General features: G+C 71.5%; 99 protein-coding genes, 2 tRNA genes, 1 pseudogene and 2 riboswitches (1 of these 104 only partly in view). Of the genes and pseudogenes, 59 read left to right on the top strand and 43 right to left on the bottom strand.

Annotation, left to right across the window (positions count from 1 at the left end):
• The 3 genes in view from ftsY to dapF are tightly spaced (at most 26 nt apart) and all read right to left on the bottom strand, a layout consistent with a single transcriptional unit that may run on beyond the window.
• Nucleotides 1-1,133 carry the 5' portion of a signal recognition particle-docking protein FtsY gene (ftsY, locus tag ASG48_RS18895; RefSeq protein ID WP_055853035.1) on the bottom strand. Its footprint begins 529 nt before the window's first position, so only the first 1,133 of its 1,662 coding nucleotides appear in the window; it begins with the start codon at nucleotides 1,131-1,133; its stop codon lies beyond the left edge, outside the window.
• A gap of 26 nt (nucleotides 1,134-1,159) precedes the next feature.
• Nucleotides 1,160-2,464 carry a tRNA (N(6)-L-threonylcarbamoyladenosine(37)-C(2))-methylthiotransferase MtaB gene (gene mtaB / locus ASG48_RS17600; RefSeq protein ID WP_055853033.1) on the bottom strand — a complete coding sequence of 435 codons (1,305 nt, stop codon included), beginning with the start codon at nucleotides 2,462-2,464 and terminating at the stop codon, nucleotides 1,160-1,162.
• Nucleotides 2,464-3,396 (bottom strand): diaminopimelate epimerase, encoded by a 933-nt coding sequence (dapF, locus tag ASG48_RS17595; protein WP_055853030.1) that lies wholly within the window; start codon nucleotides 3,394-3,396, stop codon nucleotides 2,464-2,466. The genes mtaB and dapF overlap by 1 nt, the downstream gene beginning before the upstream one ends.
• 357 nt (nucleotides 3,397-3,753) lie before the next feature.
• Here dapF and ASG48_RS17590 point away from each other — a divergent pair, with 357 nt between their 5' ends.
• The 3 genes from ASG48_RS17590 to ASG48_RS17580 all read left to right on the top strand — a co-directional run bounded on the left by ASG48_RS17590 (nucleotide 3,754) and on the right by ASG48_RS17580 (nucleotide 6,812).
• Nucleotides 3,754-5,055 (top strand): MFS transporter, encoded by a 1,302-nt coding sequence (locus ASG48_RS17590; RefSeq protein ID WP_055853026.1) that lies wholly within the window; start codon nucleotides 3,754-3,756, stop codon nucleotides 5,053-5,055.
• A 167-nt stretch (nucleotides 5,056-5,222) separates the two neighbouring features.
• The gene (locus tag ASG48_RS17585; protein WP_055853024.1) at nucleotides 5,223-5,657 is read left to right on the top strand and encodes a hypothetical protein; all 435 of its coding nucleotides are present in this window, start codon (nucleotides 5,223-5,225) and stop codon (nucleotides 5,655-5,657) included.
• Nucleotides 5,658-5,795: 138 nt separating this feature from the next.
• Nucleotides 5,796-6,812 carry a DUF1775 domain-containing protein gene (locus tag ASG48_RS17580; RefSeq protein WP_082529576.1) on the top strand — a complete coding sequence of 339 codons (1,017 nt, stop codon included), beginning with the start codon at nucleotides 5,796-5,798 and terminating at the stop codon, nucleotides 6,810-6,812.
• A gap of 46 nt (nucleotides 6,813-6,858) precedes the next feature.
• Here ASG48_RS17580 and ASG48_RS17575 read toward each other — a convergent pair whose 3' ends face one another.
• The gene (locus ASG48_RS17575; RefSeq protein ID WP_055853021.1) at nucleotides 6,859-7,944 is read right to left on the bottom strand and encodes an endonuclease/exonuclease/phosphatase family protein; all 1,086 of its coding nucleotides are present in this window, start codon (nucleotides 7,942-7,944) and stop codon (nucleotides 6,859-6,861) included.
• Nucleotides 7,945-8,026: 82 nt separating this feature from the next.
• Complete coding sequence (locus tag ASG48_RS17570; protein WP_082529574.1) at nucleotides 8,027-9,106, bottom strand: MBL fold metallo-hydrolase; 1,080 nt, start codon at nucleotides 9,104-9,106, stop codon at nucleotides 8,027-8,029.
• Between the two features lie 464 nt (nucleotides 9,107-9,570).
• Here ASG48_RS17570 and ffh point away from each other — a divergent pair, with 464 nt between their 5' ends.
• The 7 genes from ffh to trmD all read left to right on the top strand — a co-directional run bounded on the left by ffh (nucleotide 9,571) and on the right by trmD (nucleotide 15,570).
• Nucleotides 9,571-11,136, top strand: a complete 1,566-nt coding sequence (gene ffh / locus ASG48_RS17565; protein WP_055853018.1) for a signal recognition particle protein — start codon at nucleotides 9,571-9,573, stop codon at nucleotides 11,134-11,136.
• Nucleotides 11,137-11,139: 3 nt separating this feature from the next.
• Nucleotides 11,140-11,502 carry a chorismate mutase gene (locus tag ASG48_RS17560; RefSeq protein WP_055853015.1) on the top strand — a complete coding sequence of 121 codons (363 nt, stop codon included), beginning with the start codon at nucleotides 11,140-11,142 and terminating at the stop codon, nucleotides 11,500-11,502.
• A 197-nt stretch (nucleotides 11,503-11,699) separates the two neighbouring features.
• Nucleotides 11,700-12,098, top strand: coding sequence for a 30S ribosomal protein S16 (gene rpsP / locus ASG48_RS17555; RefSeq protein ID WP_055853010.1), 399 nt, complete (start codon nucleotides 11,700-11,702; stop codon nucleotides 12,096-12,098).
• Nucleotides 12,099-12,329: 231 nt separating this feature from the next.
• The gene (locus ASG48_RS17550; RefSeq protein WP_348271154.1) at nucleotides 12,330-13,745 is read left to right on the top strand and encodes a sensor domain-containing diguanylate cyclase; all 1,416 of its coding nucleotides are present in this window, start codon (nucleotides 12,330-12,332) and stop codon (nucleotides 13,743-13,745) included.
• Nucleotides 13,746-13,871: 126 nt separating this feature from the next.
• Nucleotides 13,872-14,468: a ribosome maturation factor RimM gene (gene rimM, locus ASG48_RS17545; RefSeq protein WP_055853005.1), complete on the top strand. Its 597-nt coding sequence runs from the start codon at nucleotides 13,872-13,874 to the stop codon at nucleotides 14,466-14,468.
• Between the two features lie 114 nt (nucleotides 14,469-14,582).
• Nucleotides 14,583-14,885: a putative quinol monooxygenase gene (locus ASG48_RS17540; protein ID WP_055853003.1), complete on the top strand. Its 303-nt coding sequence runs from the start codon at nucleotides 14,583-14,585 to the stop codon at nucleotides 14,883-14,885.
• A gap of 1 nt (nucleotide 14,886) precedes the next feature.
• On the top strand, nucleotides 14,887-15,570 hold the full coding sequence (gene trmD, locus ASG48_RS17535; RefSeq protein WP_055853000.1) for a tRNA (guanosine(37)-N1)-methyltransferase TrmD: 684 nt from the start codon (nucleotides 14,887-14,889) through the stop codon (nucleotides 15,568-15,570).
• Nucleotides 15,571-15,651: 81 nt separating this feature from the next.
• On the opposite strand, the gene ASG48_RS17530 is transcribed toward trmD, so the two are convergent.
• Nucleotides 15,652-16,407 (bottom strand): sulfite exporter TauE/SafE family protein, encoded by a 756-nt coding sequence (locus tag ASG48_RS17530; protein WP_055852998.1) that lies wholly within the window; start codon nucleotides 16,405-16,407, stop codon nucleotides 15,652-15,654.
• A 246-nt stretch (nucleotides 16,408-16,653) separates the two neighbouring features.
• Between ASG48_RS17530 and rplS the strand changes: the two are divergent.
• Nucleotides 16,654-17,112 (top strand): annotated as a pseudogene (gene rplS, locus ASG48_RS17525) (50S ribosomal protein L19); the annotation flags it as partial.
• Between the two features lie 100 nt (nucleotides 17,113-17,212).
• Here the strand turns inward: rplS and ASG48_RS17520 are convergent.
• On the bottom strand, nucleotides 17,213-17,443 hold the full coding sequence (locus tag ASG48_RS17520; protein WP_055852991.1) for a DUF2061 domain-containing protein: 231 nt from the start codon (nucleotides 17,441-17,443) through the stop codon (nucleotides 17,213-17,215).
• A 219-nt stretch (nucleotides 17,444-17,662) separates the two neighbouring features.
• Between ASG48_RS17520 and ASG48_RS17515 the strand changes: the two genes are divergently transcribed.
• From ASG48_RS17515 to ASG48_RS17480, 9 genes are all read left to right on the top strand, one after another.
• Nucleotides 17,663-18,505 (top strand): helix-turn-helix transcriptional regulator, encoded by an 843-nt coding sequence (locus ASG48_RS17515; protein WP_244486944.1) that lies wholly within the window; start codon nucleotides 17,663-17,665, stop codon nucleotides 18,503-18,505.
• A 93-nt stretch (nucleotides 18,506-18,598) separates the two neighbouring features.
• On the top strand, nucleotides 18,599-18,724 hold the full coding sequence (locus tag ASG48_RS18975) for a hypothetical protein (RefSeq protein ID WP_280138023.1): 126 nt from the start codon (nucleotides 18,599-18,601) through the stop codon (nucleotides 18,722-18,724).
• A gap of 108 nt (nucleotides 18,725-18,832) precedes the next feature.
• Entirely contained in the window at nucleotides 18,833-20,242 is a 1,410-nt protein-coding gene (gene leuC / locus ASG48_RS17510) for a 3-isopropylmalate dehydratase large subunit (RefSeq protein ID WP_055852985.1), read from the top strand.
• 131 nt (nucleotides 20,243-20,373) lie between these two features.
• Nucleotides 20,374-20,853: a GNAT family N-acetyltransferase gene (locus ASG48_RS17505; RefSeq protein ID WP_055853140.1), complete on the top strand. Its 480-nt coding sequence runs from the start codon at nucleotides 20,374-20,376 to the stop codon at nucleotides 20,851-20,853.
• 223 nt (nucleotides 20,854-21,076) lie between these two features.
• A complete protein-coding gene (gene sdhC, locus ASG48_RS17500; protein WP_055852982.1) occupies nucleotides 21,077-21,469 on the top strand; it encodes a succinate dehydrogenase, cytochrome b556 subunit in 393 nt (130 codons plus the stop codon).
• A gap of 12 nt (nucleotides 21,470-21,481) precedes the next feature.
• Complete coding sequence (sdhD, locus tag ASG48_RS17495) at nucleotides 21,482-21,862, top strand: succinate dehydrogenase, hydrophobic membrane anchor protein (protein WP_055852980.1); 381 nt, start codon at nucleotides 21,482-21,484, stop codon at nucleotides 21,860-21,862.
• 2 nt (nucleotides 21,863-21,864) lie between these two features.
• Nucleotides 21,865-23,700, top strand: a complete 1,836-nt coding sequence (sdhA, locus tag ASG48_RS17490) for a succinate dehydrogenase flavoprotein subunit (RefSeq protein ID WP_055852977.1) — start codon at nucleotides 21,865-21,867, stop codon at nucleotides 23,698-23,700.
• 71 nt (nucleotides 23,701-23,771) lie between these two features.
• Nucleotides 23,772-24,089, top strand: coding sequence for a virulence factor (locus tag ASG48_RS17485; protein ID WP_055852974.1), 318 nt, complete (start codon nucleotides 23,772-23,774; stop codon nucleotides 24,087-24,089).
• Nucleotides 24,090-24,233: 144 nt separating this feature from the next.
• The gene (locus ASG48_RS17480) at nucleotides 24,234-24,926 is read left to right on the top strand and encodes a hypothetical protein (protein WP_055852970.1); all 693 of its coding nucleotides are present in this window, start codon (nucleotides 24,234-24,236) and stop codon (nucleotides 24,924-24,926) included.
• A gap of 87 nt (nucleotides 24,927-25,013) precedes the next feature.
• On the opposite strand, the gene ASG48_RS17475 is transcribed toward ASG48_RS17480, so the two are convergent.
• Complete coding sequence (locus ASG48_RS17475; RefSeq protein ID WP_055852967.1) at nucleotides 25,014-26,324, bottom strand: sorbosone dehydrogenase family protein; 1,311 nt, start codon at nucleotides 26,322-26,324, stop codon at nucleotides 25,014-25,016.
• A gap of 299 nt (nucleotides 26,325-26,623) precedes the next feature.
• Between ASG48_RS17475 and ASG48_RS17470 the strand changes: the two genes are divergently transcribed.
• The 4 genes from ASG48_RS17470 (at nucleotide 26,624) to ASG48_RS17455 (ending at nucleotide 30,899) form a co-directional block, all read left to right on the top strand.
• Nucleotides 26,624-27,403: a succinate dehydrogenase iron-sulfur subunit gene (locus ASG48_RS17470; protein WP_055852963.1), complete on the top strand. Its 780-nt coding sequence runs from the start codon at nucleotides 26,624-26,626 to the stop codon at nucleotides 27,401-27,403.
• A gap of 219 nt (nucleotides 27,404-27,622) precedes the next feature.
• Entirely contained in the window at nucleotides 27,623-28,603 is a 981-nt protein-coding gene (locus ASG48_RS17465) for a cell wall hydrolase (RefSeq protein WP_162243940.1), read from the top strand.
• Between the two features lie 125 nt (nucleotides 28,604-28,728).
• Nucleotides 28,729-30,222 carry an alkaline phosphatase D family protein gene (locus ASG48_RS17460; RefSeq protein WP_244486943.1) on the top strand — a complete coding sequence of 498 codons (1,494 nt, stop codon included), beginning with the start codon at nucleotides 28,729-28,731 and terminating at the stop codon, nucleotides 30,220-30,222.
• A 284-nt stretch (nucleotides 30,223-30,506) separates the two neighbouring features.
• A complete protein-coding gene (locus tag ASG48_RS17455) occupies nucleotides 30,507-30,899 on the top strand; it encodes a septal ring lytic transglycosylase RlpA family protein (protein ID WP_055852959.1) in 393 nt (130 codons plus the stop codon).
• A gap of 203 nt (nucleotides 30,900-31,102) precedes the next feature.
• Here the strand turns inward: ASG48_RS17455 and ASG48_RS17450 are convergent, their stop codons facing one another.
• Complete coding sequence (locus tag ASG48_RS17450; protein WP_055852957.1) at nucleotides 31,103-32,584, bottom strand: glycosyltransferase family 39 protein; 1,482 nt, start codon at nucleotides 32,582-32,584, stop codon at nucleotides 31,103-31,105.
• Between the two features lie 267 nt (nucleotides 32,585-32,851).
• On the opposite strand from ASG48_RS17450, the gene ASG48_RS17445 reads away from it, so the two are divergent.
• The 4 genes from ASG48_RS17445 to ASG48_RS17430 all read left to right on the top strand — a co-directional run bounded on the left by ASG48_RS17445 (nucleotide 32,852) and on the right by ASG48_RS17430 (nucleotide 35,728).
• Nucleotides 32,852-33,640: a phosphatase PAP2 family protein gene (locus ASG48_RS17445; protein WP_055852954.1), complete on the top strand. Its 789-nt coding sequence runs from the start codon at nucleotides 32,852-32,854 to the stop codon at nucleotides 33,638-33,640.
• A 163-nt stretch (nucleotides 33,641-33,803) separates the two neighbouring features.
• On the top strand, nucleotides 33,804-34,544 hold the full coding sequence (locus ASG48_RS17440) for a glycosyltransferase family 2 protein (RefSeq protein ID WP_055852949.1): 741 nt from the start codon (nucleotides 33,804-33,806) through the stop codon (nucleotides 34,542-34,544).
• Nucleotides 34,541-34,894 (top strand): lipid-A-disaccharide synthase N-terminal domain-containing protein, encoded by a 354-nt coding sequence (locus tag ASG48_RS17435; protein WP_055852946.1) that lies wholly within the window; start codon nucleotides 34,541-34,543, stop codon nucleotides 34,892-34,894. The genes ASG48_RS17440 and ASG48_RS17435 overlap by 4 nt, the downstream gene beginning before the upstream one ends.
• Nucleotides 34,895-35,530: 636 nt before the next feature.
• Nucleotides 35,531-35,728 carry a helix-turn-helix transcriptional regulator gene (locus ASG48_RS17430; protein WP_055852943.1) on the top strand — a complete coding sequence of 66 codons (198 nt, stop codon included), beginning with the start codon at nucleotides 35,531-35,533 and terminating at the stop codon, nucleotides 35,726-35,728.
• Between the two features lie 195 nt (nucleotides 35,729-35,923).
• Here the strand turns inward: ASG48_RS17430 and ASG48_RS17425 are convergent, their stop codons facing one another.
• The 4 genes from ASG48_RS17425 to ASG48_RS17410 form a co-directional block, all read right to left on the bottom strand.
• The gene (locus ASG48_RS17425; protein WP_055852940.1) at nucleotides 35,924-36,118 is read right to left on the bottom strand and encodes a hypothetical protein; all 195 of its coding nucleotides are present in this window, start codon (nucleotides 36,116-36,118) and stop codon (nucleotides 35,924-35,926) included.
• A gap of 128 nt (nucleotides 36,119-36,246) precedes the next feature.
• Nucleotides 36,247-38,070, bottom strand: a complete 1,824-nt coding sequence (gene thiC / locus ASG48_RS17420; RefSeq protein WP_055852936.1) for a phosphomethylpyrimidine synthase ThiC — start codon at nucleotides 38,068-38,070, stop codon at nucleotides 36,247-36,249.
• Between the two features lie 126 nt (nucleotides 38,071-38,196).
• Nucleotides 38,197-38,327: riboswitch (TPP riboswitch) on the bottom strand.
• Between the two features lie 51 nt (nucleotides 38,328-38,378).
• Complete coding sequence (locus tag ASG48_RS17415; protein ID WP_055852933.1) at nucleotides 38,379-39,023, bottom strand: 2-dehydro-3-deoxy-6-phosphogalactonate aldolase; 645 nt, start codon at nucleotides 39,021-39,023, stop codon at nucleotides 38,379-38,381.
• Entirely contained in the window at nucleotides 39,023-39,952 is a 930-nt protein-coding gene (locus tag ASG48_RS17410; protein WP_055853134.1) for a 2-dehydro-3-deoxygalactonokinase, read from the bottom strand. The genes ASG48_RS17415 and ASG48_RS17410 overlap by 1 nt, the downstream gene beginning before the upstream one ends.
• A 206-nt stretch (nucleotides 39,953-40,158) precedes the next feature.
• Nucleotides 40,159-40,249, top strand: a riboswitch (glycine riboswitch).
• Between the two features lie 147 nt (nucleotides 40,250-40,396).
• Between ASG48_RS17410 and ASG48_RS17405 the strand changes: the two genes are divergently transcribed.
• Nucleotides 40,397-41,695, top strand: a complete 1,299-nt coding sequence (locus ASG48_RS17405) for a D-amino acid dehydrogenase (RefSeq protein WP_055852929.1) — start codon at nucleotides 40,397-40,399, stop codon at nucleotides 41,693-41,695.
• 83 nt (nucleotides 41,696-41,778) lie between these two features.
• Here the strand turns inward: ASG48_RS17405 and ASG48_RS18890 are convergent, their stop codons facing one another.
• A complete protein-coding gene (locus ASG48_RS18890; protein WP_055853132.1) occupies nucleotides 41,779-42,486 on the bottom strand; it encodes a TIGR02594 family protein in 708 nt (235 codons plus the stop codon).
• A 206-nt stretch (nucleotides 42,487-42,692) separates the two neighbouring features.
• Here ASG48_RS18890 and otsB point away from each other — a divergent pair, with 206 nt between their 5' ends.
• Nucleotides 42,693-43,475 (top strand): trehalose-phosphatase, encoded by a 783-nt coding sequence (gene otsB, locus ASG48_RS17395; protein ID WP_244486942.1) that lies wholly within the window; start codon nucleotides 42,693-42,695, stop codon nucleotides 43,473-43,475.
• The gene (locus ASG48_RS17390) at nucleotides 43,472-44,872 is read left to right on the top strand and encodes a trehalose-6-phosphate synthase (protein ID WP_055852926.1); all 1,401 of its coding nucleotides are present in this window, start codon (nucleotides 43,472-43,474) and stop codon (nucleotides 44,870-44,872) included. The genes otsB and ASG48_RS17390 overlap by 4 nt, the downstream gene beginning before the upstream one ends.
• A 10-nt stretch (nucleotides 44,873-44,882) precedes the next feature.
• Here the strand turns inward: ASG48_RS17390 and ASG48_RS17385 are convergent, their stop codons facing one another.
• Nucleotides 44,883-46,043 (bottom strand): YbfB/YjiJ family MFS transporter, encoded by a 1,161-nt coding sequence (locus tag ASG48_RS17385; RefSeq protein ID WP_055852923.1) that lies wholly within the window; start codon nucleotides 46,041-46,043, stop codon nucleotides 44,883-44,885.
• Nucleotides 46,044-46,293: 250 nt separating this feature from the next.
• Here ASG48_RS17385 and ASG48_RS17380 point away from each other — a divergent pair, with 250 nt between their 5' ends.
• Nucleotides 46,294-47,511, top strand: a complete 1,218-nt coding sequence (locus tag ASG48_RS17380) for an MFS transporter (protein WP_055852920.1) — start codon at nucleotides 46,294-46,296, stop codon at nucleotides 47,509-47,511.
• On the opposite strand, the gene ASG48_RS17375 is transcribed toward ASG48_RS17380, so the two are convergent.
• Genes ASG48_RS17375 through ASG48_RS17345 form a run of 7 tightly spaced genes read right to left on the bottom strand, consistent with a single transcriptional unit; the run spans nucleotide 47,485 to nucleotide 53,609 of the window.
• Complete coding sequence (locus tag ASG48_RS17375) at nucleotides 47,485-48,717, bottom strand: BatD family protein (RefSeq protein ID WP_055852918.1); 1,233 nt, start codon at nucleotides 48,715-48,717, stop codon at nucleotides 47,485-47,487. The genes ASG48_RS17380 and ASG48_RS17375 overlap by 27 nt on opposite strands.
• Nucleotides 48,711-49,352: a tetratricopeptide repeat protein gene (locus tag ASG48_RS17370; protein WP_055852915.1), complete on the bottom strand. Its 642-nt coding sequence runs from the start codon at nucleotides 49,350-49,352 to the stop codon at nucleotides 48,711-48,713. Before ASG48_RS17370 ends, ASG48_RS17375 begins: the two co-directional genes overlap by 7 nt.
• A gap of 2 nt (nucleotides 49,353-49,354) precedes the next feature.
• The gene (locus ASG48_RS17365) at nucleotides 49,355-50,281 is read right to left on the bottom strand and encodes a vWA domain-containing protein (RefSeq protein WP_055852910.1); all 927 of its coding nucleotides are present in this window, start codon (nucleotides 50,279-50,281) and stop codon (nucleotides 49,355-49,357) included.
• Nucleotides 50,278-51,237 carry a VWA domain-containing protein gene (locus tag ASG48_RS17360; protein ID WP_055852907.1) on the bottom strand — a complete coding sequence of 320 codons (960 nt, stop codon included), beginning with the start codon at nucleotides 51,235-51,237 and terminating at the stop codon, nucleotides 50,278-50,280. The genes ASG48_RS17365 and ASG48_RS17360 overlap by 4 nt, the downstream gene beginning before the upstream one ends.
• Nucleotides 51,237-51,683, bottom strand: a complete 447-nt coding sequence (locus ASG48_RS18420) for a hypothetical protein (protein WP_055852904.1) — start codon at nucleotides 51,681-51,683, stop codon at nucleotides 51,237-51,239. Before ASG48_RS18420 ends, ASG48_RS17360 begins: the two co-directional genes overlap by 1 nt.
• Entirely contained in the window at nucleotides 51,667-52,581 is a 915-nt protein-coding gene (locus ASG48_RS17350) for a DUF58 domain-containing protein (protein ID WP_055852898.1), read from the bottom strand. Before ASG48_RS17350 ends, ASG48_RS18420 begins: the two co-directional genes overlap by 17 nt.
• An 11-nt stretch (nucleotides 52,582-52,592) precedes the next feature.
• Nucleotides 52,593-53,609, bottom strand: coding sequence for an AAA family ATPase (locus ASG48_RS17345; RefSeq protein WP_082529569.1), 1,017 nt, complete (start codon nucleotides 53,607-53,609; stop codon nucleotides 52,593-52,595).
• A 238-nt stretch (nucleotides 53,610-53,847) separates the two neighbouring features.
• Here ASG48_RS17345 and ASG48_RS17340 point away from each other — a divergent pair, with 238 nt between their 5' ends.
• Nucleotides 53,848-54,681: a polyphosphate kinase gene (locus ASG48_RS17340; RefSeq protein ID WP_055852895.1), complete on the top strand. Its 834-nt coding sequence runs from the start codon at nucleotides 53,848-53,850 to the stop codon at nucleotides 54,679-54,681.
• Between the two features lie 237 nt (nucleotides 54,682-54,918).
• Nucleotides 54,919-55,599, top strand: coding sequence for a hypothetical protein (locus tag ASG48_RS17335; protein ID WP_055852892.1), 681 nt, complete (start codon nucleotides 54,919-54,921; stop codon nucleotides 55,597-55,599).
• Nucleotides 55,600-55,620: 21 nt separating this feature from the next.
• Here the strand turns inward: ASG48_RS17335 and ASG48_RS17330 are convergent, their stop codons facing one another.
• On the bottom strand, nucleotides 55,621-56,880 hold the full coding sequence (locus ASG48_RS17330) for an ATP-binding protein (protein WP_055852890.1): 1,260 nt from the start codon (nucleotides 56,878-56,880) through the stop codon (nucleotides 55,621-55,623).
• On the bottom strand, nucleotides 56,877-57,602 hold the full coding sequence (locus tag ASG48_RS17325) for a response regulator transcription factor (protein ID WP_055852887.1): 726 nt from the start codon (nucleotides 57,600-57,602) through the stop codon (nucleotides 56,877-56,879). The genes ASG48_RS17330 and ASG48_RS17325 overlap by 4 nt, the downstream gene beginning before the upstream one ends.
• Before the next feature lie 355 nt (nucleotides 57,603-57,957).
• Here ASG48_RS17325 and ASG48_RS17320 point away from each other — a divergent pair, with 355 nt between their 5' ends.
• Complete coding sequence (locus ASG48_RS17320; protein WP_055852884.1) at nucleotides 57,958-58,707, top strand: hypothetical protein; 750 nt, start codon at nucleotides 57,958-57,960, stop codon at nucleotides 58,705-58,707.
• 98 nt (nucleotides 58,708-58,805) lie between these two features.
• Here ASG48_RS17320 and purU read toward each other — a convergent pair whose 3' ends face one another.
• From purU to ASG48_RS17295, 5 genes are all read right to left on the bottom strand, one after another.
• Entirely contained in the window at nucleotides 58,806-59,660 is an 855-nt protein-coding gene (purU, locus tag ASG48_RS17315) for a formyltetrahydrofolate deformylase (RefSeq protein WP_055852880.1), read from the bottom strand.
• 95 nt (nucleotides 59,661-59,755) lie between these two features.
• Nucleotides 59,756-60,634, bottom strand: a complete 879-nt coding sequence (locus ASG48_RS17310) for an SMP-30/gluconolactonase/LRE family protein (RefSeq protein ID WP_055852877.1) — start codon at nucleotides 60,632-60,634, stop codon at nucleotides 59,756-59,758.
• Nucleotides 60,635-60,759: 125 nt separating this feature from the next.
• On the bottom strand, nucleotides 60,760-61,335 hold the full coding sequence (phnN, locus tag ASG48_RS17305) for a phosphonate metabolism protein/1,5-bisphosphokinase (PRPP-forming) PhnN (protein WP_055852873.1): 576 nt from the start codon (nucleotides 61,333-61,335) through the stop codon (nucleotides 60,760-60,762).
• Nucleotides 61,325-62,470 carry an alpha-D-ribose 1-methylphosphonate 5-triphosphate diphosphatase gene (locus ASG48_RS17300; protein WP_055852870.1) on the bottom strand — a complete coding sequence of 382 codons (1,146 nt, stop codon included), beginning with the start codon at nucleotides 62,468-62,470 and terminating at the stop codon, nucleotides 61,325-61,327. The genes phnN and ASG48_RS17300 overlap by 11 nt, the downstream gene beginning before the upstream one ends.
• A 5-nt stretch (nucleotides 62,471-62,475) precedes the next feature.
• Nucleotides 62,476-63,156, bottom strand: a complete 681-nt coding sequence (locus ASG48_RS17295) for a DUF1045 domain-containing protein (RefSeq protein WP_055852867.1) — start codon at nucleotides 63,154-63,156, stop codon at nucleotides 62,476-62,478.
• A gap of 462 nt (nucleotides 63,157-63,618) precedes the next feature.
• On the opposite strand from ASG48_RS17295, the gene ASG48_RS17290 reads away from it, so the two are divergent.
• The 5 genes from ASG48_RS17290 to chrA all read left to right on the top strand — a co-directional run bounded on the left by ASG48_RS17290 (nucleotide 63,619) and on the right by chrA (nucleotide 68,992).
• Entirely contained in the window at nucleotides 63,619-64,641 is a 1,023-nt protein-coding gene (locus ASG48_RS17290; protein ID WP_244486947.1) for an ABC transporter substrate-binding protein, read from the top strand.
• 271 nt (nucleotides 64,642-64,912) lie between these two features.
• Entirely contained in the window at nucleotides 64,913-65,746 is an 834-nt protein-coding gene (locus ASG48_RS17285) for an ABC transporter permease subunit (RefSeq protein WP_244486946.1), read from the top strand.
• Nucleotides 65,743-66,570, top strand: coding sequence for an ABC transporter permease subunit (locus tag ASG48_RS17280; RefSeq protein WP_055852860.1), 828 nt, complete (start codon nucleotides 65,743-65,745; stop codon nucleotides 66,568-66,570). The genes ASG48_RS17285 and ASG48_RS17280 overlap by 4 nt, the downstream gene beginning before the upstream one ends.
• Nucleotides 66,567-67,637 carry an ABC transporter ATP-binding protein gene (locus tag ASG48_RS17275; RefSeq protein WP_055852857.1) on the top strand — a complete coding sequence of 357 codons (1,071 nt, stop codon included), beginning with the start codon at nucleotides 66,567-66,569 and terminating at the stop codon, nucleotides 67,635-67,637. Before ASG48_RS17280 ends, ASG48_RS17275 begins: the two co-directional genes overlap by 4 nt.
• A gap of 8 nt (nucleotides 67,638-67,645) precedes the next feature.
• Complete coding sequence (chrA, locus tag ASG48_RS17270) at nucleotides 67,646-68,992, top strand: chromate efflux transporter (protein ID WP_055852855.1); 1,347 nt, start codon at nucleotides 67,646-67,648, stop codon at nucleotides 68,990-68,992.
• A gap of 13 nt (nucleotides 68,993-69,005) precedes the next feature.
• Here chrA and ASG48_RS17265 read toward each other — a convergent pair whose 3' ends face one another.
• Genes ASG48_RS17265 through ASG48_RS17255 form a run of 3 tightly spaced genes read right to left on the bottom strand, consistent with a single transcriptional unit; the run spans nucleotide 69,006 to nucleotide 74,352 of the window.
• Complete coding sequence (locus ASG48_RS17265) at nucleotides 69,006-72,113, bottom strand: efflux RND transporter permease subunit (protein ID WP_156381666.1); 3,108 nt, start codon at nucleotides 72,111-72,113, stop codon at nucleotides 69,006-69,008.
• Complete coding sequence (locus tag ASG48_RS17260) at nucleotides 72,110-73,216, bottom strand: efflux RND transporter periplasmic adaptor subunit (protein WP_244486941.1); 1,107 nt, start codon at nucleotides 73,214-73,216, stop codon at nucleotides 72,110-72,112. Before ASG48_RS17260 ends, ASG48_RS17265 begins: the two co-directional genes overlap by 4 nt.
• On the bottom strand, nucleotides 73,213-74,352 hold the full coding sequence (locus ASG48_RS17255) for an efflux RND transporter periplasmic adaptor subunit (protein WP_244486940.1): 1,140 nt from the start codon (nucleotides 74,350-74,352) through the stop codon (nucleotides 73,213-73,215). Before ASG48_RS17255 ends, ASG48_RS17260 begins: the two co-directional genes overlap by 4 nt.
• A 180-nt stretch (nucleotides 74,353-74,532) precedes the next feature.
• Between ASG48_RS17255 and ASG48_RS17250 the strand changes: the two genes are divergently transcribed.
• Nucleotides 74,533-75,198, top strand: a complete 666-nt coding sequence (locus ASG48_RS17250; protein WP_055852853.1) for a TetR/AcrR family transcriptional regulator — start codon at nucleotides 74,533-74,535, stop codon at nucleotides 75,196-75,198.
• Nucleotides 75,199-75,433: 235 nt separating this feature from the next.
• The gene (locus ASG48_RS17245) at nucleotides 75,434-75,658 is read left to right on the top strand and encodes a hypothetical protein (RefSeq protein ID WP_055852851.1); all 225 of its coding nucleotides are present in this window, start codon (nucleotides 75,434-75,436) and stop codon (nucleotides 75,656-75,658) included.
• 45 nt (nucleotides 75,659-75,703) lie between these two features.
• Here ASG48_RS17245 and ASG48_RS17240 read toward each other — a convergent pair whose 3' ends face one another.
• Nucleotides 75,704-76,426 (bottom strand): GntR family transcriptional regulator, encoded by a 723-nt coding sequence (locus ASG48_RS17240; protein ID WP_055852848.1) that lies wholly within the window; start codon nucleotides 76,424-76,426, stop codon nucleotides 75,704-75,706.
• 254 nt (nucleotides 76,427-76,680) lie between these two features.
• On the opposite strand from ASG48_RS17240, the gene ASG48_RS17235 reads away from it, so the two are divergent.
• The 5 genes from ASG48_RS17235 to ASG48_RS17215 all read left to right on the top strand — a co-directional run bounded on the left by ASG48_RS17235 (nucleotide 76,681) and on the right by ASG48_RS17215 (nucleotide 81,772).
• The gene (locus tag ASG48_RS17235) at nucleotides 76,681-77,673 is read left to right on the top strand and encodes an ABC transporter ATP-binding protein (protein ID WP_055852845.1); all 993 of its coding nucleotides are present in this window, start codon (nucleotides 76,681-76,683) and stop codon (nucleotides 77,671-77,673) included.
• A gap of 82 nt (nucleotides 77,674-77,755) precedes the next feature.
• Complete coding sequence (locus ASG48_RS17230) at nucleotides 77,756-79,042, top strand: PotD/PotF family extracellular solute-binding protein (protein WP_055852843.1); 1,287 nt, start codon at nucleotides 77,756-77,758, stop codon at nucleotides 79,040-79,042.
• 182 nt (nucleotides 79,043-79,224) lie between these two features.
• On the top strand, nucleotides 79,225-80,109 hold the full coding sequence (locus tag ASG48_RS17225; protein ID WP_055852840.1) for an ABC transporter permease: 885 nt from the start codon (nucleotides 79,225-79,227) through the stop codon (nucleotides 80,107-80,109).
• Nucleotides 80,110-80,112: 3 nt separating this feature from the next.
• On the top strand, nucleotides 80,113-80,994 hold the full coding sequence (locus tag ASG48_RS17220) for an ABC transporter permease (protein WP_055852837.1): 882 nt from the start codon (nucleotides 80,113-80,115) through the stop codon (nucleotides 80,992-80,994).
• 127 nt (nucleotides 80,995-81,121) lie between these two features.
• A complete protein-coding gene (locus ASG48_RS17215) occupies nucleotides 81,122-81,772 on the top strand; it encodes an aspartate/glutamate racemase family protein (protein ID WP_055853114.1) in 651 nt (216 codons plus the stop codon).
• A gap of 9 nt (nucleotides 81,773-81,781) precedes the next feature.
• Here the strand turns inward: ASG48_RS17215 and ASG48_RS17210 are convergent, their stop codons facing one another.
• The 7 genes from ASG48_RS17210 to ASG48_RS18970 form a co-directional block, all read right to left on the bottom strand.
• Nucleotides 81,782-83,695: a potassium transporter Kup gene (locus ASG48_RS17210; protein ID WP_055852834.1), complete on the bottom strand. Its 1,914-nt coding sequence runs from the start codon at nucleotides 83,693-83,695 to the stop codon at nucleotides 81,782-81,784.
• Between the two features lie 375 nt (nucleotides 83,696-84,070).
• A complete protein-coding gene (locus tag ASG48_RS17205) occupies nucleotides 84,071-86,062 on the bottom strand; it encodes a PAS domain-containing hybrid sensor histidine kinase/response regulator (RefSeq protein ID WP_055852832.1) in 1,992 nt (663 codons plus the stop codon).
• Nucleotides 86,063-86,457: 395 nt separating this feature from the next.
• Nucleotides 86,458-86,534, bottom strand: a tRNA-Met gene (locus tag ASG48_RS17200).
• Between the two features lie 274 nt (nucleotides 86,535-86,808).
• A complete protein-coding gene (locus ASG48_RS17195) occupies nucleotides 86,809-88,476 on the bottom strand; it encodes an AMP-binding protein (RefSeq protein ID WP_055852828.1) in 1,668 nt (555 codons plus the stop codon).
• Nucleotides 88,477-88,611: 135 nt separating this feature from the next.
• Nucleotides 88,612-89,859 (bottom strand): glycosyltransferase family 39 protein, encoded by a 1,248-nt coding sequence (locus ASG48_RS17190; RefSeq protein ID WP_162243939.1) that lies wholly within the window; start codon nucleotides 89,857-89,859, stop codon nucleotides 88,612-88,614.
• A 106-nt stretch (nucleotides 89,860-89,965) separates the two neighbouring features.
• Nucleotides 89,966-91,585 carry a GMC family oxidoreductase N-terminal domain-containing protein gene (locus ASG48_RS17185; protein ID WP_055852822.1) on the bottom strand — a complete coding sequence of 540 codons (1,620 nt, stop codon included), beginning with the start codon at nucleotides 91,583-91,585 and terminating at the stop codon, nucleotides 89,966-89,968.
• An 81-nt stretch (nucleotides 91,586-91,666) separates the two neighbouring features.
• Nucleotides 91,667-92,104, bottom strand: a complete 438-nt coding sequence (locus ASG48_RS18970; protein ID WP_055852818.1) for an I78 family peptidase inhibitor — start codon at nucleotides 92,102-92,104, stop codon at nucleotides 91,667-91,669.
• 169 nt (nucleotides 92,105-92,273) lie between these two features.
• On the opposite strand from ASG48_RS18970, the gene ASG48_RS18410 reads away from it, so the two are divergent.
• The 6 genes from ASG48_RS18410 (at nucleotide 92,274) to ASG48_RS17150 (ending at nucleotide 98,244) form a co-directional block, all read left to right on the top strand.
• A complete protein-coding gene (locus ASG48_RS18410) occupies nucleotides 92,274-93,029 on the top strand; it encodes a tetratricopeptide repeat protein (RefSeq protein ID WP_055852816.1) in 756 nt (251 codons plus the stop codon).
• A gap of 34 nt (nucleotides 93,030-93,063) precedes the next feature.
• Nucleotides 93,064-94,509 carry a ribosome biogenesis GTPase Der gene (gene der / locus ASG48_RS17170; protein WP_055852813.1) on the top strand — a complete coding sequence of 482 codons (1,446 nt, stop codon included), beginning with the start codon at nucleotides 93,064-93,066 and terminating at the stop codon, nucleotides 94,507-94,509.
• A 223-nt stretch (nucleotides 94,510-94,732) separates the two neighbouring features.
• Nucleotides 94,733-95,806, top strand: a complete 1,074-nt coding sequence (locus ASG48_RS17165; RefSeq protein WP_055852810.1) for a cell wall hydrolase — start codon at nucleotides 94,733-94,735, stop codon at nucleotides 95,804-95,806.
• A gap of 176 nt (nucleotides 95,807-95,982) precedes the next feature.
• Nucleotides 95,983-96,621: a bifunctional 4-hydroxy-2-oxoglutarate aldolase/2-dehydro-3-deoxy-phosphogluconate aldolase gene (gene eda / locus ASG48_RS17160; protein WP_055852807.1), complete on the top strand. Its 639-nt coding sequence runs from the start codon at nucleotides 95,983-95,985 to the stop codon at nucleotides 96,619-96,621.
• 94 nt (nucleotides 96,622-96,715) lie between these two features.
• Nucleotides 96,716-96,790: transfer RNA gene (locus ASG48_RS17155), tRNA-Gly, on the top strand.
• Nucleotides 96,791-97,035: 245 nt separating this feature from the next.
• Nucleotides 97,036-98,244, top strand: a complete 1,209-nt coding sequence (locus ASG48_RS17150; protein ID WP_156381664.1) for a GGDEF domain-containing protein — start codon at nucleotides 97,036-97,038, stop codon at nucleotides 98,242-98,244.
• Nucleotides 98,245-98,350: 106 nt separating this feature from the next.
• On the opposite strand, the gene ASG48_RS17145 is transcribed toward ASG48_RS17150, so the two are convergent.
• Both ASG48_RS17145 and ASG48_RS17140 read right to left on the bottom strand, forming a co-directional pair.
• Nucleotides 98,351-98,620 carry a DUF3297 family protein gene (locus ASG48_RS17145; RefSeq protein WP_055852802.1) on the bottom strand — a complete coding sequence of 90 codons (270 nt, stop codon included), beginning with the start codon at nucleotides 98,618-98,620 and terminating at the stop codon, nucleotides 98,351-98,353.
• Between the two features lie 229 nt (nucleotides 98,621-98,849).
• Nucleotides 98,850-100,187 carry a dicarboxylate/amino acid:cation symporter gene (locus ASG48_RS17140; RefSeq protein WP_055852799.1) on the bottom strand — a complete coding sequence of 446 codons (1,338 nt, stop codon included), beginning with the start codon at nucleotides 100,185-100,187 and terminating at the stop codon, nucleotides 98,850-98,852.
• 287 nt (nucleotides 100,188-100,474) lie between these two features.
• Between ASG48_RS17140 and ASG48_RS17135 the strand changes: the two genes are divergently transcribed.
• The 6 genes from ASG48_RS17135 (at nucleotide 100,475) to ASG48_RS17110 (ending at nucleotide 108,229) form a co-directional block, all read left to right on the top strand.
• Nucleotides 100,475-102,355 carry an ATP-binding protein gene (locus ASG48_RS17135; protein WP_055852796.1) on the top strand — a complete coding sequence of 627 codons (1,881 nt, stop codon included), beginning with the start codon at nucleotides 100,475-100,477 and terminating at the stop codon, nucleotides 102,353-102,355.
• Nucleotides 102,352-103,722, top strand: coding sequence for a sigma-54 dependent transcriptional regulator (locus ASG48_RS17130; RefSeq protein ID WP_055852793.1), 1,371 nt, complete (start codon nucleotides 102,352-102,354; stop codon nucleotides 103,720-103,722). The genes ASG48_RS17135 and ASG48_RS17130 overlap by 4 nt, the downstream gene beginning before the upstream one ends.
• 186 nt (nucleotides 103,723-103,908) lie before the next feature.
• Nucleotides 103,909-105,375: a L,D-transpeptidase gene (locus ASG48_RS17125; protein ID WP_082529565.1), complete on the top strand. Its 1,467-nt coding sequence runs from the start codon at nucleotides 103,909-103,911 to the stop codon at nucleotides 105,373-105,375.
• Nucleotides 105,376-105,488: 113 nt separating this feature from the next.
• Entirely contained in the window at nucleotides 105,489-106,724 is a 1,236-nt protein-coding gene (locus ASG48_RS17120; RefSeq protein ID WP_244486938.1) for a L,D-transpeptidase, read from the top strand.
• A gap of 8 nt (nucleotides 106,725-106,732) precedes the next feature.
• Entirely contained in the window at nucleotides 106,733-107,950 is a 1,218-nt protein-coding gene (locus ASG48_RS17115; protein ID WP_055852790.1) for an extensin family protein, read from the top strand.
• Between the two features lie 33 nt (nucleotides 107,951-107,983).
• Nucleotides 107,984-108,229: a hypothetical protein gene (locus ASG48_RS17110; protein ID WP_055852788.1), complete on the top strand. Its 246-nt coding sequence runs from the start codon at nucleotides 107,984-107,986 to the stop codon at nucleotides 108,227-108,229.
• A 14-nt stretch (nucleotides 108,230-108,243) separates the two neighbouring features.
• Here ASG48_RS17110 and ASG48_RS17105 read toward each other — a convergent pair whose 3' ends face one another.
• Nucleotides 108,244-110,187, bottom strand: coding sequence for a M23 family metallopeptidase (locus tag ASG48_RS17105; RefSeq protein WP_055852785.1), 1,944 nt, complete (start codon nucleotides 110,185-110,187; stop codon nucleotides 108,244-108,246).
• Nucleotides 110,188-110,733: the final 546 nt, after the last annotated feature.

Raw genomic sequence — 110,733 nt, 5'->3', positions numbered from 1 at the left:
ACCTTGAGCCCGGCGCGCGTCAGCTTGGCCGTCAGCTTGCCGATCGTCGTCGTCTTGCCGGTGCCGTTCACGCCGACGACGAGGATGACATGCGGCTTCTTGGAGAGATCGAGCTCCAGCGGCAGGGCGACGGGCAGGAGCGCCTTCTCCACCTCCTCCGACAGGATGCGCCGCACCTCGGCGCCGGAGATCTCCCGGCCGAAGCGCCCGTCGGACAGGCGGTCGGTGATGCGCATCGCCGTCTCGACGCCGAGATCGGCCTTGATGAGCACGTCCTCGAAATCCTGCAGCACCTCCTCGTCGAGCTTGCGCTTGGCGAAGATCGAGGTGATCGAGCCCGAGAGCTGGCCGGAGGAGCGCGACAGGCCCTCCCGCAGGCGCTGGAAGAAGGGCACGCGCGCGGCAGGGGCGGCGGCGGGGGCGAGCTCGAAGCCGCGCGAGACGGCGATGCCGGTGCCCGGCTCGAAGGCCGGCGCGCCGACGGCGGGCGTCTCGTCCTCCTCCTCGGGCGGCAGCGGCGCCTCGAGCCAGGAGAAGTCCGCGCCCTCGTCGTCGCCCCCGTCGTGGCCGTCGAGCGGCACCTCGTTCGGCGCGCCGAGATGGTCGTCCGCCTGTGCCGGCCGCACGTCGGGCGTCTCGTCGAGCACGGCGTCGGGCGTGCGTACGGCCTGCGGCTGCGCCGGGTCGGCGAGCGTGCCGTCCTCGAGTTCGGGCAGCGGGCCGTCCGGCGCGGGCGCGGCCGGCTCGATCTCCTCGGGCGGCAGGGGCGCGTCGAGCCAGGAGAAGTCGTCCTCCTCGGCCTCGGCGGGCACGGCGCCGGGCTCCACGAGATGGTCGGCCGGCGTCACGGGCGGGACGTCGGAGGCGGGCGGGCGGTCCGGCTCGGGCGGGAACGGCTCGGGGGCGGACTGCTTCGGCGCGGCGGGTCGCTCGCCGAGCGGCTCGGCCTCGGGGAAGCGCGGCTCCGGCAGGGCGGCGGCCGGCGGCGTCTCCTCGGCCGCGACGGGGGTGGGCGCAGGCCTGTCCGCCGGCGGGGCGGTCTCGGGCGCGCGGTCCGCCTCGCGGGCGCGGAACTCCTCGGGCGGGGCTCCGAAGGAGAAGATGCGGCGGAAGAAGCCCTTGGGCTCAGCCATGTGATGTCCGATCGTTCAGGGGCGCGTCAGGCGGCGACGCCGCATCCCGTGGAAAACTCGTCGCGTTCGAGCCGCGCGGAAAGGCCGTCCGGGCCGAGGGCGGCGACGCGCACGGGCACGATCGTGCCCGGCTCGGCGGCCTCGAGGAGGCGCAGCGGCGTGAAGTCCTCGCAGCGGCCCAGCCCGTCGCGCTCCACGAGGACGCTCTGGCGCGTGCCGACGCGGCTTTTCAGATGGGCGGCGAGCGCGGCCTCGCCCTCGGCCCTGAGCGCTGCCGCGCGCGCCCGGATCGTCTCGCGCGGCAGCTGGGGCATGCGCGCGGCGGGCGTGCCCTCGCGGGGGGAGAAGGGGAAGACGTGGAGGAAGGTCAGGCCGCAGTCGCGCACCAGCGCGCGCGAGTTCCGCGCCATCGCCTCCGTCTCGGTCGGGAAGCCGGCGATGATGTCGGCGCCGAAGACGATGTCCGGCCGGCGCGCCCGTATCTCGGCGCAGAAGCGCACGGAATCGGCGCGCGAATGGCGCCGCTTCATGCGCTTCAGGATCATGTCGTCGCCGGCCTGCAGCGACAGGTGCAGATGCGGCATCACCCGTCGGTCGCACGCGATCGCCTCGATCAGCGCAGCGTCAGCCTCGATGGAATCGATGGAGGAGAGGCGCAGGCGCGAGAGGTCCGGCACGTGGCGCAGGAGCGCCTGCACGAGATCGCCGAGGCGCGGGGCGCCCGGCAGGTCGGCGCCCCAGGAGGTCATGTCGACGCCCGACAGGACCACCTCGTTGTAGCCCGCGCCGACGAGCCGCTTCACCTGATCCACCACCGCGCCCATCGGCACCGAGCGCGAATGGCCGCGGCCGAAGGGGATGATGCAGAAGGTGCAGCGGTGGTCGCAGCCGTTCTGCACCTGCACGATGGCGCGCGCCCGGCCCTCGATCGCGTCCACCATGTGGCCGGCGGTCTCGCGCACGGAGAAGATGTCGTTGACGCGCACCTTCTCCTGCGCCGAGACGCCGAAATCGGGCAGGGCGCGATAGGCCTGCCGCGTCAGCTTCTCGCCGTTGCCGATCACGGCATCGACCTCCTCCATCGCGGCGAAGCGCGCGGGCTCGGTCTGGGCGGCGCAGCCGGTGACGACGATGCGCGCCTGCGGGTTCTCGCGCCGCGCCCGGCGGATCTGCTGGCGCGCCTGGCGCACGGCCTCGGCGGTGACGGCGCAGGTGTTGAAGACGATGGCCTGGCCCGTCTCGGCGAGCCCCGCGGCCTCGGCCTCGCGCTTCATCACCTGCGCCTCGAACGTGTTGAGGCGGCAGCCGAAGGAGACGATCTCGACGCCCATCAGGCCGGCTCCGCCACGGCGTCCCGCCCGTCGCGCCAGAAGGCGCCGGTCTCGGGATCGAGCCGGCCGGACCATTCCCACTGCGCCGGCCCCGTCATCAGGACGTGATCGTCCTCGCGCCATTCGATCAGGAGTTCGCCCCCCGCCGGAACGCGGACGGCGACGCCGCGCCCGGTGCGCCGGGTCCTTGCCGCCGCGACCGCGGCCGCGCAGGCCGCCGAGCCGCAGGCGCCGGTGAGCCCGGCGCCGCGCTCCCAGGTGCGAAGGTCGAGCGAGGCCGGTCCCGTCACCCGCGCGAGGGAGATGTTGGCGCGGTCCGGGAAGATCGGGTGGTTCTCCAGGATCGGGCCGAAACGGTCCAGCGCATAGGACCAGACGTCGGCCTCGACCCAGAAGATCGCGTGCGGATTGCCCATGGAGACGACGGAAGGCGAGTGCAGGATCGGCGCGTCGATCGGCCCGATCTGGAGTTCGATGGCGCGCGTGTCGTGGAAGGGCTCGGCGAGCGGGATCTCGTTCCACAGGAAGCGCGGCGTCCCCATGTCGACGCAGATGAGTCCGTCGGGGCGCTCGTGCGCGTTGAGAAGCCCCGCCGCCGTCTCGAAGGTGAAGGCGGTGCGCCCGGTCTCGGAGACGAGCGCCGCCACCACACAGCGCGTGCCGTTGCCGCAGGCGCCCGCCTCGCTTCCGTCCGCGTTGAGGATGCGCACGAAGGCGTCGGTGCCGTCGCTGCGCGCGTCGTGCAGGGCCATGATCTGGTCGAAACGCGTCTCGGGCGCGGCGGCGAGCGCGCGCGCGGCCTCCGGCCGGATGCGCGCCGCCGTGCCGCGCAGGTCGGCCACCAGGATCTCGTTGCCGAGCCCGTTCATCCGCGCGAAGGGGATCGCGGTCTTTTGCCCCGTCCGCCGGTCGGTTGCGCTGAGGTCGCTCATCGCCGGTATATGGCCGATCCCCCCGCGAATTGGAAGGACGCGGCCGGGCCGCCGAGGCGCCCGCGACGGGCGATCCGCGGCCGCCCGCCGCCAAAACCGCGCCATGCGACGGAACCCTCCGCCGCCATGCCGCATTCCGAGGCGTCGCATCGCCGGATGCGCGCCTGCCGAAGCCACGAATGCACGGATGACGGGCAGACTTTCGCCCGCCCCGCCGGTTTCCCGGCGCTCTCCTTTCGGGGGCGGGGCCGGCGAGCGTTCAAGCGCAGGTGGCAGACCGGCCGCGCCAGGACAGGGCCCTTCCGCCGGAGGGGGCCGCGGCTTCATCGCGCCCGACGGCGCCGGGGACACAAGGACATGACCATCGCCGCGACCGGGCCCGACATCGCCGCCGCCACGCAGGAGCCGAGAGCGCGCTCCGTGCGCGCGCTCTCGGCGGTCAACTTCTTCCTGGCGGACGTGCGGGACGGGCTCGGGCCCTTTCTCGGCATCTTCCTGATCGGGCAGGGCTGGGCGCCCGACACGATCGGCTACGTCATGACGATCGGCGGCATCGCCGGCATGCTGGCGACGACCCCGCTCGGCGCGCTGGCGGACGCCACGACCGCCAAGCGCTTCATGGTCGGCTTCTGCGCCGTCCTCGTCATCGTCGCCTCGCTGGCCATGCTGTTCTTCACGAGCTTCCCGCTGGTGGCCGCCTCGCAGGTGGCGACGGGCGTGGCGGGCGCGGCGATCGGCCCGGCGATCGCGGGCCTCACGCTCGGCCTCGTCGGGCAGACGGGCCTTGCCCACCAGCTCGGCCGCAACGAGGCCTGGAACCACGGCGGCAACGTGGTGGCGGCCGTCCTGTCGGGCGTCCTCGGCTATATGTTCGGCCTGCCCGCCGTGTTCCTCCTGATGACCGCGCTCGCCGTCGGCTCGCTCGTCTCGCTCTCGATGATCGACCCCGCCGACATCGACCACCGCGCCGCGCGCGGCCTCGACGCGAAGGACAAGGAGACGGGCGCGGGCCAGGAGAAGCCGGAAGGCTTCCTGGCGCTGTTCAAGTCGAAGCGGCTCCTGATCCTGGCCGGTTCGATGATGCTCTTCCACTTCGGCAACGCGGCCATGCTGCCGCTTCTCGGCCAGCGCGTCGCCTCCTCCACCATCGACCGCGACGGCCTGATGGCGATCCTCTTCGACCCGGCGGCCTACACGGCGATCACCATCATCATCGCGCAGGCGACGATGATCCCCCTGGCGCTTCTCGCCGCCAGGGTCGCGCAGAAGCGCGGCTACTTCATCGTGCTTCTCGCCGCGCTCATCGCCCTGCCGATCCGCGGGCTGCTCGCCGGCCTCTGGGACAATCCCTATGCCGTGATCCCCGTGCAGATGCTGGACGGCGTCGGCGCCGGCCTCCTCGGCGTCGCCGTGCCCGGCCTCGTGGCGCAGATCATGCGCGGCACCGGCCGCGTCAATGCGGGCCTCGGGGCGGTGATGACGGTGCAGGGCGTCGGCGCCTCGCTCAGCCCCTCCCTCGCCGGCTATATCGCGGCGCAATACGGCTTCACCGCCGCCTTCGTCTCGCTCGGCGCCATCGCCGTGCCGGCGCTCCTCCTGTGGATCTGGTTCGGCGCCCGGTTCCGCGAGACCGCCCAGTCGGTGCCGGGAGCGGCCTGACGCGGGTGCTGCGCCGGCCGGCCGCGCCCGCGCGGCGGTGACAGCGGCCCGGCGCCGTGCTAGGGCCCCGGCGACCCGTTCACGCCCGCCCGAAGGCCGAAGCCGCCGCCGTGCCGTACCCGTCCCGCACCAGTGCAAGGGAGCCCGGATCGCAGGCGAGAGGCCGCGTGGCGGCGCGCCCGCGCCGGACGCGCGCGGCCCGGTTCCCGGCGGGGCTTCGGCGCGAGGCGGCGCCGCTCCTGGCGCTCGCCGCGCTCGTCCTCGTCCTCCAGCTTCTCCTCGCCGGCTTCTCGCAGGGCGCGATGGCCGCCGCCGCGCTTTCGCCGGGCACCGCGATCTGCCACGGCGATGGCATCTCCACGGCGCCCGGCAAGGCGCCCTCGGGGCCGGACTGCCCCTGCCTCGCCGCAAGCGGCTGTCTTTCCGCCTTCGCGGTCCTGTCCCCCGGCGCCGGCGCGGCGCCCCGCGCCAATCCCGCTCTCCAGGCGGGCCCGGCGCCGCGCATCGCGCGCCATCCCGCCCCCGAGCGGCGCCCATTGCGCCTCTTCGCGCGCGGACCGACGAGCCCACCCGACGCGGACCGAGCCCCGTCTCGCCTCTGACGTCGCCGCATGTCCGATGGCGAAGCCCGACGGCTTCGCCCGGCCATGCCCTGGAGCCGCCGGCATGGCGCCGGCACGGCCGCAGTCCCCGCGCAGCGCGGGCCGGCCCGCTCCGTTCGTTTCGAAAGTCCCGTTCCCATGTCCATCAAGACGCTCGCGCGCCTCTCGGCGCCGCTTCTCGCCTGCGCGCTGCCCGGCATCGCCCTCGCCCATGTCTCGGTGACGCCGCCGCAGGCCGCGCCCGACGCCACCGTCAAGCTCTCCTTCGGCATCGGCCACGGCTGCGACGGGGCGGCGACGCAGTCCGTCTCCGTGCGCGTTCCGGAGGGCGTCCTCGCCGCCAAGCCCATGCCCAAGCCCGGCTGGACGATCGAGATCGTCACCGGCGCCTATGCCAGGCCCTACCAGCTCTACGGCAAGGAGGTCTCGTCCGGCCCCGTGGAGATCCGCTGGACCGGCGGCACGCTCGACGACGCCTGGTACGACGAGTTCACGCTGCGGGCCCGGCCGACGGGCTTTGCGGACGGCGCCGCCGTGCCCTTCGTCGTGACGCAGACCTGCGAGGGCGGGACGAGCCTTGCCTGGGACGAGATCGCCAAGCCTGGCGAGGACGCGCATGCGCTCGACAGGCCGGCGCCGGTTCTCCTCATCGGCGCGCCCGCGCCCGTGGCGACCGCCGGCGTCCAGGCGGGCCACGCCCCTCTCGCCGGTTCGGCCAAGGCCGGCGCCCTCGCCATCGAGGGCGGCTTCGTCCGCGCCATGCTGCCGGGCGCCAAGGTCGGGGGCGGCTACCTCACCATCCGCAACGCGGGACCCGAGGCCGACCGGCTCGTGTCGGTCTCCACGCCCGCCGCGGGCGGGGCGGCGGTGCACGAGATGGCGATGGAGGGCGAGGTGATGCGCATGCGCGCGCTGGAGACGGGCCTTGCCGTGCCGGCCGGCGAAAGCGTCGCGCTCGCGCCCGGCGGTCTGCACCTGATGTTCACGGATGTCGCCGCGCCCTTCGCCGAGGGCGCCACGGTGCCGGTGACGCTGACCTTCGAGAAGGCGGGCGCGGTGGACCTGGAGCTTCCCGTCCTGTCGCCGCGCGCCAGCGCGCCGGACGGGGCGGCGCAGGCATCGGGGGCGGCCGCCTCCGGGCATGCCGGCCACTGAACCCCATGGCCCGGCGCGTCTCCCGCGCCGGGCCTCGAGCTTCGGCCTACTTCTCCCAGTCCACGCCGATCGCCTCGCGCTCCAGCTCCTTGGCCTCGGCGGTGATCTCTCGCGCCTCGGCGCGGTCCTCGGCATCCGCCTTCTCGGGCAGGACCGCGTCCTTGGTAGAGGCCACGAGCGCCAGCTTGAAATACATCGGGAAGTGGTCGGAGCCGGCATTGGGCAGGCGCGCCATCTCCACGAGCTGCAGATGCGCGTCGTGGAAGAGATGGTCGAGGGGCCAGCGCAGGAAGAAGAAGCGCGAGTCGAAACTGTTGTAGAAGCCGCGCCCGATGCGCGGGTCGAGGAGGCGCGACAGGCGCTGGAACATGCGCGTCGTGTTGGACCAGGCCACGTCGTTGAGGTCGCCGCAGACGATGCTGGCGAGCGGGTCCTGCGAGACGCGCTTGGCGACCGTGACGAGCTCGGCGTCGCGGCCGAGCGAATCGATATGGGGCACGGGCGGCTCGGGATGGACGCAGTAGAGACGCACCTCCTGCCCGTTGCGCAGCCGCACCGTGGCGAAGATCGAGGGCACGTCCTCCATCACGAGATCCTGCACGGTGACGTCCGAGAGCGGCAGCTTGGAGAAGAGGATCATGCCGTAGGCATTGTCCAGCGGACGGCTGACGACGGTCGGCCAGCGCTCGCGAAGGGCGCCGACGCCCGTCTCCCAGGCCGCGTCGGTCTCCATCAGGATGGCGATGTCGGGGTCGGCGCGCTCGACCATGGCGATGGCGCGGGCATAGTCGCGATTCGACATCTTCACGTTGAAGGAGACGACCGAGATCGTGTTCGGCCCGTCGGGATCGCCCTCGTAACGCGGCGACTGCGGCCGGCGCACCGGCGTGAACTGGGCGATGCAGACCGCCTGCACCACGATGACGATGAGCGCGCCGACCGCGAGCCAGGGCCGGAAGGCGGGGCTGGCGAAGGCGAAGATGGCGGCCAGAAGCACCACGGCGATCGCCAGGAACTGCAGGCGCGGGAAGGAGAAGATGCGCACGAAGCCGTGCGCGACGCGCAGGAAGGAGATGCCGGTGGCCGCGAGCATCAGCGCGACGAGGCCGGACAGGATCAGATCGGTGGTCATGGGCGTCCGGGCTCCGGCAGGCGAAAGGCGGATGAGGCGGGAGTAGCGTCGGGGGGCGCGATAGCCGTGCGAAAGGGCGGACTCATGGCGGCGGCGCGGCATGGATGGCGTGCGGCGTCGGCTCGACGGCCTCGCCCGCCGGCTCGAGCGGCGGCGTCGCCGGTGCGTCTATCCGCACGGGCAGGGTCTGGACCTCGCCCGGGCGCACGGCGCGGAAGCGCTCGGGCGAAAGGTCCCAGCGCCGCAGGGCCGCCGCGAGGCGCCGGGGCGGCTCGTCATGGGCCTCGTCGGTGAGCTGGAAGAAGCCCCAGTGGCAGCCGAGCGAGAGTTCGGCCTCGAGAAAGCGCGCCGCGCGCACCGCCTCGTCGGGATCCTGATGCTGGGGCGCCATGAAGGAGCGCGGCGCATAGGCGCCGATCGGCAGGATGGCGAGCTTCGGCGCCCCGTGGCGCTCGCGCACGTGGCGGTAGTTGCGCCCGCCGTGGAAGCCGCTGTCGCCGCCGAAGAAGACGAGGCCGGCGGGCGTGTGGAAGGCGAAGGCGCCCCAGAGCGTGCAGCGCCGGTCGAAGAGGCCGCGCGCGCTCCAGTGATGGGCGGGCTCGAAATGGACCTCGATCCCTGCGCCGAGCGCTGCGCGGTCTCCCCAGTCGAGCGCCCGCACCCGCGCCTGCGGCCGCCAGCGCTTCAGGATGGCGTCGACGCCGAGCGGCACGAGGAAGAGCGGGGCGAAGGCGTCGTGAAGCCGCTCCAGCGTGGCGCGGTCCATATGGTCGTAGTGGGAATGGGAGAGGCAGACCGCGTCGATCGCCGGCAGGTCGGAAAAGTCGATGCCGGGCTCGATGGAGCGCCGCGGGCCGAAGCGCTGCGAGGGCGAGCAGCGCTCGGAGAGATGGGGATCCATCAGGACATTCGCCGCGCCCGCCTGCAGGAGGAAGCCGGAATGGCCGATATGCAGGAGCCGCAGCGCGTCGCCGGTCACGCGGGCCGGCGGCCTGTCGCGCGGAAACGGGCTTTCGAGCCGCGCCGGCCAGCGCGCCTTCCGCCCGTTCAGCTTCCAGCGCAGGAGATCGGCGAAGCCCTTGGGCGCCTCGCCTCCCGGATTGAAGAAGAGCTGGCCGTCGAAATGCTCCGACGACGGAGATGGCGTCTTGGACAGGGGCATAGGGACTTTGCGGTGGACGGCGGAGACGGAGCGTCGGCCGGCGGGTGAACGCCTTTTAGATAGGCAGCAAGACTTTCACGCAAAGGCGCCCCGACGCGATCGGCGCCGTCGCCACCGGGACGGGGCCGGCGGCGGTCCGCGATCGCCGCCGGCATCGGCGGCGCGCGACGATGCGACACCGCTCGAACCTTGACTTTTCCGACCCGGGCGTGCTTAAGCCCCATGAAATCCGCGACAGTCCGTCCGCGAGCCACCGACCGGGTCCCGTCCCATCAGCCTTCGACAGGGTTGAGGAGCGCCGCCCGGAGGTCAACATCCGCCAGCGAGTCTCGCCCGCGGATGACGCCTTGCTTTGGCGTTTCGGTCCCTTCGGGAACCGTCTCGCCGCAGGCAGGGAGGTTTGCGAGGCGCGGCCGGTCGCACCACCTTGGCGGGATAGCCCGCCAGGGACGGAAGGAAGCGCCATGTTCGACAGTCTCCAGGACCGCCTCGGGTCCATCCTGAACGGCCTCACCGGCCGCGGCGCCCTGTCCGACGCCGATGTCGCGGCCGCGCTGCGCGAGGTGCGCCGTGCGCTCCTGGAGGCGGACGTCTCGCTGGAGGTCGTGCGCTCCTTCACCGACCGGGTGCGCGAGAAGGCGGTCGGGGCGCAGATCGTCAAGTCGATCAAGCCCGGCCAGATGGTCGTCAAGATCGTCCATGACGAGCTGGTGGCCACGCTCGGCTCCGACCAGGTCTCGATCGACCTCAACGCGCCCGCGCCCGTTACGATCATGATGGTCGGCCTGCAGGGCTCGGGCAAGACGACGACCTCGGCCAAGATCGCCAAGCGCATCACCGAGAAGCAGCGCCGCAAGGTGCTGATGGCCTCGCTCGACACGCGCCGCCCGGCCGCGCAGGAACAGCTGCGCATCCTCGGCGAGCAGACCGGCGTCGCCACCCTGCCGATCGTCGCCGGCCAGAGCCCGGTCGAGATCGCGAGCCGCGCCGCCCAGGCCGCCAGGCTCGGCGGCTACGACGTGCTCATCCTCGACACGGCCGGCCGCACGCATATCGACGAGCCGCTGATGGCCGAGATGGCCGAGATTAAGGCCGCCACGCGCCCGCACGAGATCCTGCTCGTGGCCGACAGCCTGACCGGCCAGGACGCGGTGAATCTCGCGCGCTCCTTCGACGAGCGCGTCGGCATTTCGGGCATCGTCCTCACCCGCGTCGACGGCGACGGGCGCGGCGGCGCCGCGCTCTCGATGCGGGCCGTCACCGGCAAGCCGATCAAGCTGCTCGGCACCGGCGAGAAGATGGACGCGCTGGAGGATTTCCATCCCTCGCGCATCGCCGACCGCATCCTGGGCATGGGCGACATCGTCTCCCTCGTGGAGCGCGCCGCCGAGACCATCGACGCGGAAAAGGCCGCGGCGATGGCCAAGAAGATGCAGGCCGGCAAGTTCGACCTGAACGACCTCGCCGACCAGATCCGCCAGATGCAGAAGATGGGCGGCATGGGCGGGCTGATGGGCATGATGCCCGGCATGGGCAAGGTCAAGGACCAGATGGCCGCCGCCGGCCTCGACGACAAGCTCCTCAAGCGCCAGCTCGCCATCGTCTCCTCGATGACCGCCGACGAGCGCGCCAATCCCGACCTCCTCAAGCATTCGCGAAAGAAGCGCATCGCGGCCGGCTCCGGCACTTCCTCGGCCGACATCAACAAGCTCCTGAAGATGCACCGCCAGATGGCGGACGTCATGAAGTCCATGGGCAAGGGCGGCAAGGGCGGCATGATGCAGAAGCTGATGGGCGGGCTCGGCGCCAAGATGGGCCTTCCCGGCGGCATGCCCGGCGGGGGCATGCCCGATCTCTCCTCCATGGACCCCAAGCAGCTGGAGGCGCTGGCCAAGGCCGCGCAGCAGGGCGGCATGGGCGGAATGGGCGGCCTGCCCGGCGGGATGGGCGGCCTGCCCAAGGGCCTGCCCGGCCTGTCCGGCGGCGGCGGTTTTCCCGGGCTTCCGGGCCTGCCCGGCAAGAAGAGGTAGGCCATGGACGAGACGGTCTTCGGCTCCGCCCTCGGCGGACGGCTGGCGGAGACGGCGCGCGCCGAGCTCCTCTCCTGCCGCCGCTCGATCGACAATATCGACGCCGCGCTCATCCACATGCTGGCCGAGCGCTTCCGCTGCACGCAGCGCGTGGGGGAACTGAAGGCGGCGCACCACCTGCCGCCGGCCGACCCCGAGCGCGAGCGCCAGCAGATCGAGCGCCTGCGGCGCCTGGCCAAGGACGCCGAGCTCGATCCCGAATTCGCCGAGACCTTCCTCGCCTTCATCGTGAAGGAGGTCATCCGCCACCACGAGGCGATCGCCGCGCGGCAGGCGGCAAGGGCCGCGGAGGCCTCCGGCGCCTGAGGCGCCGGCGCCGGCGCCGAGACGAAATCCCGCCGGGCCGCGCCCGGCCGAGACGTTCCGCAACGGGCTTCCGTGCGGTCCGACATGCCGCCGGCCAGAGGTCGGCATCACCCGCCGCATCCGCGGCGACCCCCATGCCTCGCGGCGGTCCGCCGGACGGACGCCGCGACAGGAACTGCAAGACAGGAGAGACCAGAATGCCCCTCAAGATGCGCCTTGCCCGTGCCGGCTCCAAGAAGCGCCCCTACTACCACATCGTCGTCGCCGACGCCCGCTCGCCGCGCGACGGGCGCTTCATCGAGCAGGTCGGCTCGTGGAACCCGATGCTGCCCAAGGATGCCGAGCGCGTCGCCCTCAAGGAGGAGCGCATCAAGCACTGGCTCGGCGAAGGCGCCCAGCCGACCGACCGCGTGCTGCGCTTCCTCGACAAGGCCGGCATCGCCAACCGCCCGCAGCGCTCGAACCCCGTGAAGGCCGAGCCCGGCAAGAAGGCCAAGGAGCGCGAGGCCGAGCGCCTGCAGCGCGAGGAGGACGCCCGCGAGGCGGCCGCCAAGGCCGCGGCCGAGGGCTCGTCCGAGACCGCTTCGGCCGAGTAACGGCGATCGTCCGTACAAGAAGAAAAGAGAAGCCGGGGAAGAAATTCCCCGGCTTCTCTGTAGGATTCAGTCATCGTTGAGTTTCTGCCGCTAGGGTGATGCGGCGCCGGACAGGATCGCGTCTGCGCCTTTCTTCGCCGAGTCCGATCCGTTCTGCGCGAGGCCCCGATGCCGCAGCCCCCTCAGTCCGCCGCGCCGCCAGGATCGGGCTGGGGGAGCGATGTCTTCGCCTTGTCCCCGGTTCCGCTCTGGCTGAACGACTTCAGCGCCATCAAGGCCCTGATGGACGGCTGGCGCGCGGCGGGCGTCACGGACCTGCGCGCCTTCCTCGCCGAGGACCGCGAGCGCGTGCGCGCCTCGGCCGCCGCCATCCGCGTCCTCGACGCCAATCCCGCCACGCTCGCCTTATTCGGCGCCGACAGCCTCGACACGCTCGTCGCCAGGATCGGCACGGTCCTGCGCGGCGAGATGCTGGACAGCCATGTCGAGGAACTCGTGCAGCTCTACGAGGGCCGGCCCGGGTTCACGACGCTCGCGGTGAACTACACGCTGGACGGGCGCCGTCTCGACGTGCAGCTGAAGGGCCGCGTCGTCGACGGCGACTGGGGCCGCGTGCTGGTGAGCACCGAGGACGTGACCGAGCGCGAGAGCGCGCGCCGCGCCGCGCAGGAGGCGCAGGCCTATATCCGCGGCCTGTTCGACCATTCGCCCGTCTCGCTCTGGGTGGAGGACTTCTCGGCCGTCCACGAGCTGATGCAGGGCGTGCGCGCCTCGGGCGTCGTCGATTTCCGCACCTTCCTCGACGTCCATCCCGAATTCGTGCGCCGCTGCATGAGCGAGGTGCGCGTCGTGGAGGTGAACCGCCATACGCTCGAGGTCTTCGGCGCGCCCGACATGGCCGCGCTCCTGCACCTGTCTGACACGCTCTCGGGCGAGCGCGGGCGCGAGAGCTTCTCCGAGCAGCTGGTGGATCTGTGGACCGGCAAGCTCTTCCAGCAGCGCGAGGTGACCAACGTCACGCTCGGCGGCGAGGAACTGCATTTCCACATGCAGTTCTCCGTCTTTCCCGGCCACGAGCACGACTGGTCGCTGGTGCAGATCGCGCTCACCGACATCACCGCGCGCAAGCGCGCCGAGGCCTATCTGGAGTTCCTCGGCAAGCACGACGTCCTGACCAAGCTCTACAACCGCTCCTATCTGAACGACGAGATGAACCGGCTGGAGCGCAAGCGGCAGGGGCCGGTCGCCGTCATCGTCGCCGATCTCAACGGCCTCAAGGAGGTCAACGACACGCTCGGCCACGCGGCCGGGGACGATCTCCTGCGGCGCGCCGGCGAGGTGCTGGCGGGGGCGGTGAAACGGCCGGGCTGCGCGGCCCGGATCGGCGGCGACGAGTTCGCCCTGCTCCTGCCGGGCGCGACGGAAGCCTCGGTGCAGGAACTGCTGGAGCAGGTGCGCTCGCTGGTGGAGATCAACAACCAGTTCTACACCGGCAGCCTCCTCGACTTCGCCCTGGGCCACGCGCTCGCGCTGCCGGGCGAGCGGCTGGAGAACGCCATGCGCGTCGCCGACCACCGCATGTACGAGGCCAAGCGCACCCATTATCTGGCGATGGGGCGCGACCGGCGGGCCCGCGAGACGGGCTGAGGCGCCGGCCCGCGCCGCGCGCGCCCGCGACCTCCCGCCCGGCGGCGCCATGGCGGCCGGCTTGACCCTTCGCCCGGCGGCGGTCACAGACGGGCGACCCCTTCCACGAACGATGCGGCCGGCGCGATGAAGACCCTGCAGAACCCTCTCCTCCTCGGCACGGTCGGCGGTGCGCACGGCATCCGCGGCGAGGTGCGCGTGAAGTCCTTCACCGCCGATCCGCGCGATCTGGGCGCCTACGGCCCGCTGACGGGGGCCGACGGCAAGCGCTACACCGTGACCTCGGCGCGCCTGCAGAAGACCGTCGTCGTCGTGCGCTTTTCCGAGATCGCCGACCGCAACGCCGCCGAGCGCCTCAACGGGCTCGACCTCTATGTCGAGCGCGCGATGCTGCCCGAGGGCACCGGGGAGGACGAATATTACGAGGCCGACCTCATCGGCCTGAAGGCCGTCTCGACGACGGGCGAGACGATCGGCACCGTGCTCGCCCACCACGATTTCGGCGCGGGCGAACTCCTGGAGATCGAGCCGTCGAAGGGGGCGAGCGTGATGATCCCGTTCAGCCGCATCGCCGTGCCCGAGATCGACGTCGCGGGCGGGCGGATCGTCGTGGAAATGGTCGCCGCGGGCCTGAAGGACGCGATCCTCGTGCGCGAGGGCGACGAGCAGGGCGAGGGCGAGGAGGACGCCGCTTCGACCGGGGACGGGACCGGCGGGCGCTGAGCGCCGTCGGGGCACCACCCCTTGCGCGCGCCGGGGCTTGCCCGGGCGGCGTTTCGGTGTAAGCCGGGCGCGACCAACCCTCGTGCCGTCCGTCCCTCGAAAGGCCCCCTCGCGATGATCGTCGTCTCCGGAACCATCCGCTTCTCGCCCGCCGCCCTCGAGACGCTGCGCGAGAAGGCGCGGGTGGTTCTCACGGAGACGGCCAAGGAGGCGGGCTGCATCGTCTACTCCTTCGGCGAGGACTTCCTGGAGCCGGGCCTCGTGCGCGTCTACGAGGAATGGGAGAGCCGCGCCCATCTCGACGCCCATGTGAAGAGCCCGCACACGGTGGACTGGAACCGCTCGGCCGATGCGGTCGGCTATCTGGCGCGCGACATCAACGTGCTGGAGATCGGCTCGGTGACGCCGCTCGACTGACATGGCCTTCCGCGCGAGCGTCCTCACCCTCTATCCCGAGATGTTTCCCGGGCCGCTCGGCACCGCGCTCGCCGGCAAGGCGCTGGCGCGCGGCGACGCGGTGGTGGAGACGGTCGCCATCCGCGAGTTCGGCATCGGCCGCCACCGGCTCGTCGACGACACGCCGTCGGGCGGCGGGGCGGGCATGGTGATGCGGCCGGACGTCGTGGCCGCCGCGCTCGACCAGGCGGCGCCGCCCGGCGACGCGCGGCCGAAGCTCTTCCTGTCGCCGCGCGGGCGCCCGCTCTCCCAGGCCTTCGTGCGCGAGCTGGCGGCGGGCGAGGGCGTCGTCCTCCTGTGCGGGCGCTTCGAGGGCGTCGACGAGCGCGTCATCGAGGGGCGGGGGCTCGTGGAGGTCTCGATCGGCGACTACGTGCTCTCGGGCGGGGAGCTTGCCGCGCTCGTCCTTCTGGACGCCGTCATCCGCCTCCTGCCGGGCGTGATGGGCAACGCGCTGTCGGGCGAGACGGAGAGTTTCGAGGGCGGGCTCCTCGAACACCCGCACTATACCCGGCCCGCCGAATGGGAGGGGCGCAGGATCCCGCCCGTCCTCACCTCCGGCGACCACGGCGCGGTGGAGCGCTGGCGCGCGGCCGAGGCGCGGCGCATCACCGCCGAGCGGCGCCCCGACCTCCTGAAGCGCTGAGGCCCCGGACCGGCCCGCCCCGGAACCTGTTCGTCGGGTCACGCCGTGCGGCGCCGGAGGGGACGTTTTCGCGCGGCGGTCTCAGCCCTTGGCGAAATAGTAGGCCGCGAGGAAGAGGCCGACCGAGATGACGAAGACGCGCACGGCGACCTGCGGCACGCGCTTGGCGATCCAAACGCCGGCATAGCCGCCGAGCGCGACGCCCGGGATCATCGCGATGGCGCCCGGCCAGGAGACGACGCCGCCGGACACGAAGACGACGATGGCGACGACGGCGATGACATTGGCGAGCACGTTCTTCGTGGCGTTGAGCCGGTGATAGTCGCCGCTCTGCGTGAGGCCGAGGGTCGCCAGCATCATGATGCCCATGCCCGCCCCGAAGAACCCGCCATAGATCGAGGTGACGAACTGCATCAGCGGCCCGGCGAGGCCGCGGCCCTGCCGCGCCTCGTCCTGGTGGCGGGGCTTGGGCTTCAGCCAGGGGCCGGCGGCGAAGAGGCCGGTGGCGCCCAGCAGCAGCCAGGGCACGGCGGCGGAGAACTGCTCGTTGTCGAGCCACAGGAGAAGGAGCGCGCCGAGGAGCGAGCCGACGACCGAGATCGCCGCCAGCACCAGGAGCCCCCGCCACATGGTGCGGATGTCCTTCAGATAGGGCAGGGTGGAGGTGAAGTAGCCGGGCAGCTGCGCGACCGAGGACGTGGCGTTGGCCGAGATCGGCGGCACGCCGAGAAGGACGAGCGCCCCGAAGGAGACGAAGGTGCCGCCGCCCGCCACCGCGTTGATGGCGCCGGACGCGAAGCCCGCGAGGAACAGAAGCGCGATTTCGATGAGGGGCATGGCGGAGCTTTCGGCGCTGGCGGGCGGGCGCGGGGGCGCCGCCGTCCGATTGCCATGCCCGCCGGCGGGCATCAAGCGCCGGGCGGGGTGGCTTTGGTCGGGGGCCAAGACGCGCGCCGCGTCTCGACAGGGGCGCGAAAGCGGTGTATGGCCCACCCCGATTTCCTCAGAACAACCTGACCGTTTCGGCGGCCATGCCGGCTGGGGCTCACGCCATCCCGGCATGTAAACAATTGAGGCTATGCCATGAACATCATCGCTGAACTCGAGGCCGCCGAGGCCGCCCGCATCAACGCCGTCCGCACGCTGCCCGACTTCTCGGCCGGCGACACGCTGCGCGTCAACGTGAAGGTCACCGAAGGCACGCGCACGCGCGTCCAGGCCTACGAGGGCGTCTGCATCGCCCGTTCGGGCGGCGGCATCCAGGAGAACTTCACGGTTCGCAAGATTTCCTACGGCGAGGGCGTCGAGCGCGTCTTCCCCGTCTACTCGCCGATGATCGATTCGGTCGAGGTCGTGCGCCGCGGCAAGGTGCGCCGCGCCAAGCTCTACTACCTGCGCGACCGTCGCGGTAAGTCGGCCCGTATCGTCGAGGCCACCAATGCGCGCGCCCGCAAGCTCAACGACGATGCCCGCGGCGTCGCGGCCGAGGCCCGCGCCAAGGTGCAGGCCGACAAGGCGGCCGCCAAGGCCGGCGCTGCCGAGTAAGCCTCTTCGTTTCACGACGATGCCTTTTGGGGCGGTCCTTCGGGGCCGCCCTTTTTTCGTGGCCCGCCGGCCCCGCGCGTCTGCGAGCCGGCGCCCGTCAGGCGTCGGAGATGCGGCCCCGCGAGTCCTTCGGCGCGCCCCAGCCGATGCCGGCCCAGATGCGCTCGTGCACGAGATAGGTGAGGAAGCCGATGGCGCAGGAGGTTAATGCCAGCGCCCCGCCCGAGGCGAAGGAGCCGGTGAAGAGATAGCCGAGCGCCGACATCGAGACGAGCCCGAGCGCCTGCCAGGACAGGGCCTTGGCGAAGCTGCGACGACGCGATTCCATCGGATGTCTCCATGGGGACGAGCACCGGCGGCGCGCAGGCGCGGACGCATGCGGCAGCTGGCAGGGCGGGTTTTCGAGAAGGCCGGCCGCTGGAGGACCGGCGATGACGGGTCACATCTACGTTATCGTGCTCGCCGCGGGAATTCCGTGTATTCTCATGGTTTAAGTCACCGCTGCCGATCTTTTCCGGCAATGTCGACAATTGTCACGGAGCGAGCCTTGGACAAGCGGGACCGCTCGCGCCTCTTCCGCGACCGTCTGGAAGCCGCCATGGCCGCCGCCGGCCTTTCCAAGAGCGCTCTCGCGCGCGCCACGGGCGCCGACCGCTCGACCGTGTCGCTCCTTCTCTCGGCCGACGACGGGCGCATGCCCAACGCCCAGTTCATCGCCGAATGCGCCGACGCGCTCGGCGTCTCCTGCGACTGGCTCCTCGGCCTCACCGACCGGCGCGAGCGCGGCGCGGACATGCTGCAGGTGGCCATGCGCATCGAGGAGGCCGCCCGCAGCCCCTCCGACGACGTTCTCTTCCGCTGGCACGAGACGGCGCGCGGCTACAAGATCCGCCACGTGCCCGCGACCCTGCCGGACATGCTGAAGTCCGAGGCGGTGCTGCGCTTCGAATACGGCGCCTCGCTCGGGCGCACCTTCGAACAGGCGATCGCCGAGATGCATGCGCGCCTCGCCTATCTGCGCGCGCCCGACACCGACTACGAGATCGCCATGCCGATCGACGAGCTGCGGGCCTTCGCGGCCGGCGAGGGCTACTGGCAGGGGCTGGGAGCGCCCGAGCGCGCCGCGCAGCTGCAGCGCATCGCGCAACTGACGGAGGAGCTCTATCCCTCGCTGCGCTTCTATCTCTTCGACCGCAAGAAGGTGTTCTCCGTGCCCGTCACGATCTTCGGGCCGCTGCAGGCGGCGGTCTATGTCGGGCGCTTCTACCTCGCCTTCCACGAACGCCGGCAGGTGGTGGAACTGACGCGCCATTTTGACTGGCTGGTGCGCGAGGCCGAGTTCGAGGCGCGCCAGACCTCGCGCTTCGCGGCAGGCCTCGCCGTGCCGTGAGAGGCCGTGCCGTGAGCCGACCGGCCCGGAACCCGTCCCCCCGCCTGGAACGCTTCCATTGTCGGCGCGCCCCCCGCCTGCTATTTCAGGCCCATGAGCGGGATCGGACATTTGCGGGCGCGCGTGGCGCTGCCGACGACGGAGGGCTTCGCGGCCCTGTCCGACCACGTGCGGCTGCCCAGCCGCTTCGCCTCGCGCTTTTCCGCCGCCGGGCGCTAGGCGCGGCGAGCGCTCCGGGCGCATGGCGACCGGGGTCCGCAGGTTCCGCTTCCTCTTCCCGTGTTTTCATGGCGGCCCGCCCGCCTCTGCCCCGAAAGGGATGATCGCATGACATCCGGCAAACCCCGCACGCTCTACGACAAGATCTGGGACGACCATCTCGTCTCCGAGGAGGGCGGCAGCGGCCTTCTCTACATCGACCGCCATCTCGTGCACGAGGTGACGAGCCCGCAGGCCTTCGAGGGCCTGCGCATGGCCGGGCGCCGCGTGCGCCACCCGGAGAAGACGCTGGCCGTCGTCGACCACAACGTGCCGACCTCCGACCGCTCCTTCGGCATTTCCAATCCCGAGAGCCGCCTGCAGGTGGACACGCTCGCCCGCAACGCGGCGGCCTTCGGCATCGAGTATTTCGACGCCGTCGACCGGCGCCAGGGCATCGTGCACATCATCGGACCGGAGCAGGGCTTCACGCTGCCGGGCACGACCATCGTGTGCGGCGACAGCCACACGTCCACGCACGGCGCCTTCGGCGCGCTCGCCCACGGCATCGGCACGTCCGAGGTCGAGCACGTGCTCGCCACGCAGACGCTGATCCAGGCCAAGGCCAAGAACATGCTGGTGCGCGTCGACGGGGAGATCCCGGCGGGCGTGACGGCCAAGGACATCATCCTCGCCATCATCGGCAAGATCGGCACGGCCGGGGGCACGGGCTACGTCATCGAATATGGCGGCTCGGCGATCCGCGCGCTCTCGATGGAAGGGCGCATGACGGTCTGCAACATGTCGATCGAGGGCGGCGCGCGCGCCGGGCTGATCGCGCCGGACGAGACGACCTTCGCCTATATGCGCGACAAGCCGCGCGCCCCCAAGGGCGCCGAGTTCGAGCGCGCCGTGGCATACTGGAGGACGCTCCATTCCGACGAGGGCGCCCATTTCGACGCGGTCGTCACGCTGGACGCGGCCAATCTGCCGCCCATCGTCTCCTGGGGGTCGAGCCCGGAGGACGTCGTCTCCATCGACGGCGTGGTGCCGGACCCGGCGGCGATCGCCGACGAGAACAAGCGCAAGTCCAAGGAACGCGCGCTCGACTATATGGGCCTGACGCCCGGCACGAAGATGACCGACGTCACGCTCGACCGCGTCTTCATCGGCTCCTGCACCAACGGGCGCATCGAGGACCTGCGCGCGGTCGCCAAGGTCGTGGAGGGACGGCGCGTGGCCGAGAGCGTCTCGGCGATGATCGTGCCAGGCTCGGGGCTGGTGAAGGCGCAGGCCGAGGCCGAGGGGCTCGACGCCGTGTTCAAGGCCGCCGGCTTCGACTGGCGCGAGCCGGGCTGCTCCATGTGCCTCGGCATGAACGAGGACCGGCTCTCGCCCTACGAGCGCTGCGCCTCGACCTCGAACCGCAATTTCGAGGGCCGCCAGGGCCACAAGGGCCGCACCCATCTCGTCTCGCCCGCCATGGCCGCCGCCGCCGCCATCGCCGGTCGCTTCGTCGACATCCGGACCTGGCGCTGACCACCGGTCCCGCTCCCGGGCGCTCCTCGCAGACGCGAGGACGCCCGCGGGCGGCGGTGCCGGTGCCTGCCGCCCGATTGCCGAAACGGACCGGCTTGACGGGCTCCTCCTTTCCGCGAGACATGGGGTCCATGGAAGCGCCGGTCCCCGACATCGACATCCGAAAGCTGCGCCTTGCCGACGCGCGCGATCTCGCGCCGCTGATCTCGGCCTACAACCAGGCGCTCTTTCGCGGGGCGCCCGACGCGCCGGACAATTTCTACGCCGAGCAGCTGCTTCAGGACCGCACGGCCGAGCTCCTCGGCGCCCGGCTCGACGGGGCGCTCGTCGGGTTCCTGATCTTCTACGACGTGCCGGACGTGTGGACGGGCATGCGCTCGGGCCTCGCCGACCATATCTTCGTCGACCAGCGCCATCGCCGGAAGGGCATCGCCAAGGCGATGATCGACCTCCTCGCCGACGAGGCGGACGGGCGCGGCTGGTCGAAGCTCGTGCTGCACGCCCCGCGCAATCCCGGCACGGCGCGCCGCCTCTACGAGAAGGTGGCCGATCCCGCCGACTGGGCGAGCTACGTGGTGCGCTTCACCGAGCGGCGCGATTCGGCGCTCTAGGCGCGGGGGCTGCCGGGTGCCCTGCGCCGGCCGCGTCTCGGGCCGGTCGCGCCCTCTTGCCGCGCCTAATCGATTAAGCCGATGAAACGATGGATCGGCGGTTGGGCGAGACTTGATTTCGCACTCGCAATACGCCTTCTAGAACCATTCTCGGCGCAACGCCCGGCGGATCGGTTCCGCTGCCCGCGCCGATTCCAGGCAAAGTGCAAAACGAAGGGCCAGAATGTCCGAGGCGAAGTCCGCGCGGCCGCTGTCGCCGCATCTGTCGATCTACCGGTTCCGGCCGACCATGGCGATGTCGATCGCCCACCGCATCACCGGCGCGGGCCTCTACGGCGGGACGATCCTTCTCGTCTGGTGGCTGGTCGCCGCCGCCAGCGGACCGGAGGCCTTTTCCTGGGCGTCCGCCTTCTTCGGCTCCTGGCTCGGCCGGCTGATCCTCTTCCTCTACACGTTCACGCTGATGCACCACATGGCCGGCGGCATCCGCCATCTCCTGTGGGACACCGGCCACGGCCTGTCGCGCGAGGATTCGACCAGGCTGGCGCTCGCCACGCCCGCCGCCGCGCTCGCCGCCACCGTTCTGATCTGGCTCGCCGTCGCGATCATCGGCTGAGGACCTGACACCATGACCGACATGAGAACCCCCCTCAGCCGCGTGCGCGGCCTCGGCTCGGCCCGCGCGGGCACCGAGCATTTCTGGCTGCAGCGCCTGACGGCGGTCGCCAACGCCGTCCTCATCACCTTCTTCGTGATCCTGCTCGTCTCCCTGCACGACGAGCCCTACGAGGGCGTGCGCGCCGCCTTCTCGAGCCCGCTCGTGGGCCTTGCCATGGCGCTCGTCGTCATCTCCGCGACGGTGCACATGCGCCTCGGCATGCAGGTGATCATCGAGGACTATGTCCACGGTGCCGCCAAGCTGCCGCTCGTCCTCCTCAACACGTTCTTCGCCATCGCGGTCGCCGGCGCCTGCCTCTTCGCGATCGTCAAGATGAGCTTCGGAGCCTGACCATGGCCACTGCCCAGCCCCACCGCTCGGCCCCCGCCCAGAACGGCAAGGCCTACACGTTCACCGACCACACGTTCGACGTCGTCGTCGTCGGCGCCGGGGGCGCCGGCCTTCGCGCCACGCTCGGCGCGGCGCAGGCCGGCCTGAAGACCGCCTGCATCACCAAGGTCTTCCCGACGCGCTCGCACACGGTCGCCGCGCAGGGGGGCGTCGCCGCCTCGCTCGGCAACATGGGCGCCGACAGCTGGCAGTGGCATATGTACGACACCGTGAAGGGGTCGGACTGGCTGGGCGACCAGGACGCGATCGAATATCTCGTGCGCGAGGCGCCCAAGGCCGTCTACGAGCTCGAGCATTTCGGCGTGCCGTTCAGCCGCACCGAGGACGGGCGCATCTACCAGCGGCCCTTCGGCGGCATGACGACCGAGTTCGGCAACGGCCCGCCGGCCCAGCGCACCTGCGCCGCCGCCGACCGCACCGGCCACGCGATCCTGCACACGCTCTACGGCCAGAGCCTGCGCTACGCCTCCGAGTTCTTCATCGAGTATTTCGCCATCGACCTCATCATGGACGAGGAGGGCGTGTGCCGGGGCGTCGTGGCGCTCTGCCTCGACGACGGCACGATCCACCGCTTCCGCGCCAAGAAGACGATCCTGGCCACCGGCGGCTACGGCCGCGCCTATTTCTCGGCCACCTCCGCCCATACCTGCACCGGCGACGGCGGCGGCATGGTGCTGCGCGCCGGCCTGCCGCTGCAGGACATGGAGTTCGTGCAGTTCCATCCGACCGGCATCTACGGCGCGGGCTGCCTCATCACGGAAGGGGCGCGCGGCGAGGGCGGCTATCTCACCAATTCGGAAGGCGAGCGCTTCATGGAGCGCTACGCCCCCTCCGCCAAGGATCTGGCCTCGCGCGACGTCGTCTCGCGCTCCATGACGATGGAGATCCGCGAGGGCCGGGGCGTGGGCAAGGGCAAGGACCACATCTTCCTGCATCTCGATCATCTCGACCCGGCCGTCTTGCACGAGCGCCTGCCCGGCATCTCGGAATCGGCACGCATCTTCGCCGGCGTCGACGTGACGCGCGAGCCGATCCCGGTCCTGCCGACGGTCCACTACAACATGGGCGGCATCCCCACGAACTATCACGGCGAGGTGCTGACCAAGAAGAACGGCGACGCCGACTCCGTCGTGCCGGGCCTGATGGCCGTCGGCGAGGCGGGCTGCGTCTCCGTCCACGGCGCCAACCGTCTCGGCTCGAACTCGCTGATCGACCTCGTCGTCTTCGGCCGCGCCGCCGCGCTCCGCTGCGCCGAGACCGTGACGCCCGGCGAGAGCCAGCCGACGCTGCCGGCCGGCGCCGGCGACCTCGCGCTGTCGCGCCTCGACCGCTTCCGCTACGCCTCGGGCTCCACTCCGACCGCCGAGCTCCGCGACACCATGCAGCGCACGATGCAGTCCAACTGCGCCGTGTTCCGCACCGGCGAGATCCTGGAGGAAGGCCACCAGAAGATCCATCAGGTCTGGGGCGCCTCCGACGACGTGAAGATCACCGACCGCTCGCTGATCTGGAACACCGACCTCGTCGAGACGCTGGAATACGACAACCTCATCGCGCAGGCGGTGGTGACGATGGACTCGGCCCGCAACCGGCAGGAATCGCGCGGCGCCCATGCCCGCGAGGACTTCCCCGACCGCGACGACCAGAACTGGATGAAGCACACCCTGTCCTTCGCCGACACGGTCGCCAAGACCGTGACGCTGGAGGACCGGCCGGTCCACACCTACACGATGTCGAACGAGATCGACTACATCCAGCCGAAGAAGCGGGTGTACTAGAGAAGGCGGCCCTCATGGCTTTCGCGCCATCCCAGACGATCGGACATAACAGGCCGCCGAGGGGAGGGCGCGTGTACGCCATCGCATTCGATTTCGACACCGAGATCCTCGAGAGGCTCTATCCCAATCCGTCCTGGCGAAACGCCTATTCGGACGTGCGGACGTTTCTCGAGGAGAACGGGTTCGAGCATCGGCAGGGTTCGGTCTATTTCGGCGATCCCGAACTAAGCGCCCCCGAATGCATCGCCATCGTGGAAGACATGGCCGACGAGTTCGCCTGGTTCACGGCATCGCTGAAGGACATTCGGATGCTGCGGATCGAGGAGAACAACGACCTGATGGTCGTGCTCGACCGCAAGCGTCGTCGCGCCGCACGCCGCAAGAACTGAGCGGCCGGGCACCGGCCCTGCCGCCCGTTCGATCACCTTTCCGAAAATCAATGCGGACTTTCGCCGGCTCTGTCGTAGATGCGGGCTGGGCATCCGTGATGCGGCCGGCAAAGGCCGCACAGCGTCTTTCTCGGGAGGACTGACATGGCGAAGGTGAATCGGACGGCGGGGCTGGCGCTTCTGGCGATCCTGATGGCGGGCACGAGCGCGATGGCGCAGGGCACGGGCGCGGCGCCGGCGACCCCGCCGGCCGCCGCCGGGGCGCCGACGCCGACCGAGCCGGCCGCGACGGAGACGCCGCAGGCGCCGGCCGCGAGCGGCGGGCAGGCGAGCGACGCGACGCCGAGCGGCGCGCCTGCAGGCTCCGCGCCCTCCGCACCGGGCACGCCGGCGACGACGACGCAGACGCCGCAGCGCGAAGGGACGGCCGGAAGCCCGGCGAGCCCGCGCAACGCCGTCGGCGACAAGTTCGAACTGCCGCGCATCTCCGACAAGCAGTCGCAGCTCAGCCTCATCTCCGGCCTGTGCGCCGTGCAGATGAAGGGCATGTCGAAGGCGGCCTGCGACTGCCTCGCCGAGAAGAGCTTCACGGGCCTTGCCGATCCGCAGCGCGACTATCTCATCGCCTCCGTCGTCGCGCCCCCCGTGGCCGACCGCATGCTGAACGACGGGCGGGTGGGCAAGCCCGACCAGGAGTTCATCTTCGCCTTCCTCGAGAAGGAATCGACGACCTGCAAGGCCGACCATCCGGGCACGCCGACGGTCGGGCCCGACGTCGCCCCGCTCGCCCCGATGTCGCCGGGCGCGCCCAAGGTGCCGGGCGGCCCGACGAACTGACGCAGGCGCAGGGTCGCCGATAGAGAAAGGGCGCGCCGGCGGACCGCCGGCGCGCCCTTATCATGACGGCGACGGAGGCCGAAGCGCCTATTGCGCGGCCACGCGCCAGACGATGCCGCCGGCATCGTCCGCCACGAGCAGCGCGCCGTCCTTGGCGACCGCGACGCCGACCGGCCGGCCATGCGTCTCGCCCGTCTCGGCATCCTTCAGGAAGCCGGTGAGGAAGTCCTCGATCGCGCCCGTCGGCTTGCCGTTCTCGAAGGGCACGAAGGCGACGCGATAGCCGGAAAAGTCCGAGCGGTTCCAGGAGCCGCGCTGGCCGACGAAGGCGCCGTCGCGATACTTCCGCGGGAAGGCGTCGCCCTCGTAGAAGGCAAGGCCGAGCGAGGCCGTGTGGGCCCCGAGCGCGAAGTCCGGCACGAGGGCCTTGGCCACGAGATCGGGCGCCTCGCCGGCGCGTCGCGGGTCCTCGTTCTGGCCGAAATAGCTGTAGGGCCAGCCGTAGAAGGCGTTCTCCTTCACCGAGGTCATGTAGTCCGGCACGAGCGCGTCGCCGATCTCGTCGCGTTCGTTGACGGCGGTCCACAACTCGCCCGTCGCCGGGTTCCAGCCCATGCCGACGGGGTTGCGCAGCCCGGCCGCGAAGATGCGCTCGCCCGAGCCGTCGGCGGCGATCTCCAGGATGCCGGCGCGCCGCTCCTCCTCCTTCATGCCGAACTCGGCGACGTTGGAGGCCGAGCCGACGGAGACGTAGATCTTCGAGCCGTCCTCGCTGGCGAGGAGGTTGCGCGTCCAGTGGTTGTTGTAACCGCCGGCCGGCAGGTCGAGGATCGTCTCGCCCTTCGCCTCGATGCGCGTCTGGCCCTCCTGATAGGGGAAGCGCAGCACCGCGTCGGTATTGGCGACGAACAGAGTGTCGCCGACCCGCGCCATGCCGAAGGGCTGGTTGAGATTCTCGAGGAGCGCGCTTTTCTCGTCCACCGTGCCGTCGGAATCGGAATCGCGCAGGAGCGAAATCCGGTCGGCGCTGTCCTTCAGGGTGCCGGAGGCCTTCTGGAGCTCCTGCTTCCTGCGCTCCTCCTCGTCCTTGGGCTCCTTCGGCCTGGTCGCGGCCTCGGCGACGAGGACGTCGCCATTGTCGAGGACATGGATCCAGCGCGGATTGTCGAGCCCTTCGGCGAAGCGGGTGACGGTGAAGCCCTCCGGGGCCTTCGGGGCGGCGCCCTCGGGCCAACCGACCTGGCGCGTGTAGTTGGCGACGTCGTGGGACAGATCGGGGTCGGGCAGGTCGAGCGTGGACGGCGCGCCGGCGCCGGAGGTGACGGCGACCTGGGCGCCGCCGGGACCCGTGGCGAGGAGGAGGGCGCTGCCCGCCAGGAGGCAGGTTCGAAGGGACATGGTGGGGCTCCGCTGAAAGATGTCGCAGGCCCAATGCGGGGGCCTCCGGGGCGTTCCGATGGACGGGCGACGGCCGGGCAAAGGTTTCGTGAGGGGCGGTTTATCCGGACGGGACGCGCGCTTGCGAGGCGGCGTGGCGGATGCCGGGCATCGCGCGGGACGCCCTGCCGTCGAAGTCCCTGCGGCGCCTCGCAACTTCAAACGATTTGAAGGAGTTCCGCGCGCTTTCGCCGCTGGCCTTTTGCGGCGCAGCGATTATGGTGCGAACGATTCCAAACTGGCACCGGAAACCCCCATCCATGGTCGAGCTCGCGCTTCCGAAGAATTCGAGGATCGAGAAGGGCAAGGTCTGGCCGAAACCGGCCAACACGTCCAAGCTGCGGGAATTCCAGATCTATCGCTGGTCCCCGGACGACGGGAAGAACCCGTCGGTCGACACGTTCTACGTCGATACCGAGGATTGCGGTCCGATGGTGCTCGACGCGCTCCTGTGGATCAAGAACAACGTCGATTCGACGCTGACGCTGCGCCGCTCGTGCCGCGAGGGCATCTGCGGCTCCTGCGCCATGAACATCGACGGGGCCAACACGCTCGCCTGCACCAAGGGCATGGACGAGGTGAAAGGCGCGGTGAAGGTCTACCCGCTGCCGCACATGCCGGTGATCAAGGACCTCATTCCCGATCTCACCGTGCCCTACGCGCAGCTGCGCTCCATCGAGCCCTGGCTGAAGACCGAGACGCCCGCGCCGGAGAAGGAGTGGCGCCAGAGCCATGCCGACCGCGAGAAGCTGGACGGGCTCTACGAGTGCATCCTCTGCTTCTGCTGCCAGACCTCCTGCCCCTCCTACTGGTGGAACGGCGAGCGCTATCTCGGCCCCGCCGTGCTCCTGCAGGCCTATCGCTGGCTGATCGACAGCCGCGACGAGGCGACCGGCCCGCGGCTCGACGATCTCGAGGACCCGTTCAAGCTCTATCGCTGCCATACGATCATGAACTGCACGCAGACCTGCCCGAAGGGACTGAACCCCGCCAAGGCGATCGCCGAAATCAAGAAGATGATGGTCGAGCGTCACGTCTGACGCGGCTTGTGCCGGCGACGCGCCCGCCGCGGGCCGGTGGCACGAAACGATGTGGAAAGACTGAAGACGGGGCGGGCCATCGCGGTTCCGCCCCGTCCGCTTGCGCGAACCCTGCGGACTGCGGCCCCGCTGCAACAGTGGCGGAAGAAAGGCAGCGGGACGGGCCTTCGAGCTCACGGACATCTTTTTTGGGACACGTTTCGTCATCAATCGTGAGGAATGACGATCCGAACCCTTCTCCCGCTGACCCTCGTGGTCCTGTCCGGCCTCTCGCTATCGGCCTGCGTCGGCGCGCCCGATGCCGAGATGTCCGACCTCGTCAAACCCGTCGCCTACGGACCGGAGCAGGAATGCCTCGCCCGGGCGATGTATTTCGAGTCCAACCGCTCCTCCCGCGAGGGGATGCTGGCCGTCGGCACCGTGGTGATGAACCGGGTCAAGTCGGGGCGCTACGCCTCCGACGTCTGTTCCGTCGTTGCCCAGCCGCGCCAGTTCGCGCCGGGCGTGATGACCCGCGAGATGGGCGCCGGCAAGGAACTCGCCATGCAGACGGCGGCCGAGGTCCTTTCCGGCAAGCGGCATGACGGGGTGAAGGAGGCGATGTTCTTCCACACCGCCGGCATGAGCTTCGGCTACAACAACATGCACTATGTCGCCATCGCCGGCGGCAACGCCTTCTACGAGAAGGTCTCGCGGCGTCTTTACAACGGCCCGCTGCGCAGCCAGAGCCAGGTGGCCGCGCTGCAGAAGCAGGGCAAGGCGTCCGAGGCCAGCGACATCGACCGGCGCATCGCCGCGGCCAAGGCCTCGCAGGGCGGCACGCAGGTCGCGCTCGTGGAGGAGATGCCGGGCGTGCGCAACTCGGCCAAGCCCTTCCTGTCGCTCTTCGACGGCCGGACCGGCCGCCCGCTCGTGACGAACGCCGCCGTCTCCAATCCCGACGCCCTCAGGGGCGCCGACATGGATCGGGCGCAGGCGCGGCGGGGCCGGGCGAGCGAAGGCGCCACGCCGACCGCGTCCGCGTCCGCGCCGGCGCGCGGCGGGCGCGTCGTCCTCGCCGCCCAGCCGCAGGTCGCACCGGCACGCTCCGGCGGCGCGCCGGACGACATGTCCGATCTCATCGCCCGCATGGCCGGCCTGCCCGACGAGGCGCCGCAGGCCGTCGCCGTCCCCTCCGCCCGGCCTGCGACCGCCCGCTGAGGCGACAGCCGGCGGCGGGATCGCCGGCCCCACCCTTCAGTCCGAGCGACGGCCGCCTATATTCGAGGGCCTCAACGCGCTCGAGCCTTCCGCCGGCGCCTTCTGTCCGGCGGAGGACGATCGTCATGGATGCCATGAACAGCGCTGGCGATCTCCTGTCGGTCGCCGAGGACGCCACGATCGGGCCCGTGCTGCTGTCGCGCGGCGTCGAGGACGGTCGCCACCGCCTCCTCGCCCTGATCGCGCAGCCCGGCGACGAGGCGCCGCGCCTCACCGCGACGGCCGAAGGCGAGGACGAGGCGGGCGGGCGCGCGCGCTTGCTGACCACGATCGCCGGACGCCGGCTCTTCGCCATCGCCTTCTCCCTGCCGGCCGACCGGCCGGGCGCCTATGCCGTGGAGACGCAAGCGTCGGGGACGCGCCGCTTCGAGGTGGCCCCGCCCGCGCGCGGGGCGCTGTCCATCGCCTACGTCTCCTGCAACGGGCGGGAGAAGGGCGACGGGGACCGCGCGGGCGAGGAGCGCAACGCCTTGTGGACGCGGCTCTGGGGCGAGCATCGCGAGAGCCCCTTCGCCCTCCTCCTGCAGGGCGGCGACCAGATCTATGCCGACGAGGTGCTTCAGGCCCATCCCGCCTTCGTCGCCTGGAGCGAGGCGGCGCACGGCGAGTGGGGCGCCATCGCCTTCGACGAGACGTGCCGGCAGGCCGCGCTCCGCTTCTACGCCGAGCGCTATCTCAGCGTCCTCTCGCAGGAGGGCACCGCAGAGCTTTCGGCCCGCGTGCCCTCGGTGATGATGTGGGACGACCACGACATCATGGACGGCTGGGGCAGCCTGCCCGAGGCGATGCTCGACAGCCCCGTCGGGCGGGGCCTCTTCGCGGCGGCGCGCGAGACCTTCCTCCTCTTCCAGCTCGGCGCGGAGGGCCCGCCGCCGGGAATCGGGCTCGATCCGACCGGCGCCAGCCTGTCGCTCGCGCTGCGCTATCCGGGCCTGTCGATCCTCGCGCCGGACCTTCGCAGCGAGCGGCGGCCGCACCGGGTGATGGGCGAGGCCGGCTGGACGGCGTTCGAGCGCTCGCTGGAGGAAACGCCGCCCGGCGACCGGGTGCTCGTCATGTCCTCGGTGCCGGGCCTCGGGCCGCGCCTCAGCTGGGTGGAGCGGCTCGGCGATCTCGCGCTCGGCGGTCACCGCTACGAGGACGACCTGCGCGACCAGTGGCAGAGCCGAAGCCACCGCGCCGAATGGACGCGCTTCCTCAAGGCCCTCGCGACCTTCCAGGAGGCCGGGCGCGGCCGGGTGACGCTCGTCTCCGGCGAGATCCATCTGGCGACGCGCGCCCGCATGCGCCTGAAGGACGGCTCGGATCTCGAACAGTTCATCGCCTCCGGCATCTCGCATCCGGCGCCGAACGGGGCCTATCCCATGCTTCTGGGGCTGCTGGCCCGGCTCGGCGAGTCGCCGCTGCCCGGGCGGCCGATCCGCATGGCCCCCATTCCCGGCCGGCGGACGATCTACACGGCCGAGCGCAACTATCTCGTCCTGACGCGGACGGGACGGGACTGGTCGGCGCGCTGGGAGACGGAGAAGGGCGGTCCGACGCCGCCGGTGACGTTCTGAAGCGGCCGGCTTCGAGCCTTCGCGGGGCATGACGCCCGAACCCTCATGCCGGCCGCGCCGCGGCACGCGGCCCGTCCGTCCGCCCCGTTGCAGATCGGCCGCAGTGGCGCTCGCAAAACCATTCTCGCAACGGTGGAAAATCTTCGGTTTTCAGGGGGTTGAAACCCCTCGGTAAGCAAAAAACATATTGCCGCCGCAAGCAGATCACGTTCTCGACACGAAAACTGGGGATTAGCTCCCCGCCGCGATCATGTCGATCGAGGGGGTCCAGACAGGAAACAAGAATGACGAAACTGCGAAAGGCCGCGCTTCTGGCGGTCTCGATGACGTTCGGCGTGTCGGCTTTCACCGCGCTCGGATCCATCTCTGCCGAAGCTCAAACGAAGTCGGTGCGTTCGGGTTCCGCGTCCTATTACGGAAAACAGTTCCATGGCCGGCGCACCGCCAATGGCGAGCGCTTCAACATGAATTCCATGACGGCCGCCCACCGCACGCTGCCCTTCGGCACGAAGGTGAAGGTGACCAACAGCGTCAACGGCCGCTCGGTCGTGGTGCGCATCAACGACCGCGGGCCGTTCCACGGCAATCGCGTCATCGATCTCTCGCGCGGCGCTGCCCAGAGCATCGGCATGATCTCGTCGGGCGTGGCCAAGGTGAAGCTCGACGTCGTTTCCTGAGACGGGAGAGACGGCGAGGGAAGACGGAAACCGGCACGGGGTGTTTCCGGGATCGGGCGCCGCATCGGCGGCTCATTGAGGCATGATCTGAAAAAGCGTGGCTTTCTCTTTTCAGTTCATACCTCAAGCATCTTCGATCGGACGGGGGCGGCTCTCACGGGCCGCCCCCGTTTTCGTTCGGGCCCGCTCGATGCGGGTCCGCCCTAGGGCGCGCCGTAGAGGCGCATCGTGCCGCTGCGCTGGGAATAGATCGGCGCCTCGATCGTGCCGACCGGCCGGAGGCCGAGCGCCTCGGCCTCCTCGCGCGAGAGGCCGGCGAAGAGCGTCGCCGCCGTGCCGTCGGCGGGGCGCCAGGGGCGGTCGAGCTCGAACTGGTCGCTCGGCCGGGCGCCGTCCGGCAGGAGGGCGCGCGTGTCGAGACCGCTGTCGCGCAAGGGGTGGAGGAGGCCGGCGGTCAGCGCCCGTCCCTCGATGACGAGGCGGGTGGCGCCGCGCTCGCGCGCGAGCGCCGTCAAGTTGCGCGCGGTCGTCTCCCAGCCGCCGAGCTGGCGCAGCTGGCGGGCGGGCTCGGGCACGCGGGCGGGGTCGAGCACCGCCGTTCCCACGAGGATGGCGGCCGAGACCGCGCCGCAGACGAGAAGATTGGCGGAAAAGAAGAACCGGCCGGAATGGCGCAGGACGAGCGCCGTGGCGAGGACGGTGCCAGCCGGATAGGCCGTGGCGCCCCAGTTGGCATTGGCCTGCGAGAGGAATCCCTGCAGCGTGATGGCGAGGAGCACCGGCCAGGAGAGCCAGAGGAGGAGCGCGTCGGTCCGGGGCTTCTCGGTGCGCGCGCCGAGCAGCAGGGCATTGAGCATGGCGCCGAAGATCACGGGGCCGGCGACCGCGAACTGCACGGCCAGGAATTCGAACCCCTTGCCCGGATTGAGCCGCGACAGGCTCCAGCCGATGTTCTCGCCCGTGTGCTCGAAGGTCGCAAAGGAATGGGAGGCGTTCCAGGCCAGGTTCGGCGAGACGACGAGGAGCGCAAGCGCGAGCGCGGCCAGGCTCTCGCGCCGCAGGAGCGCCGGGCGCGTTTCGGGCAGCGCCACGGCGACCAGCGCGCACAGGATCGGCAGGTAGATCATGGCATATTTGGCATAGAGCCCGATGCCGACGCTCGCCCCGAAGAGAAGCGCCGTGGCAAGGCGGGGCCGCTCCAGATGCGAGACCAGCGCCAGAAGGCCGAGGCTCCAGAAGAAGAGGAGGAAGACGTCGGTCGTCATCAGGAAGGAGGAGACCGCGATCCCCGGCATCAGCGTGTAGAAGAGGCCCGTCCAGAACCCGGCCGCGCCGCCGTAGAGGCGACGCGCGAGGGCCGCCAGGCACAGGCCCGTGGCGAAATGCAGGAGCGGCGAGGCCGAGCGCACGCAGGCCGCCGACTGGCCGCAGACCTCCGTCTCCAGCGCGATGGCCCAGGCGATCAGCGGCGGCTTGGTGAAGTAGCCGAAGGCGAGATCGCGCGACCACGCCCAGTATTGCGCCTCGTCGAAGCCGAGTTCGCTCGGCGACAGGGCGAGGGCCGCCAGCCGTGCCGCCGCGACGAGGCCGAGGATCAGGACGAGGACCGCGATGCCCGGATCGCGATCCTGGAGGCGCAGGGCCGGCCGCCGCCTTGCGGGCCGGTCGAGGGTGGCGAGCGTCATGGCAGGTCCGTTCGAGGAGGCGCCGGGCAGCGCCGGCCGTCGAGGGCAAGGCGATGATCTAGCGCATCCCCGCGCGAAGCGGAATCGCCCCGCGGCGGGCGGCAGGGCGCGACTTCCCCTCCATCGGCCCGCCGCCTTGCGCTCGACCCCTCGCACGGGCCGCGCTATGGCCGGCGGCGACGAATGGCGCGGACGGCGAGGGCGGGCATGGCGATACGGGGCGGCGGGTCGAACGAGCCGGGGCGGGCGCGGCGAAGCCAGGCGCTGATGCCGACGACCGAAGGGCTCGCCGCCGGGGCGGCGCCGCGCCCGTATCGCCGGCATCGGCGCCCATGCGCCGCGCAGCCCTTGCCCTGGCTGATCCTGGCCCTTGCCCTTGTCAGCGGCTTCTTCCTCGCGGTCCCGCAGGTCGACATCGCCGCGAGCGGCCTGTTCTACGTGCCGGGCGCGGGCTTTCCGGCCTCGGACGTCGCGGTGCTGGAAGGGCTGCGGGACGTGGCGAGCCTTCTTGTCGTCCTCGTCTGCGCCGCCGGCCTCGCCGGCCTCGCCGCGCCCTTCGTGTCGCGCGGCCGGTTCCTCGCCCTGCGCCCGCACCAGGGCCTCTACATCCTCGCCGTCTTCGCGCTCGGGCCGGGGCTTCTCGTCAACGCCGTCCTCAAGAACACGGTCGGGCGCGCCCGGCCGCGCGAGATCGTGGCGTTCGGGGGCGACGCGTCCTTCTCGCCGGTCTGGACGATCTCGGACGCCTGCGCCTCGAACTGCTCCTTCGTCTCGGGCGAGGGCGCCTCGGCCATGGCGCTGATGGCGCTCGTCTTCGTCCTGCCGCGGGCCTTCCGCCGGCGCGCGGGCCTTGCGATCCTCGCCGTCGCCGCCCTGCTCTCGGCGAACCGCGTGGCCTTCGGCGGGCATTTCCTGTCGGACACGCTGATTTCCTGGCTTCTGGTGCTCCTCGTCATGATCGTGCTGCGCCCGTTGCTTCTCGGCCACAGGGGCCGGGCGATGGACGCCGCGCTCGCCAAACGCCTGAAACGCAAGGCGGCGGGCGATCCGGGCTGAGCCGGTGCGCGGCGGGCGCAGGGCTGTCCGATCGCGGGCCTCCCTTGGCCTTCCGCGCGCAAGCGCCTAAGAAGCGGCGCCCCCAGCCGCTCAGCCGGCGGGGACCGAAGGCGCCCCGGCGCGCCGCTCCGGCGCCGACGGCGCGAACCGACAAGACGGCCCCATGGCGTTCCAATTTCTCACCGTCGTCATCCCGGCGCGCAACGAGGCGGCCAATCTCGACATTCTCGTGCGCGAGATCGCGGCCTGCATCGGCCTGCGCCGCCACGAGATCGTCGTCGTCGACGACGGCTCGACCGACGAGACCGGCGCGACGCTCGCGCGCCTGGCCGCCACCGGCCTCTCGCTGCGCCACCTGCGCCACGACCGGTCGGCGGGCCAGAGCCGCGCCATCCGCACGGGGGTCTTCGCCGCGCGCGGCGACGTCGTCGTCACGATCGACGGCGACGGTCAGAACGACCCGACCTTCATTCCCGCCCTCGTCGCCGCGCTCGAGGCGGCGGGACCTGAAACGGGCCTGGCCGCCGGCCAGCGCACCGGCCGGACCGACACGGCGCTGAAGCAGGCCTCCTCGCGCTTTGCCAACGGCTTGCGCAACGCGATCCTCAAGGACGACACGCGCGACACGGGCTGCGGCCTGAAGGCGATCCCGACCGAGCTCTTCCGCCGCCTGCCCTTCTTCGACGGCTGGCACCGCTACCTGCCGGCGCTGGTGCTGCGCGAGGGCTTTTCCATCGTCCATATCGACGTGCGCGACCGCAAGCGCCGCTTCGGCGCCTCCAATTACGGCATCTTCGACCGCGCCCTGCGCGGCGTTCTCGACCTCTTCGGCGTCTGGTGGCTGCGCAGGCGCGCCCGCACCGTGCCGAGCGTGGCCGAACTCGACCTGGACGGACGCCCGTGACCACGATCCTCACCTATCTGCACTACGTCTTCGTCGAGCAGTTCGACGTCTGGATCGCGCTCGGCTTCCTGGCGCAGCTGATGTTCACCGGCCGCTTCGTCGTGCAGTGGATCGCCTCCGAGCGCGCCAAGCGCTCGGTCGTGCCGGTCGCCTTCTGGACCTTCTCGCTCCTCGGCGGCGCGCTGCTCCTCGTCTACGCCATCCACCGCCACGATCCGGTGTTCATTCTCGGCCAGGCGGCCGGCCTCTTCATCTACCTGCGCAACATCGCCCTGATCCGCGGCGAGCGGCGGCGTCTGCGCGAGGCCGGGACCGCGCCGGAGGCGTCGGGTGCGGCACGGCAGCACTGACGGGCGGCGCCGTCGGACGAAATACATCGCAATCCAAAGTTGCAAGTAAGACCTGTAATTACCAAAGTATCGTCATATATATAGGCGCATAATCGGTTTTTATACTGTTCTAGTCCGGCGCATTAAATCAAAATCTCACAGAACTGATCGCATGCATGCGATCTTCCTGCGTGCGCGCCCTGCACGGCATGATGCTCAATAGCGATCTTTCGTTATTTTTGTCGCCCTTGCGACTGTGTAGACCTTGACCACGAAACCGTAAAACTTTCGACCGCAGCGAAATTCGGTGACCTGCCCACGATGGCGTCGGCCGGCGATCTGCGAGCGGAAGCAAAGGAACAGGAGCTCCGGCGGGAGCGCGCGAACATTCGGTCCGGGCCGGCAGGGCGTCCGGTCGCGACAGCAGGACAGGGGACGATATCGTGACTTCGCGGCGCCGATCGACCTCGCGCATGGCCTTCGGCGACGGGCGGGCGAACAGGGCACCGCTGCGCAGGCAGGCCCGGCCACAGACCGGGCGATCCCCGACCCGCATCGCGGGACAGCCGACCGGCCGGGCGCAGTTCGCGGCGCTCGCATGACGACGCCCATCCCGAGGCGTCGGACGGCCGAAATGTCAGGAATGGATGATCTAAATTGAGCAATCCACTGTCCAAGCGGGAACTGGAGATACTTTCCCTGGTCGCGGACGGCAAGACGAGCGCCGAAATCGGCATCATTCTGGGGATCTCGCGGTACACCGTCGACAACCATCTCGTGTCGATCACCGTGCGTCTGGGCGCCGTCAACCGCATGCATGCCGTCGCGAAGGCCATCCGCTCCGGCTATATCTGACACGACCATCGTCGCGCCGGGCCTTCGACGGCGCCGGCCGATGCGCGCAGGCAAACGCTCCATCGAACGCGCCGCGACGGCCCGTCCCCCGACCCGACCCGACCCAGCGCAACATGGCCCGGCGACGCCGCGTCGCGGCCGGACACGGCGCCAGCCGATCCTGGTCTATGCGCCATGCCGGCCGGAGACGTCCGCTCAGCGCTCCTTTTCTTCCTCTTCCTCCTCGGCCTCGCGGTCCTGTTCCTCGACCGGGATGTCGCGCCCGATCAGGTCCTCGCCGTTGCGACGGCCGTGGAAGTCGTTGTCGGTGCGGCGGATGACGTTCGACAGGAGGCCGCCCGAGGCGGGCGGAGCGTCGGGCGGGGTCTTCGGGCTGCGGTCGTCTGTCATGCTGCTCCTCCCGGATCGAGGCCTGCGGACCCGCAGGACGTGCGGATGCCTCGCCTAAACGGCGAGCGGGAGGCCGGCGTTCCGCGTCGAGGCGGCCGGAACGGCACCGGCCCGGCCGCCTCGACGCATCAGGCTTCGGGCGCGGCGGCGGCGGCGGCGGCGGGCATGTAGAGATCGCCGCCCTCGCGATAGGTCCGCGCCATCGCGTCCATGCCCTCCTTGCGGGCTTCGGCGCGGATGTCGTGGCTGATCTTCATCGAGCAGAATTTCGGGCCGCACATGGAGCAGAAATGCGCCACCTTGTGCGCCTCCTTGGGCAGCGTCTCGTCGTGGAAGGACCGGGCTGTGTCCGGATCGAGCGAGAGGTTGAACTGGTCCTCCCACCGGAACTCGAACCTCGCCCGGCTGAGCGCGTCGTCGCGCAGCTGCGCGGCCGGATGGCCCTTGGCGAGATCGGCCGCGTGGGCGGCGATCTTGTAGGTGATGACGCCCGTCTTCACGTCCGCCCGGTCGGGCAGGCCGAGATGCTCCTTCGGCGTGACGTAGCAGAGCATCGCGGTGCCGAACCAGCCGATCTGCGCGGCGCCGATGGCGCTGGTGATGTGGTCGTAGCCCGGCGCGATATCCGTCACGAGGGGGCCGAGCGTATAGAAGGGCGCCTCGCCGCAGAGCTCCATCTGCAGGTCGACATTCTCCTTGATCTTGTGCATCGGCACATGGCCCGGCCCCTCGATCATCACCTGGCAGCCGTGCTTCCAGGCGATCTTCGTGAGTTCGCCCAGCGTGGTGAGCTCGGCGAACTGCGCCGCGTCGTTGGCATCGGCGATCGATCCCGGCCGCAGCCCGTCCCCCATCGAGAAGGAGACGTCGTAGGCGCGCATGATCTCGCAGATCTCCTCGAAACGCTCGTAGAGGAAGCTCTCGCGGTGATGGGCGAGGCACCATTTGGCCATGATGGAACCGCCCCGGCTGACGATGCCCGTCACGCGGTTCGCCGTCAGCGGCACGTGGGCGAGGCGAACGCCGGCATGGATGGTGAAATAGTCGACGCCCTGCTCGGCCTGCTCGACCAGCGTGTCGGCGAAGACGTCGAAGGTGAGGTCCTCGGCGATGCCGCCGACCTTCTCCAGCGCCTGATAGATCGGCACCGTGCCGATCGGCACCGGCGCGTTGCGGATGATCCAGTCGCGGATATTGTGGATGTTGCGCCCGGTGGAGAGGTCCATCACCGTGTCGGCGCCCCAGCGGATCGCCCAGACCATCTTCTCCACCTCCTCGTCCATCGACGAGGTGACGGCGGAATTGCCGATATTGGCGTTGATCTTGACGAGGAAGTTGCGCCCGATGGCCATGGGCTCGAGCTCGGGATGGTTGATGTTGGCGGGGATGATCGCGCGGCCGGAGGCGACCTCCTCGCGCACCCATTCGGGCGTGACGAAGCCGGGGATGGCCGCCTTGAAGGGCGAGCCGCCGCCCGGCGCCTCGCGCAGGGCCTGCCGGCCGACATTCTCGCGGAGGGCGACATATTCCATCTCGGCCGTGACGATGCCGGCGCGGGCATATTCCAGCTGCGTGACGGGTCGGCCGGGCAGGGCGCGGCGCGGCGCGTGGCGCACGGGGAAGGGCGGCGTCAGCTTCTCGGGCGGCAGGTTGCCGTTGTCCTCCGGCTTCACCGCCCGTCCCTCGTACAGGGCCGTGTCGCCGCGCGCGGCGACGAAGGCCTCGCGAAGGCGCGGCAGGCCCTTCGCGATGTCGGTGACGACGGTCGGGTCGGTATAGGGGCCGGAGGCGTCGTAGACGAGGACCGGCGGCTCCAGCGCGGACGGGTGGAGCGCGATCTCGCGCAGCGGCACGCGCAGATCGGGGTGAAGGTGGCCGGGCACATGGCGCTTGGCGGAGGCCGGCAGCGGCCCCGTGGTCACGCTCGGCCGGATGGGCTGGTGGACGGTCATCGAAAGGTCTCCCGCACGCCGTTCGGCGCGTCTCAAGCGACCCAGACCATTGTTCGAAGAGGCGAAAGAGCCGCCGACCCGGCGGCTCGCCCCGCCGCGATCTCGCGGCGGCGCATCCCCACGGATCGCCTGCGGCATTCCCATCCCTACGCCAGCATGACCTGGATCAGGTTCGTGAGGGTCGCCGCGCGCTGCGCCGATCATGTCGGCGGCCGTCGGCCTCTCAGTTCCTTGCCGGAACTCCCCTTGGACGGGCCGACGCTACGGGATCGGGCGGCCCTGTCAAGGGCCGCGCCGGGAGGAAGGTGTCAGGCGCGGGGCGGGAAGGCCGCGTCGTAGGCGGCCACCGCGGCCTTGCCGCGCTCGACGACGAGCGCGGGCGCGTCGCCTGCCCGGAAGAGGCTCGAGCCGAGGCCGAAGACGCGCACGCCGACCTTGCCATAGGCGGCGAAGTCGGCCTCCGAGACGCCGCCGACCGCCCCGACGGGCACGTGCGCCGGCAGGACGGCGCGCATCGCCGCGATGCCGGCGGGGCCGATGACGCTGGCGGGGAAGAACTTCAGCGCCGTGGCGCCGGCGGCGATGGCGGCGAAGGCCTCGGTCGGGGTGAAGACGCCGGGCATGGAGACCATGGCGCGTTCGGCGCTCGCCGCGATCACCGCCGTGTCGCAGTTCGGGCTGATGACGAGGCGCGCGCCGAGGCCGTGCAGCCGCTCGACCTCGGCCACGTTCAGCACCGTGCCGGCGCCGACGAGGCAGTCCTTCGGCGCCAGGCGCGTCACGGTCTCGATGGAGCGGTAGGGATCGGGCGAGTTCAGCGGGATCTCGATCGCCCGGAACCCGGCCTCGATGAGACCCTCGGCGACGGCCGCCGCGTCCTTCGGCTCGAGGCCGCGCAGGATGGCGACGAGACCGCGCGGCAGGGCGGCGATGGGGTTCTGGGCGTTGGTCATCACAGGCTCGCTTCGGCCCGGGCGGGCCAGAAATGTCGGGCGGCGGTCAGGAGGCCGGCGCGCACCGCCGTCTCCGCGTCGATCCGCCGGTGGGCGAGGCCGCAGGCCTCGAAGGCGCCGGCATAGAGATCGGCGAGGCGGCCGGAGGCGACGAGCGCGATCTCGCGCGCCTGCGGATGGAGCGCCAGCCCGCCGGCGATCTCGATGCCGATCAGCGAGCCGGAGAGCCAGGGCGCGCGCGTCTGCGGCGCCTGCAGGCCGAGAAGATCGCCGGCGCGCAGGCCGAACAGCCGCCCGGTCCAGCGGCCGGGATCGGCGCGGGCCTCGCGCACCGCCGAGAGGAAGGTCTCGTCGTCGGGCGAGACGTGGAGATCGCCGCCGAGGCTGTGGCGCAGGATGGAGGTGCGGGCGAGGAGATCGAAGAGCTCGCCCGTCATGAAGGTGGAGAACCGCGCGAGCGCGCCGGCCTCGATCGCGGCCCATTTGGAATGGGTGCCGGGCAGGCAGGCGAGCGCGTCGCCCTCGACGCCGAGCCCGGCGAGCTGCGTCTCCTCGCCGCGCATCACGTCGGGCCGCTGCGGGTCGCGCTGGGCGACGCCGGGCAGGATGCGGACCTCGCGGTCGAGCCCGGGCACGCGAAGGGCCTCGGCGGCAAGGTCCGGGAAGCGCGCCGGCGTCGCGGCATAGGGCGCCTCGATCCAGCCCTGGCGGGCGCCCGCCATGCCGCAGACGACGACCGGCAGGTCGGCCGGCGCGCCGAACTCGGCGAGATGGCCCTCCAGCACCAGCTCGAAGCTGCCCGGCGCGATCTGCGACAGGCCGTCGGCGGCGCGGCGCTCGGACAGGACCGTTCCGTCGGCGGACAGGAGCCAGGCGCGAAAGCTCGACGTTCCCCAATCGACCGCGGCGCAGAACGGCGCCGCCCTCATCTTCTGCATCGCCCCCGCGACCCCCTGGCTGATGCGCCGCCGCTCTCCGCCTGCGCCGCGCGACCGTCTTTCGCGGCCGCCGCGATGTCAAGCGGGGCGCTGCCGGCGAGGGCGAGCGGCGCGCGGAACGCATGGTGCCCTCCCGGTTTTTCAGGGGGTCCTCGCGCTTGCGAAAGAATTGTCGTCGCCCTATTGTCGATCCCGATCGACGCCTAGCGGGAGAGACCGGCCCTCAAGGCCGGCGCCGAAGGAGCAACCGCCCCGGAAACTCTCAGGCAAAAGGACCGCCTGGCGTCATTCAATTCCGAAGAGCGACGGCGCATGCCGTCCGCCGAAGGAGAAAGCGTCGCCGGGAATTGAGTCCCGCGCCGTGAAACTCTCAGGCTCATGACGGGAGGGGCAACGAACGAGACGCCGCGCGCAGCGTGGCCGACAAGGATCGTTATGACCTCCATCGCCGTCATCGGCGCCGGCATCACCGGCGTGACCACTGCCTACAAGCTCATGCAGCGCGGCTTCGACGTGACGGTCTTCGACCGTCAGAGCCATGCGGGCATGGAAACCTCCTTCGCCAATGGCGGCCAGCTCTCGGCCTCCAATGCCGAGGTGTGGAACCAGCCGAGCACCTTCCTCAAGGGGCTCAAGTGGATGCTCAAGAAGGACGCGCCCCTGCTCGTCCATCCCGCGCCCACCTGGCACAAGCTCTCCTGGATGTTCGAGTTCGTGCTGGCCGCGCGCAACTACGAAGAGAACACCATCGCCACGACGCGGCTCGCCATCGAGGCGCGGCGCCATCTCCTGGCCATGGCCGAGGACGAGGGCTTCACCTTCGACATCGAGAACCGCGGCATCCTGCATGTCTACGAGAGCGAGGGCGAACTCGCCCATGCGGGAAGCGTGAACAAACTGCTGAAGGCCGGCGGCCTCGAGCGGCGCGCCGTCACGCCGCAGGAGATCGCGGCGATCGAGCCGACCATCCGCGGCAACTTCGTCGGCGGCTTCTTCACCGAGAGCGACTTCACCGGCGACATCCACAAGTACACGCGCGGCCTCGCGGACGCGGCCCGCGCCAAGGGCGTGACCTTCGTGCAGGACGCCGACGTGGAGACGCTGACGCTGCGCGGCGCGCGCGACGTCTCGGTGCGCTGGACGGCGCGGCGCGAGGGCGATGCGCCCCGCGAGGCGCGCTTCGACGGGATCGTGGTCTGCGCGGGCGTCGCCTCGCGCCGCTTCGCGCGCCAGCTCGGCGACCGCGTGAACGTCTATCCCGTCAAGGGCTATTCGGTGACGGTCAATCTCAAGGATGCCGAGAGCCGGGCCGGCGCGCCGCATGTCTCCATCCTCGACGACCATGCCAAGGTGGTGACGAGCCGCCTCGGCGAGGACCGGCTGCGCATCGCGGGCACGGCGGAGTTCGCGGGCGAGAACCGCGACATCCGCGCCGCGCGCATCGCCCCGCTCGTCGACTGGTGCCGCACGCGCTTCCCCGGCATCTCGACGGATTCCGTCGTGCCCTGGGCGGGCCTTCGGCCGATGATGCCGAACATGATGCCGCGCGTCGGCGCCGGCGCCAGGGCCGGCGTCTTCTACAATACCGGCCACGGGCATCTGGGCTGGACGCTCTCGGCCGCGACGGCGGACGCGGTGGCCGCGCAGGTGGCGCAGGCCTATGGCCGCGCGGCGGTGCCGGGCCTGCGCGTTCCCGAGGCGCCGGTCGCGCCGGGCATCCTCAACGCGGCCTGACGCGCCGCCGGGCCTTCGGGCTGCTTCCTGCAGGGCGCCGCACGGTCGCGGCGCCCTGTTTCACGTCCCGTTCTCTGCCCCGGTCAGGCTTCCTCGATCGACAGGGCGTCGGAGGTCGGCGCGAGTTCGGTGATGCGGGTCTCGCCAAAGGGCGCGGTCGACGGCCAGCGCGCCGCGAGGAGCCGCGTCCTGGCGATGCGCACCACGTTGACGGCGTTCGACTGGTTGCCGCCCAGGACGTAATAGGCGTCGCGATCCTCGCCGGCATAGAAGCCGACATGACCGTTGGAACTGCGCGTGCGGTCGGTCCGCCAGAAGACCAGGACGCAGCCGAGCGTCGGCCCGCAGGATCGGCCGAACCGCTGCCAGTTGCGCGCCATCAGGACCCCGCCGGGCAGGTCCTCCCCGGGCAGCGTCGCCCCGATGCAATGGGCGGCGAAGAGGCCGCACCAGGGGATCTCGTCGCCCGGATAGGCAAGGTCCAGATCCGTCGCCCAGTCCATGATGACGCGGTTGTTGCCCTGGCCCTCCACTTCCCTGAGGCCGAGGAAGCGGCGCGCCTCCTCGTACCAGGGCCTGTCGGGCCGGCTCGTCTGCACCATGCCGGACGGGCCGGAAAAGAGCTTGGCGCGCGTGGCCGGGCCGGCGATCCCGTCGATGAGGAGCCCGTGGTCGGCCTGGAATTCCCGGATGGCCGCGATGGTGCGCCGGCCGCGCACCCCGTCGGTCGGGCCCGGGTCGTAGCCGAGGTCCGCAAGACGCTTCTGCAAGGCTTCGGTCGTGACGATCATGCCATACATCTCCAGGTTCAAGGTCCGGCGGCGCCCATTCGCGGGAGTGCCGTGAGGGCGGGGCAAGGCAACCGTCCGGATTGTCGATGCATCCGCGGATGCGGGGAAAACGTCCGGCGTCCGGGGGCCTCGCCGCCCGCCCGCGCGGGGCATGGCGGGATCGCACGCGCGTGGAAAAGTCGCGGCCGCGCGCTATCATGGAGACCATGACAGAACCGCTTCCCCTCGATCCCGCCGCCCACGCCCTGTTCCTCGATTTCGACGGGACGCTCGTGCCCTTCGCCGACGATCCCGCCGGCGTCTCGATCGCGCCCGAAGCGGTCGCGCATCTGGCGCGCCTCGGCGCGGCGATGGAGGGGGCGCTGGCGATCGTCAGCGGACGGCGCATCGTCGATCTCGACCGCTTCCTCGCGCCGCTGCGCTTTGCGGCCGCCGGCGTGCACGGGCTGGAGCGGCGCGTCTCGCCCGGCGAGCCCGTCGAAAGTCTCGCCGGCCGCCAAGTGCTGGACGAGGCGCGCGCGGTCTTCGACGCGGCCCGCGCCGCCGCGCCGCGCATGACCTTCGAGGACAAGGGCATGGCGCTCGTGCTGCATTACCGCGCGGCGCCCGACCTGGAGCCCTTCGCGCTCGACCTCATGGCCCGCGCCACGGCGGGCCGGCAGGACCTTGCCGTCATGCGCGGCGACAAGATCGTCGAGGTGCATCCGGCCGGCATGGACAAGGGGCAGGCGGTCGCCGACTTCCTGGCGCGCGCGCCCTTCGCGGGCCGCGTGCCCGTCTATGTCGGCGACGACACGACGGACGAATACGCGCTCGACGTCGTGGAGCGCCGGGGCGGGATCGCGGTGAAGGTCGGCACGGCGCCGAGCGTCGCGCGCCATCGCCTCCGCGATGTCGCGGCCGTGCATCGCTGGCTCGGCGTGCCCGATCCGGGCGGCGCGGCGGGGGCCGAGACGCTGACGGCCCTCGATGCGAGGGGCGCGCTATGAGCGGGGCCAAGCGCCGTCTCGTCGCCGTGTCGAACCGCGTCGGCCCGCTGACCGACGAGGGCAAGGCGGGCGGGCTCGCGGTCGGCCTGTCGGATGCGCTGCGCCGGCGCGGCGGGGTCTGGTTCGGCTGGAGCGGCGAGGTCTCGGCCGAGGGAACGGACAGCGAGGCCAGGACCGAGACGGTCGGCAACGTCTCCATGGTGACGATCGACCTCACGCAGGAAGAGGTCGACGGCTTCTACTATGGCTATGCCAACCGCTCGCTCTGGCCGCTCCTGCACTACCGGCTCGATCTCGCCCAGTTCGACCGCGCGTCCGACCGCGTCTACCGCGCCGTCAACCAGCGCTTCGCCGCGCGCCTGATGCCGATGCTTCGGGACGACGACATCATCTGGGTGCACGACTATCACTTCTTCCATCTCGGCTCGGAGCTGCGCCAGCAGGGCTTCAAGGGCTCGGTCGGCTTCTATCTCCACATCCCCTTCTGCCCGCCCGAGATGTTCAGCGCGCTGCCGTCGGGCGTCGACATCGTCAAGGCGATGCTGGCCTACGATCTCGTCGGCTTCCAGACGGACACGGACCGCCGCAACTTCATCCAGTTCTGCGTGCGCGAGCTCGGCGGCGAGAAGCTGAAGGGCCACCGCGTGCGGGTCGGCGGGCGCGTGGTGAGCGCGCGCACCTTCCCCATCGGCATCGACGCGGAGGGCTTCGCGCGCTTCGCCGTCTCGCCCGAGGCGAGCGAGCACGAGGAGATGGTGCGCGGCATGGCGGGGGACCGCCTGCAGATCGTCGGCGTCGACCGGATGGACTATTCGAAGGGGCTGGTGGAGCGGCTCCTCGGCTTCGAGCGGCTCCTGGAGGACTATCCGGAGAATCGCGGCGCGGTGCAGTTCCTGCAGGTGGCGCCGCTCTCGCGCTCCGAGCTCGACGCCTATGCCGAACTGAGGCGCGACCTCGAATCCCTCTCGGGCCACGTCAACGGCCGCTTCGCCACGCTCGACTGGACGCCCTTCCAGATCATGACGACCGGCTTCACCCGCCGCGCCCTCGCGGGCATCTACCGGGCCGCGCGCGTCTGCCTCGTGACGCCGCTGCGCGACGGGATGAACCTCGTCGCCAAGGAGTTCGTGGCCGCGCAGGACCCGCAGGATCCCGGCGTCCTCGTCCTGTCGCGCTTCGCCGGCGCGCGGGCCGAGCTTTCCGAGGCGCTGATCGTCAATCCCTATTCCACCGACGACGTGGCGCGCGCCCTGCAGCGGGCGCTCTCCATGCCGCTCGAGGAGCGCCAGGAACGCTGGCGGGCGATGCGGGCGGCGGTCTTCGGCAACACGGCCTCGTATTGGTGCGAGGCCTTCCTGGCGGAGCTGGAATCGATCCCCAAGGACGTGCCGGCCTGACCGGTCGCGGTCAGGTGGCGGCCGCGCCGGGCGCGCGGCGGCGCATGGCGAGGAGGAGGGCGGCGAGCCCGAAGGCCACCGCGCCGGCGGAGGCGACGAGCGCGCGGTCGTAGCCGGCCGCGCCCGTCACCAGCAGGCCGGCGAAGAGCGGGCCCAGCATCTGCCCGAGGCCGAAGCCGGCGGTGAGGATGGCAAAGCCGCGCCCGTTCAGCCCGTGCCGACCGAGCGGCATGACGAGGACGGTGATCGCCATGAACGTGCCCCCGAAGAGGAACGCGGCGAGGATCGCCGCCGGCGCGCCGGCGCTCAGCACCGGCAGGAGGATCGCCGCGATCTGCACGGCATAGGCGGCGGCCAGCGCGTTGGCGAAGCCGATGCGCTCGGCGATGCCCGACCACAGGAGCGTCGAGGGCAGGCCCGCCAGGCCCACCGCGATCCACACGAAGTCGCCGACGCCCTCCAGCCCCGGCCGTCCCTTGATGATCGCCACGATGAAGGTGACGAAGACCGAGTAGCCGAGGCCCTCGCAGGTGTAGTTCACGAAGAGCGGCCAGAAGGCGATGGGCCGCGCCGCGCGCCGGCGCGGGGGCGGCGCCTTGCGGCGCTCGGGCAGGGCGCGCTCGCCGACGAAGAGGAGCGGCAGCGGCAGGACGGCGGCGGCGAGAAAGCCCGCGGCCAGCCAGAGCTGCGAGGGCGACAGGAACGGGTCGGCCATCAGGACGAGGACGCCGGAGACCGCGATCCCCGAGCCGACGCCGCCGAAGATCCAGCCAAGCCGGGCCTCCGATCTCACGCAGGAGAGGGACTCGGCGATCATGCCCGCGGCCGAGATCATGGCGAAGGCGCTGGCGACGCCGGAGACGAAGCGCAGCGCGAGCCAGACGGCCTCGTCGTCCGTCAGCCCCATCGCGATCGTCGTCGCCACGCTGGCGCAGAGGCCGAGCCGGAAGGCGGCCAGGCGCGCGCCCCCGCGCGGGGCGAGCGAGGCGAGGAGCGAGCCGGCGAGATAGCCGGCGAAATTGGCGGCGGCGATGAGCCCGGCCTTGTCGGGCCCGAACCCGTATTGCGCCTGCATCAGCGGCAGGAGGGGCGTGTAGTAGAAGCGCCCGATGCCCATGACGATGGCGAGCGTCAGGAAGCCGCCGAGGAGAAGCCTGGAAGTGGGATGCACCGGTCGCCGTCCGTGTCTTCGGGGCGGGCCAACGCAACCCCCGTCCCATACCGTCTTGCGGAAAGGCCATGGCACGTCCGCGCCGGTGGAGCGAGCCGAAACATCGCGCGCGCCTCGCCCTCTCCAGTCCCGCGCGAGGAGGGAGGCCGGGTTGCGGCGGCCCGCCCCGGCCCTTAGACCATGCCGGCAACCCAAGCTCTTCGCCCCGTCCGCGCGCCGCGACGGCGGCTCGTTCGAGGACGAAGGCCCGATGCGCCCGCCAACGCCCCTCTCGCGCCTTCACCGGCGGACCGCCTTCGCGCTCGTCGTCTCGGGCACCGCGCTCGGCATCGCGGGGACGGATCTCGTTCTCCCCGCCGTGCCCAGCCTGCCGGCCGCGCTCGGCGGGAGCGCGCAGACGGCGCAATACGTCCTCGCCGCCTATGTGCTCGGCACCTCGCTCGGGCTGCTGGCCTTCGGCGCGCTCGGCGCCCGCTACAAGCGGCGCCTGCTGCTCGCCGTGTCGCTCGCCCTGTTCGGCACGGTGTCGATCGCCTCGGCGCTGGCGCCCAACCTTGGCGCCCTCGTCGCCCTGCGCTTCCTGCAGGGCGCCCTCGGGGCGGCGCCGGCCGTCTTCGCGCCCGGCTTCATCCGCTCGCTCTACGGCGACGAGGGCATGGTCGCGGCCATGGGGCGGCTCGGCTCGGTGGAGGCGCTGGCGCCCGCGCTCGCCCCGCTCGGCGGCGCCGCGCTGCTGGCGCTCGGCGGCTGGCAGCTCTCCTTCCTCGTGGTCGGCGCGCTGGCGCTCGCCATGGCGGGCGTGATGCTCCTCTTCGGTTCCGTCCTGCCCGCCTCGGCGCCGCCGCCGGCGGGATCGGGCGGCTACCGGCGGCTTCTCGGCGACCCGGTCTTCCTGCGCTATGCCGGCAGCCAGGCCCTGTCGCTCGGCGCGCTCCTCGTCTTCGTCTTCGGCGCGCCCGCCGTCTTCGCCGGTCCCCTCGGCCTCGGGGTCTCGGCCTTCGTCACGCTGCAGATCGCGGGCGTCGCCTGTTTCATCGCCGGCGCCAATGTCTCGGGCCGGGCGACGAAGGCCTTCGGCACGGAGCGCACGATCCTCGGCGGCACGGCCCTGCAGGCGGCGGCCTTCGCCTGTCTCCTCGCCTATGCGCTCGGCGGGGGCACGAGCCCGGTCGTGGTGATCGGCCTCTTCCTCTTCGTCAATCTCGGCTTCGGCCTGCGCGGGCCCGCCGGCTTCCACCGCGCGATGGTGGCGGCTGGCGGCGACGACGCGCGGGGCGCCGCGCTCGTCGTGCTGGGACTTCTGGGCGCGGGCGCCGTCGGCACGGCCATCGCCGCGCCCTTCATCGAGGACGGGCTGGCGCCGCTCGTCGCCGTCGCCTTCGCCACGATCCTCGGTGCGGTGCTCCTTCTCGTCCTCCTGCCCAAGCTCGCCGAGGAACCGTCAGCTCCCGCGCCGGCGACGGGCTGAGAGGACGGCGCGCGCGAAGGCGGCAAGGTCGGGCCGCTCGCGCGCCTGTCCGTAGAGCGCCGCGTCGAGCCGGGCGAAGGCGCCCGGGACAATGCCCGCCCCGCCCCGGGGCGCGAGATAGGCCAGGGCCGCCTGCCGTGCGGCCGGCGCGTCGCCCGCCGCCGCGGCCCGGCGCAGGGCGCGCGCGTCGCCGTCGGGCGAAAGGCGCCGCAGGAGGCCGGCCATCTCCGCGCGGCTGCGCAGCCTCAGCCCCGGCAGGAGAAGCGCGAGCGCCGCGAGAAAGCCGCCGGCGCCCGCCAGGATCGGCGCGTTGCGCTTGAGCAACCCGATCGGCCCCGCCTCGCCCTGGCCCTCGGAGAAGCCGGCATAGGCGATGGTCTGCGACTTCAGCACGATCTCGCGCGGCAGGCGCGCGGCCGTGTCGTACCAGGGGATGGTGAAGGCCGGCAGGTGGCCGGGCTCGCCGGTGATCGGGCGCATGCGCCAGACCCATTCGACGGTGGAGACCGGCCCGTCGGGCGTCAGCTCCACGCTGCGCGTCTCGGGGGCGAAGAAGGAGATCAGCCAGTCGGCGCGCATGCGCGGCGGCGGGGGCAGCGACTGCGGCGGCACGCCGACGGCCCGGATCGTCACCCGGCGCGTCACGGTGGCGCCGTTGACGAGCGCGGCGGCGTCCATGTCCCAGTCGTCGCTATAGGTCACGGCGCGCGCCGGCATCCACCAGCCGCCGGCGGTCGCCGGGCGCGGCGCGACCTCGACGGAGACGGGCGGCGAGACCACGTCATGCACGAAACGCTCGCCATTGCCGGCCACCAGCGTCAGCCGATGCGTGAAGGAGGCGATGGTCTGGCGCCCGGCCGCGTGCGGGAACAGCGCCAGGCGCCGCTCGAACACGGTCTTCTGCTTGCCGTCCACGAAGGCCTGTCGCCAGCTGTCGCGCCCGAGCTGCATCCAGCCGAAATTGCGGAACTCGGGCTGGCGCAGCGTCTCGAGCGCGATCGTCGTGTCGTAGGTGCCGCGCACGGTGACGAGCACCATCTCGTCGACGAAGGGCGCGGCGCCCTCGGGCACCACGACCTCGAGCCGCACGGCGGCGGGATCGACGGCGGGCGCCGCTCGCGCCGCCGCAAAGGGCAGCGCGCAGAGCGCGACCAGCACGAGAAGGGCCAGGGCGCGGATGCCGCGCGGGGCCGAAAGCGTCACCATGCCGTGTCCTCCGGCGGATGGGTCAGGCCCGCCTCGACGCGAGCGTCGTGCTCGGCCTTGAGGCGCGCCTTGAGATAGCGGCCGGGATCGTCGGGCAGGGTCGTCAGCCAGTCCTCGCTCGCCACAACCGCCTGGCCGGTGCGCGGGCGCTGCACGCGCTCCTGTTCGGCGAGCGTCTTGGTCTTGGCGATGTCCGGCCGCTCGCTCGGCCGCGCCTCCGACTGTTCGGCGGGCGCGGTGGCCGCCAGCCCGTCGATGTCGTTCGCCTCGCCGGTGATCGGCTCCAGGAACTGCCCGACGAGGGCGCGGTTGAAGCGCGCGTCCGCGTCGGTCGGCTCGGCGAAGATCGCCGCGTCGTAATAGGAGGCGGCGAGCTTGTAGTCTCCGAGCGCCGCCAGCGAATTGCCGCGATTGTAGGTGGCCGTGCGCCCGGCGGCGGTGAAGGCGGCGTCCGCGCCGGCATAGTCGCCCGCGCGATAGAGCGCGACGCCGCGCGCCTCGTCGCCGGACAGGAGACCGGCGGCGAGCGTGGGCAGGCCAGCCTTCAGGGCGAGGCGCCCGAAGGCGTCGGGCCCGGCGGCGAGCGCGGCGCCCAGGGCGGCGAGGACGAGGACGCAGGGCAGGACACGACCCATCGTCAGGCGCTCCGGCGAAAGAGGAGTAGGGCCGGCAGGAGCGCCAGCGCCACGAGCCAGCGGCCGTAGTCGCGGAAGAGGAGGGCGGCCAGGCCTCCCGCCTCCAGGCCGCTCGCGCCGCGCGCCTCCATCGCGGCCACGATGCCGGCGGGGGCGGCGCCGCTCTCCAGCCGGCCCTCGCCCGCCGAGGCGATCTGCGACAGGCCCCGCTCGTCGGCCGGCGGCATGTCGCCGGCGCTGACGCGGGGGGGTACGAAGACGGCCGAGACGTGGCCGCCCTCCGTCGCGATGGCGCGGGCCGCCTCGACGGCGGCGGGCGTGACGCCGCCGCCGTCCGAGACGAGAACGACCTCGCCGGCGAGGATGCGGGCCTGCGCCAGCGTGGCGCGGGCAAGCTCCAGCGCCCTGTCCGGCCGGCTGCCGCGATCGGGCACGGTTTCGGCGTCGAGGGCCGAGATCGTCGTCTCCAGGGCGCCGGGATCGGTGGTGAAGGCGCTCGCCAGATACGCCTCCCCGGCATAGACGACGAGGGCGACCGGCCGCGCGCCCGCCCGCTGCAGCACGAGCTGCGCGGCGCTCTGCGCATCGACGAAGGCCCCGCCCTCGGTCGCCGAGCGCGAGAGGTCCATCACCAGGACGAGCCCGTCGAGATTGCGGAAGGTCGGCGCGTCGGGGTCGCGGGCGGCGGGGCCGATCAGGGCGAGCGCGAGAATGGCGGCAACAGCGAGCGGCGGACGGCCGAGGCGCCCGGTGCCCGGCCGCACGCGACCGATCGCCTCCATCGCGCGCATCAGCGGCGCGTCGACCGCCCGCTCCCAGCCGGCAAGGCCCGCGACGCGCCGGCGCAGCAGGAGGGCGAGGATCGCCAGCGCCGGCAGGAGCGCCAGGAACGCCGGGCGCAGGAGGACGAGAGGGCCGAGATCCATCATGCGGCGAGCCTCCGCTCGAAGAGGACGAGGCCGAGCGCGAGGAGGAGGGCGGCGCAGGCCGGCCAGGTCCAGAAGGGCTCGCGGATGGCGACCGGCGGGCGCGCCGCGCGGTCGGTCTCCAGCGCGTCGATCGCCTGCGTCACGCCCACGAGATCGGCCATGGTGCGCACGCGGAACGTGGTGCCGCCGCTGGCCTCGGAGATCGCCCGCAGCGTCGCGGCGTCCACCACGTCGCGCTCGGTCGGGTTCGATTCCAGGTCCTTCGGCCCGAGCGCGATCGTGTGGACGCGCACGCCGAGCCGGGCGGCGAGCGAGCCCGCGTCCGTCGGCGCCACCGCGCCGGCATTGTTGACGCCGTCCGAGAGGAGGATGACGACCCGGCTCGGCGCGCGGCTTTCGGAAAGGCGCTTCAGCGCGAGGCCGAGCCCGTCGGCGATGGCGGTGGAGCGGCCGGAAATGCCGATCGAGGCGGCCTCGATCGTCTTGGCGACGGCCTCCGTGTCGAAGGTCGGGGGCGCGGCGAAATAGGCGGTCTCTCCGAAGATGACGAGCCCGACCCGGTCGCCCGCCCGCCCGCGCACGAAGGCGGCGGCGACGCGCTTGACCGCGTCGAGCCGCGAGACGGGGGCGCCGTCGAGCTCGAAGTCCTCCTTCTCCATCGAGCCGGAGAGATCCATGGCGAGGACGAGGTCGCGCCCCTCGGCGGGCAGCGCCTCGACGGTGCCGAGCCGCTCGGGCCCGGCCAGCGCGAGGACGAGGAGACACCAGAGCAGCGCCGGCAGGAGGCGGCGCGTGCGGGCGGCGACGCCGGGGGCCCCGCCCGCCGTCATGCGCGCGCCGATCGAGGGCGGCACGAGGAGCGCGCCTGTGCCGCGGGCGCGCGGCGGCAGGAGCCGCGCGGCGAGAAGCGGCAGCGGCAGGAGGAGGAGGGCGAGCGGGAAGGCGAGCGTCCACATCAGCCGGCCCTCCGCCGCGCAGCCCGGAGGATGCGCGCGTCCAGGGCGTCGAGATCGGGCGCGGGGCCGGCGCCGGGCGGCCGGTAGAGCGCCGCGCCGATGCCGGTCTCGCTCGGGATCGCAGCCTCGGCCTCTTCGGCGGTGTTGGCGGCCTGCCGGGGTCGCCGCGATGCGGTTGCCGGCCTTAGCTCGCGCAGGAGAAGCGCCTGCCCGTAGAGCCGCTCCTCGGCGGGGCGCCCGCGAAGGGCGGCGAGGGCGGCCGCCACCTCGGCGCGCCGGTCGCGCCGGCGGCGGGCGACGAGGCGGGCGAGGGCGGCGACGAGGAGGGCGGCCAGGATGCCGATGGCCAGCGCGGCGAGGACGTCGCCGGAGGTGACGGCGGAGAGCTCGGCCGGCAGCTTCAACGGGCGCAGCTCGGCGACGAGCGCGTCAGGCTGCATCGGCATGGCGGCCTCCCAGCGTCTCGGCCATGCGCGTCGGCGTCGCGTCCGTGTCGAGGAGGACGAGATCGACGTCGAGGCGCCGCAGGCGCTCCACGCGCGGGTCCGGCCGGTTCGTCTCGCGGTCGACGAAGGCCCAGCGGATCGCCGCGCCGGCGATGCCGCCGGACAGGAAGGGATAGGCGCCCCGCGGCGCGCGCCGCTCGAAGGCGTCGCGCAGGAGGACGACGGTCACGCGCAGGCGCCGCGCGAGCCCGCCGAGCACGGCGTCGAAATCGGGGCCCGGCGCGTCGAGGGCGGTGGCGAGGACGAGGCTCGCGCCGCGCGGGGCGAGCCGCGCCAGCCGTTCGAGCGCGGGGGCGAGGTCGGGATCGGCGAGGGCGCCGCCGGCGGCGTTCGCCAGCGCCTCGGCATGGGCGGCGGCAAGCCCGCCGCAGACCGCCGCCATGCCGCGCTCGCGGGCGCGGGCCGAGACGATCAGCGGCTCGCCGGGCCCCAGCGCCACGAGGCCGACGCGGCCGCCGGCAAGGCTCGCCTGCCAGCCCGAGATCGCGAGCGCCTGCGCGCAGGCGACCGAGCGAAGGCGCGTGCGCGTGCCGAAGAGCATGGCCGGGCGCAGGTCCGCCACCAGCAGGCGCTCGCGCTCGCGCTCGTCGCGGAAGGTGCGCACATGCGGCTTGCCGGTGCGCGCCGTCGTCATGGCGTCGATATGGCGCACGTCGTCGCCGTCGACCTGCAGGCGCGTGTCGACGATCTCCAGCCCGTTGCCGCGCTTCGTGCCGGCATGGCCGCCGGGCCGGCCGGTCGGAGCGAGCGGCTTGGCCGGCGTGTGGCGCACCATGTGACTCAGCCGGAAGAGGTCCGGTGCCTCGACGCTCGCGCCCGTATCCGTCGCAGCGGCCATCGCGGCGGCCCTCAGAGCGGGCGCACGAGGTCGAGGAGGCGGGCGACGAGGGCGCGGGCGGTGACGCCCTCGGCCGCCGCGCGCCAGGTCGGCACGATGCGGTGGGAGAGGATGTCGGGCGCCAGATCGGCCACGTCCTCGGGCAGCACGTAGTCGCGGCCGGCGAGGAAGGCCTTGGCCTTGGAGGAGGCGGCCAGCGCCAGCGTGCCGCGCGGCGAGACCGCGTGCTCGATCGCGCCGGCGACGTCCGGCGCCACGCTGGCGTCGCGCGTCGCCATGACGAGGCGCACGATGTAGTCCTTGAGCGCGGGGGAGAGATGGACGCGGGCCGCCTGACGGCGCGCCTCCAGAAGATCGGCGGCCCTCAGAGGATGGCCGGGCGCCGCCACCGTGCCGCTCGCCTCGCGCTCGACGAGATCGAGGATGGCGAGTTCGGAAGCCGCGTCCGGCATGGCCACGAGGACATGCATGAGGAAGCGGTCGAGCTGCGCCTCGGGCAGCGGGAACGTGCCCTCGTGCTCGATCGAGTTCTGCGTGGCGATGACCATGAACGGGTCGGGCAGCTTGTAGGTGACGCCGCCGGCGGTCACCTGCGCCTCGGCCATGGCCTCGAGCAGCGCCGACTGGACCTTGGGGGGCGCGCGGTTGATCTCGTCGACGAGGACGAGCGAGTGGAAGACCGGCCCTTCCACGAATTCGAACAGGCCGCGCTCGGGGCGGAAGACCTGTGTGCCCGTGAGGTCGGCGGGCATGAGGTCGGGCGTGCACTGGATGCGCGAGAAGGAGCATTCGAGCCCGCCCGACAGGCGCTTGACGGCGCGCGTCTTGGCAAGGCCGGGAGGGCCCTCGACGAGGAGGTGGCCGCCGGCGAGGAGCGCGACGATCAGCCGTTCGACGAGGGGCGTGCGGCCGACGAGGCCGGCTTCCACCGTCCGCTTGAGATCGGCCACCGGCCCGTGGGCGGAGGCGGAAGACGGCGCGGACTCGGCGCGCGCGGACGCGCGCAGCGTGGCATCCTGATGGAGCATCGATGGTTTCCCAACCTATTGATACCGTTGCCCGCGGCGGTGCCAGACCCCGGGTTGTATCCGCACTATGTCGCAAGCCGCTGCGCGAAGGAAGGGCAGACTTAAGTCCCATCGCGGGCATCCTGCCCGATCGCCGTGCAATGCAAGCGCGCCGGCGCGGCGCGGGGAGACGCGCATCGCACCGCCGCGTTCCGGCCCTATGTGACCCGCGCAATCCAACCGGCGGGAGCGATGCGGCATGAGCAAGCAGAAGCACAAGGACACGGACACGGACACGGACACGGACGAGGCCAAGGCCCTGTCGCTCGGCGATCTCGACCTCACGCGCAAGCTCGACGAGCACGATTATCTCGAGGCGATCGACAAGCTGGAGAAGCGCTTCGAGGCGATCCAGCAGGCCTATCTGCACACCGGCGACAACGCCGTCGTCGTCTTCGAGGGCTGGGACGCGGCCGGCAAGGGCGGCGCGATCCGGCGCATGGTGAGCCGCATGGACCCGCGCGGCTTCCACGTCTGGCCCATCGCCGCGCCCAAGCCGGAAGAGAAGGCGCTGCACTATCTCACCCGCTTCTGGGCCCGCCTGCCCCCCAAGGGTCAGATCGCGATCTTCGACCGCTCCTGGTACGGCCGCGTGCTGGTGGAGCGCGTAGAGGGCTTCGCCTCGCGCGACGAGTGGCAGCGGGCCTATGGCGAGATCAACGCCTTCGAGGCGATGCTGGCCGACAGCGGCACGAAGATCGCCAAGATCTTCCTCTATATCGACGCGGACGAGCAGCTGCAGCGCTTCGGCAAGCGGCTGAAGGACCCGATGAAGCGCTGGAAGCTCTCCTTCGAGGACTTCCGCAACCGCGACCGCTGGGACGAATACGTGGCGGCCGCCGACGCCATGCTCCAGCGCACCAACAGGCCGGACGCGCCCTGGACGCTGGTGCCGGCCAACGACAAGAAATATGCCCGCGTCGCCGCGCTGACCGCGATCGCCGACCGGCTCTCGGAAGGGGTCGACCTGTCGCCGCGCCCGCTCGATCCGGCGCTGGAGAAGGCCTATCGGCGCGAGGTGGACGGGCATTGAGGCCGCCCCCGCGCCGAACCGGCGCGCCTTTCCGGCCACGGAGACATTTCTTTACACGACGGCCGCAAACCGGCCCCGTGCCCCCCGCATCCTCTGCGCGAAGCGGGGCTTCGCCGGGATCGACCCCCGGCGAGAAGGATCCGCGACGGTCTCGGCGCGGCACCTCGGGATGGGTGGCCTCGCGCCGGTGGCATGCCTGAAAGGGGACGAGCGATGCGGGGTGACGGATTTCGGCGCATGGGGCATCTCGCCCGCGACTTCTCGCGGCGCGTCGCCCTGCAGGCGCTCGTCTCGGGCACGGCGATGCTGGCGCTCCAGGTGACGTTCGGCGGCGGCGATGGCCTGCAGCGGCTCGTCTTCGGCGAGCCCGCGCCGGTGGCGCAGGCGTCGCGCGAGGACGTCCCCGCCGCGAGCGCCTCCGGCGCGGCGCAAACGCCCGGGACGGCCCCTGCCCGGAAGGCCGCGCGCGTCGCCGGAGCGGCGGCCCCCGCCGCGATGCAGGCCGTGCCCGCGCGCGCCGAGATCGCGTCCCCGGCGGTGCGCGCGGCAAGCGTCGCCCCGGCGCGGATCGAGGCGCCGGCCTCCGGTCGCGGCGCGGCCACGGGCGGCACGGCCGAAGGCGTCCTTCTCTTCACCGACTGCAAGGGCCGCTGCGAATCGCGCGATCCGCTTCTCCTCCGCCCGGCGCGCCTGCGGGCTGGCACCACGCCCGCCGACGAGCTGGCGCCGCCCTCCTCCCTTCGCCCGGAGGGACGGACCGAACGGCCGGGAATCGCCCTTGCCGAGGCCGTGGCGGCGGACGAGAGGGAGGGCTGGCTCCCTCGGATCGGCCTTGCCGACGGGCTCGGCGCGCTTGCGGGCGGCGCCGGGCAGCTCGTCGGCCGCGTGTCCGGGGCGGCGATCTCGCTCCTGCCCTGACGCGGATGGGCGCCACGCCGGTCAGGCGTCGGCGCGATCCCCGAGCGGCAGGCGCACGATCTGCTCCAGGCCGCCATCGCGGCGGTTGCGCAGCGTCAGCGTGCCGCCGGCATGGTCGAGAATCTCTTTCGCGATGGCAAGGCCGAGGCCGGCGCCCGGCGACAGGCGGCGTCGCGCCGGATCGACGCGGAAGAAGGGCTCGAAGACGCGCGCCATGAGCGCCTCCGGAATGCCCGGCCCCTCGTCGAGGATGGTGACGAGCGCCGCCCCGCCGTCGGCCGCAAGCGCCACGCGCGCCTGTCCGCCGTGCACGGCGGCGTTCTCCATGAGGTTGCGCAGCGCGCGCTTGAGCGCCAGCGGGCGGGCGGCGACGCTGAGCGGCGCCAGCGGCCCGGTCTCGACCGGGCGGCCGATCTCGCCGAGCTCGTCCGCGATCTCGACGAGAAGCGCGTTCAGCGAAACGGTCTCGCTGCTCCCCGGCTCCACCTCCTCGCGCACGAGGCGGATGGCGCTGTCGGCGATGTGGTCGAGTTCGGCGAGGTCCTTCAGCCAGACCTCGCGGTCCTCCTCGGGCAGGAACTCGGCGCGAAGGCGCATGCGCGTCATCGGCGTGCGCAGGTCGTGGCCGGCGGCCGCGACGAGGCGCATGCGGCTCTCGACGGCGGCGCGCACGCGCCCCGTCAGCCGGTTCAGCGCGGCGGCGGTGGCGCGCATCTCGGCCGGGCCCTCCTCGGGCAGGGTGGCCGGCAGCCCGTCCGGCCCCACGGCCCGCACCGCCTCCTCCAGGATGCGCAGCGGACGCGTCATCTTGGTGGCGGCCAGAAGCGAGACGGCGAGCGAGCCGGCGATGACGAGGCCGAGATAGAAGGCCAGCGCCGGCCAGTTGCGCGGGGGGTAGCCGGGATAGGGCAGGTAGGCCCAGCGGCCGGGCGCGAATTCGAAGGCGAGCTGGCGCGTGCGCGCCGCCTCGTCGCCGACGACGCGCACCGGCAGCGCGACGCCGGCTTCGGCGAGGATGCGCGAGATCGAGCGCGCGTCGCGAAAGCGCGTGTCGCCGATCTCCACCGGGGGGCCCGCCACGGGCACGCCGAGGCGCCGGGCCGCGTCCGGGTCCTCGGACAGGACCTGCGAGAGGATGCGCACCTCCTCGGCGAAGGCGGCGGCGAAGAGCGAGCGGTCCGGCCGCTCGAGCACCTGCACCGCGACGAGCGCGGCGAGCACGACGACGGCGAGCGTGGCGGAGACGAGGAAGAGCGTCAGCCGCGAGCGCAGCGACCTCACGCGCCGGCCCCGCCGCCCAGCCGCTCGACGCGCGCGGCGAACTGGTAGCCGCCGTTGCGCACCGTCTTGAAAAGGCGGAACACGCCGCCATCGTTGAACTTGCGCCGCAGCCGGCTCATCGTCACGTCCACCGTGCGGTCGAACGGATCGGAGCTGCGCCCGTGCAGGAGGTCGAGAAGGACGTCGCGCGACAGGACGCGGCCCGGCCGGTCGAGGAATATGGTGAGGAGATCGAATTCGGCGCCCGTGAGCTCGATATGCGAGCCGTCCGGCGCGGTCACGTCGCGCTTCTCGGGATCGACGCGATAGCCCTCGAACCCGTAGGGCCGGGGCATGGGTTCGGGCGCGGCCTCCTGGCCGCGGCGCAGGACCGCGCGGATGCGCGCGGCGAGCTCGCGCGGGTTGAAGGGCTTGCCGAGATAGTCGTCGGCGCCGAGCTCCAGCCCGAGGATGCGGTCGACATCCTCCTTCAGCGCGGTGAGGAGGATGATGGCGAGGTCCGGGCGCCGGTCCTTCAGGTCGCGGCATATGTCGAGGCCCGAGCCGTCCGGCAGCATGACGTCGAGGACGACGAGATCGATGCGCGTCTCCGCCAGCCTCTCCTCGCAGGAGCGGCGGCTCTCGGCGAGCGTGCAGCGGAAGCCCTGGCCCTCCAGGTAGCGCCCGAGCAGGCGCCCGATCTCCGGATCGTCGTCGACGACGAGGACATGCGGCTGGGTCATCTCGTCTCCCTCGGGTACTGGCGCGGCGCGGGCGGCTCTTCGAGGCCCCGGCGGGCCTCGCGCCGGCGGTCCGCAAGGCGCGGCTCGCGGCGGCCGGGTGTCGTCTTCTTTCAAGGTCTTACGTCGGGGCACCCGGGGGCGGCCAGCGCTTTTGTGTAACGGAAGTTTGCAACGGCGCGGCGCGGGCGACGTTTCGAAAGGGCAGGGACACATTTCGATACGCCCCGGCCGCAATCGTGCGGTGCGGGCGGTCTAGAACTCGATCCGAGCCGGCGGGAGGGTCAGACTTTTTCCGCCAGCGCCTCGAAACCGGGAGGCGGGCCCTCGGGCCGGCCGCGATCGAAGGAGATCCACCATGACCCGTTCCACCCCCACCGCGCGCCTGCGGCCCGCCCTGCGGGCCGCCCTTCTCGGCGGCGCGCTTCTCGCCGCCCTTCCCGCCACCGCCTTCGCGCAGGGCGCGCCCGACGCCCCCGCCGGCCCGCGCATGGAGCGTGGCGACGGGCCGAAGCAGCATGGCGGGCGCCATCACGGCGGACCGCGCCGCGGCCCCATGATGATGGCGATGATGTCGCCGGCCAAGGTCGCCGCCGCGCTCGCCACGCTGGAGACCGGCATCGGCATCCGGTCGGACCAGATGGACGCCTGGCGCGCCTTCACCGGCGCGGCGGTCGCCTTCGCGCAGGCCTCCGGCCCCGCCGGCGGCATGAGGCCGGGCATGGACCGCGACGCGCGCCCGGCCTCCCCGCCGCCCGCGGCGGGCCAGACGCCGCCCGCGCCGGGCGGCGCGATGCCGGACGAGTCCGAGGCCGAGGCCGGCGCGCCGGACGAGGCAGGCGGGCCGACGCCCTTCGCCATGATCGACCGCATGGCCGACGGCGCCATCGAGCGCGGGCAGAAGGCGCAGGCGCTGAAGACCGCGCTCGACCAGCTGCGCGGCGCCCTCACCCCGGAGCAGGTCGAGACCGCGCAGGGCCTCGTGCGCTCCATGATGCACGAGGCGCATCAGGATCGTGGCGACAGAGGCGGCCCCGGCCGGCACTGGCGCGGCGGTCCCGATGGCGAGCGCGGCGGACGCGGCGAGCGGCCGATGGATCGCGGCTGAGGCCTTCGTGATCCCGGCCCCGGCCGGGCCGTCCGGCCGGGACGAAGACGGCGCCGCTCCTTCGGGGCGGCGCCGTCGTCATGTGCGGGCGGGTCTTCTCAGGCGAAGACGACCGTGCGGTGACCGTTCAGCATGACGCGGTTCTCGCAATGGTACTTCACGGCCCGCGCCAGGACGCGCGATTCCACGTCGCGGCCGATGGCCACGAGATCGTCCGCCGACATGGCGTGGGTCACGCGCTCGGTGTCCTGCTCGATGATCGGGCCCTCGTCGAGATCGGCCGTCACGTAATGGGCCGTCGCGCCGATGAGCTTCACGCCGCGCTCGTGCGCCTGATGATAGGGCTTGGCACCCTTGAAGCTCGGCAGGAAGGAATGGTGGATGTTGATCGCGCGGCCCGACAGGCGGCGCGACAGCTCGTCCGACAGGACCTGCATGTAGCGGGCGAGCACCACGAGATCGGTGCCGGTCTCCTCCACGAGGGCGAGAAGCGCCGCCTCCTGCGCGGCCTTGGTCTCGCGCGTCACCGGCAGGTGGTGGAAGGGCAGGCCCTCGTTGTCGGCGATGCGCCGCGCGTCCTCGTGGTTGGAGACGATGGCCACGATCTCGGCCTTCAGCCAGCCGGTGCGCACCTGGTAGAGGAGGTGCTGCAGCGCGTGGTCGAACCGGGAGACCATCAGGAGGACGCGCGGCAGGCGGGCGGCGTCGACGAGCCGCGCCTCCATGCCGAATTGCGAGAAGACCGGCTCAAGACGGGGGGCGAGCGCCTCCACCGGCATGTGCGCCGGCGCGGTGGCGGCGATGCGCAGGAAGAAGCGGTCGCTCTGGCGGTCCCAGAACTGGGCGCTCTCGGCGATGTTGGCGCCGGCCTCGAAGAGTTCGCGCGTCACGGCCGCGACGATGCCGGGCCGGTCCCGGCAGGACAGGGTGAGGATGAGGCTCGTCTCGTGCATGCGATGGTCCTTGGGGCGGCCCTGGCGCCGGGCGGGGAAGGCTCGGGCGCCGTCTTAGCCGAGCCGGCGCGCCTTCACCACCGCCGCGCCGGAGTCTAGACCGCCACGGCCGGATCGTGCCGCCCGCACACGGGACTGTCGACGAGGAAGGTCGCGCCGGCGTCGGGATCGGCGGCGCGCTCGGCCTCCGAGAGGCCGGAATAGGCGGAGGTGACGATGATGCGGTCGGCCTTCGGCCCGACGAAGGCCGGGCAGGTGACCTGGCGGGCGCCGAGCGCGATCGAGCGCAGGCGCGTGCCGTCCGGCGCGTAGGCGTCGAGCGTTCCGGCGCCCCAGCGCGCGTTCCACACGGTGCCCTCGGCGTCGCAGACCGAGCCGTCGAGCCCGCCCTCGCCGCCCGAATGGTCGAGGAAGAGCCGCGGCTCGCCGGTCGGCAGGCCGGTCTGCGGATCGCAATCCACCTTCATCAGGCGCCCGACCTTGGTGTCGGTGAAATAGGCGAGGCGCCCGTCGGCGGTGAAGCAGATGGCGTTGGGAATGCCGATGCGCGGGTAGAGCTGCCGGATCTCGCCCATGCGGTACCAGTAGATCGCGCCGCGCCCGGCCTCGCCGCCCTTGTGCATCGTGCCGATCCACAAGGCGCCCGACGGATGGGTGCGGCCGTCGTTGGAGCGCGTCTGCGGATCGTCGGCCTCGAGCGGCAGATGCAGCGAGAGCGCGCCGCTCGCCGTGTCGCGCAGGTAGAGCCCGTCCTCGGCGGCGATCAGCTGGCGCGCGGCGTCGACGACGCAGAGCGCGCTCGCCATGAAGGGCAGGGCGTGGCGCACGGCCTCCGCCGCGCCGTCGCGCTTCTCGAACAGCGCCTTGCCCTCGATGTCGAACCAGAAGGCGGTGCGCGTCGCCGGATCGTAGGTCGGGCCCTCGCCGAGCTGGGCGCGATGCTCGCTGAATCTCGTGACCGCATTGTCTGTCATCTGCAGGAATCCGCCCGGACGTTTCGTCGCGGCCAATCTAGCCGATGGGGCGCCGAAGCAAAATGGCCTCTCGCAGGGCGTCGACCGCAGGCCGCGCGGTTTTCATAAGCCGGCTGACTTCGGCATCATCCGGCGGGCCGGTCCGCGATGATGGCGACGAGTTCGGCCGCTCCCGCCGCCGGCTCGCGGTCGTTGCGGATCGTGTGGCGGGCGGCGCAGCCCTCCGGCACGCGCAGCGCCACGCTGCGCTCGAGCCGCGCGGCGACCGCCGCCCCTTCCTCGCGCCCGCGCGCGCCGAGCCGGGCGAGGAGGACGGCGCGCGGCGCCGTGACCTCCACCACGACGAGCTGCGGAAAGCGCGCGGCCGCCGCCTGCAGCCGCTCGCGCGAGAGGTTGGCGACGACCGTGCCGCCGGCGCGCACCGTCTCGAGGAGGCTCGCCGGCAGGCCGTAGGACAGGCCGTGCGCGCTCCATTCGAGGCAGAAGGCGCCGGCGCGGCTGGCGGCCGCGAAGGCGTCCGGCTCCATCGCGTCGTGGTCCTCGGCGGCCTCGTCGGCCTCTCTCGTGACCACGCGGCGGGCGAAGACGACGTCCGGCCGCCCGGCCAGCGCCTGCGCGGCGAGGCGCAGGAGCGTGTCCTTGCCGGCCCCGCTCGGGCCGACGACGGCGACGAGGCGGCCGGCGGCCCGCTCAGGCGACACGCCGCCCCTCCCGGTAGACGGCGCGCACGACCGGCGGCTCGCCCTCGCCGCTGGTGGCCACGCGCACGAGATCGGCGCGAAGCCCCGTCTCGACGGCGCCGCGGTCGTCGAGCCCGACGGCGCGCGCGGGATTGGTCGAGACGAGCGCCATCGCCTCGCTGAGGCTGGCCTCCCCCGTCTCGGCCAGGAGGAAGGCGGACTGCAGGAGGCTGAAGGGCACGTAGTCGGAGGAGAGGATGTCGAGGAGCCCGGCGCGCCAGAGCTCGAGCGCGGAGACATTGCCCGAATGCGAGCCGCCGCGCACGATGTTGGGCCCGCCCATCAGCACCTTGAGCCCGGCCTCGCGCGAGGCGCGCGCCGCCTCCAGCGTCGTCGGGAACTCGGCGAGCGCGGCGCCGAGTTCGGCCGATTCGGCGACATGGGCGAGCGTCGCGTCGTCGTGGGAGGCGATGGCGATGCCGCGGGCGTGGCAGGCCTCGCAGACGGCCGCGCGCGTGCGGCCGGCGTTTCTGAGCGACTGCGCGATGCGCCGCGCGCTGAAGGTCTCGAAGGCCTCGTCGGTGAGGGCGAGCTTCTTCTGGTAGTAGCCGCGATATTGCGCGAGATCGGCATATTGGCGCTGGCCCGGCGCGTGGTCCATCAGCGAGACGAGCTTCAGGCGCGGACTGTCCTCCATGGCGCGGAAGCCCTCCAGCCCGTCGTCGGCGGAGACCTCGCAGCGCAGGTGGATGAAGTGGTCGGCCCGCAGCCGCCCCTCGCGCGCCGAGCGGTCGATGGCGGCGGCCATCGCGGACATATGGTCGGCGTTCATCGCCGCGTCGTCGTCCGTGCCGACGCGCAGCGCGTCGAAGACGGTGGTGATGCCCGAGGTCGCGATCTGCGCGTCATGGGCCTGGATCGCCGCCAGGAGGTTCCAGAACACGTTGCGGCGCGGGATGTAATGGCCCTCGATATGGTCGGTGTGGAGCTCCACGAGGCCGGCGACGATCGTGTCGCCGCCCATGTCCTCCGCGCCGGCGGGCGCCGCGCCCGTGTCGACCGCCGCGATCAGCCCGTCGCGCAGGACGATATGGCCGTGGACGGTCTCGCCCGGCAGGACGAGGCGGGCATTGGCAAGGATCGTTTCGTCCGCCATCGGTCTCAGGGTCTCGTCGGGCTGCGGAAAGGGTGGAGGGAGTGGACGCGGAAGGGCGCGCCGGGGGCGGGTTCCACGAAGAGCGCCAGGCTGTCGATCGTGCGCGGCGCGCCGTCGAGATCGCCGAGCGCCTTGCGCAGCCGCTTCGTCACGGCCTTGGCCGCATCCTTCTCCAGCCGCCCGGTCAGCGTCATGTGGAAGCGGAACTCGGAGAGGACGTAAGGGTAGCCGAAGCGCTCCAGATGCTCGCGCTGGCGCTCGGTCAGGAGATGCGGGCGCCGGCGGGCGAGATCCTGCTCGCTGGCGGGGGCGCGGAAGGGCTCGAAGGCGGTGACCACCGCCTCCTCCAGCGCGGCGAGGGATGCCGGCGGCTCCTTCGGCACGAGGGCGAGGAAGCCCTCGATCTCGGCCAGCCCCAGGGAGTCGATGCGCACCGGATCGCGCGAGGCGCAGAAGGATGCGAGCCGCTCGTCGAGTTCGGCCAGCGCCAGACCCGAGGCGAGGCGGAAGGGCGCCTTCATCGTGGCGTGGAAGCCGTAGCGCGCGGGGTCGGCGACGAGCGGGTCGAGGGTCTCATCGGGCGCGCGCGTCGGCTCGCCGTCGAAGGCGTTGCGCCCGAGCCAGAGCGCGGCGGCGCGCGTCAGGCTCGATCCCGGGGGAGGGGTGAAATAGAGGCCGGCGCGCATCGGCGTCAGCGGCCGGTGGCCGGGGCGGCCGCAGGGCGACCGGGGGCGGTGTGTTTCAGGTCCATCGCGCGCAGCTCCGGGGTTGAACCCGCGTCCTGATAGAGATGCGCGCAAGACTTGACCAGTCTAGAGTGCATGGTCGCCGCCGGATGGGAAGAAACGCTGTGGCCCGATCTATTTTGCCCTTGCGCGTCCGAGCGGAAACGGTTCCTCTCGCAAAGTGCCGAATGCCGAGGCAGCGATGAAACGACATGCAGATGTCATGCGTCGTTGCTAGGGGCGACGCGTATGTCCCGCACTGTCGGGAGGGCGAGCGCCGAACGGCGGATCTGAGTTTGCGATGGCGCCGGCCCGGCCGGTCTGCCCTGGGGGATCGACATGAGACACAACCTGAAGCGTGGCGTCTGCGCGGTGGCGCTCCTGTCCTTCCTGCCGGGCGCCGCACTCGCGCAGACCGCCTCGATGGACGAGCTCGTCAAGGCCGCCAAGGCCGAGGGCCAGCTGACGACGATCGCCCTGCCGCACGACTGGTGCGGCTACGGCGCCGTGATCGAGGGCTTCAAGGCCAAGTACGGCCTCCAAGTGAACGAGCTGAACCCGGATGCGGGCTCGGGCGACGAGATCGAGGCGATCAAGGCCAACAAGGGCAATACCGGCCCGCAGGCGCCCGACGTCATCGATGTCGGCCTCTCCTTCGGCCCGATGGCCAAGGCCGAGGGCCTGACGCAGCCCTACAAGGTCTCGACCTGGGACGAGATCCCCGACGACGCCAAGGATGCCGAAGGCCATTGGTACGGCGACTATTACGGCGTCCTCGCCTTCCAGGTGAACAAGGACATCGTGGAGACCATGCCGCAGGACTGGGCCGATCTCCTGAAGCCCGAATACGCCAATTCGGTCGCGCTCGCCGGCGATCCCCGCTCGGCCAACCAGGCCATCCAGGGCGTCTACGCGGCCGGCCTCTCGCGCGCCGGCGGCGACGCCTCGAAGGCGGCGGCCGAGGGTCTCGCCTTCTTCGGCGAACTGAACAAGGCCGGCAATTTCGTGCCCGTCATCGGCAAGTCCGCCTCGCTGGCGCAGGGCACGACCCCGATCATCGTGCGCTGGGACTACAACGCCCTGTCCGACCGCGACACGCTGAAGGGCAATCCGCAGGTCGAGGTCGTGGTGCCCAAGACCGGCGTCGTCGCCGGCGTCTACGTGCAGGCGATCAGCGCCTTCGCGCCGCATCCGAACGCCGCCAAGCTCTGGATGGAATATCTCTATTCGGACGAGGGCCAGCTCGGCTGGCTGAAGGGCTACTGCCACCCGATCCGCTTCAACGCGATGGCCAAGGCCGGCAAGATCCCCCAGGACCTTCTCGACAAGCTGCCGCCGGCCGCCGCCTACGAGGCCGCCGTCTTCCCGACGCTCGCCGAACAGGAAGCGTCGAAGAAGGAGATCACCGAAAAGTGGGACGCGGCGGTCGGCGCCAACGTCCAGTAGGCTTGACGGACCGCAGCGCCCGCACGAAAGCGGGGCCGGCGCGCGTGGGGCGCGCCGGCCCCCGCCCAGGGCGGGGAGGGGAGGCGGCCCTCGGGGCCGCGCCAGCGGCGACGAGAGGGGCGAGAGGGGCGAGAAAGCGGCGTTCGAGACGCCGCCCGCCCTCGACCGAGGGGACGAGGGTTTGAGCACTATCGCAAGCGGACCGACGGCCGATGCCGGAGCGAGGGCACCTGCCGCACCGCCCGCCGCGTCATCACAGCGGCGCGCCGACCTGTCCTTCCTCGGCGTCGTGCCCTTCCTCCTCTTCGCGCTGCTCTTCCTCGTCGGCCCGACGCTCTATCTCGCCATCGGCGCCTTCCAGGATCCGACGGGCGCCTTCACCCTGGCCAATTTCGCCGCGCTCCTGCAGCCCAACATCCTCTCGGCCTATAAGATCTCCATCCAGATCTCGCTCGCCTCGGCCGCGCTCGGCGCGCTGATCGGCTTCGCGCTCGCCTATGCCATCGTCCATGGCGGCCTGCCGCGCGTCCTGCGGCCGGCCTTCACCACCTTCTCGGGCGTCGCCTCGAACTTCGCCGGCGTGCCGCTTGCCTTCGCCTTCCTCGCCACGCTCGGCCGGCTCGGCCTCGTGACCGTGTTCCTGAACGAGGTCTTCGGCGTCAACATCTACCGGCTCGGCTTCAACCTCCTGTCCTTCTGGGGGCTGACGATCACCTATCTCTACTTCCAGATCCCGCTGATGGTGCTCATCATCGCGCCGGCGCTGGACGGGCTGAAGCGCGAATGGCGCGAGGCGGCCTCCATTCTCGGCGGCACGACCTGGCAGTACTGGCGCCTCGTGGCGCTGCCGGTGCTGGCGCCGAGCCTCCTGGGCTGCTTCCTCCTCCTCTTCGCCAACGCCTTCGGCGCCATCGCCACGGCCTATGCGCTGACGGGCTCCTCGCTCAACATCGTGCCGATCCTCCTCTATGCGCAGATCCGCGGCGACGTGCTCTACAATCCCAATCTCGGCTATGCGCTGGCGGTCGGCATGATCCTCATCACGGGCCTGTCGAACGGGCTCTACATCTGGCTGCGCGGGCGGGCCGAACGGTGGATGCGATGAGGGCCTCCCGCGTCCTGCCGTGGATCGTGACGATCCTCGGCGCGCTCTATTTCCTGCTGCCGCTGGTGGCGACGCTCGAATTCTCGCTGCGCATGGTGCGGGGGACCTACAGTCTCGAGGCCTATCGCATCGTCTTCGCCGACGCGCGCTTCCGCCAGAGCTTCTCCTTCTCGGTCGTCTGCGCGCTCTCCACCATCGTCATCGGCGTCCTGCTGATCGTGCCGACGGCCTACTGGGTGCGCCTGCGCCTGCCGCGCCTGCGCCCGCTCGTCGAGTTCGTCACGCTCCTGCCGCTGGTGATCCCGCCCATCGTCCTCGTCTTCGGCTATCTGCGGCTCTACAACTCCTCCTCCCTCATGCCCTTCACCGCGACGCTGACGGGCACCAACATCCTGCTCGTGCTCGGCTACGTCACCCTGTCGCTGCCCTACATGTACCGGGCGGTGGACACGGGCCTCGCGGCGATCGACATCCGCACGCTGACGGAGGCGGCCGAGAGCCTCGGCGCCAGCCGGCGCACGGTGCTCGCCCGCATCATCCTGCCCAACGTGCGGCCCGCCATCCTGTCGGGCGCCTTCCTGACCTTCGCCATCGTCATCGGCGAGTTCGTCCTGGCGAGCCTCCTCAACCGGCCGGCCTTCGGACCGTATCTGCAGAATGTCGGCGCCAACCGCGCCTACGAGCCGGCCGCGCTCGCCATGATCGCCTTCGCCATCACCTGGGCCTGCATGGGGCTCCTGCAGCTCTTCGGCGGGCGCAGGGCGGGCGCGGTCGCCGCGCCCCGCCGCATCTCCAACCCGTTCCGCCGGAAGGCCGCGCCATGAGCTTTCTGACGATCGAGGACGTCTCCAAGCATTTCGGGGCGACGACCGTCGTCGACCGCTTCGACCTCTCGGTCGAGCGCGGCGAGTTCGTCACCTTTCTCGGCCCCTCGGGCTGCGGCAAGACGACGATGCTGCGCATGATCGCCGGCTTCGAGACGCCGAGCGCGGGGCGCATCGTCATCGACGGGCAGGACGTGACGGACCTCGCCCCCAACGCCCGGCGCATCGGCATGGTGTTCCAGGCCTATGCGCTGTTTCCCAACCTCACCATCGCCGGCAACGTCGCCTTCGGCCTCAAGGTCGCCGGGCGCCCGAAGGCCGAGATCGCCGCCCGCGTGAAGGAGATGCTGGCGCTCATCAAGCTGCCGCATGTCGCCGAGCGCTACCCCTACCAGCTCTCCGGCGGCCAGCAGCAGCGCGTGGCGCTCGCCCGGGCGCTCGCCGTGCAGCCGCGCGTCCTCCTCCTCGACGAGCCTCTCTCGGCCCTCGACGCCAAGATCCGCGTCTCGCTGCGCGAGGAGATCCGCGCCCTGCAGCGCGAGCTCGGCATCACCACGATCTTCGTCACCCACGACCAGGAAGAGGCGCTCTCGATCTCCGACCGGATCGTGGTGATGAGCGAGGGGCGGATCGAGCAGAGCGGCGCGCCCTTCGAGATCTATAACCGCCCGCGCTCGCGCTTCGTGGCCGGCTTCGTCGGCACGCTCAGCCTTCTGGAGGGCGTCTACGAGGGCGGGTCGCGCGTGCGCGTGGAAGGCCGGAGCATCGTCCTCGCCGAGCCGCCGCAGGCCGCGCCCGGCAGCGCCGTCACGCTGGCGCTGCGCCCGGAGGCGGTGAAGATCGAGGCCGCGCCCGCCCGCATCAACCAGCTTTCGGGCCGCGTCGAGGACGCCCATTTCCTCGGCTCCGTCGTGCGCCTGAAGCTCTCGGTCGCCGGTGGCTCCATCCTCGCCGACACGTTCAACAATCCCGCCGCCCCGCCGCCCCGGCGCGGGGAGAGCGTGGAGCTGCATTTCGCACCGACCGACGTCTTCGCGCTCCAGACCGAAAAGGCAGGCCTGTCCTGATCGAGCCCATGCCCGCCGCCCGTCCCATGCCGACCCTGCGCGAGGCGCTGCCGGTCTGGGGACGTATCGCAGCCCTTTCCTTCGGCGGTCCGGCCGGCCAGATCGCCGTGATGCACCGCATCCTCGTGGACGAGAAGCGCTGGATCGGCGAGGCGCGCTTCTCGCACGCGCTCAATGTCTGCATGCTGCTGCCGGGGCCGGAGGCCCAGCAGCTCGCCACCTATGTCGGCTGGCTCATGCACGGGCGGCGCGGCGGGCTCCTGGCCGGCGGGCTCTTCGTTCTGCCGGGCGCGCTCGCGATCCTGGCCCTCTCGCTCGTCTACGTCCTCTACGGGCAGCTGCCGCTCGTCTCGGCCGCGCTGATGGGCCTGCAGGCGGCGGTCCTGGCGATCGTCGTCGAGGCCCTGATGCGCATCGGCAGGCGGGCGCTGAAGCGGCGCGCGCATCTCGTCGTCGCGGTCCTGGCCTTCGCCGCGCTCTTCCTCTTCGGCCTGCCCTTCCCGCTGGTCGTGGCCGCGGCGGCCGTCTGCGGGGCGCTGGCGCCCGCCGCCTTCGGCGCGAGGCCCGCCGCGGGCGGCCGGGCGGAGGCGCAGGACACATCCCTCCTCGGCGCCCGCGTGCCGGACCACGCGCGGCCGAACCACGCGCGCACGCTGCGCCAGGCGCTGGCGATGATCGCGCTCTTCCTCGCGCCGATCCTGGTCCTCAATCTCGCGTTCGGACCGGGCGACGTCTTCTCCACCATCGCCCGCTTCTTCGGCACCATGGCCTTCGTCACCTTCGGCGGCGCCTATGCGGTGCTGGCCTACGTGGCGCAGGCCGCGGTCCAGACCTATGGCTGGCTCTCGCCGACCGAGATGCTCGACGGGCTGGGCCTTGCCGAGACGACGCCCGGCCCGCTCATCATGGTGCTGCAGTTCGTCGGCTTCCTCGCCGCCGCGCGGGCCGAGACCGGCCTGCCGCCGCTCGTCGCCGGCACGCTCGGCGCGGTGCTGACGATCTACGTGACCTTCCTGCCTTCGTTCCTGCTGGTCTTCTCGGCCGGCCCCTACGTGGAGGCGCTGCGCGCCAACCGGGCCCTCTCGGCCGCCCTCTCCGCCATCACGGCGGCGGTGGTCGGCGTCATCGCCAACCTTTCGCTCTGGCTGGCGCTGCACGTCCTCTTCGGCGAGGTGCGCGCCTTCGAGGCCTTCGGGCTGCACACGAGCGTCCCCGTCCTCTCCAGCCTCGATGGCGGCGCGCTCCTTCTCGCCGCGCTCGCCTTCGTCCTCCTCTTCCGCCTGCACTGGCCGATGGGCGCCGTCCTCGCCGCCGGCTGCGCGGCGGGTCTGGCCCGCGCGCTCCTCTTCGGCTGACCGGCGCGGCGCCTCAGGCCCGCTGGTCGGTCATGGAGAACAGGGGATGGGCGCCGGCCGCGGGCGTCGCGGCCTTGGCCGGCGTGTCCGGCCGGATGCGGAACCAGGTGACGTAGAGCGCGGGCAGGAACAGGAGCGTCAGCAGCGTTCCCGCGATGATGCCGCCCATCATGGCATAGGCCATCGGCCCCCAGAACACTTCCCGCGAGATCGGGATGAGGGCGAGCGAGGCCGCCGCCGCCGTCAGCATGATCGGCCGCATGCGGTGGTCGGTCGCCTCGAAGACGGCGTTCCACGGCGCCAGCCCCTCCGCCATCAGGGTCTCGATCTGCACGATCAGGATCACCGAATTGCGGATGAGGATGCCGATGAGCGCGAGCACGCCGAGAATGGCCACAAAGCCGAGCGGCGCCCCGCTGGGGAGAAGCGCCGCCACGACGCCGATCAGCCCGAGCGGGGCGACGGCGATGACGATGACGAGCCGCTGGAAGCTCTGGAGCTGCAGCATGAGGATCGTCGCCATGGCGAAGACCATCAGAGGCACGACGGCCGCGATCGGCCCCTGCGCCTTGCCGCTCTCCTCCACCGCGCCGCCGGTGACGAGCCGGTAGCCGGCCGGCAGGGCGGCGGCGAAGGCGTCGACCTGCGGCTGGAGGCTGGCGACGGCCGTCGCCGGCTGCACGGCGGTGCGCAGCGGCGCCTTCAGCGTGATGGTCGGCTGGCGGTGGCGGCGCCAGACCACGGGCTGCTCGGCCTCGTAGCGGAAGTTCGCCACGGCCGCGAGCGGGATGGAGCCGCCGTTGCGGCCGCGGATCTGCAGGTTCTCCATCGTCTCGATGGAGGAGCGCTCGGCGTCGCGCGCCCGGCCGACGACGTTGACGAGATAGATGTCGTCGCGGATCTGCGTCGCCGTCTCGCCGCCCACGACCCCGTTGAGGACGGAGGCGATGTCCTGCGAGGTCACGCCGAGCTGAGCCGCCTTGTCCTGCAGCACGTCGACCTTCACCACGCGCGCCGGCTCGTTCCAGTCGTAGACGACCGGGCCGAGATCGGCGCTGCCGTTGAGGATGGAGGCGAGTTCCTGCGCCTTCTGGCGCAGCGGCTGGATGTCGGGGCCGCTGAGGCGGTACTGCACGGGACGCCCGACCGGGGGGCCGATGTCGAGGATGTGGACGAAGGCGTCGGTGCCCACGAAGTCGCGCTCCACGATCTGCGTCAGCTTGGCCCGCACGCGCTCGCGCGCCTCCAGGTCCTTCGTCAGGATGACGATCTGCCCGAAATTGGGGGAGGGCGGCTGCACGTCGTAGGAGAGAAGGAAGCGCACCGCGCCCTGGCCGACATAGGAGGTCCAGTGGTCGATGTCCGGGTCGCCCTTCAGATTCTGCTCGAAGCGGTTCATCTCGTCGCGCGTCGCGGTGATGGAGGCGTTGCGCGGCAGCGTCCAGTCGACGATCACCTCCGGCCGGTCGGAGGAGGGGAAGAACTGCTGCTGCACGAAGCCCATGCCGTAGAGCGAGGCGGCGAAGAGGACGACGGTCGCCGCGATCGTCATCCAGCGAAAGCGCATGGCAAGGCGCAGCACGAAGCGGAAGAGCCGCGTGAAGAGGCCGGCCTTGCCGTGCTTGTGCTTCAGGGCCTTGGGCAGGAAGGTGACGCCGAGAAGCGGCGCGAAGAGCACCGCCACCACCCAGGAGACGAGAAGCGAGACCGCGATCACGACGAAGAGCGTGAAGGTGAACTCGCCCGCCGCCGAGCCGTTGAGCCCGACCGGGATGAAACCGGCGACCGTCACCAGCGTGCCGGTCAGCATCGGGAAGGCGGTGGAGGTGTAGACGTAGGTCGCCGCCTGCCGGAGATTGTCGCCGACCTCCAGCCGCGCCACCATCATCTCGACGGCGATCATCGCGTCGTCGACGAGAAGGCCGAGCGCGATGATGAGGGCGCCGAGCGAGATGCGCTGCAGCGAGATGCCGAAATAGAACATCGCCACGAAGGTGATCGCCAGGACCAGCGGGATGGACAGCGCGACGACGAAGCCGGCGCGCATGCCCAGACTGACGAAGGAGACGATCAGCACGATCGCCACCGCCTCGCCGAGCGCCTTGGTGAAGCCGCCGACGGCCTCCTCGACCACGGCCGGCTGGTCGGAGACGAGATGCACCCCGACGCCGACCGGCAGGTCCGCCTCGATCGTGCGCATCCGCTCCTTCAGCGCCTCGCCGAATTCCAGGAGATTGGCGTTCTTGCGCATGCCGATGGCAAGGCCGATCGCCGGCTCGCCGCCGTAGCGGAACAGCGTTTCCGGCGGGTCGGCGTAGCCGCGCGTCACGGTCGCCACGTCCGACAGGCGGAAGAAGCGGTCGTTGACGTAGAGATTGACGTCGGCGAGGCTCTTCTCGGAGGTGAACTGGCCGTTGACTCGCAGCGAGATGCGCTCGCCGTCCGCCTCGATGACGCCGGAGGGCGAGATGGCGTTCTGGGCCTGCAGCGCCTGGACGACCATGTCCTGCGTGATGCCGAGCGCGGCCGTCTCGCGCGTGGAGAATTCCAGGAAGATGCGCTCGTCCTCGGCGCCGATGAGGTTCACCTTGCCGACATTGGGCACGGTGAGGATGGCCGCGCGCGCCTCTTCCGCGTAGTCGCGCAGCTGGCGGCGCGTCAGGCCGTCGGCGGTGAAGGCGTAGATATTGCCAAAGACGTCGCCGAAATCGTCGTTGAAGAAGGGCCCGCGCACGCCGCTCGGCAATTCGCCCGCGACGTCGCGCAGGATGTTGCGCACGCGCAGCCAGGTGGTGGCCACGGCCTCGGCGCGCGCCGTGTCGCGCAGCTGCACGAAGATCAGCGTCTCGCCGGGGCTCGTCATCGAGCGGGTGAAGTCGAGGGTCTCGATCTCCTCCAGCTTCTTCTCGATCCGGTCGGTGACCTGGTCGATCGTGTCCTCGACGGAGGCGCCGGGCCAGCTGGCGGTCACGATCATGGTCTTGATCGTGAAGTTCGGATCCTCTTCGCGGCCGAGATGGATATAGGCGTAGATGCCGGCGAGCGAGGCGACGATCATGAAGTACCAGACGAGCGAGCGGTGATCGAGCGCCCAGTCCGAGAGGTTGAAACCCGTCTTCAACGCACCATTCCCCCGCCGATCCTGACGATCCGGCCCTGTTTCAGACTGTTGGCCCCGGCGGTGACGACGCGCGTGCCGAGCGCGATGCCGGAGGCGATGCGGATCGTGTCCTCGCCGCGATCCGCGACCGTGACGGGCCGCGTGAAGACGCGCGAGGAGGCCTCGTCGACCACCCAGACGAAGGTCCCGCCCGCCTCGCTTTCCAGGAGCGCGGAGGAGGGGATGTCGATCGAGGCCAGACTCTCCACGACCTGCGAGGCCCGCACCGTGGTGCCGAGGCGGAAGGCGGCGGGCGGTTCGGCGAGCGTGATCCTGACGCGGCGCGAGCGCGTGGCGTTGTCGGCGGCGGGCGCGATCTCGCGCACCGCGCCGCGCGCCACGACCGAGGGATCGCTCTCCATCGAGACGTCGAAGGGCGTGCCGGGCGAGAGGCGCCGGGCGATCTCCTCGGGCAGGTCCACCACCGCCTCGCGCACGTCGTCGCGGGCCAGGCGCATCACCGCCTGGCCGGCCGTCACCGTCTGGCCGACCTCGGCGAGGACGGCGGTGACGATGCCGCCCCCTTCCGCGGTGAGGACGCCGTAGCGGCGCTGCTCGCGGGCCTTGTCGAGCGCGGAGCGGGCGCGGGCGAGGCCCGCCTCGGCGGTCTGCAGCGCCTCCTCGGCGCTTTCCACCTCGGAGGAGGCGGCGGCGCTGCGGGCGAGCAGCGCGCGCTGGCGTTCGGCGGTGGCGCGCGCGTTGTCGGCCTGCGCGCCCGCCGTCACGAGGTCGCCCTCGGCCGAGCGCACGGCAAGATCGAGCGAGAGCGGGTCGAGGGTCGCCAGCGTCTGGTCGGGCGCGACGCGCATGCCGACCTCGGCGCTGCGCTCGACGATCCGCCCGCCGACGCGGAAGGCGAGATCGGTGGTGAAGCGCGGCTCGATCGTGCCGGCATGGCCGACGCGAGAGGGGCCGCTTTCGGAGACGACGATGGAGAGGACGGGGCGCGGCGGCAGGCCGGCTTCCGCCTCCTCCTCCGGCTTGCACCCGGCGAGCGCGGCGAGGAGGCCGAGAGCGAGGAAAAGGGGAGCGCGGCGGGCCATGGTCTGCGGGGAGCGGTTCATCGGCCGGCCTGCGCGACGTCGGTCTCGGGACGCGGATCCACCACCTGGCCCTCCGTCAGGAACTGCGCGCCGGCGGTCACGACCCGGTCGCCGTCGGCGACGCCCTGCGAGACGAGGATGCGGCCGGTGAGATAGCGGTCGATCGCCACCGCCCGCGCCGCGACGCGGTTCGACGTCTCCTCCACGATCCAGACGCTGGGCGCGCCGGCGGTGACGAAGAAGGCCGAGGCCGGCAGGTCGACGAGATCGCGCGCGGCGAAGGTCGCCCGCCCGGTGACGGCCGCGCCGAGGGTCATGGAAGGGGGCGGCGCCTCGATGGCGACCTTCACGCGCAAGGTGCCGTTCGCCGCGTCGAGCGCGGGCGCCACCTCGCGCACGCGGCCCATGGCGGTGACGGCGGGATCCTCGGCGAGGGCGAGCGCGACGCGGCCCTCCACCGGCTCGCTCGACGTCGCCTTCTCGAACACGTCGAAGACGGCGTCCCGGGCATTGTCCTCGGCGAGCTTGAACACGGCCTCGGCCGCGTTCACGACCTGGCCGTCCTCGGCGTAGCGCGCGGTGACGACGCCGTCGATCTCGGCGAGGAGCTCGGTCTGGGCGAGCTGTTCCTCCGCCGTGCCGAGCGCCGCCTTCGCCGCATCGTAGGCGCCCCTGGCGCGCTGCAGCGTCTCGCGGGCCGCGTCGCGCACCGAGCCGGTGGCGTAGCCGCGGGCGAAGAGCCGGTCCTGCCGGGTGAAGTTCGTCTCGGCCTGGCGCAGCGTCGCCTCGGCCGCGTTCAGCGTGGCGCGGGCCGCCGTCACGTCCGCCTCCTGCTCCGTGCGGTCGAGCCGGGCGAGGACGGCGCCCGCCTTCACCCGGTCGCCGACATCGACGAGCCGCGCGGCGATGCGGCCGGGAATGCGGAAGGACACGTCGCTCTCGGTGCGGGCGGCGACCGTGCCGGTCAGCGTGACGGTCGGCGAATAGGGGCCGCGCTCGGCCGTCGTCACGCGCACCGCGACGGGCGGCTTCTCGGGGACGGGCGCGCTGTCGCTGCAGGCGGCAAGGATGAGGACGAGCGCCAGCGCACCGGCGCGCGGCAGGGCACGCGGCGCAAGGCCCGGCGCACGCGGACGCGGCGCAGGCGGGCGGGGCACCGCACCGTCAGGCGAAGAGGGGCCCGCTGCATCGCCGGACATGCGCCATCCCGATCGTATGGAGGACTAGACTGAACCGTTCGGTTCAGGCACAGAATGGCGTGCGTTCGGCGCGGAGTCAATCCGAACTGAACCGTCCAGTTCAAGGGCCTTCGCGCGGGGAGGCGGCGGAGGAACGCTTTGGCAGGTGCCACGCAGGATCCGGACGGCCGCCGGCCGACCGCCGACATGCCGGAGCCCGACCGGGACAATCCGAAGGTGCGCCAGCTCATGGCGGGCGCGCGGCGCCTCTTCCTGGACATGCCCTATGACGGCGTCAGCACCGACGCGATCGCGCGCGCGGCCGGCGTCTCCAAGGCGACGCTCTACGCCCATTTCGCCTCCAAGGAGGATCTCTTCGCAGCTTTGATCTGCGACGAGTGCCGCGCCATCGCGAGCGGCCTGCCGGCCATCGTCAGCGAGGCCGGCGACGTGGAGACGGTGCTGCGCCGCGTCGCCCGTCAGTTCCTCGCCATGTTCGCCACGCCCGACGCGCTCTCGCTCCACCGCATCATGATCGCCGAGGCGCCGCGCTTTCCCGAACTCGGGCAGATCTTCTTCCGCAGCGGGCCGCGCGTCCTGAAGGACCGGCTCGCCGCCTTCCTGGAGCGGGCCGATGCCCGCGGGCTCGTGGCGATCACCGATCCGCAGCTCGCCGCCACGCAGTTCCTGTCGCTCGTGGAAGGCGACATCCCCCTGCGCGCCCTCGTCGCCGTCCAGGCCGTCTCGCAGGCCGAGTGCGACGCCCTGGTGGAGGGCGGCATCCGCGTCTTCCTTGCAGCCTACGGTCGCAACCCGAAGACGTGAAGGAACCGGCCGGTCGCGCCGTGCGTCCCTGTCGCAAGGCCGGGCGTTTTTTCGCCAAGCCCTAAAAATCGAGGGTTCCCCGAGAGGTGGGCCACGATATGTGGAGCGCGTCCGGTTCCGGCCGGGCGGCGACGGCACCCGTGTCACAATCGGGGCCTATCGCACCGCGAACGGAAGAAAAGGATTCGGGTCGCGCGCCGGACACGGCGAAAGCGGCCCGCGCAAGGGTGGAAGCATGAAGAGGCAGGAGCTCATCTCCGACGTTCAGGCGGCGGTGGAAGCGGCACGTGCGGAGACGGGCGTCGTCTATGTGAACCAGCTGACGCGCCAGCTTCTGGAGCGCTACTGGAACAGGGCGGGCGGCGTCGAGCCGATGATCACGCGCATCATCGTCGAGGAATGCCGGCGCACCGGCGTCTCCATGCGCTTCGCGGAGGACGCGGCCCGGCGCCAGGCGTGAACCGTCCTGCGGCGCGGCGCCCGCACGCGCGGGTCTCGCGCGCCGTCAGGGCCGGGCCAGAGCCTCGGCCAGCGTCGAGCGCCGGGGCGGGCGCTCGGTCAGGTCGAGCCCCTCCAGGAGGCTCTCCATATGCTCGCGCATCAGCCGCGCCGCGCCGTCGCCGTCGCCGCTGCCCAGCGCGTCCAGAAGAGCGTGATGGGCGGCGTTCTCGCAGAGGATCTCCGGCCGGCGCCAGTAGAGCGCGACGACGAGCGAGGAGCGCGACAGGAGGCCCGAGACGATCTCCGACAGGACGGCGTGCCCGGCGATCTCGGCGATCACGCTGTGGAAATGCGCCGAGAGATAGACCGCCTCGCGCGGATCGTCCGCCGCCAGCGCCCGGTGCTCGGCGTCGAGGCAGGCGCCGAGCCGGGAAAGGCCGGTCTCGTTCATCCGCGCGGCCGCCAGCCGCGCCGTCTGCGGCTCGATGAGCGCGCGCGCCTCGAAGATCTCGCGTGCCTCGCGTGTCGAGGGATGGGCGACCGCCGCCCCGCGATTGGGCTGGATGAGGACGATGCCCTCGCGCGCCAGCGCCTGCAGGGCGCTGCGCACCAGCGTGCGGCTGACCCCGTAGACCTCCGCCACCTCCTCCTCGACGAGCTTGGCGCCCGGATCCAGGCGATGGCGCAGGATCGCCTCGTGAAGGCCGGCATAGATCGCCTCCCACGAGGCACGGGCGCCGGTGCGCGCGCGGCCCGTCTGTCCGCCTCTGGCTCCTCGTGTCGGCATGGTCCTCGATCCGCGACTGTGCGGGTGCAGCATGCCCGATTCCGGCGCGCCCCGCAAAACCATCCTCGGATACGAGGATTGTGTACAATTTCGTCATCGGCCTGATGCCTCCTTGGGCAGAGGCGGCCGGCCCGTCCCGTCCGCCCGATCCCCCCCGAGATCGCATCGCCCGGCGCGACAGGCCTTCGGGACCCCCGAATGCCATCTGGCACGCGCGATGCATGGGGAGTTGCGAACGCATCGAAGGGGCTGCGATGGCGACCGGTGATCTCGAACTCGTGCAGGTGACGAAGGCCTATGGCAGCACGATCGCCGTTGACGCGATCGACCTCAGGGTCCCGGCCGGTACCTATTGCTGCTTCCTCGGCCCGTCGGGCTGCGGCAAGTCCTCGACGCTGCGCATGGTGGCCGGGCACGAGATCGCGACGTCCGGCGACATCCTGCTCGGCGCCTCCAACATCACCGACCTCGAGCCGGCCCGCCGCGGCACGGCGATGATGTTCCAGTCCTACGCGCTGTTCCCGCATCTCTGCGTCCTCGACAACATCGCCTTCTCGCTGAAGATGAAGGGTGTCGACAAGGCGGCCCGCCACGCCAAGGCGCGCAGCGTGATGGAGCTCGTCGACCTGACGAAGTTCGAGAGCCGCATGCCGGCCCAGCTCTCGGGCGGGCAGCAGCAGCGCGTGGCGCTGGCGCGCGCGCTCGTCACCGATCCCGGCATCCTCCTTCTCGACGAGCCGCTCTCGGCGCTCGATCCGTTCCTGCGCCTGAAGGTGCGCACCGAGCTCAAGCGCCTGCAGCGCGAGCTCGGCATCTCCTTCCTGCACGTGACCCACGGCCAGGACGAGGCGATGGCGCTCGCCGACCTCGTCGTCATCATGAAGGACGGTCGCATCGAGCAGGCCGGCACGCCGCAGGACGTGTTCCACCGGCCGGCCACCGCCTTCGTCGCCCGCTTCATGGGCGGCCACAACGTCGTGCCGATGGGCGCCGGCGAGGTCACCGTGCGCGCCGACCGGGTGCGCCTCGGCGTCGGCGGCGAGGGCACGCGCACCTTCGCCGGCGAGGTGCGGGGCGTCGAATACCAGGGCGCGACCGTGACCGTGGTGCTCGCGAGCCCGACGGCCGGCGAGATCACCGCCGTGATCCCGGAAGAGCAGTATTTCCCGCAGCCCGCCGGGCTCGGCGAGACGCGCCCGATCCACTGGTCGCTTGCCGACGAATACGCGCTTGGCGCCCGCGCCTGACCCTTCCGCCCGAGCCGGCACGCCGGCCCCCGGGGCGGACGATGCATCCAGACCCCCTTTCTTCGATCCAGGAGGACGACAGATGACCGAGACCAAGACGCCGAGCATGGACCGCCGCAGCTTCCTCAAGACCTCGGCCGCCGCTGTCGCCGGCACCGCGCTCGGCTCGGGCGCCATCACGGGCTTTCCGTACGTGCGCGCCCAGGAGGCGGTGACGCTGCGCTATCTCGGCACGGCGGTGAACCAGTCCAAGGAGATCGCCGACAAGGTCAAGGAAGACCTCGGCATCACCATCGAATACGTGCCCGTCACGACCGACGAGGTGACCAAGCGCATCATCACCCAGCCGAACACGTTCGACATTGTCGACACGGAATATTTCTCGCTGAAGAAGTTCGTGCCGACCGGCAACCTGATGGGCATGGACGCCAAGCGCATCAAGGAATTCGACAATATCACGCCGGTCTTCACCAAGGGCGAGATCGACGGCCGCAAGATCGGCGACCAGGGCACCGCGCCCTGGAAGGTGCTCTATCTGGAAGGCAACAAGTCCAAGACCTTCTCGGCGAGTCCGACCGAGTGGATCTCGCTGATCCCCACGACCTACAATGCCGACACGCTCGGCATCCGGCCCGACCTCATCAAGCGCCCGATCGAGAGCTGGGCCGAGCTCCTGAACCCCGAGTTCAAGGGCAAGGCCTCCATCCTCAACATCCCCTCCATCGGCATCATGGACGCGGCGATGGTGATCGAGGCGACCGGCAAGTACAAATATCCCGACAAGGGCAACATGACCCGCGACGAGATCGACATGACGATCGAGACGCTGATCGAGGCCAAGGAAGCCGGGCAGTTCCGCGCCCTCTGGTCCGACTTCAACGAGAGCGTCAACCTGATGTCGTCGGGCGAGACGGTCATCCAGTCCATGTGGTCGCCGGCCGTCACGGCGGTGCGCTCCAAGGGCATCGACTGCGTCTTCCAGCCGCTGAAGGAAGGCTATCGCGCCTGGGCCTCCGGCTTCGCGCTCCCCGCCACGCTCGAGGGCCGCAAGCTCGACGCGGCCTACGAGTTCGTCAACTGGTTCCTCTCCGGCTGGGCCGGCGCCTTCCTCAACCGCCAGGGCTACTATTCCGGCGTTCTGCCGACCGCCAAGGCCTCCATGGAGCCCTACGAATGGGCCTACTGGATGGAGGGCAAGCCCGCGAGCCAGGACATCAAGTCTCCGCAGGGCCAGATCATCGCCCTCAAGGGCGCGACCCGCGACGGCGGCTCCTACGAGCAGCGCATGGGCGCCGTCGCCTGCTGGAACGCGGTGATGGACGAGGACGCCTACATGATCCGCAAGTGGAACGAGTTCGTCGCGGCCTGAGGCTCGCAGCGATCGGCGGGGGACGCGGGTCCCCTGCATCCCCGCCAGGGGATCCGCGTCCCCTCGCCCCCATCCGTCTTCGCCCTCCCGGGACTGGCCGGCGGCCCGACCCGGGGATCGGGGGCGGAGACGGGTCCGGGGCGGCAGCCCTGCCCAAGCCACCATCAGAGCCGGAGCCCCGCATGGCCGCATCGTCCCGCAACGGGGTCGTCCCCTATCTCCAGGCCATGCCGCTGGCGCTGATCTTCCTGCTGTTCCTGGTGATCCCGCTCGTCCTCATCGTGGTGGTGAGCTTCTGGACCTACGAGAACTACCAGATCCAGCCGGCCTTTACGGTGCAGAACTATCTCGACGTGTTCGACCGCTGCATCACCCGCCTGCCGGCGCTCTGCACCACGTTCAAGACCTATCTCTCGACGCTGACCTTCTGTCTCGCGGTCTGGGTGCTGACGCTCGGGATCGGCTTCGTCATCGCCTATTTCCTCGCCTTCGAGGTGCGCAGCCCGGAAATCCAGTCGGCGCTCTTCCTCGTCTGCACCGTGCCCTTCTGGACCTCCAACGTCATCCGCATGATCTCCTGGATCCCGCTCCTCGGCCGCGAGGGCCTGGTGAACCAGACGCTGATCGGGGCGGGCCTGATCGACACGCCGCTCGACTGGCTCCTCTACTCCTCCTTCTCGGTGGGGCTGACCTTCGTCCACCTCTTCACCTTCTTCATGGTCGTGCCGATCTACAATTCCATGCTGCGCATCGACCGCTCGCTGATCGAGGCGGCGCGGGACGCGGGCGCGAGCGGCTGGCAGATCCTGTGGAACGTGATCGTGCCCCTGTCCAAGACGGGCATCGCCATCGGCTCGATCTTCGTCGTCACCATCGTGATGGGCGATTTCATCACGATCGGCCTGATGGGGGGCCAGCAGATCGCCTCGGTCGGCAAGACGATCTCGGTGGAGATCAGCTATCTGCAGTTCCCCGTGGCCGCCGCCAATGCCGTGGTCCTGCTCGCCACCGTCCTTCTCATCATCTTCGCGCTGACGCGCGTCGTCGACATCCGCAAGGAGCTGTGAGCCATGGGCGACCGCCGCAGCCGCGCCTTCCTTCCGCTGGCGCTCTTCTTCGCGCTCTTCGTGGCCTTCCTCTACGGGCCGACGCTGACGATCTTCATCCTCTCCTTCCAGGGGCCGGAAGGGGGCATGACCTTCCCGATGCGCGGCCTGTCGCTGCACTGGTTCGGCGTGCTCTGGCAGGGGCTCGGCGTGGTCGACGTCTGGGCGGCCTTCGCGCGCTCGCTGCGGCTCGGGCTGATCGTGACGGTCCTGACCGTCGTCGTCTCGCTGATGGCCGGGCTCGCCTTCCGCCGCCGCTTCGTCGGCTCGACGCTCCTCTTCTACACCGCCATCGCCAGCCTCATCCTGCCCTCCATCGTCGTCTCGCTGGGCATCGCGCTCGAGTTCCGCATCCTCGACGACTTCGTGAAGGCCAGCGGGCTCGGCGGCGCGGGCTATCAATCGTCCATGGGCCTCTTCACCTCCGCGCTCGGCGCCCATCTCACCTGGACGCTGCCCTTCGGCATGCTCATCATGTTCGCCGTCTTCAACCGCTTCAACCCGGCCTACGAGGAGGCCGCGCGCGACCTCGGCGCCGGCCCCTGGCAGACGCTGCGCCATGTCGTGCTGCCGATCATCGCGCCCTATCTCATCGGCGTGGCGCTGTTCGGCTTCACCCTCTCCTGGGACGAGATCGCCCGCACCAGCCAGGCCATCGGCGGCCCGAACACGCTGCCGCTCGAACTCCAGGGCCTGACCTCGACCGTGACGACGCCCGCGATCTACGCGCTCGGCACGATGACGACGACCGTCTCCTTCCTCGTCATCGGCCTGACGCTCGGCACCGGCCTTTATCTGCGCCGCCGCCGCATGCGCGGCGCCTCGGATGCCGGGCGCGGGGTCTGACGGCCCCGGCCCGTCGCCGCCCCTCTTCCTCCCCCGCCGCGTCCTCCGGCGGCTCTGCAGATCGATGGATGGAGCGCCACTCGTGCGTCCCGAGGGGCGCATGGCGCTCCCAACGGACCGTTTCGCCATGCGCCTTTGCTTCATCAACCCCAATGCCACCGCCTCCATGACCGAGAAGATCGCCGCCGCCGCGCGCCGGGCCGCATCGCCGGGCACGCGGATCGTGGCGCTGACCAACGCGGACGGCCCGCCCTCCATCCAGGGCGAGGCGGATGGCGAGGCGGCGGTGCCGGGGCTCCTGGCGCTGATCGAGGCCAATGCCGGCGCCATGGACGGGTTCGCCATCGCCTGCTTCGACGATACGGGTCTGGCGCCGGCGCGCGCGCTCACCGCGCGCCCCGTCGTCGGCATCGGCGAGGCGGGCTACCGCGCGGCGGCCGAGGCGGGGCACCGCTTCTCGGTGGTGACGACGCTTGCCGTCTCGGTGCCGATCCTCGACGCCAATATCGGCGCCTATGGGCTGGCGGCCATGCGCGCGCGCGTGCGCGCCTCGCAGGTGCCGGTCCTGGCGCTGGAGGAGGAGGGCGAGGCGGCGCGCGAGAAGGTGGGCGCCGAGATCGAGGCGGCGATCGCCGAGGACGGGATCTCGGCCGTGGTGCTCGGCTGCGCGGGCATGGCCGATCTCGCCCAGACCTATACGCGCCGCTTCGGCCTGCCTGTCATCGACGGGGTCGCGGCCGCCGTCGCGCTGCTCGAACGCGAGGCGGCCGCGCGCTGAACGCGCGCGTCAGAGCGTGACGTAGGTGCCGAGTTCCACCACGCGGTTGGCCGGGATGCGGAAATACTCGATCGCGTCGTAGGAGCGGCGCGCCATGCGGATGAAGAGCTTGCTCTGCCAGCGCGGCATCGGCCCGCGTTCGGCCGACTTGATGGAGCGCCGGCCGACGAAGAAGGTCGTCGACATGACGTCGAACTTCACGCCCTTCTCGCGCAGGCGGATCAGCGCGTGGATGAGGTTGGGCTCCTCCATGAAGCCGTAGTTCAGCTCGATGCGCGAGAAGCCGGGGCCGAGCGGCTCGTAGACGATGCGCGTCTCCTCGTCGACATAGGGCGTGTCGGCGGTGCGGATGGTGACGACGACGTTCTTCTCGTGGAGGACGCGGTTGTGCTTGAGGTTGTGGAGGAGTGCCGAGGGCACCTGGTCGGGCGTGGAGGTCAGGAACATGGCCGTTCCCGAGACGCGCGTGACCGAGGAACTCTGCATCGAGCGGATGAAGACGTCGAGCGGCATGTACTGCTCGGCCGAGCGGCGGGCGAGCACGTCGACGCCGCGCATCCACACCCACATCAGGAGGACGATGACGGCGCCCACGACCAGCGGCAGGTAGCCGCCGTCGGCGATCTTCAGGATGTTGGCCGCCAGGAACGCCGAGTCGATCGCCAGGAAGGGCAGGAAGACGGCGAGCGACAGGCCGAGGCCCCAGCGCCAGCCATAGGCGAAGACGACGATGGCCAGGATCGAGGTGACGATCATCGTGCCGGTGACGGCGATGCCGTAGGCCGAGGCCAGCGCCGAGGAGGACTGGAAGAACAGGATGAGCAGGACGACGCCGATCATCATCAGCCAGTTCACGGTGGGCAGGTAGATCTGCCCGCGCTCCTTGGCGCTCGTGTGCTCGATCTGCAGGCGCGGCAGGAGGCGCATCTGGATCGCCTGCTGGGTCAGGGAATAGGCGCCGGTGATGACGGCCTGTCCGGCGATGATGGTGGCGACGGTGGCCAGGAGCACGAGCGGCAGGCGGGCCCATTCGGGCACGGAGAGGAAGAACAGGTCCTTCACCACCGCGGGATCGGAAAGCGCGAAGGCGCCCTGGCCGAGATAGTTGAGGAGGAGGCAGGGGCCGACGAAGGCCAGCCAGGCCATGCGGATCGGCTTCTTGCCGAAATGGCCCATATCCGCATAGAGCGCCTCCACGCCGGTGACGGCGAGGAAGACCGAGCCGAGCACGGTGAAGCCGACGATGCCCTCGCCGAACATGAAGGTCAGCGCGTTGAGCGGGTTCAGCGCCTCCGCGATCTGCGGCGCGTCGCCGATGTGGTAGAGGCCGATGATGCCGAGCACGAGGAACCAGATCACCATGATCGGGCCGAAGAAGCGCGCCACGCTCGCCGTGCCGAAGGACTGCACGGCATAGAGGCCGACGATGATGACGATGGCGATGGGCACGATGAACTGGTCGAGCCCGGGCGCGGCGACCTTCAGGCCCTCGACCGCCGAGAGGACCGAGACGGCCGGCGTCAGGATGGCGTCGCCGTAGAAGAGGGCGGCGGCGATCATGCCGAGGAAGAGGACGGTGCGGCTCGGCTTGGAGAGCGCCTTCTGCGTCAGTGCCATGAGCGAAAGCGCGCCGCCTTCGCCCTGGTTGTCGGCCCGCAGCACGAGGAAGACGTATTTCAGCGTCACCACGACGATCAGCGACCAGACGAGCAGCGAGACGATGCCGATGATCTCCGCCGGCGTCGGGTTCTCGCCGACATGGAGGATGGACTCCTTCATCGCGTAGAGCGGGCTCGTGCCGATGTCGCCGTAGACGACCCCGACGCTGCCGAGCGTCAGGCCGAAGAGGCCGTGGCGCGCGTGCCCGGCATCGGCCGCATCTGTCCGGTGGCCAAGCGCGGCGTCCGTCTCGGGAATGCTCATGGGGTGAAACTGTCCTGCATCGCGAAGGCGCGCCTCAAGTCCCGTGCGCCGGCGGCGGTTCCGAACGGTCCGGAGGAGGGCCGGCCGGTCGGGTTTGCGGTCGCGGGCGGTATCGTAGCGATCGAGCCTTGACCCAAGATGTGTGGCGCGAGGTTCCGAGCAAGGCCCCGGTCGCGCGGCTGGGCGCTCTTCATGCAGATTCCGGCGCGCGACGCAAGCGCCGGCGCCCCTGCCGCGACGGCCGGACGCGGATCGCGATACGCTCCTGACCCGTTCTGCAACCGATAGCCCCGCCGATCCGCACCGCCCTTCATCGCACGCCGCGATGACGCGCGTAAGACCCGCCGAAACGGCCGGTCCGCGCGGCCGTGCGGGTCAGGGCGCGTCGAGGATGTCGCGCACCCGCGTCGCGAGATCGGCATAGGTGAAGGGCTTGGTGAGGAGGGCGACGCCCGGATCGAGGCGGCCCTGGTGGACGATGGCGTTGCGCGCGTAGCCGGTGGTGAAGAGGACCTTCAGGTCCGGCAGGGCGGCCCGCGCGCGGCGCGTGACCTCCGCCCCGTCCAGCCCGCCGGGCAGGACGACGTCGGTGAAGAGGAGGTCGATCCGTTCGCCCTGCTCGGCCAGGATGCGCAGGGCCGCCGGCCCGTCGCCCGCCTCCACGACCCCGTAGCCGAGATCGCGCAGGACCTCGACGGAATAGGCGCGCACGGCCTCGTCGTCCTCCAGGACGAGGATGGTCTCGCGCTGCGAGCCGCCCGGCACGATCTGCGCGGCCTCCTCCTCCTCCTGCGCGCCGTCGGTGAGGCGCCGGGGCAGGTAGATCTTGACGCTCGTGCCCTGGCCCGGCTCCGAATAGAGCTTCACATGGCCGCCCGACTGCTTGACGAAGCCGTAGACCTGGCTGAGGCCGAGCCCGGTGCCCTTGCCGACCTCCTTGGTGGTGAAGAAGGGCTCGAAGACCTTGGACAGGGTCTGCGCGTCCATGCCGGTGCCGGTGTCGGTCACCGAGAGGAGGACGTACTGGCCGGGCGTGACCTCGGCATGGTGATGGGCGTAGCCGGCGTCCAGATGGCTGTTGCCGGTCTCGATCGTCAGCCGCCCGCCGTCCGGCATCGCGTCCCGGGCGTTGACGGCAAGGTTCAGGATCGCGTTCTCGAGCTGGTTCGGGTCGGCCTCCACCTGCCACAGGCCGCCGGCCAGGACCGTCTCGATGGAGATCGTGGCGCCGAGCGAGCGCTCCAGGAGCTCCGACATGCCGGTGACGAGGCGATTGACCTCGACGGGGCGCGGCTGCAGCGGCTGGCGGCGCGAGAAGGCGAGAAGGCGGTGGGTGAGGGCGGCGGCGCGCGTGGCGCCGGTCATCGCGTTGGTCGCCGCGCGCCGCAGCCGCGTCTCGTCCTCCGGCAGGCGGCGCAGGATGAGGTCGAGACTGCCGGTGATGATCTGCAGGAGATTGTTGAAGTCGTGCGCGACGCCGCCCGTCAGCTGGCCCACGGCCTCCATCTTCTGGGCCTGGCGCAGCAGGTCCTGGGCGGTGGCGAGTTCCTCCGCCTGGCAGCGCGCGGCGGTCACGTCGCGCCCGTAGCCGTAGACGTAGTCGCCCTCGCGCGCCGTGTGCCAGGAGATCCAGCGATAGGACCCGTCGGCGTGGCGGTAGCGGTTCTCGAAGTCGGTGAGGTTGGCCTTCTCGAAGGCCTCGGACAGCGCCTCGCTCGAGGAGGGCGCGTCGTCGGGATGGATGAGGTCGAGCGAGGACAGGCCGACGAGGGTCCGGGGCGGGTGGCCGAGGATCGTCTCGAAGGAGGGGCTCGCGGCCCGCACGACGTTCTGCGCGTCGACGAGGACGATGAGGTCGCGCGAGTTCGTCCAGAAGCGGTCGCGGTCGGCGGTGCGCTCGGCAACGAGGGCTTCCAGCTCGTCGCGCGAGCGGGCCAGCACCTCGCGCGCGTCGACGATCTCCTGGATGTCGGTGCAGGTGCCGAACCAGCGCGCGATGCGCCCGGAAGCGTCGCGGATCGGCTGGGCGCGCCCCAGCACCCAGCGATAGGCGCCCGAGCGATGGCGCAGGCGGTATTCGATGCGATAGGGCTCGCCGGTCTCCAGGCTCTGGCGCCAGACCGCCCAGGCCTTCTCCTGGTCTTCGGGATGGAACATGCCGTTCCAGCCCTCGCCGTCGGTCGAGCCGGCGGGGACGCCCGTGAACTCGTACCAGCGGTCGTTGTAGTAGTCGTGGAACCCGTCGGGGCGCGTCGACCAGACCATCTGGTCGATCGAGTTGGCGATGGCGCGGAAGAGATCGCCGCCGCCGGCGTCCAGGTTTCCCGCGACGTCCGTCTCGTTCGCTAGGCTCGTCCGTCCATCCATCGTCACTGCCCGTCGCCTCGGCTCTTCCATCGACGCATACCCCGTGGCGCGATCGGTTTGCACTTGCAAAGCGGCACGGACGGAGCCGTCCGCGGTTCCCCCTCCGGCCGCGCGCCGCAAGGCCACGCCATCGCTCCTGCCACGGCCCTGGCCCGTGCCTCGGCCATCTGCGCCCCGCTGCGCGGGCGCCATGGCGGTTCGGTGATCGGGCTCGCGCCGAAACCTATGCGGCTCGGAACAGTCAGGGAAGGGCGGACGGCAGGCGAGGGTTCCGGCACGGCGGCGGGAAAAGCGAGGAGCCGGCCGGAACCGGCCGGCGATCCTGCCGTGCGTCCGGCCTGCGCCAGGGCGCAAAGCAAAACCCCCGCCACGAGGGACGGGGGTTCGCTTCATCTTGGTTGCGGGGACAGGATTTGAACCTGTGACCTTCAGGTTATGAGCCTGACGAGCTACCGGGCTGCTCCACCCCGCGTCACGACCGGGTCGGCTTCTCGCCGCCGGTGATGGGGATATATGCGACGGGACGATGAATGGGAAGAGGAGATTTCACTCCTCGCGAAGAAAACGACAACCCCTTCGACGCGCTGGGGGTTTTCGAGCGGTCGGCCGTCATGGTTGGGCCGAGGATACAAGAAGGGCGCCCGCCCGCAAGGGCGGCGGGCGAATCGAGGCGGGCGGGATGGGGAGGCGCGCGCCGGCCCGCGACCGCTCGGGGCGAGCGCGGAGCGCTTCGGCGCGATGGCGGCTCAGTCGCGCAGCGCGCGGCGCAGGATCTTGCCGACCCCGGTCTTGGGCAGCTCGTCGCGGAACTCGATCTCGCGCGGGCGCTTGTAGCCGGTGAGGTTCTCCCGGCAGTAGGCCTTGACCCCCTCGGCTGTAAGGCCTGCGTCGCTGCGCACGACGAAGAGCTTCACCGCCTCGCCGGAATTCTCGTCCGCCACGCCGATGGCCGCGGCCTCGGCGACGCCGGGCATGCGCGTCACCACGTCCTCGACCTCGTTGGGATAGACGTTGAAGCCCGAGACGTTGATCATGTCCTTCTTGCGGTCGACGATGCGCACGGAGCCGCGCTCGTCCATGATGCCGATGTCGCCGGTGAGGAGATAGCCGTCCGGCGTCAGCGCCTCGCGGGTCTCGCGCGGCCGGTTCCAGTAGCCGGCCATCACCTGCGGGCCGCTGATGGCGATCTCGCCGGGCTCGCCGAGCGGCACATCCGCGCCGTCTTCGCCGAGGATGCGGAAGATCGTGGACGGGATGGGGACGCCGATCGTGCCGGTATAGTCGGGCGAGAGGACGGAGTTGCAGCTCGCCGAGGGCGAGGTCTCCGACAGGCCGTAGCCCTCGCAGATCGAGCAGCCGGTGAGGGCGCGCCAGCGCTCGGCGACCGCCGCCTGCACGGCCATGCCCCCGCCCACCGACAGGATGAGGCCCGACCAGTCGACGCTCTTGGCCTCCGGGTGGCGGGCGATGGCGGCAAACAGCGTGTTCACGGCGGGAAAGGAGTGGAAGCGCTGGCGCTTCAGCTCCTTCAGGAGGGCCGGGATGTCGCGCGGGTTGGGGATGAGGATGTTGCAGCCCCCGAGACGCATCGAGAGCAGCATGTTCACGGTGAAGCCGAAGATATGGTAGAGCGGCAGGGCGCAGACGGTGTTGACCTGCTCGCTCGCGGGCACCTTGGCGAGCGCCGGCTCGTACCAGGCCTGCGACTGCAGGACATTGGCGACGAGATTGCGGTGCGTCAGCATCGCTCCCTTGGCGACGCCCGTCGTGCCGCCCGTATATTGCAGCACCGCGACATCGTCGAGCGCGGTGCCGGCGGGGCGGGGCGCCGTGCCGCCGCGGGCCATGAAGGCCTTCCAGCCGACGGCGCCCGGCAGATCGTAGGGCGGCACCATCTTCTTCACGCGGCGCACGACGAAGTCGACGACGAGGCGCTTGGGGAAGGGCAGCATCTCGGCGAGCGAGGTCACCACGACGTGGCGAAGCTCCGGCACCTGCGCCCGGCATTCGGCGAGCGTGGCGGCCATGTTCTCCAGAATGACGATGGCCGCCGCGCCGCTGTCCTTCAGCTGGTGCTGCAGCTCGCGCGGCGTGTAGAGCGGGTTGGTGTTGACGACGACCATGCCCGCCCGCAGGACGCCGGCGACCGCCACCGGATACTGGAAGACGTTCGGCATCATCAGCGCGACCCTGTCGCCCGGCTTCAGGCCGCTGGCCTGGAGGGCGGAGGCGAAGCGGCGCGAGGCCTCGTCGAGGGCCGCGAAGGTCAGAACCGCGCCCATGAAGCGGAAGGCGGGCTTGGGGCCATGCAGGCGGAACGCCTCGTCGAACAGCTCGACGAGGCTCGTATAGGCGATTTCCGGCAGGTCGTGCGGCACGCCTTCGGGATATTGCGACAACCAGGGCCTGTGCATGACGCCCACCTCCTCCCACTGTTTTTGGAGCAGGCTAGCATGCCGGACGGGAAAAGCGAGCGTTCTTCCGTTTACGTCAATGGAAAGATGCGGAAGGCCGCCGGGAGGGCGTCAGAGAGGGCGGCGGCGCGGCCCTCAATGGCCGAAGCCGAACAGGCGCGCCGCGAAGATCGCGGTGGTCAGCGGGCCGACGATCAGGCCGGCGGCGACGATCGCCCTGGGCGCCGCGCTCCCGTCGCGCGGGCCGAGCGATGCGGCCACCGCGAGGGGGCTGAGGATGAGGACGGGGTGCAGCCAGTAGATCTTCACCTGCGTCGCGCCGCTCGCCGCGACCGCCAGGGCGGCGAGACCGAGGCCGACGAGGATCGAGCGCGCGGCCAGGCGGCAGGCGGCATCCCCCGGCGCTTCGGCGTTGCGCCGCAGGGCGCGGCGTCCGCCCGCGAGGATCGCCACCGCCACGAGAGGCGCGACATACAGGGCGGTCTGGCCGGCGAGGTCGAGAAGGCCGGCGGCGCGGTCGCCGAGGAAGGATCCCGCGGCGCCGAAGGCGAACTTGCCGGCGCTGTCGCCGAGACGTTCGGCATGGTCCATCAGCCAGAGCGCCGGGGCGGCGAGGACGAGCGCGGCCGTGGCGAGCGACAGGAGGAGCCCGCGCGGCGAGAGGCGGCGGGCGAGCGCCGGCTGCGTGGCGAGCGCGATCGCGGCGGCGAGGAGGAAGAGGCCGCTATTGTACTTGCCCAGAAGCGCGGCCGCCGCCGCGAGGCCGAGCGCCACGTGGAGGCCGGGCGAGGCCGGCGCCTGCGCCGCCCCGTCTCCTGCCGAAGGCGCCCGCAGGAGCCGCGCCAGGACGGCGAAGACGCACAGGCAGCCCAGCATGGCGGTGAGCGAATGGGAGAAGGTGCGCTGCGCCTCCCAGCCGATCTGCGGCAGGAGGAAGAGGCCGAGCATGGCCGCGGCCGAGGCTTCGCGCGACAGGCGCAGGATGCGCGCGGCCGTCCAGGTGGCGGCGAAGACGCCGAAGAGGACGGCGAAGCGGGCGATATAGACCGCGGCGAGCTGTTCGCCCGCCACCAGCGCGACGAGGCGCACGATCCAGGTGTGGAGCGGCGGCTGCACCCCGCTATAGCCGAGCGCCCAGGCGCCGGCATAGGTCAGCTGCTCGCGGTCGTCGGCGGCGGCGGCGACGCCCGTCGCAAGGTTCAGCCCCAGATTGCTCAGGAGCACGATCCCGACGAAGAGGAGCGGGGCGGGAATGCCGAGGATCCGCGCCCGGCAGAAGGCCCCGATCGCTTCGTCGACCCGGTGCAGCGCCGGGACCCATGGAAGGGGCGCGCACCGGCCGGGGCCGGAGAGGCGCAGCGATCGGGCGGTGGGCAGGAGCATGGTGTCCTCGGCGGCGGCGTCGGGCGCGTCGGCGCCGGTCGGCCAGCCCTCTAGCGCAGCCTCATGCGCTGCGGAAGACGCCCGCGAGGCCCGGCGCCCCATGCGTTCAGCGCGCGGCGTCCTCCAGGATCATCCGCGCCCCGTTCATGGCGATCATCGCCGTCGGCGTGTTGGTGTTGCCCGACGTGATCGTCGGCATGATCGAGGCGTCGACGACGCGAAGGCCCGGCAGGCCGCGCAGGCGCAGACGCGCGTCGAGGACGGCGCCGGGCTCGTCGTCGGCCCCCATGCGGGCGGTGCCGACGGGATGGAAGATCGTGGTGCCGATATCGCCGGCGGCCTTGGCGAGCGCCGCCTCGTCGTCGCCCGTGCCGGGGCCGGGCAGGATCTCCCGCGGCCCGTAGAGGGCGAGCGCGGGCTGAGCCATGAGCCGGCGCGTCTGGCGGATGGCGTCGGCGGCCACGCGCCGGTCCTCCTCGGTCGACAGGTAGTTCGGCGCGATGATCGGCGCCTCGCCGGGCTCGGTCGAGCGCAGGCGCACCGTGCCGCGCGAGGTGGGTCTCAGGTTGCAGGCGCTGACCGTGATGGCCGGCTCGCGATGCAGCGGCTCGCCGAACTTGTCGAGCGAGAGGGGCTGGACGTGGAACTGGATGTCGGCCCGGTTCAGGCCGGCGCGCGAGCGCATGAAGATGCCGAGCTGCGAGGGCGCCATGGTCAGCGGCCCGCGGCGGCGGAAGGCGTAGTCGAGCCCCATCAGCGCCCGGCGCGGCAGCGACCAATAGGTCTCGTTCAGCGTGCGGATGCCGCTCACCTTGTAGATCGCGCGCTGCTGGAGATGGTCCTGCAGGTTGGCGCCGACGCCCGGCGCGTCGAGGACGGGGGCGATGCCGAGCCGGGAAAGCTCGGCCGCCGGCCCGATGCCGGACAGCTGGAGGATCTGCGGCGAGCCGATGGCGCCGGACGCGAGGATCACCTCGCGCCCGGCGCGCACCTCGCGCGAGACGCCGTCGCGGCGGTAGCGCACGCCCACGACGCGCCCGTCCTCCACCACCAGCCGCTCGACCATGGCATGGGTGACGAGCCGCATGTTCGGCCGCTTCAGCGCGGGTTTCAGGAAGCCGCGCGCCGCCGACCAGCGCCGGCCGAGCTTCTGGTTCACGTGAAAATAGCCCGCGCCCTCGTTGTCGCCGCGGTTGAAGTCGGCATTGGCCGGAACGCCCATCTCGACGGCCGCCGCATGCACGGCGTCGAGCACCGGCCAGGAGAGGCGCGGCGCCTCCACGCGCCAGCCGCCGCCGACGCCGTGATGCTCGCTGTCGCCGAGGAAATGATCCTCCATGGCGCGGAACAGCGGCAGCACGTCGCTCCAGCCCCAGCCGGGCAGGCCGAGCGCGCGCCAGCCATCGTAGTCGGCCGCCTGGCCGCGCATGGCGATCATGGCGTTGATGGCCGAGGAGCCGCCGATCACCTTGCCGCGCGGATAGGAGAGGGCGCGCCCGTTGAGGCCGGGTTCGGCCTCGGTCCTGAACATCCAGTCGGCGCGCGGATTGCCGATGGCGAAGAGATAGCCGACCGGGATGTGGAACCAGATCCAGTCGTCGCGCCCGCCCGCTTCCAGCACGAGGACGCGGTGGCGCCCCGAGGCGGTCAGCTGTTCGGCCAGGACGCATCCGGCCGTGCCGGCGCCGAGGATCACGAAGTCGTAGGTACCGTCGAGCGTTTCCATGCTCCGGTTCGACCATGACCGCGCGCGGCGGGCAAGACGCCCTTCGTCGAAGGCGGACGGCGCCGGGCTCGGAGAGCCGGCTTACCCGCAGCGCACGCGCACCACGATATTCTCGTCGTTGGTCTCGAGGTTGAGGCGCGTGCCGATGAATTCCTGCGTGATCGGCTGGTTGGGATAGAGGACGCGCACGCTGGCGGCGCCCGACAGGCTCTTGGCCTCGTCGCTCGCCGCCACGTTGCCGAGCCGGCCGACGACGCCCTGCGCGGCACCGGCGTCGCATCCGGCCGTGGCGGGCGGTCCGCCGACCGGTCCGCCGAGGCCGCCGGCGACCGGCGTTCCGGCCATGCCGCCGGGCAGGCCGGGCGGCGTGCCGTAGCCTGGCGCCGCGGGCGCGCCGATCGCGGGGGCGGGCGGCAGCGGCGGCAGTTCGGCCCGGCGCTCCTGCGTTCCCGAGCAGCCGGCGGCCAGGAGAAGCGCGCCCGCAGCGCCGCCCAGAACCGTCGCACGTGTCGCCGTCATCGCGTCGTCCTTTCCGGGCGCTTGCCGGGTTCCGGAGGGCCTCGCGGCAACGCGAATCGGCCCGGTCCTTCCCGTTGCGCCAAAAATCGTTAGAAGACCCTCAAGCACCCGGCCGGGTCATAGAGGGGGAATGTTCCCTGCCGGCGGACGACGGCAAGAGTGGACGGGCATGAGCAACGACAGTTTCATCCGCGAAGTCAACGAGGAGATGCGCCAGGACCGCGTGCGCGCGGTGTGGACGCGCTTCGGCCTCTGGCTCCTCGTCGCCGCCATCCTCGTCGTCGTGGCGACGGCCGCCATCGTCGGCTGGCAGAGCTACCGCAGCGCTGAGGCCGACGCGGCGGGCGACCGCTATCTCGCCGCGCTCGACCTCGCCGAGGCCGGACAGTCCGCCGAGGCGGTGACGGCGCTCCAGGCGATCGTCGCCGAGGATGTCGGCGCCTATCCCGATCTCGCCCGCCTTCGCATCGCCGAGCTCGAGCAGGCCGAGGGCAAGCTGCCCGAGGCGGTCGCGAGTTTCGACGCGGTGGCGAACGACGGTTCGGTGGCGCAGGCGCTGCGCGATCTCGCCGCCGTGCGCGCGGCCTATATCCTCGTCGACACCGGCACGCGCGACGACGTGCTCGCCCGCGTCGGGCGGCTGAACGCCGAGGGCGAGGCGATGCGCTACGCCGCGCGCGAGGCGCTGGCGCTCAGCGCCTACAAGGCGGGCGCCGGCGAGGAGGCCCGCACGCTCCTGCAGGGCCTTCTCGACGACCAGGGCACGCCGAACGGCATCTCCACCCGCGCCCGCGTCGTCCTCGACGTGATCGCGGGCGCGGCGCCCGCGCCGGCCCCCGCCACGCCTGCCACCCCGGCGGCCGCCGCTGCGGCGCCGGCCGAGACGCCCGCCGCCCCCGCCGCCCCGGCCCCGGGCACCAACTGATCCCGCCCCGCGGCGAGACACGAAAGTCGAGGGCATGGTCACCATCGCCATCATCGGACGCCCGAATGTCGGCAAGTCCACCCTGTTCAACCGCCTCGTCGGCAAGCGCCTCGCCCTCGTCGACGACCGGCCGGGCGTCACGCGCGACCGGCGTCCGGGCGACGCCCATCTCCTCGACATCGCCTTCGAGGTGATGGACACGGCCGGCCTCGAGGAGGCCGGCGCCGAGACGCTGGAGGGGCGCATGCGCGCCCAGACCGAGGAGGCCATTTCCTCCGCGGATCTCTGCCTCTTCATGATCGACGTGAAGAGCGGCCTGACGCCGGCCGACCTCACCTTCGCCGAACTCCTGCGGCGCAAGGCCGCCAAGGTGATCCTCGTCGCCAACAAGGCCGAGGCGCGGGGCTCGGACGCGGGCTATTTCGACAGCTACTCGCTCGGCCTCGGCGACCCCGTCGCGATCTCCGCCGAGCACGGCGAGGGCATGGGGGACCTGCGCGACGCGCTGGTGGAGGCGCTCGGCCGCGCCGCCTTCCGCGTGAAGAAGACCCGCCGCGAGATCCAGGCCGAGCGCGAGACCGGCATCGCCCTGCCCGAGGGCACCGACCCGGAGGATCCGGACGTCGAGGAGGTGATCCCGCCCTACGACGCCACCAAGCCGCTGCGCATCGCCATCGTCGGGCGGCCGAACGCGGGCAAGTCCACCCTCGTCAACCGCTATCTCGGCGAGGACCGCCTGCTGACGGGCCCGGAAGCGGGCATCACGCGCGATTCCATCTCGGTGGAGTGGGAGTGGCGCGGGCGCCGGGTGAAGATGTTCGACACGGCCGGCCTTCGCCGCAAGGCGCGGGTGCAGGAGAAGCTCGAGAAGCTCTCCGTCGCCGACGCGCTGCGCGCGATCAAGTTCGCCGAGGTCGTCGTCATCGTGCTCGACGTGACGATCCCCTTCGAGAAGCAGGACCTGTCCATCGTCGATCTCGTGGTGCGCGAGGGCCGGGCCCCCGTCATCGCCTTCAACAAATGGGACCTCGTGGAGGACCGGCAGGCCGTGCTCGCCGACCTTCGCGAGAAGACCGACCGCCTTCTGCCGCAGGCGCGGGGAATCCGCGCCATCACCTGCTCGGGCGAGACCGGCGAGGGGCTCGACCGGCTGATGAAGGCCGTCGCCGACACGCACGAACTCTGGAACAAGCGCGTCTCCACGGCCAAGCTCAACCAGTGGCTCTCGCGCGTCGTCGCCCACCACCCGCCGCCGGCCGTCGCCGGGCGCCGCGTGACGGTGAAATACATGACGCAGGTCAAGTCGCGGCCACCGACCTACATGATCTCGACGACGCGGCCCGAGGCGCTCGGAACCGCCTATACGCGCTATCTCATCAACAAGCTGCGCGAGGATTTCGGCCTCGACGGCGTGCCGATCCGGCTCGGACTGCGCAAGCCGGCCAACCCGTATGCGTCCAGAAAGCCCCGCCGGTCTTGAAAACACCCCAATTCGTTAACCATGAGTCAAGGTTAATGGATGATGATGATCGGCATCCGGTGGTTAACGACGCGGCGGTGGGGTTAGGATGCGGGAAGATGAACGAGGGGGACGACCGGGTTTGACCTTCGAATGGCGAGGCCGCTTTTCCCGATTTGTCGTTGCATCGGCCGCAGCACTTCTCCTGACTCCCGTCCTCACCACTTCCGCCGCGCATCAGGACATGACGAGCCTCCTCGGCGGCGCCCGTGAATCGGCCCGCTGGAAGGCCTTCTTCGTTCCCGCGCCCGGCACCTCGCTCGAGACCGCGGACATCGCCCTGTCGCCGGACGGCTCCGCCCGGCGCGGCTCCAGGGGCCTGATGGGCGCCGACGGCCGCCTCTTCACCCTCGCCTCGCAGGGGCCCGTGTCCAACAGCCCCGACGAGACGCGCGTCAAGCGCGCCGACAAGGGCCGCCGCGTGGTCTCGCAGACGCCGGCGAGCGACCTGCCGCCGCGCGGCTTCGCCGCCGGCTCCATCATGGAGCGCCAGAGCCTTCTCGGCAGCCGCGTCATCGGCGGCGGCGAGCGCATCCGCACCGCCTTCGCCAAGATCACGCCGGAAACGCGCGACGCCATCACGGTCGCCGCCAATTTCCAGTTGAAGGGCCCGCCGAAGATCCCCGCGCTCGCCCCCGAGCGGCGCAGCAACGACGAACTCCTCCTCGCCTCGCTGAAGCCGACGACCGGCCCGCAGGCGCTGGGCTACGCGCCCGAGGCGACGAGCGCGACGGCCCGCTCCGCCACGCTCTTCGAGAAGGTCCTGAAGGAGCAGCCGCAGGCCTTCGTGCCCCCGATCGGCGCCAAGGACCACGCCTGGGCCGCGACGCCGCTGCCCGCCTCCGTCTTCTCCGAGAAGGAGCAGACCTGCCTCACCAACGGCATCTATTTCGAGAGCCGCGGCGAGAAGACGCTCGGCCAGGCGGCCGTCGCGCAGGTCATTCTCAACCGCGTGCGCAACCCGGCCTATCCGAAGTCGATCTGCGGCGTGGTCTACCAGAACAAGGACTGGCGCAACCGCTGCCAGTTCTCCTTCGCCTGCGACGGGCTGCGCGACCGCGTCTCCGACCCCAAGGCCTGGAACGCCGCCAAGACCGTCGCCGACCAGGTGACGCGCGGCCAGATCTGGCTCGCCGAGGTCGGCTCCTCGACCCATTACCACGCGACCTATGTCCAGCCGCGCTGGGCGCAGGCGATGGAGAAGGTCGACCGGATCGGCAAGCACATCTTCTACCGCACCTTCGGCGGCGGCTGGTAGGCGGGGCGCGCCCCGTCCGGGACCCCCCCCCCCCGCGCGTTTGACGCCGGCGCCACGCCGGGGCTAACACGGTCGCGCGCGGACCGTGTGCACGGAGGCCGCGATCATTCGACAGCGAGCGTCCCGCGTGCGCCCCTTGAGGGCGCACGGCGCTCCGAGCGCCGAGGCGGACCGCGATGACCCAGAAGACGCAAGCCCTCCATGCCATCCTCACCGCGCAGCCGGTCATGCCGGTCGTGGCGGTGGCGGACGTCGCCGGCGCGGTGAAGCTTGCCCGCGCGCTCGCCAAGGGCGGGCTCGTCTCCATCGAGATCACGCTGCGCACGCCCGCCGCGCTGGAGGCCATCCGCGCCGTCGCCGACGAAGTGCCGGAGACGACCTGCGGCGCCGGCACCGTGCTCTCGCCGCGCCAGTTCGATCAGGCGGTGGAGGCGGGCGCCCGGTTCGTCGTCTCGCCGGGGGCCACGCACGCCCTCGTGCGCCATGTCGAGGACAGCGAGGTTCCGCTCCTGCCGGGCGCGGCCAGCCCGAGCGAGCTGATGGGCATGATGGAGGCCGGCTACGAGCTCCTGAAGTTCTTCCCCGCCGAGCAGCTGGGGGGCGTTCCCTTCCTCAAGGCGCTGGCGCCCGTCTTCCAGTCCATCCGCTTCTGCCCGACCGGCGGCATCTCCATGACGAATGTCGGCGACTACCTCGCCCTTCCCAACGTCCTGTGCGTCGGCGGCTCCTGGGTCGCGCCGAAGGAGGCCGTCGAGGCCGGCGATTTCGACACGATCACCCGCCTCGCCGCCGAGGCCGCCGCGCTGAAGGCCTGAGCCGCCCGGAGAGGGAGACGAGCGGCCCGCCGCGGGCCGCCGTCGCGGGGTCCTTGCACCGGACCCGCACCTGCGCTACGCAAGAGGCCGGAGCGCGGGTGTAGTTCAGCGGTAGAACGCCAGCTTCCCAAGCTGGATGTCGTGGGTTCGATCCCCATCGCCCGCTCCAATCCTTCCTGAAGACCGAACTCCTTTCGACGGCCGAGCGAGATCCGCGCGTCGGCGTGGCGAGCGATCTGCGTTTCATGCCGGCCGGTGCGGCATCGCCCTCGTCTGCCCGCGCGGTCCCGATGCCCGGGGTAATCGCGGCGCGCCGGCCGCTCGCATCGCGCCCGGCGGGCGGCATTCTCTCGGTCCTCGGCAGAGGATCTTAAATGTTCGCCTCCATGATCGTGTCGTTCGATCGGAGGCGACATGGGCGCTCAACTTCGCCATGCGGATCTCCAGCCGGGAAAGAGCCTGGACGGCTGGCTTCGGTTTCCGCCGGCGGTGGCAGACCGCCATGAGAGCGAGTTCGGGGCCCGGCGCGTCGCGGACATGCGGCAGGCGATCTATTTCGGTCTCGCCCTCTACAACGTCTTCAACCTGACGAGCGTCGTCCTGATGCCCGACATCGTCTGGCTGTCGGTGGCGCTGCGCGTCGCCCTCGTCACGCCCGTCTCGCTGTTTCTGGCCTGGGCGATCGGTGCGGTCTCGGCGCGGAACCGCGAGCGGCTGGTGCTGGGCGGCGTGCTCAATGCCTATCTGATCCCGCTCTTCCTGTTCTGGTATTCGGCGGCTCCCTTCGACGCCTACACGTTCAGCGAATTCACGCTGACGCTCGTCTTCGCCAATATGGTGCTGGCGCTGCGGTTCCGGGACGCCGTCGTCTTCACCGGCCTCGCCTTCGCCTTCACTGTGCTGGCGATCGCCACAAAGGCGGGGTTGCCGTTCGGCCTGCGCTGGGTCTTCGTGCTCCAGAGCGCGACCGCCTGCCTCTTCGCCCTCTATGCCAACCAGCGGATGGAGCATCGGCGCTGCGCCGACTATCTCGCCGCGCTCCAGGCGCGGCTGCGCGGCGAGGCGGCGGAGGAGGCGCGGCGCGCCTTCCAGGATCTGGCGGTGACGGACGCCCTGACGGGCCTGCCGAACCGGCGTCTCCTGGAGCAGCGTCTCGACGCCTGGTTCGCCGCGCCCACCGACATCGCGGTGATGATGATCGACATCGACCACTTCAAGGCGTTCAACGACGCGCTCGGGCATCCGGCCGGCGACGACTGCCTGCGCCGGGTCTCGGAGGTGCTGGAGCGCGTGACGGCGGGGCCGGACGCGTTCTGCGCGCGCTTCGGCGGCGAGGAATTCACGGTCCTGGCCCGCGGCATCGCCGATCTGGAGGCGGCGCGGCTCGCCCGGGCGCTTCTGCTCGCGCTCGAGGGCGCCGGCATCGCCCATCCCGCCCGCTCGGACGGGGAGGGCGTCGTCACCGCCAGCGTCGGCATCGCCATGCGGCGCAAGGGGGAGGAGGCCTCGAAGGAGGCGGTCCTCTCGGCCGCCGACCGGGCGCTGTACGAGGCCAAGCGGCGGGGGCGGAACTGCTTTTCGCTGGATCTCGGCTCGCCCCTCCCGCTCGCGCAACGCGATTGAGGCCTATGGGGCTCGCGGCGTTCTGCGGCAGGGGACGGGCTTCCGCCGCCGGCCTTCGCCGCGCCGAGGGGCCGGCGCGGCGCGCAGATGCTGGAGCGAGCGCCCGTCAGCCGGCGTCGGCTTCGCCCTCGCCCTCGGGCGCGCGCAGATAGGGCTCGACGGGGCCGCTGAGCTTGATCGTCAGCGGCTTGCCGCGGCGGTCCTTGGCGTTGCCGGCGGCCACGCGCACCCAGCCCTCGCTGACGCAGTATTCCTCGACATTGGTCTTCTCGGCGCCCTTGAAGCGGATGCCGACGCCGCGTGCCAGAAGCGCCTCGTCGTAGAAGGGGCTGTCGACGTCGGCGCTCAGGCGGTCGGGCAGGGTCGTGTCGCTCATCGCGTCTGGTCTCCTTGGTGGAAGCGTCCCGGGGGTGCCGCGAGGGGCAGGGGCCGCTCTATCCTGGTGGCTTGCCTGCGGAAGGGCGTGCCTTCCGCCGTTCGTTCGTGCCCGGCCCATACGACGCCGGCGCCGCTCTGCCAACGCCCGAAAGGCGCGAAAACGAAGAAGCCGCCCGGGCTTGCGGCCCGGGCGGCTTCTGGAAACGTGGGGATCGACGGTCCGGCGCCTATTCGGCGGGGACGAGCGCGGGCTCGCGGGTGACCGCTTCGGCCGGGCGATCGCCGGCGAGGACGGCGGCGAGGCGCGTCTCGTCGAGCTCGCCTTCCCACCTGGCGACGACGAGCGTTGCGACGGCGTTGCCGACGAGGTTGGTCAGCGCCCGGCATTCCGACATGAAGCGGTCGATGCCGAGGATGAGCGCCATGCCGGCGACCGGCACGTCCGGCACGACGGAGAGGGTGGCCGCCAGCGTGATGAAGCCCGCGCCCGTGATGCCGGCCGCGCCCTTGGAGGAGAGCATGGCGACGCCCAGCAGCAGGAGCTGCTGCCAGATCGTCAGCTCGATATTCGTCGCCTGCGCGATGAAGAGAGCCGCCAGCGTCATGTAGATGTTGGTGCCGTCGAGATTGAAGGAATAGCCGGTCGGGATAACGAGGCCGACGACCGACTTCTTGGCGCCGGCATTCTCCATCTTGGCCATCAGCGTCGGCAGGGCGGCCTCCGAGGAGGAGGTGCCGAGGACGAGCAGCAGCTCCTCCTTGATGTAGCGCACGAGCGAGACGATCGAGAAGCCGTTGTAGCGGCAGACCGCGCCCAGGACGACGAACACGAAGAGGAACGAGGTGAGGTAGAAGGTGCCGACCAGGAAGGCGAGATTGACCACCGAGCCGATGCCGTATTTGCCGATGGTGAAGGCCATGGCGCCGAAGGCGCCGATCGGGGCGGCCTTCATGAGGATGCCGACCAGCTTGAACATCGGCGCGGAGACCGCGACGAGGAAATCGGTGACGGGCGCCGCCTTCTCGCCGACCATGGCCAGCGACAGGCCGAAGAGGACCGAGAAGAACAGGACCTGCAGGATGTCGCCCGAGGCGAAGGCCCCGACGATGGTCGTGGGGATGATGTTGGAGAGAAAGCCCGTGATGGTCTGGTCGTGGGCCTTGGAGGCATAGTCGGCGACGGCCGTCGGGTCGAGCGAGGCGGGGTCGATGTTGAGGCCCGCGCCCGGCTGCACGACATTGGCGACGACGAGGCCGACGAAGAGCGCCAGCGTCGAGAAGGTCAGGAAGTAGAGCATCGCCTTGCCAGCCACGCGGCCGACCTTCTTCAGGTCGCTCATGCCGGCGATGCCGGTGGCGACCGTCAGGAAGATCACCGGGGCGATGATCATCTTCACGAGCTTGATGAAGGCGTCGCCGAGCGGCTTCAGGCTGGCGCCGAGCTCGGGATGGAAATGGCCGAGCGTGATGCCGGCGGCGATGGCCACGAGCACCTGCACGTAGAGCTGGGCGTAGAGCGGCTTGCGCGGAGCCGGCGCCGTGCCGGCGGCTTCTGCGATCTGCATGGGTCGTCTCCCTCGCCGGATCGGCCGGCCCTTCCCGGGGCGCGGCGCCGTTTCTCCCTTGGCGACCCATCCGGCGACGGTCGCATCACCACCATGGCAAGCGCCGTGCCAAGTGCCGGAACACCTCCCATGCGCGGCGCGCAGGGGTCCGGGCGATCCGACGAAGCCCGGCGACGGGGCCTTTCGTGCGAAATCCCGCACAGATCCGGCTTCCGGCGTGCGGATTTCCGCCCTATGTGTGGATTTCGTGACAAGCGCCGGAGCGGCTGGGGCGGGGAGGGGTTGCGATGATCGAACCGGCCCCCAGGACGGCCGCGACGGCGACGGCGACGGCGACGGCCGCCGGTCGGTCGCGTCGCGGCGGACGGGTCCGGTTCCGGCCGGCCATGCTGCTCGCGCCCTGTCTCGGGGCGGGATCGCTCCTCTGCGTGGCGGCGGCCGGCTGGTTCGCCGCCGAGGAGGCGCGGCTCGATCTCCTGGAACGCGCGCGCTCCGGCCTCACGCTCTCTTCCGCCGCCCTGTCCGGCCAGATCGAGAAGCAGCGCCTCCTGCCGCTCGCGCTCTCGCGCGACGCCGAACTCGCCGGTCTCCTCCGGACGCCGGACAGGGGACTCGCGGCGCGGCTCGACGCGCGGCTGGAGGCCCTGGCGGCCGAGGCGCAGGCGTCGGTGCTCTACGTGGTGGGCGCCGACGGGATCACGGTGGCCTCCAGCAACGCGGGCACGCCGCAGAGCTTCGTGGGCGCCTCCTACCGCTTCCGCCGCTATTTCGCGGAGGCGATGGCGAAGGGCCGGGCGCTGCAATACGCGCTCGGCACGGTGAGCCGGCGCCCCGGCCTCTATCTCTCGCAGCGCGTCGACGCTCCGGCCGGCCCGCTCGGCACGGTCGTCGTCAAGGTCGAGTTCGACGATCTGGAGGCGCGCTGGCGCGAGGCGGGGTTCCTCGCCTTCGTCTCCGACGCCAGCGGCACGGTGCTCGCCACGAGCGTGCCCGCCTGGCGCTTCGGCGTCCTCTCGCCCGTCGACGCCGAGCAGGCGGCGGACATACGCGACGACCTGCAGAACCCGGACGCGCCGCTGCGGCCGCTGCCGCTGGCGGCCGAGCCGGGCGGCCTCTGGCGCGTCGGCGCCGGCAAGGCGGTGCCCGCCGGGCTCTATGTGGAGGCGGCCGGCGCGATCCCCGGCGCGCCCGGCGACTGGCGGCTGCACGTGTTCCTGCCGGCCGGACCGGCGCTCGCGCGGGCGGCGGCGAATGCCCGGCTGATCGCGGGGCTCGTTCTCGTGGCGGCCGGGCTCCTCGCCGCGCTCGTCGTGCGGCGCCGGCGCGCGCTGCGCCAGCGCCAGGAGACGCTGTCGGCGATGAATGCCGAGCTGGAGACGCGCGTCGCCGAGCGCACCCGGGCGCTGCGCCACGCGAACGAGGCGCTGACCGGCGAGATCGCCGGGCGGCGCGGCGCCGAGGCGCGCGTCCAGAACCTGCGCGACGAGCTGGCGCAGGCCAACCGCCTCTCGCTCCTCGGCCAGATCGCCGCCGGCGTCGCCCACGAGATCAACCAGCCGCTCGCCGCCATCCGCACCTATGCCGAGAATGCCGGCCGCTTCCTCGGCCTCGGGCGGGCGGAACCGGCGGCGGAGAACCTTGCCTCCATCGTCGCGCTCACCGGCCGCGTCGCGGCGATCACCGACACGTTGAAGAGCTTCTCGCGCCGCGCGACCGGGCCGGTGGAGCCCGTGCGCCTCGGCGAGGCGCTGGACGGGGCGCTGTCGCTCCTGGCGGGCCGCATCGACGGCTCGGGCATCGCCATCGAACGCGCCGATCCGGGCGACCTCCGCGTCTCGGCGAGCCGCATCCGCCTGGAGCAGATCCTCGTCAACCTCCTGCAGAACGCGCTCGACGCGCTCGCCGGACGTCCCGATCCGCGCATCGTCGTCACGGTCGAGGCGCGCGCCGAAACGGTGGTCGTCACGGTGGCCGACAACGGGCCGGGCCTGTCCCCGGAGATCGAGAGGACGCTGTTCATGCCGTTCGTGACCACGAAGGAGAAGGGTCTCGGCCTCGGCCTCGTCATCTGCGGCGAGATCGCGCGCGAGTTCGGCGGGTCGCTGGCGCTCGCGCCGGGCAGGGGACCCGGCGCCGCCTTCGCCCTGACGCTGAGGCGCGCGCCATGACGCCTCTGCCCGTCGTCCTCGTCGACGACGACGCCGACCTTCGCCGCGCGACGGCGCAGATGCTGGAGCTCGAGGGCTTCTCGCCCCGGCCCTTCGCCGACGCGCCGGCGGCGCTCGCCAGCCTCGACGAGAGCTTTCCGGGCTGCGTCGTCACCGATATCCGCATGCCCGGCATGGACGGGCTGGAGCTCTTCTCGCGCCTGCGCGCGCTCGACCCCGAGATCCCGGTGATCCTCGTGACCGGCCATGGCGACGTCGATCTCGCCGTGTCGGCGATGAAGGACGGCGCCTATGACTTCATCGCCAAGCCGTTTTCGGGCGAGCGCATAGCCGGCACGCTGCGCCGGGCGCTGGAGACGCGGCGCCTGGTCCTGGAGAACCGCGCCCTGCGCGCCATGGCCGCGCGCAGCGGCGACGACGGGCCGCTGATCGGCGAGGCGCCGGCGATCCGGCGCCTGCGCGAGGCGCTGCGCCAGATCGCCGACACCGATGTCGACGTCCTGGTGGAGGGCGAGACCGGCACCGGCAAGGAGGTGGTCGCCGACCTCCTGCACCGCTGGAGCCGGCGGCGCGACCGGCCCTTCGTGGCGCTGAACTGCGGCGCGCTGCCCGAGACGGTGATCGACGCCGAGCTCTTCGGCTTCGAGGCCGGCGCCTTCACCGGCGCGCAGAAGCGGCGCGTCGGGCGCATCGAGCATTCGGGCGGGGGCACGCTCTTCCTCGACGAGATCGAGTCCATGCCGCCGGCCTTGCAGGTGAAGCTCCTGCGCGTCCTGGAGACGCGCCAGGTCGATCCGCTCGGCACCAACGCCCCGCGCCGCATCGATCTGCGCGTCGTCGCCGCGGTGAAGATCGACCTCTCGGACCCGGCCGCGCGCGGCGACTTCCGCGAGGACCTCTACTACCGGCTGAACGTGGTGACGCTGCGCATCCCGCCGCTGCGCGAGCGTCGCGAGGACGTGCCGCTCCTGTTCGGGCATTTCCTGCGGCGCGCGGCCGAGCGCTTCGGCCGGCCGGTGCCGGCGCTCTCGCCCGCCCTCTCGCGCCATCTCGCGGCGCATGACTGGCCGGGCAACGTGCGCGAACTGGTGCATTTCGCCGAGCGCACCGTGCTCGGCCTCGATCCCGATATCGGCCTTGCCGCCCCGGCCACGCGCCCGGCGCAAGGTCCGGACGACCTTCTGTCGGCGGACGAGGGCCTGAGCCTTCCCGAGCGGCTCGACCGGCACGAGGCCGCGCTCATCCGCTCCACGCTGGAGCGCCATCGCGGCGACGTGCGCCGGAGCCTCGAGGCGCTCGGCATTGCGCGAAAGACCTTCTACGACAAGCTGCAGCGCCACGGGATCTCCCGACGCGACTTCGAATAGGGGCGCGCCCGGCTTGCGCGGGGCTTGCCGGGCGGCGCGACAAGGTGCGCGCACCGGCCGGCACGCCATTTTCATGTCTGCTTCGTCTGGCAGAGGGAGGGGCAAACCGCCTCGGCCGGCGCCGGCCGGCGGCCATGGTATCCCTTTGCACCGGAGCGCGGTCCGCCGCCTCCGCGGAGTGTCGTGATGAAGACCTGCCTCCTGTCCCTTCTCGCCGGCAGCGCCATCCTGGCGAGCCTCGTGCCGGCGGCGGCGCAGTATTACGACCCGCGCGACGACTTCGCCTACGGTGCCCCGTCCGACGGGGAGATCTTCGTCGACCAGTATGGCCGCCAGGTCGTGGTGGACCGCAACGGCAACGTGGTGGTGCTGGAGCAGCCGCGCCGCCAGCAGGCGCGCGAGCGCCGCGAGCAGAATCTGAGCCGGCGCGGCGCGATCATCGACGCGCCGCCGCCGCCGGGCGTGACGCTGGAGGGCCCGATCCGCATGGCGCCGCCGCCCGGCGTCTACGGCGCGCCGGGCTTCGAGGAGCCGGGCTACCGCGACGAGGCGACCGTGCCGCCCTTCGAGGGCGAGAGCCGCGGCGGGCCGATCGAGGCGCGGCCGCTGCCGGCGCCCGACGGCTACGGCATGCCGGACGCGCTGCCGGGCGCAAGCCCGAGCGAGACCGCCGCCATTCCCGGCGACACCGGCCTCGGCCTGCCCGATCCCGGCGCCTCGATCCTCGGCGGACCCGGCGCCGTCGGCGAGGGCGCGACCGTCCACGAGAGCCGCCCCGCGCCCACCGTGCCGACGCCCAAGGGGCCGAACGCCAAGGCCGAGATCGCCGCCATCCAGGTCATCCTCGACCGCGCCGGCATGTCGCCCGGCGTCATCGACGGGCGCACGGGCTCCAACGTCAACAAGGCCGCCGCGGCCTACGAGGAGAAATACGGCCGGCCGCTGCCGACCGGCGACCCGCGCGCCATCGCCGAGGAGCTCGACGCCAGCGGCGGCCCGGCCATCGTCACCTACGAGATCACCGCCGAGGACGTCTCGGGCCCCTACGTCGCCTCCATCCCCTCCGACTACGGCGAGAAGGCGCTCCTGCCGGCCATGTCCTACGAGCGCGTCACCGAGATGCTCGGCGAGCGCTTCCACATGGACGAGGCCTATCTGAAGGAGATCAATCCCGGCGCCGACTTCACCCGGCCGGGAACGCGCGTGAAGGTCGCCGCCGTCGGCGAGACCGTGAAGGGCGAGGTCGTGCGCATCGAGGCCGACAAGGGCCGCGAACAGGTGCGCGCCTACGGCGCCGACGGCACGCTGATCGCCGCCTATCCTTCCACGATCGGCTCCTCCGACACGCCTTCGCCCTCCGGCACCGTGCAGGTGAGCCGCATCGCCTTCGATCCGAACTACACCTACAACCCGAAGATCAACTTCAAGCAGGGCACCAACGACAAGATCCTGACCATCCCGCCCGGCCCCAACGGCCCGGTGGGCACGATCTGGGTCGCGCTCTCCAAGCCGACCTACGGCATCCACGGCACGCCCGAGCCCTCGCAGATCGGCAAGACCAACAGCCACGGCTGCGTGCGCCTGACCAACTGGGACGCGGCGGAACTCGCCAAGATGGTCAAGCCCGGCACGACGGTCGAGTTCATCGAGTAGCGGCGAGGGGCTTTGACGTTTCGTTCACCATGACGGTCTTTCGCCAGGGTGGACGGAGCCCTAACGCGGGCCAGCGCGTTGTGCGGGCGATCCTTTGTGATGCGGGGCCCGCGATGACACTCTCCCACCTCTTCGGGGCCGCGCTGGCGGCCTCGCTCCTGTCCGGCACCGCGCTGGCGGCCTCCGCGCCGCTCAGCCGCGAGGCGATCGACGGCGCGAGCTTCGCCGACTGGCAAGCGCGCCAGGCCGAGGCGCAGGACGTGGCGGCGGACGCCGCCGCCGATCCGACCGTGCCGGAGGTGGAGGAGAAGGCGCCGGGGCAGGCGGACGAGGCCGTGCCGCAGGACGGCGCGGAGGCTGAGGCCGCCGCCGACGGCGTCGACATCGCCGCGCCGGCCGAGGTCGAGGTGACGGGCGAGCCGGACAAGGTGGTGGAGACGCCCGCCAACTCCACCGACCTGCCCGACGAGGCCGGCCTGCAGGCCGCCGACGAGCCGCAGACCGCCGATCCGTTCCTCGTGCGCCTGCAGATCCTGCTCGACCGCGCGCATGCCTCGCCCGGCGTCATCGACGGCTTCTCGGGCGGCAACACCAAGAAGGCGATCGGTGCCTACGAGGCGATGAACGACCTGCCGGTCGACGGCGAGCCGGACGCCGAACTCTGGGCGAAGCTCGAGGCGGACGGCGCGCCGGCGGTCAAGACCTACGAGATCACCGAGGCGGACGTGAAGGGCCCCTTCGTGAAGGAACTGCCCAGCGACTATGCCGAGCTCGCCAAGCTGAAGTCGCTCGCCTATTCCGGCCCGCTGGAGATGCTCGCCGAACGCTTCCACATGGACGAGCAGCTCCTGACGGCGCTGAACCCGCAGGCCGATTTCGACAAGCCGGGGACCACGATCCTCGTCGCCGACACCGGCGCCGAGCCGACCACCAAGGTCGCGCGCATCGTCGTCGACAAGACCCGGGGCGAACTCATCGCCTATGACGGCGAGGACCGCATCGTCCTCGTCGATCCCGCCACGATCGGCTCGCCCGACTCGCCCTCGCCGAGCGGCACGGTGGAGGTGAAGGGCGTGGCGCCCGAGCCGACCTATTCCTACGATCCCTCCAAGAACTTCAAGCAGGGCGACAATACCGAGAAGCTGACGCTGCCGGCCGGCCCCAACGGCCCCGTCGGCTCGGTCTGGATCGACTTGTCCAAACCGACCTACGGCATTCACGGCACGCCCAATCCCGACATGATCGACAAGGGCGAGAGCCACGGCTGCGTGCGCCTGACCAACTGGGACGCCGAGGCGCTGGCCGAACTCGTGGAGCCGTCCAAGACCGTGGTCGAGTTCAAGGGATGAGCGCCCCCATGCGGCCGCTCGCCGCCGCGATGGCCCTGCTCCTCCTCGGCGCGGCGCCGGCCGGCGCGCAATCGCCGCTGCCCTGGCCGGACGCCAATCCGCTGGAGGGCCCCGCCCGCCAGGCGCCGGAAAAGCGCCCGCGCCGCGCGGAGCCGGCGCGCGAGCGCCCGGCGGCCGTGACCGGGACGGTGCCGGCCGAAGCGGCAGTGCCCGTGCCGCAGGACAAGCCGGCCGCCCCGGACGCTTCGGCATCGCCCGCGCCGCGCCCGGACACCGAAGGCGAGGCGCCGGACGCGCCGCTGCCGGCGGAAAGCCCCGCCGCCGACGTGGCGGTGCCGGCCGAGGCCCCCGCGACGCCGGCTGCGCCCGCCGCCGGTGTTCCCGCTCCCGACGTGCCCGCCCCGAGCCCCGCGCCGCTCGACGAGGGGGAGGCCCCGGTCCGGGCCGAGGGCGTGCCGCCGCTGCCCGAGGCAAGGCCGGGCTCGACGGCCGCCGACCCGACACCGCCCGCCGGCCCGAGCCCGGCGCCCGAGCCGGCAGCCGCTCCCGCCGCGACGCCGGCACCCGCTGACGCCGCGCCGGCCAGACCCGCCGCGCCCGATCTGCCGGACAATTCCCCGGAGGCGCTGAAGTCGCGCCTGCCGGACGTGACTCCGGCCGCGTCCGTGGCGGCCGCCGCCGCCGTCGAGGATGCCGAGGCCTGCGAGAGCGAGCTGAAGCGCCGGGGCGTGACCTTCACCGTCGAGGACAGTATCAGCGAGGGCGAATGCGGCGTGCTGCGGCCCGTTCGCGTCACGCGTCTCTCGTCCGGCGTCGCCGTCTCGCCCGCTACGCAGATGCTCTGCCGCGCGGCGCTCGCGCTCGACGCCTGGATGAGCGAGGGCGTGGTGCCCGCGGCACGGGCCGAGTTCCCGAAGGAGACGCTCACCGAGTTCCGCCACGCCTCGACCTATGTGTGCCGGCCGCGCGCTTCGGAGAACGGCATTTCCGAACACGCGCGCGGCAGCGCCATCGACATTGCCGGTTTCGTCTTCGAGGGCGGGCGCACGATCGGCGTGGAGGCGCAAAGCCCCGGCAGCGCCGAGGAACGGTTCCAGGCCGCCGTGCGCGCCGCGGCCTGCGGCCCGTTCAGGACCGTGCTCGGCCCCGGCACGGATGCGGACCACGACACGCATTTCCACCTCGACATCGCCGCCCGCAAGGGCGGGGCGACCTATTGCCGGTGATGCCGCCGCGCCTTTGGACCGAGCCTTCCCGACATGGGCCGCGCGGCGCCGGAGCGTCGCCCGCCCTGCATCGTCCTGACGCGCCGCCTCTACGCCGCGCTCTCGGGCAGCGGCCCGCCGCCCGGCCTCCTCGCCTTCGCTCTCGCCTCGCTCCTCGTCTATGCGACGGCCGCGCTCCTGCGGGGCCACGCACCGCGCCTCTTCGCGCATCTGACGGGCGCGGACGCGGCGCGCGCCGTCCCGCGGTTCGGCCTGGATCTGTCCACGTCCCGCCGCTGAGCGACGCCGGACCTTTACCGGCTCGTCGCCAGGAGCGGCTGCTCGACATGGTCCTTCAGGAGATTGTCGATGCGGTCGCGCTCGCGCTGGAACGTCTCGAGCTGCGCGCCCGCCAGGACGCGGCCGGAGGGCAGCTTGATGCGCATCGGGTCCACCTTCGTGCCGTTCACCGTCACCTCGTAATGGAGATGGTTGCCGGTGGAGAGGCCGGTCGAGCCGACATAGCCGATGATCTGGCCCTGGCGCACCCGCGCCCCGGCGCGGATGCCCGGCGCGATCTGGCTCTGGTGCGAATAGGAGGTCTCGTAGCCGTTGGCGTGGCGCAGCACGGTCTGGCGGCCGTAACCGCTGGTCCAGCCGGATTTCTCCACGATGCCGGCGCCCGAGGCGAGGATCGGCGCACCGCGCGGCGCGGCCCAGTCGACGCCCCAGTGCGGGCGCACATAGCCGAGCACGGGATGCTTGCGCCCCGTCGAGAAGGAGGAGGTGAAGCGGGCGTTCGGCACCGGCTTGCGCAACAGGAACTGGTTCGCGCTGCGCCCGTCCTCGTCGTAATAGTCGGTCTGGTCGTCATCCGTGCGGAACCGGTAGAAGCGCTTGACGGTGCCGCCGAAACTGACCTCGACATAAAGGATTTCGGAACTGTCGCCCGCCGCTTCCTCGCCCTTTTCCAGCGTGTAGAAGACCGACATGCGGTCGGCGGGGCTGAGGCGCGACTGGAGATCGACTTCCGTCGCGAGCATGCGGATGAGCTGGCGGCAGAGCCGTCCGTTCAGCCCGTAGGAAAGCGCCGCCTGGTAGATGCCGTCGTAGACCGTCGGCATGTCCGCGCGCATGGGCGCCTCGGAGGCGTTCTCGTCGAAGGCTTCGGCCACCGCCTCGCCCATTTCGGGGGCGAGCGCCGGCTCGAACGGACCGTCCTCGGTCTGGGCGACGCTCGCCAGGTGCTTGTCGCCGCGATAGACCGAGAGGCGCACGATCGTCCGGCGCCCGTTCTCCGTCTCGATGCCGAGCCGCAATGCGTCTCCGGCCTTCAGCCGGTCGAAATTGAGGAGCCGCGCCATGGTCTGCGCGGCATCGAGCGCGCTCTCGTCGTCGTGGCCGCCGGCCTTCAGTGCCTCGATCATCGTGGCGGGCTCCCTGAGCGGCAGCACCTCCTCGCCGTAGCGCGCGGCCTGCTCGGCCTCGTCGGAGGTCGCCAGCGAGACGTTCTCCTCGATGACGCGGAAGGCTGAACCGGGCTCGTAGGCCTCCGTCACGCCGCTGAGGTCGAAGCGGCCGGGATCGACGGGGGCGAGCGCGGCCATCTGCACGGGCATGGCCGTCTCGGTGATCTCGCTCGCCATGGCGCGCAGCTTCTTCTCCGCGGCCGCCGCGCTCTCCTCGTCCTCCGGCTCGTAGTCGGCCGCCTCGAAGGAGAAGGGCGCCACTTTCAGCCGCACCTCCGATTCCGTGCGCGCGCCGTAGATCTGCGCCGTGCGGGCCGGCTCCACCTCGTCCGTCCCGCCGTCGGAATCGTCGGCGAAGACCTTGAGCGGGTCGAAGGAGGGATAGTCCGAGCCGGCCTGGTGGCGGGCGGCGAGCCGCATGGTCACGTAGCCGAAGGGAAGGGTGCGGATGACCTCGCGGTCGCCCTCGCGCGTGAGCGTCGAGAGTTCGAGGATCTGCTTGGCGCGGGCGACCGGAATGGCGGTCGCGAAGACGCGCTGCCCCTTCTGCGAGAAATCCGCGTCGCGCGGTTCCTCTCGCTCGAAGGCGGCCGGGCGCACCGCGCCGCGATGCCCGTCGAGCGCGGCCGAGAGGGCGATGCCCATCAGGGTCGTGGAGGTGAGGCCCGTCAGCAGCGTGCCGAGAAGCCAGCGCGCCGAGACCTGCCGCCTGTCCGGTCCGCGCCGTCGGTCGGCCACGAGCGCGGGCTCGTCGCCGAAGATGGGTTTGTCGCTCGGCAAACGGTTCATCCGTATCCCTGGAAGTCCCGCTCGCCTCTCGACGAACAAGGTGGCCAAAACGCGACAGTTGAGCCGGACCCGAACCGGGCGCCGCGCGCTGTGGCTTTAACGCCGCATGGCGGCGGGCTCAATGCAGCACGCGCCTCGCGCGCCGGCAAGGGGCGAGCTGCCGGCGACCGTCGGGCGTCACCGGGCGGATGGCGGGCAGGGAGGGTCCGAGCAGAGCGGGGGAGGGGAGAGCGATGAGGGGAGGGGGAGGGCGCGCAGCATGGAGGATGGGGGGAGAGGAGCCGTCTGCCCCGGCTGCGGTCCCGCACCGGCCTTCACCGCACTGACAGAAGGCGGAATGGGAGGGTCCGCCGGGAGAGGGGCCCCAGGAGCGGCGGGCGCAACGCGGAAATGTGGGCCCATTCCTGGGGCAATGCCGTCGAAGGGCGGTTGGGCGCGGCCCGGAGCCCGGCGCCCATCCCACGCTCCGGTCCTGCAACCTGTTGGCTTGTCTCGACGTTTTTCCGATCCGTCGTTTTTCTCGACATTTTTGCGACGTCTGTGTTG

Origin of the sequence: Aurantimonas sp. Leaf443, from assembly GCF_001425575.1 — a bacterium.
Classification (GTDB): domain Bacteria; phylum Pseudomonadota; class Alphaproteobacteria; order Rhizobiales; family Rhizobiaceae; genus Leaf443.
The sequence above is the reverse complement of the archived record's forward strand: the minus strand, read 5'-3'. Positions and strand labels throughout refer to the sequence as shown.

What these genes read in the sequence shown, in the direction of transcription:
- thiC (WP_055852936.1), bottom strand. Translation starts at nt 38,070, where the DNA reads ATGACCGTCCACCAGCCCATCCGGCCGAGCGTGACCACGGGGCCGCTG.
- ASG48_RS17310 (WP_055852877.1), bottom strand. Translation starts at nt 60,634, where the DNA reads ATGACAGACAATGCGGTCACGAGATTCAGCGAGCATCGCGCCCAGCTC.
- ASG48_RS18975 (WP_280138023.1), top strand. Translation starts at nt 18,599, where the DNA reads ATGAGCGGGATCGGACATTTGCGGGCGCGCGTGGCGCTGCCGACGACG.
- dapF (WP_055853030.1), bottom strand. Translation starts at nt 3,396, where the DNA reads ATGAGCGACCTCAGCGCAACCGACCGGCGGACGGGGCAAAAGACCGCG.
- ASG48_RS17590 (WP_055853026.1), top strand. Translation starts at nt 3,754, where the DNA reads ATGACCATCGCCGCGACCGGGCCCGACATCGCCGCCGCCACGCAGGAG.
- ASG48_RS17290 (WP_244486947.1), top strand. Translation starts at nt 63,619, where the DNA reads ATGGACGAGCTCGTCAAGGCCGCCAAGGCCGAGGGCCAGCTGACGACG.
- ASG48_RS17505 (WP_055853140.1), top strand. Translation starts at nt 20,374, where the DNA reads ATGGAAGCGCCGGTCCCCGACATCGACATCCGAAAGCTGCGCCTTGCC.
- ASG48_RS17350 (WP_055852898.1), bottom strand. Translation starts at nt 52,581, where the DNA reads ATGGCCGCTGCGACGGATACGGGCGCGAGCGTCGAGGCACCGGACCTC.
- ASG48_RS17165 (WP_055852810.1), top strand. Translation starts at nt 94,733, where the DNA reads ATGACGAGCCTCCTCGGCGGCGCCCGTGAATCGGCCCGCTGGAAGGCC.
- ASG48_RS17245 (WP_055852851.1), top strand. Translation starts at nt 75,434, where the DNA reads ATGAAGAGGCAGGAGCTCATCTCCGACGTTCAGGCGGCGGTGGAAGCG.
- ASG48_RS17440 (WP_055852949.1), top strand. Translation starts at nt 33,804, where the DNA reads ATGGCGTTCCAATTTCTCACCGTCGTCATCCCGGCGCGCAACGAGGCG.
- chrA (WP_055852855.1), top strand. Translation starts at nt 67,646, where the DNA reads ATGCCCGCCGCCCGTCCCATGCCGACCCTGCGCGAGGCGCTGCCGGTC.
- ASG48_RS17225 (WP_055852840.1), top strand. Translation starts at nt 79,225, where the DNA reads ATGGCCGCATCGTCCCGCAACGGGGTCGTCCCCTATCTCCAGGCCATG.
- ASG48_RS17140 (WP_055852799.1), bottom strand. Translation starts at nt 100,187, where the DNA reads ATGCAGATCGCAGAAGCCGCCGGCACGGCGCCGGCTCCGCGCAAGCCG.
- ASG48_RS17230 (WP_055852843.1), top strand. Translation starts at nt 77,756, where the DNA reads ATGACCGAGACCAAGACGCCGAGCATGGACCGCCGCAGCTTCCTCAAG.
- rimM (WP_055853005.1), top strand. Translation starts at nt 13,872, where the DNA reads ATGAAGACCCTGCAGAACCCTCTCCTCCTCGGCACGGTCGGCGGTGCG.
- ASG48_RS17105 (WP_055852785.1), bottom strand. Translation starts at nt 110,187, where the DNA reads ATGAACCGTTTGCCGAGCGACAAACCCATCTTCGGCGACGAGCCCGCG.
- ASG48_RS17185 (WP_055852822.1), bottom strand. Translation starts at nt 91,585, where the DNA reads ATGGAAACGCTCGACGGTACCTACGACTTCGTGATCCTCGGCGCCGGC.
- ASG48_RS18410 (WP_055852816.1), top strand. Translation starts at nt 92,274, where the DNA reads ATGAGCAACGACAGTTTCATCCGCGAAGTCAACGAGGAGATGCGCCAG.
- ASG48_RS17465 (WP_162243940.1), top strand. Translation starts at nt 27,623, where the DNA reads ATGACGATCCGAACCCTTCTCCCGCTGACCCTCGTGGTCCTGTCCGGC.
- ASG48_RS17460 (WP_244486943.1), top strand. Translation starts at nt 28,729, where the DNA reads ATGGATGCCATGAACAGCGCTGGCGATCTCCTGTCGGTCGCCGAGGAC.
- ASG48_RS17405 (WP_055852929.1), top strand. Translation starts at nt 40,397, where the DNA reads ATGACCTCCATCGCCGTCATCGGCGCCGGCATCACCGGCGTGACCACT.
- ASG48_RS17415 (WP_055852933.1), bottom strand. Translation starts at nt 39,023, where the DNA reads ATGACCAACGCCCAGAACCCCATCGCCGCCCTGCCGCGCGGTCTCGTC.
- ASG48_RS17215 (WP_055853114.1), top strand. Translation starts at nt 81,122, where the DNA reads ATGCGCCTTTGCTTCATCAACCCCAATGCCACCGCCTCCATGACCGAG.
- ASG48_RS17145 (WP_055852802.1), bottom strand. Translation starts at nt 98,620, where the DNA reads ATGAGCGACACGACCCTGCCCGACCGCCTGAGCGCCGACGTCGACAGC.
- ASG48_RS17445 (WP_055852954.1), top strand. Translation starts at nt 32,852, where the DNA reads ATGCCGACGACCGAAGGGCTCGCCGCCGGGGCGGCGCCGCGCCCGTAT.
- der (WP_055852813.1), top strand. Translation starts at nt 93,064, where the DNA reads ATGGTCACCATCGCCATCATCGGACGCCCGAATGTCGGCAAGTCCACC.
- ASG48_RS17125 (WP_082529565.1), top strand. Translation starts at nt 103,909, where the DNA reads ATGAAGACCTGCCTCCTGTCCCTTCTCGCCGGCAGCGCCATCCTGGCG.
- ASG48_RS17325 (WP_055852887.1), bottom strand. Translation starts at nt 57,602, where the DNA reads ATGACCCAGCCGCATGTCCTCGTCGTCGACGACGATCCGGAGATCGGG.
- ASG48_RS17370 (WP_055852915.1), bottom strand. Translation starts at nt 49,352, where the DNA reads ATGGGTCGTGTCCTGCCCTGCGTCCTCGTCCTCGCCGCCCTGGGCGCC.
- ffh (WP_055853018.1), top strand. Translation starts at nt 9,571, where the DNA reads ATGTTCGACAGTCTCCAGGACCGCCTCGGGTCCATCCTGAACGGCCTC.
- ASG48_RS17410 (WP_055853134.1), bottom strand. Translation starts at nt 39,952, where the DNA reads ATGAGGGCGGCGCCGTTCTGCGCCGCGGTCGATTGGGGAACGTCGAGC.
- ASG48_RS17120 (WP_244486938.1), top strand. Translation starts at nt 105,489, where the DNA reads ATGACACTCTCCCACCTCTTCGGGGCCGCGCTGGCGGCCTCGCTCCTG.
- ASG48_RS17475 (WP_055852967.1), bottom strand. Translation starts at nt 26,324, where the DNA reads ATGTCCCTTCGAACCTGCCTCCTGGCGGGCAGCGCCCTCCTCCTCGCC.
- ASG48_RS17235 (WP_055852845.1), top strand. Translation starts at nt 76,681, where the DNA reads ATGGCGACCGGTGATCTCGAACTCGTGCAGGTGACGAAGGCCTATGGC.
- sdhD (WP_055852980.1), top strand. Translation starts at nt 21,482, where the DNA reads ATGACCGACATGAGAACCCCCCTCAGCCGCGTGCGCGGCCTCGGCTCG.
- ASG48_RS17390 (WP_055852926.1), top strand. Translation starts at nt 43,472, where the DNA reads ATGAGCGGGGCCAAGCGCCGTCTCGTCGCCGTGTCGAACCGCGTCGGC.
- ASG48_RS17295 (WP_055852867.1), bottom strand. Translation starts at nt 63,156, where the DNA reads ATGCGCGCCGGCCTCTATTTCACCCCTCCCCCGGGATCGAGCCTGACG.
- ASG48_RS17300 (WP_055852870.1), bottom strand. Translation starts at nt 62,470, where the DNA reads ATGGCGGACGAAACGATCCTTGCCAATGCCCGCCTCGTCCTGCCGGGC.
- otsB (WP_244486942.1), top strand. Translation starts at nt 42,693, where the DNA reads ATGACAGAACCGCTTCCCCTCGATCCCGCCGCCCACGCCCTGTTCCTC.
- ASG48_RS17275 (WP_055852857.1), top strand. Translation starts at nt 66,567, where the DNA reads ATGAGCTTTCTGACGATCGAGGACGTCTCCAAGCATTTCGGGGCGACG.
- ASG48_RS17220 (WP_055852837.1), top strand. Translation starts at nt 80,113, where the DNA reads ATGGGCGACCGCCGCAGCCGCGCCTTCCTTCCGCTGGCGCTCTTCTTC.
- ASG48_RS17240 (WP_055852848.1), bottom strand. Translation starts at nt 76,426, where the DNA reads ATGCCGACACGAGGAGCCAGAGGCGGACAGACGGGCCGCGCGCGCACC.
- ASG48_RS17450 (WP_055852957.1), bottom strand. Translation starts at nt 32,584, where the DNA reads ATGACGCTCGCCACCCTCGACCGGCCCGCAAGGCGGCGGCCGGCCCTG.
- ASG48_RS18970 (WP_055852818.1), bottom strand. Translation starts at nt 92,104, where the DNA reads ATGACGGCGACACGTGCGACGGTTCTGGGCGGCGCTGCGGGCGCGCTT.
- ASG48_RS17345 (WP_082529569.1), bottom strand. Translation starts at nt 53,609, where the DNA reads ATGCTCCATCAGGATGCCACGCTGCGCGCGTCCGCGCGCGCCGAGTCC.
- leuC (WP_055852985.1), top strand. Translation starts at nt 18,833, where the DNA reads ATGACATCCGGCAAACCCCGCACGCTCTACGACAAGATCTGGGACGAC.
- ASG48_RS17365 (WP_055852910.1), bottom strand. Translation starts at nt 50,281, where the DNA reads ATGATGGATCTCGGCCCTCTCGTCCTCCTGCGCCCGGCGTTCCTGGCG.
- ASG48_RS17520 (WP_055852991.1), bottom strand. Translation starts at nt 17,443, where the DNA reads ATGGAATCGCGTCGTCGCAGCTTCGCCAAGGCCCTGTCCTGGCAGGCG.
- ASG48_RS17540 (WP_055853003.1), top strand. Translation starts at nt 14,583, where the DNA reads ATGATCGTCGTCTCCGGAACCATCCGCTTCTCGCCCGCCGCCCTCGAG.
- ASG48_RS17575 (WP_055853021.1), bottom strand. Translation starts at nt 7,944, where the DNA reads ATGACCACCGATCTGATCCTGTCCGGCCTCGTCGCGCTGATGCTCGCG.
- ASG48_RS17580 (WP_082529576.1), top strand. Translation starts at nt 5,796, where the DNA reads ATGTCCATCAAGACGCTCGCGCGCCTCTCGGCGCCGCTTCTCGCCTGC.
- ASG48_RS18420 (WP_055852904.1), bottom strand. Translation starts at nt 51,683, where the DNA reads ATGCCGATGCAGCCTGACGCGCTCGTCGCCGAGCTGCGCCCGTTGAAG.
- ASG48_RS17360 (WP_055852907.1), bottom strand. Translation starts at nt 51,237, where the DNA reads ATGTGGACGCTCGCCTTCCCGCTCGCCCTCCTCCTCCTGCCGCTGCCG.
- ASG48_RS17560 (WP_055853015.1), top strand. Translation starts at nt 11,140, where the DNA reads ATGGACGAGACGGTCTTCGGCTCCGCCCTCGGCGGACGGCTGGCGGAG.
- ASG48_RS18890 (WP_055853132.1), bottom strand. Translation starts at nt 42,486, where the DNA reads ATGATCGTCACGACCGAAGCCTTGCAGAAGCGTCTTGCGGACCTCGGC.
- rpsP (WP_055853010.1), top strand. Translation starts at nt 11,700, where the DNA reads ATGCCCCTCAAGATGCGCCTTGCCCGTGCCGGCTCCAAGAAGCGCCCC.
- ASG48_RS17210 (WP_055852834.1), bottom strand. Translation starts at nt 83,695, where the DNA reads ATGAGCATTCCCGAGACGGACGCCGCGCTTGGCCACCGGACAGATGCG.
- mtaB (WP_055853033.1), bottom strand. Translation starts at nt 2,464, where the DNA reads ATGGGCGTCGAGATCGTCTCCTTCGGCTGCCGCCTCAACACGTTCGAG.
- ASG48_RS17455 (WP_055852959.1), top strand. Translation starts at nt 30,507, where the DNA reads ATGACGAAACTGCGAAAGGCCGCGCTTCTGGCGGTCTCGATGACGTTC.
- sdhA (WP_055852977.1), top strand. Translation starts at nt 21,865, where the DNA reads ATGGCCACTGCCCAGCCCCACCGCTCGGCCCCCGCCCAGAACGGCAAG.
- ASG48_RS17320 (WP_055852884.1), top strand. Translation starts at nt 57,958, where the DNA reads ATGACCCGTTCCACCCCCACCGCGCGCCTGCGGCCCGCCCTGCGGGCC.
- ASG48_RS17135 (WP_055852796.1), top strand. Translation starts at nt 100,475, where the DNA reads ATGATCGAACCGGCCCCCAGGACGGCCGCGACGGCGACGGCGACGGCG.
- ASG48_RS17480 (WP_055852970.1), top strand. Translation starts at nt 24,234, where the DNA reads ATGGCGAAGGTGAATCGGACGGCGGGGCTGGCGCTTCTGGCGATCCTG.
- ASG48_RS17260 (WP_244486941.1), bottom strand. Translation starts at nt 73,216, where the DNA reads ATGAACCGCTCCCCGCAGACCATGGCCCGCCGCGCTCCCCTTTTCCTC.
- ASG48_RS17340 (WP_055852895.1), top strand. Translation starts at nt 53,848, where the DNA reads ATGAGCAAGCAGAAGCACAAGGACACGGACACGGACACGGACACGGAC.
- sdhC (WP_055852982.1), top strand. Translation starts at nt 21,077, where the DNA reads ATGTCCGAGGCGAAGTCCGCGCGGCCGCTGTCGCCGCATCTGTCGATC.
- ASG48_RS17335 (WP_055852892.1), top strand. Translation starts at nt 54,919, where the DNA reads ATGGGGCATCTCGCCCGCGACTTCTCGCGGCGCGTCGCCCTGCAGGCG.
- purU (WP_055852880.1), bottom strand. Translation starts at nt 59,660, where the DNA reads ATGCACGAGACGAGCCTCATCCTCACCCTGTCCTGCCGGGACCGGCCC.
- ASG48_RS17570 (WP_082529574.1), bottom strand. Translation starts at nt 9,106, where the DNA reads ATGCCCCTGTCCAAGACGCCATCTCCGTCGTCGGAGCATTTCGACGGC.
- eda (WP_055852807.1), top strand. Translation starts at nt 95,983, where the DNA reads ATGACCCAGAAGACGCAAGCCCTCCATGCCATCCTCACCGCGCAGCCG.
- ASG48_RS17470 (WP_055852963.1), top strand. Translation starts at nt 26,624, where the DNA reads ATGGTCGAGCTCGCGCTTCCGAAGAATTCGAGGATCGAGAAGGGCAAG.
- ASG48_RS17205 (WP_055852832.1), bottom strand. Translation starts at nt 86,062, where the DNA reads ATGGATGGACGGACGAGCCTAGCGAACGAGACGGACGTCGCGGGAAAC.
- ASG48_RS17130 (WP_055852793.1), top strand. Translation starts at nt 102,352, where the DNA reads ATGACGCCTCTGCCCGTCGTCCTCGTCGACGACGACGCCGACCTTCGC.
- ASG48_RS17115 (WP_055852790.1), top strand. Translation starts at nt 106,733, where the DNA reads ATGCGGCCGCTCGCCGCCGCGATGGCCCTGCTCCTCCTCGGCGCGGCG.
- ASG48_RS17195 (WP_055852828.1), bottom strand. Translation starts at nt 88,476, where the DNA reads ATGCACAGGCCCTGGTTGTCGCAATATCCCGAAGGCGTGCCGCACGAC.
- ASG48_RS17530 (WP_055852998.1), bottom strand. Translation starts at nt 16,407, where the DNA reads ATGCCCCTCATCGAAATCGCGCTTCTGTTCCTCGCGGGCTTCGCGTCC.
- ASG48_RS17280 (WP_055852860.1), top strand. Translation starts at nt 65,743, where the DNA reads ATGAGGGCCTCCCGCGTCCTGCCGTGGATCGTGACGATCCTCGGCGCG.
- ASG48_RS17150 (WP_156381664.1), top strand. Translation starts at nt 97,036, where the DNA reads ATGGGCGCTCAACTTCGCCATGCGGATCTCCAGCCGGGAAAGAGCCTG.
- ASG48_RS17375 (WP_055852918.1), bottom strand. Translation starts at nt 48,717, where the DNA reads ATGGTGACGCTTTCGGCCCCGCGCGGCATCCGCGCCCTGGCCCTTCTC.
- ASG48_RS17380 (WP_055852920.1), top strand. Translation starts at nt 46,294, where the DNA reads ATGCGCCCGCCAACGCCCCTCTCGCGCCTTCACCGGCGGACCGCCTTC.
- trmD (WP_055853000.1), top strand. Translation starts at nt 14,887, where the DNA reads ATGGCCTTCCGCGCGAGCGTCCTCACCCTCTATCCCGAGATGTTTCCC.
- ASG48_RS17190 (WP_162243939.1), bottom strand. Translation starts at nt 89,859, where the DNA reads ATGCTCCTGCCCACCGCCCGATCGCTGCGCCTCTCCGGCCCCGGCCGG.
- ASG48_RS17425 (WP_055852940.1), bottom strand. Translation starts at nt 36,118, where the DNA reads ATGACAGACGACCGCAGCCCGAAGACCCCGCCCGACGCTCCGCCCGCC.
- ASG48_RS17110 (WP_055852788.1), top strand. Translation starts at nt 107,984, where the DNA reads ATGGGCCGCGCGGCGCCGGAGCGTCGCCCGCCCTGCATCGTCCTGACG.